This is a genomic window from Bergeyella zoohelcum ATCC 43767, from assembly GCF_000301075.1.
In the GTDB taxonomy this organism is placed as follows: Bacteria; Bacteroidota; Bacteroidia; order Flavobacteriales; family Weeksellaceae; genus Bergeyella; species Bergeyella zoohelcum.
Genome location: NZ_JH932293.1, coordinates 1,453,798 through 1,569,140, shown reverse-complemented (window position 1 = coordinate 1,569,140; position 115,343 = coordinate 1,453,798). Strand labels below are relative to the sequence as shown.

Sequence of the window (115,343 nt, the reverse complement as noted above, 5' to 3'; positions counted from 1 at the left end):
TAACCTCACGGCAAGTGGTGGACAAAATCAATTTCAATATTCTGTAACAAAAGACGGACAGTCATTTTTAGATTGGACAAATTTTGATAATGGGAATAATGCTTCTATTCAAGGGTTAAGTGCAGGTACTTATAAAATAAAAGTAAGAGATACCAATTTGTGTATTGCAAAAGAACCTAATAATAGTAGCGTAGAAAAAGAAATTACTGTTACCATTACTCAGCCTTCTGCTCCTATTTCCTTGCCAAATGCAGATATTGAAGTGGTACAGCCTACAGGATACAGTTTAAGTAATGGATATATTTCGGTAAGAGTAACGGGAGGAACGCCTAATGCTGATGGAAGCTATAATTTTGAATGGAGAAAAGATACACCAACTGGTACTATTATTTCTACAGGAATTATTACTGATAATATTAATAATCCTTACACCATAAAATTAGCAAATCTTACAGCTGGAAAATATTACTTAACTGTAAAAGATAAAAATTATACTAGTGCCACTTCGGAATTAAGAAATTGTGGAATTATTTCCCAAGAATTTATTGTTACACAGCCAGATCCTTTGGTCGCTACAATAGAAGTAGAAAAACCAATTTCTTGTAACATTGCTAATAATTATCCATCTAAATTAGATTTAGATAATAACGGCATACCTGATGAAGCTGAAGATGGGAACTTAAAAGCTGTTGTTACAGGAGGTGTAGGAGCATATTCTTATCAGTGGCAAATATTTACTGGAGGTATCTTTCAAAACATACCAGGAGAAACACAACCTATTTTAAATAATCGTTCAGCAGGAATTTATAAAGTTTTGGTACATGATGTGAATAATAACATGACGGATGCAGAGCACACCTTTGTATATCCTCCACAATTAGCTATATCCTTATCGGCTAACACTATTTCGTGTTACAATCAAAGCTCAGGAATGGTCTCTGTAAATACCACAGGAGGCACAGGAAACTACTCTTATGAATGGAGTACTGGTGATACAAATGCTACCGTAACAGGGCTAACGGGAGGAAATTATTTTGTTCTTGTATCAGACTCTAAAAACTGTAAAATTAAAGGAAATGTACAAGTAGAACAACCAGATCAAATTATCATTACCGATATTTCTGTTAAAAATCCTGTTTGTTTTGGGGCAAGCAATGGAGAAATAAAAACTGTTATTTCTGGAGGAAAGGCACCTTATACTATTTTGTGGTCTAATGGAGTAACAGGTACAGAAAATACGGGTATTTCTGCAGGAGATTACACTGTTACTGTTACGGATGTTAACGGATGTAGTTCAACAAAACAATATACCTTGGTAGATCCTGCGCAAAGAAGGGTAGATTTAGGAGCGGATGTAACCTTATGTTTAGGAGATACTAAAACATATAATGTGAAAATTGACGATGATGGAGCCACCTATGAATGGAAAGATCAGAACGGAAATGTGATAGGAACATCATCGGAGATTACTTTATCAACTGTAGGAACATATACTGTGTTGATAACAGATTCTAAAGGATGTATAGCGACAGATTCGGTAACAATTAAAAACTCATTAGAAGTTTTAGACCCTCAGTTTATGTTGGCTACTCATGCCTATTCAGAAGCTACGGTTGTATTAGTTAATACCTCTCCTACTAAACCACAAGCTGTGGAATGGATAATTCCAAATAACAATAATATACAGGTAATTAACAAAACAAATGACTATTTAGAACTAAAGTTTCTTACTACAGGCTCTTATGAAATAGGATTAAAAGGTATCCAAGGAGATTGTGTAAAGACTTTTTATAAAAATGTTGTAGTAGAAGAAAATAACTCTGGAGTTAATTTAACTTCAGCTAAAGCTACAAATATAACAGAATTCAATATTCTTCCAAATCCTAATAATGGTATATTTCAAGTTCTAGTAGGACTAGGTAAGGAAGAATCTATTAAAATAAGAATTTTGGATATGGTTTCTCATGAGGTATTTCCTTCTATAACACAACCTCAAGCGACTTATTTTGTAGTTCCATTTAGTGCTTCAATACCAGCGGGAATGTATTTAGTAATTTTAGAGACTGGTGATGAAGTAATGGTAAAAAGAATGATTGTGAAATAATAAAATTTATGAAAAATACATATAAAATATATTGCCTTTTGTTTTTCCTTGCTATTTTTGTTTTTGGATTACAATCTTGTGCAAGAGAAGAAGGTATCCCCGTAACGGCAGATTTTACAATAAAAGTGGTTGATGAAGACTATTCTGTTCCTGTAAAGGTAGAAATAGTCAATAAGTCAAAAGGAGCAGAAACCTATGAATGGGAGTTTGAAGGAGCTACGGTTACCAGTTCTACAGAAAAATCTCCGAAACCTATAGTTTATACAGAAGCTGGGACATATAAAATAAAATTAACAGCATCTAATAAAGATGGCAATAAGGATGAGAAAGAAATAGAGATAAAGGTAGATGCAGCAATGAAAGTTGATTTTGATTGGCTCATGCAAGGTAGCGATATCTCTCCAGTAACATTACAAATGATAGATAAATCGGAGGGAGCTACTCAATATTTATGGGAGTTTGAAGGAGGATTACCCTCAACCTCCAATGCCCCAAAACCTAGTGTAACTTTTACTTCAGAAGGAGAACATACTATTAAACTAACTATTTCCAACGGAAAAGAAACCTATTCTACGCAAAAGAAGGTAGCGGTAAAACCTGCCATGACTATTGATTTTAATTGGAGTGTAGAATCTATTGATAGTGATTATGAGGCACCAGTACTATTGCATCTTAATAATCTGTCAACCAATGCAACTTCCTATGAATGGAGTATTGTAGGAGCTACTCCATCTTTATCTACTGAAATAAATCCTAGTATTAATTTTACTAATGCTGGTACTTATACTATTATCTTGAAAGCTATAAATGATAAAGAAACAAAAGTTATAGAAAAACAGATTATAATACATCCTAACACCAACTTGTTGTCTTTTAGTGATGTAAAATTGGGTATTAATAGTGCTCATACTACTATTGGATGTTTTTTCTCTTCATACTTAGGTAAAGTAATTAAACAGGGAGAAATCAATTCTATTGATGGTTCCAAAGTAGACTTCGGATTTTTTGGATTAAACTCTACATTTTCTTACAATCAATTTATATCACCAGATGAAGTTCAAAATACCGTATTTTCCTCTATTCCAAACGCAATACATACGAAGGTAATTAATTCTCAAGAATTAGTAGGAATACAATTAACTAACGCTGGCTTTAATTCTATTAATTCAGGGAGTGATTTTAACTCAATTAATATTAATGAAACCAACGCGGGAAAATCACCATTTAATAATACAAATGTACCTAGGATAGTTTTATTTAAAACAAATGATGGTAGAAAAGGAGCTATAAGAATAAAAAGTTTTACAGCGAATGGTACAAGCTCATATATAATAGTTGATATTAAAGTTCAAAAACAGCCTTAGTTTATGAAAATGTCATATTTAAGTAAGTTATTAATCTTGTTTTTAGTATTATTTTTTGTAACAAGCTACTCCCAAGAAGTTGATTTAGAAAATATCGGAAAAAGAACAAGAGAGGAACTCAAAAAGAATCCATTTAAAATTAGTGGTGGTATTTCTGCTAATTCTGTATTTTACAATTCAAATGTATATAGTGGTAGAGAACCATTCACTTATTTTCTAAATGGAAATCTCAATCTTGGGTTGTACAGGTGGACTATGCCTATTTCATATAGTTTTACCAATCAAGGCAGCAATTTGGGCTATCAAGTCCCTTTTAAATTTAATAGATTAAGTATTGCTCCAAAATATAAATGGATTAAAGCTTATATCGGAGATGCTAACATGACTTTTTCTCCATATACCTATAACGGATTATTGTTTACTGGTGCGGGATTAGAATTAACTCCAAAGACACCACTAAAGGTAGCTCTAATGGCAGGAAGATTAAATAAAGCAGTAGAAGATGATGGAAATTCTAATACCATACCTGCATACAAAAGAATGGGATATGGAGCTAATCTCAGATGGGAAAAAGATAAGTATAAATTAGGAGTAATAGGTTTTTATGCTAAAGACGAGCTTAATTCATTAAAAAATACTTTAGATTCAAAAAATATTTTTCCTCAAGAAAATTTGGTATTATCAGTATCGGGAGCCTTTAAACTAAGAAATAATCTTGAAGTATATGGAGAATATGCTAATACAGCTATAATAAATGACTTGAGAGCAAGTTCTAATGATGTTATTAGAAAAGGGTTCGCTTCAAGATTGATTTCAGCAAACTCTTCTATGGAAAGTTATTCAGCATATAACACTGGTGTTAATCTGAATCTAAAAAAAGGAATGATAGGTGTGAGGTATGAAAGGATAGATCCTGACTATAGAACACTTGGAGCATATTACTTTAATAATGACCTTGAAAATATTACTTTTAATTCTTCGTTTGCACTATTAAAAGACAGATTATCTCTTTCTACTAATATAGGACGACAAAGGGATAATTTGGATAGTAGAAAGGCTAAGCAGACAAGTCGTTGGGTAGGAGCGTTTAATGCTAGCTTAAAAGCATCAGAAAAACTAATGATTACAGTGAGCTATTCTAATTTTACTATGTTTACTAGTAAGCAATTGAATCAGTTTAATACAATCAATAATAATCCTCTGATTATTCAACAACCGAAAGATTCCATCGATTATAAACAAATATCTCAAAATACTAATATCAATGTAAATTATATTTTGTCAAGTAGTAAAGAAAAAGTTCAAAATATTAATTTTAATTATTCATTAAATGATATGGTTAACAGAGAGAATGGTATAGTTAGAAAAGGAGGATTGTCAAGGTTTCATAATACTAATCTAAACTATAACCTAAGCTTTCCCGAAAAAAAACTAAGTGTAGCAACCTCTTTTAACTTTACTCATACTTATGCTACTTCTCAAATTTCTACGATTTGGGGACCTGGAGTCACTCTTACTAAATCATTTTTAAAAGAAGAAAAATTGAAAACTAGCTTTGGAGCATCATACAACCATTCTGGAAGTGCCACGGCAAATATCAATGTGACTAATATACGTTTAGAAGCAAATTATATCCCATGGAAACAGCATAACTTTAATTTCAATTTTATTCAAATGTTTAGAAATACAGATCAAAAAATTGAACACCCTAATCTTAACGAAACAACTTGTACAGTAGGTTATAACTATAATTTTTAGATATATATATCAGAATTTTATAAAAAATGTGCTCGTAAAATAGGAGCCCCCTTTTGATGGTTATCTAGTGTTTTGTGAAGGATGATATGATGTTTGTATTTAATATTCACTATTTGAACAAAAAGTTATAAATCAAATAAATATGTTTATAAAGTAAAAAAATAATGAAGTGTTTTTGTAGCGATATTGGCGCAACGAAAACAGTGGAAATTTTATAGTTCAATAGAAATACTATCAATCGATATTTTAGGCTTTTTCGGAGGTAATTTTTGAAAAATAATAAGAATATTTAAGTTTTTTTTGGAGAAGTTGAGTTAGATGAGGCTCATTTTAGAGTGAGGCGATTACGAATGATTAATATGCCACAAAAGCGAGGAAGAGGAACTTGGGAACAACCTGTTTTTGGAGTTTTTGAAAGAAAAGGCAGAGTTTAAGTTTATACCGAACTGATTCTAAATGCAAAAAGAGAACCCTTAAGAAAAATTATTCGAGGAAAGGTTTCACTGGAAAGTATTTTGTTTACATATGGATGGAGAAAAGAGCCAAAAGAAATGGGAAAAGAATTATGGAAACTACTAAAAAATATGGATAACTTTTGGTCAATACAGGGCTAAAACCTTGGTGATTATTTGCCTTGTATGCCAGCTCTAATACAATGGAAGGATTCTTCGCTTTGAGATAGAAGGCAAAAAAGGATTATTGGATAGTTCTAGTTCTTGTTCCGTTGTCGGTACAATATCCGTCTCCAAATCAGCCCAAAATTTTGTAGAAAATTAAGTTATTTTTGAATGTCCAATCAGAGGAAATAAGAGGAAGAAATCTATATGTTAACCCTGATAAGTATCTATCTCAAATTTTTCGAACATCTAAGTTTACTCTAGTATTAAAAAGTCTTATCAATGGTTATGATTGGTTTTATAATTCATATGAAAAAGCTCTAATGTCTATACATTTCAATAAACATACAGCTGAGAAAATAGAGAATATAATAGAACGGGTAATAAAAGAAGAACTACCTAAGATGAAAGATGAATTGACGGAACAATACAGAAAAGATAAAGAAAATAGAGCTAAGCCAAATGAAAATTTAAACTTCGTTCAAGAACGAGCTGGAGAAAATAAAACATTTTTCAAATTAGTTCAAGCAGAAAAAATAGAGATAGTGAATACATTTAAAAGATAATTATCATTTATTTCGTATATTTGTATATCAAAAGATAAATAGTATGGAATATCCTATCAGTTTAGACACAGCACTTTCCATTGTAGGAGAATTGAAAGTAAATGCTATAAAAGAAAAAAAGGTAGCAACCGATTCCGAAGAAATAAAATATCTTGATAGCAAGATTAGTATGTATCTAAATGAAGAAAGAATTTTGTACGGAATAGATGAATTATTAAAATTATCAATAATAGATAAAATAATAAATTATTATAGTCCTCTAGTTAAAAAAATCAATGGGGGAGCATAGTATTAAAGATGTTTATAGTTTTGAAAAACAGGAACTTTTAAAAAACTTAGAGCCACAGGATAAACCTTTGGCTTTTATTTTGGGAGGACAACCTGCATCGGGTAAAAGTAATTTAGCCAATACGATAATTCGGCAAAACCCCGATAAAAGATTTTTATTTGTCAATGGAGATATTTATAGAAGTTTTCACCCACACGCAAAGGACTTGATAAAAGACCCTCGTACTTATTCCGAGAAAACACAAATTTTCTCTAATTTTTTCACAGAAGAGCTAATAAAAGAAGCGGTAAAGAATAGGTATAACATCATCGTAGAAGGAACAATGAGAAATCCAAAAGTTCCTCTGGATACTGCTAAAATGTTCAAAGAAAACGGTTTCTATGTAGAAGCATTGGCTATTTCTGCACCTGCTATTTTTACTGAAATAGGCTTATATACAAGATATCAAGAAGAAATTAATTTTCAAGGAGTAGGAAGATTGGCTGACATAAAATCTCATCACTCTGCAGTAGATGGTGTGTTAAATTCTTTAGATGCACTATACAATAAAAAAGTGGTAGATAAAATTCAAATATATTCATACCAAGGCAAAAGTCACATTATTACTTTTGAGCAAAAAAATGAGCAATGGAACTTTGATGTTCTGCCTTCTGAAGAAATGATTTATTCTCGAGATAAACAATTAAAAGACAAAGAAATGATTGAGAGAATTATCCTGAGAGGAGAGAAGATGTTGGAAAGTATGAATGGTGAAATAAAAAATAATCTCATTGATTTACTTAACGAATTAGAAAAACACTTGATAAATTTAGAACAAAATTACCCAAGAGGCTTCAAGAGATAAAAAAATACTCTGCAATAGCGTTTAATATTTTAATGGCAAAAAATAGAATCTCTAAATTAGCTAAGCAAAATGAGAATTTAAACTTCGTTCAAGAACGGGCTGAAGAAAATAAAACATTCTTTAAACGTGTATTTACAGAAGAAAAAATCTTTCAAAAGTTTTAAAGTACAAGTAGAAAATATATTCTTACTTTTGAGTTATGGAAAAGGTGATAGAGTGATATAAAGAACTGAGAATAGAATACAATAGTAGTATTGTAGAAGCTTTTAATCCTCAAGATTTTGAGAATTATATAGGTGATATCTTTATAACTCACAGTTGTAGAATCGAGGGAAATTCTTTTTCTGCAAATGACACTAGAGCATTTCGAGAACAAGGCATAGGTTTGAAATTAAATAATAAATCAATTCTGGAGGCTTTTGAAATTCTAGACCATTTCAATGCTAACAAATATGCAATGAGTAATTTAGATCAGCCATTAACTGAGTATTTTGTAAAAAAACTACACTATTATCTTACCGAAAATACAATCAACTTTACAAAAGGAACTCCGCTTGGAGAATACACAAAGTTTGATATGGCAGTGAGTGAAACTATGTTTGGAGACCATAAGAGAAATATAGCTCAAATGTCTAAATTATTGGAATCAACCTAGAGAACTTTGGATGAAAATAAAGTACACCCTGTAGTTCTAAGTGCAATGTTTCATAAGTTTTTTATTTACCTTCATCCTTTTCACGATGGGAATGGTCGTTTAGGTAGAATTTTATCTAACTTTATTTTAGCTAAAAAAGGGCACCCTCTTATTATTATTACCGATGACAAAAAGGAAAAGTATGTAGAAGCCTTGATAGCTTCACATAAGCATAAAGACACCTCTCCTATTATAAGTTTCTTTTTTAATACAATGATGGAACGAATGAAAAATGAAATTACAGGAAAAAAAACTTAGCCCAGAATTTTCTTATGAGGTTTAAAGAAGAAGAACCTAAAGGTAAACTGTACTAGCCACTACTTAACCTGACAGTTAGATGTTACAAGTAACTGTCAAGTCAAGTTTTGACTAATTCAAATTATATACACTCCAAAAATCACCTCGCTTCGTATCCATCCTTAAATTTCAAGAATTTTTCAGCATCTTTCGGGTTTTTCTTCATCCACTTGTTAATAAGTTCGGTATTATATTGAAGTTGCTCAACATCTTTTTGATTATAAATTTCTTTCTTGTCATTCTTAATTTCTTGGAGTAATTCCGTCCTGATTTCCATTTTAGTTTGGATGCTCGTATCATACCATTGTTTTGAAAAATAAAAACACAGAAACACTAACAATACAGATAACGCGAATATTGATAATGTAAATAACATCAGCTTTTTACCATAGTTCTTATTTTTATTAGTCTTCTTCAGTTCTTTGTAAAGTTCATCTATTTTCGTAAAGGATTGTCTGGACAAATGAGTTTCGATACTTCCAGGCATTGTTTCTATGAGTTGTCTGAAATGCTCAAAAAAATTGTCTTTTATTACTTCCAATAATTTGATATTATCGTTGGCTACTCTTATAGTGTATTCTAATTTGTCAACAGTATTGTTGAGAGCATCAATCTTTCTATTTAGTCTTATTCCCATTTCTACATTTTCTTCATTTGATTGAATAACTTTTTTCAATAACTCTAAGCCATCGTCTAGGTTTGGACTTGAGGTTTGTTCATTGTTTGTATTTTGCATTATTTTTAATTTACAATGATGGGGCTTTATTTTCTTCTCTTTTTCTTTTTAAACCAATCCTCTTCTGGAGATATAATCGTTGGAGAAAGAAATTCTTTAACCGTATCTTCGACTGTTTGAAATACCGATTTTTCAGATTTCCAACTCGCCTTTGTGGTTTGATTTAGATTTGTTTTTACATTGTAATAACTTTCTAAATTTCGATTAAGAATTTCCTTGATATTTTTAATTTTAAGATCATTTGTTATCTCTGAAAGTTTATATCCTGCTGGATACTCTTTTGGGGTTTCGGTATTAATATCGGAATGTTTTACAATACGCATTCCTGATACTCCCACTTTCTTATTTTCTGATAAATTGACTCTATAGGCTTTCTGATTCATTAGTTCTTTCAATTCATTAAAAGATTTTGCAGTTTTTAAAACCTCTCTCAAATCTTTTAGCATTTGAGCTTTCTTTTCCTTTCCAATTTCCACATCGGTTTTCAATTTCATTTCTTTACAAACTTCCCTTACTGCTTTTCCAAAGCGTTCACCGATTTTGTGAGCTTCAATAGTATTAATACCACTTGTGTTGATACGATTTACGACAAAATGGATATGTTTATGCTTCGTAGAGTTATGAATATCTAATCTTATCTGATTATCATCTGTAACTCCCACTTTCTTTAAGGCATTTAAAGTAAGTTCAATGAGTTTTTTATTGGATATTTCGTTGTCTTTGGTTCTTTCGGGAGAGATATAACCCGTCAATGCCCAATTCTTAATTTTAAAATGTCTTTCAGAAATAGCTCTCATTTCTTGGAATTGAAGTTCTGGATTGTCAGACAATAGGTTGTGGGAATACACCATTTCTGCAGTGCCTTTATCATTTCCATTATACTCAATAGCAATTTTACTAATCCTTCTTGTGGTTGCTGAGTTGTTCATTTTCAATAATTTTCCGATAAAGACATTCTCTGATTAATTGAGTAACCGTTTGAATTTCATTCAGAATTTTTTTCTTATTTTCAAACTCATTCCACTCTCTGTTTCTAAGTAAATTGGAGATTCTAATAAAGTGATTGCCATATTGGAGTAAGACTTCATCAGTTTTAAACTCATTGATTTTAAGTTCTTGTTCAGTTAAAACTAATCTTGCGTATTTGGAAAGTTTGAGATTAAGTTTTTCTGCTTTTACTTTAATTCTAAGATATTCTTTCTCGGTTACTTTTGTAGAAATAATCTTTGAAAAAAGAGCTGATTTCTTCTTTGCCAATCCACCTTTTCTTCCAATGCTCTGGAAATGTTTTTTTCTTTTTTCTAGAGCAATAATCTTCTCTTTCTCTTCTTTGGCTTTAACAATAAATTGGGTTAAAAAGTCTTGTTTCATCTGATGTCATTTTAGATTGTTTTTTTTATGTTTATTAAATTTCAGTTTGGTTTGTTTAATTTTTTTGGTGATATTCAATCGTGATTTGAATTTTGATTTTATATTTTTTAAACTCCTATTCTTATATTCTGTTTCGACGATAGGAGAAACCAAAAAGTGGAAAGTTACCATTTGAGTATGCTTATGGTAAACTTTGCGTACTTTTTGCACTAAAACTAAGCATAAAATTTCCAGTCACATTTTACAAGTCCTTTTCCCTTTAATACAAAATCTGTATTTCTTGTTTTTTCGAAATGAGATAGTCATTCAAATCTTTAAAATATTTGTAATGTTTTCTTTGGTCGATAACATTTAAATGGAGTGTGTTTAATTTTTCTACGAGCAAATCTCCCGCTTTATCTACAACTCAATTCTTTGATAATTTTCCAGTAAATGTTCAATTTTAACTACCATTGAAACGGAATTTAAAATGATATAATCGGAGGTTTCTGATGAGAAATTTTGGACATCTTTTTTGAGAGTGAGATAGGACAAATAATCGCTGAAGCCTTCAAAGATTTTTAGAATTTCAGAGTCGTTTTTTATGGTGGTAATATCTTTTTTACCCAAGGCTATCTTCAGATATTTGTTCCTAATTTCGCAACCTCCAGAATCGTTTTTGAATGCAATTGCAAAGTAAGTTTTATCTTCAATTTGATAATGAACTTCTTTTAGTTCTGATTTTTGATTTTCCAGATTTCTTTCTTTCGAATACTCTAAAAGTGCTGGATGCGAAATGTCCTTTATTTCTATAATTTGATAAGTTTTGCTTTACTGTTTACCGTTGATTAAATCTTCTTTTTGTTTTTGAAAAGAAAAAGCAAATCGCTTGAGAGATTCAAGGGCATCAGAAACACTGCATTGTTTGAGATCTTGAATAATGGACACGACATCGTATTGTTTTCCTGTACCGAAATCAAAAGCAATATTCTTTACATAATTAACCAAAAGGCTTGGCGTTCGTTCTTGTTGGTTGATGGCATAATAATAAGCGGTTTTCGGATGTTCTTTGCTTGGGAAGAGAGAGAAACTCTCCAGTACTTCCTTTATACTGATATTTTCGTTCGCTTGTCTGTAATTCATTTTTTTTGTTTAGTTGTTGATTTAATTTTTGAAATGTTATTTTTTAGCTTACCTATCTACCTTCTTACCTAAAATTGATAAGCAGTTTCAGGATAGAATAATATTTAGGTAACTTGGTAAGCAGGTAAGCTATTTTTGCGTTTTTGAAAATTTTATATTTTCCGTTTGATTAAATAGCCATAAACTTGAAGTTTTGGATGTTTGATTCTTTCGTATTTTAATTTTGTGAGTGCTTTTCCCACTTTCATGTGATTGAGTTGTGTTCCTAAAGCGTGATTCATCGCAAATACAATATCGGAAGCTGTAAGAAAATCTGTTAGATTTTGGGATTTTTCAAAATGTTTGATAATCACTTCTTGTTCTGGGCTAATATTGAAATATCTTTCATTTCGAAGTTCATTTTCCAAAATATCATTCTGGCTAAACTCTTCTTTGAAATCCTCTCTTTTATAGGTGTTGTAGTATACTTGAGACCAAAATTTGTCAATATTTATAACTTTACTATAACCGAAATCAATATTTTTAATTTCAAAAACAATCCATCTTACACTTCCTGTTTCATCAGTTAGGAAATCACATTTATTGGTTGATCCTAAAAAAGAACAGATTCGGCGTTGAGTTTCTGCTTTTCGTGCATAAGGAAGCCTAACTTTAACATTGGTTGCTGAAAAAAGCGATTTTAGACTATTAATATCTGATTTAGATAATACCGCCAGTTCATCAGCGTTAATGATGAAATTTTTTGTGATAGCAATTTGTCCATCTTTAGTTTGTCAATTCTTTGATATAATCATTCCCGTCCCAATCTTCCAATTTTTCAAAATATTCCTTGATTGGATTGTAAGATTTAATAAAATCGCTTCTTATTAAAATTTCTAATTTCTGTGGTGTAATCTTAATACTCGCACGAGTTAGTTCAATAAGTAATGAATTAAGATTTAGTACGCTCCAATCATTGGATTCTTTAAGTTTAATTTCATAGTCTAACGAAATGGTATTAAACCTTAAATTATATTTATTATTGATGTATTCAAGCGTTTTGTCGAAAACAGTATTGGTTCCTTTTTCTATGTGATATAATTGGTTATTTTTCATTTTCATTATTTTTAAATAATTTCAAGGCTTTTTCTGTATCGATAACAATCGTTCTATTTCTCTGAGAAATAGCATCATCTATTACTCCACTTTTCTTTATTCTATTAGCTGTTGCAATTGAGCAATCGAAGAGATTTGCAATTCCTCGTATTCCATACACGAGTTTTGTTTCCTTAGTATTAACTGATGAATTTTTATTATTATTCACCTTGATTTCTTGTTTATTGAGAAACAAAAACTCTTCACCCGTCATCTGCCATATAGGCTTGTTTAATAATTCTTCTTTATTCATTTTTTTTGTTTTGTTGATGCAAAATTGTGGCAAAATTGAAATTCATAAAAATTCAAATAAAAAAAATCAACATAATTAATATGTTGATTTTTAAACGCTTGAGAAAATAATTTGTAAAAATGAAGTTCAGATAGATTCATAGAATCTATTTCATCATATTTTTACAGGTTTTTGATATTTAACAAGTATAATTTAGTTTAAAAGTACAGCCTGTCCTTTTAAGATTATATCATCTATTTCTTTATGTATTTCTGATTTATTATCATCAGATGGATTAATTTTCTTTTCATAATCTTTTATATCAAAATGGTGAATCATTATTTTTTTCCAATTTTCAGATGATTCTTTTTTTATAAAAGTTGCACCAATTTTATTTATGGAATATGCAATATATTTATCCGTGCCTTTATTCTTTTCAAGGCACATAATTTCTTTACCTGCCATTTGATTAGCAAAATCCAAGAAATTGATGTATTTTACCAACTCTAATTTTACAAAAATTTTATATAAATCATTTATTGCTTCTAAATTTATAAAAATTTCTCCTGTATAGTTTTCAAAAAATTTAAGCTCTAAAAGCTGTATTTCTAAATCCGTTAACCGTTCTATGATAGAGTTTACATTAAATTTCAATAGATAAAACAAGCTTTTTTCTTTATCTTTCCAATCATCATAGAATTCTTTACTTTTTATCTTCTCTTCTTTGTATTCCTGCTTAGCAAAGGAATGCTTATTTCTTAAATTTATCATTTCAAAAGATGAATCATCATATCTCATACACCATGATTCTAATCTCCCATTCAATTCAAGGTAATTGTTACTTTTTGGAAGTAATATATTTTTGTAATGGTAGTTGTAATTATGCTTTTGTAAACTACACATGCCATCAATAATTTCATAAATCTTTTTAGAGTCTAAATCATATCTTTCATCGGAAAGTGTAGTTTTAAGTCTATGTATTACTGCTAAATAATTTTTATAAATTAAATTTGGACGAATGTGCTCAAACAATTCGCTAAACTCCATACATTCTATTGAAAATGGGAAGTTTAAAAGTTCATCTATTAGCTCTTTTGTTAATTCCTTCTGTTCATTCTTTTTTAATTTTCCTTCAAGATTTAACAATAAATCAAAATGTTCTGTTAGTTTCATAAAATATTAAGTTTTTGCATTTGAATTTCGCGAGTTGTATCGACAACATCTATATAAGGCTTCATAGATTGGTAATCTGAATGCCCTGTCCATTTCATAATAACTTGTATAGGGATACCTTTTGAAATACATAAACAAATAAATGTTCTTCTTCCTATATGAGAAGAAAAATATTCATATTTGGGTTTAGATTCGTCATTTCGCTTATTACCAATAAAATAAGTATGATTAATTGGTACGTCAATTCCAGCTAGTTTTCCCAGCTCCTTTAAATATTCATTCATTTTTTGGTTTGAAATAACAGGTAATGCTTTATCTCCATCCAAATTTTCATATTTCTCTAAAATACTTTTTGAAATATCATTAAGCTCAATCACGATAGAATCAGATGTTTTTTTAGTAACAATATATAGTTTTCCATTTTTAACATCAGCTTTTTTAAGCTTTTCAACATCAGAATGTCTCAATCCCGTAAAGCAGGTAAATAATAAAACATCTCTTACTCTTTCTAAATATTTTTTTGTAGTGGGTATATTATATTTTCTAATAGCATTTATTTCTTCTTCAGACAGAAAGATAATGACTTTATTTGTCGTTTTTATTTTAGGTGAAAATTGCTGAAAGTAAAGATTATCACAGTAGCCGAATTTCACAGCAAATCTTAAAAACCACTTTATATTTTTCAAATATTTTTTTGTGGTAACATTATTTAGTTTCAATGTATTTGAAAAGTAAGAAAGTAGTTTGGGAAGTCCTTCTGAATTAAAATCTTCAAATGTTAAGTTTTCATTGAAAGATAAAAGGTGATTTTTTAATGCATTAAATTTCTTGTGAGTATCTAAAGTCCAATTATTCACTTTCCCAGAATAATCTGTAAAATGATCATATACTTCAAAGAAAGATTTTTCTGGTATTTCTTCTGTTGGAATAACTGTTTTTTCTTTTTATTTCCCCTATCTTTACACTGAGTAAAGTATTCTTTCAACTCTAATTTATCTGGAATATTATTCTCAACTTGACATTTAATAAAGAAAGTTTGAATATCATTTATAAGATTACTCAAGTTAGTATTAATTTCTTCTGCTGTTAGACCGTTTGGATTTGTTTTTCCATTCTTAACCAATGATTTGTTTTCATTCCAATCTTTTCTGTCAATTCTAAAACCAGAGAATAAATTGATTCGGTTTGAGTTATATGTAACTCGAAAAAAAATTGGCACATTTTCATCAATTAAAATACCATCTTTTTTTCTTTTTTCAAGCTCTATATTTATCTTTCTTTTGATATTAATCACATTATAAATTTTACAGCCAAATTTACAGCCATTTTTTATGATACACAAATGATATTTTGAAATATTATAAAATTCAATCCAATAATAAAATATTGATTTTTATATATTTTTAAATTTAATGATATTCTAAGGTATATAAGGTTAAAATCCCTGTGAGTCTACAAACCGCCCTAAAATAAGGGCGGTTTTCTTTTTTATACCCCCGAAAATACCCCAAAAACTATAATTCCAAATTTATTTTAGTACAAATAATAAAAAATCCCCAATTCCATGAGCAAATGAAAGGCAAAAAAGATTATTATTTCAGCTCATTAGCTGCAATGTTTGAACATTTTTTGCCCGAAGAAATAGGCATATCCCTGCAAACACTCTATAATGCAAAGATAGAATTTGGTAGCGACTTTAAAACTAAAAACGCTATTATCCGCAAAGAGAAATTGATTAGAAAGAATAAAGAGAATTTGTAGAACATTTATATTTTTATTTTTTATATCTTTGCGAAGCAGATGTACAATATCTGTATGACGGAGAGGTGGACATAAAGGTAGTGATACCCTGAAAATCTCGGTCGCAACCGATTAAATTCGTGAAAATATACCGCCACGGCTAGTATATTTATTAAAGGGGGCTACTATGTAGAACCCTTTATTTTTTTCTTCCCCATTCTTTCTTAAAGTCCTTAATAAAGTTCCTACTACCTACTTTTCTATTCGTTACTGATATTAGTCTTGATTTCTTAAACAAAACCACTTCTTTTACACTATTATTATTCTCAAAAAACCATTTAATATTATCAGCTATATCTCTTCCGTTGTCAATCCCTACAATATCCAAAATCACCCTATCAGACTGCGTGGATGCTTCTATAAGCCTTTGCTTGATAGTAGATTGTCCATTGATAGTTTTAGCTTCAAAGTAGAACAACTTACCACTTTTGGTAGCAATGAAATCTGCACTCTTTACCCCTGAAACATTCGGCAAAAGATAGACATCATACTTGTTTTGAAGTAATTTTTGAGCAATCACAATATTTTTAGGCATTTCTTTTTGTTTCAAAATCTCATCATATTGCTTAATGTTAAAGCCATATATCGTGTTTTTATTATTTGATAAGTTTCTAATTGGCTTAAAATCTCTCATTTGCGTAATTTCTTTAAGAATAGAAACCTTTTGAAAATTATCTTTTTGCTGATTGATAAGTTTTATTGCGTTGGCTATCAATCCACCTGTAATATCAGAAAAAAATACTGGCGGTTGTTTCTTATTTGCGAGGTGTTTATAATTTTTTATTTTCGGCTTGATTTCACTTCCTCCACCTTTCTCCATTAAATACTTCTCATTATTCTGAATAAAAAACGGCTTTACTTTCGCTCTTTCTATTTTGTCTTTATTGTCTCTTACCCAATTCCTAAAACTTTCTTTGGGGAGTAATATACGCTCTGGAGATTCTGGAATAGGCTGTCCCAAAATTAGCCTTTCATTATCCTCATCCATCTGCTCCCAGCTTTTTAGAATAGGAATAGTGGTGCAACGGCAGTGAGGATGCCAACCCCAGAATTTAAAATCCTTAGGATATTTCCCCGCCATTTCTGCACAGAATGGGCAATGATTAGAGCTAATAAGTCTATACATTAAATATTCTGATTAGATTTCAAACAACATCCAGTCTCTCAAACATTTTAATCTCTAATTTCTAGCTTATTCATCGTGTATAAAAAAAGCTGCCCATAAAAAAGGGCAGCCTATCTTTGATAAAATATTTTTACGAAGTAAGGATTTCTTCTATTTTTAGCTTTACTTTATCCGCTGTAGGGAGCATTTCTTTCTCTAAGCTAAGATGAATAGGCACAGCAGGCACATTTCTAGCTCCCATCGCCTCTACAGGTAAGTCTAAGTACCTAAAGCAAGACTTGGATAAACGATATGCCAGTGCTTCTGCAAAAGAATTCTGAATCTGCTCCTCTGTAAGCACCAAACATTTACCATGCAGTTTCACCCTTTCCATGAGCAGTTCCTCATCTAAAGGTATAAGGGTTCTAAGATCTATTACTTCTACTCTTCCTGCAAAAGTTTTTGCTGCTTGTTTTGCCCAATACACTCCCATTCCGTAGGTGATAATTACCATGGTTCTACCCGCTTTTATTTCTTTTTCATCGGCTTGAACTACAATATGGGCTTTTCCGAAAGGTAATATATAATCTTCCGCTGGTTCTACTGTTTTTGCTTCCTCTGTTCCGGGCACTTTACTCCAGTATAGTCCCTTATGCTCTAACATCACCACTGGATTAGGGTCATAATAAGCAGCCTTTAAAAGCCCTTTAAAATCGGCAGCATTAGAAGGATACGCTATTTTAATTCCCTTAATATTAGCAAGCATACTTTCTACACTTCCACTATGATAGGGACCTCCGCCACCGTACACCCCAATAGGTACTCTGAGGATATTGCTCACAGGATATTTACCTGCGGAAAGGTAGCAAGATTTAGAAATTTCTGTTACTAACTGATTGATACCAGGATAGATATAATCTGCAAACTGAACTTCCACAATAGGCTTCAGCCCCACAGCACTCATTCCTACCGTGGAACCAATGATATACGCCTCTTGGATAGCGGTATTAAAAACCCTTTTATTTCCAAATTTCTTTCCGAGTGTTACCGTTTCTCTGAATACTCCTCCTATTCTTTCGCCTACATCTTGCCCGTAAAGCAACGCCTCTGGATGCTTATACATCAGCTCCTGAATGGCATGAATGGCGGCGTCCACCATGACTATCTTCTCTCCATTCTCAGGGGTACGGGTACCCACTTCTTCGGTAATTGGCGTAGGAGCAAAAACATGCTCTTCCACTGAGCTTGGTTCTGGATTTTCAGCGTTTTGTGCTTTTTCAAAAGCTTCTTCTATCGCTTTTCTCTGTTCTTTCTCTATGGTATTCAGTTGTTCCTCTTTTATACCCGCTTTGAAAAGTTGTGCTTTAAGGATATTTCCTGGATCTTTGGCTCTACATTGCTCTATTTCCTCCTCTTGACGATAGAATTCTCTTCTTACCCCTGAAGTATGATGTCCAATTAAAACTGTCTTAGCACAAACCAACATAGGTCTTTGCTCCTCTCTTACGAAACGAATGGCTTCTTCCATGCCTTGATAAGAAGCGGTAAAATCCGTTCCATCAATTCTCATTCTTTCTAAACCTACAAATCCTGCTGCATAATCATACGCATCACAAGTTCTGGCTTCTTCTTTGGTAACAGAAATCCCCCACTCATTGTCTTGAACTAAAAATAAAATAGGCAATTGATGAAGTGCTGCAAACTGAAATGCCTCTGCCACCTCACCCTCGGTAACGGAATTATCCCCTAAACTACAAACTGCAATAGGTTTATTATCAAATGATTGAAGATTAAATTCTTGAATATATTTCAGCCCCTGTGCTACTCCTGTGGTAGGAATGGACTGCATTCCTGTGGCAGAACTTTGATGAATAATTTTTGGTTTGTCCTCATCTCTACTGGAAGGATGTGAATAGTAAGACCTACCCCCAGAAAAAGGGTCATCTTTTTTGGCCAAAAGCTGTAGCATAAGCTGGTAAGGCTGAAAACCAATACCTAAAAGAATAGATTCATCTCTATAATAAGGAGAAACCCAGTCTTGAGGCTGAAGATGATAGGCAGTAGCGAGCTGTATAGCCTCATGTCCTCTAGAGGTAGAGTGTACATATTGGGTGATATTCCTATTCTCTTCATACACATCTGCCATGGCTCTCGCCTGCATCATTTGAGTATAAGCTCGAAGTAAAATTTCAGTATTGATGGTATTATTTTTATTTTTTTTCATAGATTTTGAATCAAAAAATGTAAAAAACTATCTGATAATCAGAGATTGTGTGCATTAAACATGAGAAAACTGCTGGAGCATTCTTTTATCATTTTCAAAGAACATACGAATATCTCCCATCTGGTAAAGTAACATCACTATTCTCTCTATGCCCATTCCGAAAGCATATCCACTGTATTTTTCAGGGTCTATATTTACATTTTTAAGTACCGCAGGATCCACCATACCACAGCCCATAATCTCTAACCATCCTGTTCCTTTGGTAATTCTATAATCAGTCTCTGAGTTCAGTCCCCAGTACACATCTACCTCTGCACTCGGTTCAGTAAATGGGAAATAGGAAGGCCTCATACGGATTTTTGATTTCCCAAAAAGCTCTGTGGTAAAAAACTGTATCGTCTGTTTTAAATCCGCGAAACTCACCTTTTCATCAATATACAACCCCTCTATTTGGTGAAAAATACAATGTGACCTTGACGAAATGGCTTCATTTCTAAATACTCTCCCTGGCGAAAGAATTCTGATGGGTGGTTCATTTTCTTCCATATAACGAATCTGAACCGATGAAGTGTGTGTTCTGAGGAGTACATCAGGATTTTGCTCTATGAAGAAAGTATCCTGCATATCCCTTGCAGGGTGATATTCGGGCATATTAAGTGCCGAAAAATTATGCCAATCATCTTCTATTTCAGGACCATCTGCTACTGCAAAACCGATGGATTTAAAAATTTCAATGATTCTATTTTTCACCAAGCTGATAGGATGCCTTGTACCCAACTGGAAAGGAAAACCAGGTCTAGTAAGGTCTATTTCTGTAGATTTTTTAGCGGTTGGGGTACTGGATTTCAACTCCTCAAATTTCTGAAGGAATGCTTGTTTCAGAGCGTTAATCTCTTGTCCATACGCCTTTTTTTGTTCATTAGGAATTTGCTTAAAATCATCAAAAAGCTGGGTAAGTATGCCTTTTTTTCCATTAAAGCGGATACGGAAATTTTCCAGCTCTGCTGGGTCTGTGGATTGGAAGTTTTGTACTTCTTGGATGTATTCTTTTATCTTTTCAAACATCTTTTTTTCCTCTAAAATCTAATGCACAAATTTACAGTTTAATAATGGGAATAAAAAATTTTGATTTTGATTTTGTAAAAATTATCCTCATTTTCTCTATCTGCTAATGTCTGACGAATCACTTTCTAATCGTCTCCAAATCCCAAATCCAATGCTCACACCGAGGGTATTCAGCAAAAAATCATCGACATCAAAAACGCCTAACCTCGTGAAATACTGCAATGCCTCTACAATGATAAGCACCGATAAAAAACTAAAAATAAGACTTTTAAAATTTCTATATGTAGGAAATATCCAGCCTAAAAATCCGTACGGAATAAACATAACAATATTTCCTAACACATTGATTAATGAGTTTTTCCACCAACTGATGGTGATAAAATTAAAAGTAGAAGCAATGGGAACTAAGCGAACAATATGGTGTTCATACTGCTCCCTACCAAAACCAATGAACATAAAGTACAGAAGCATAATGGTATAAGGTAAAAGCATCACAATATAAATTCTCCTAAATACGCCTATGATTTTTAACGCTCCCATTTTATGTTTTTTTCATCCTTATTATAATATCATTTTTCACACTAAAAAAGCCCCTTTATAAAGAGGCTTTATTTTATGGTTTATAAGAATCTTTCAGCGTTACCGTTCTATTAAAAACCAATTTTTCATCTGTAGAATCTTTGTCTTTGGTAAAGTAGCCTATCCTTTGGAACTGTAGAGGCGTTTCTACTTCCACCTCTTTCAGTGCTGGCTCTCCATAACCATGGACAATTTGTAAAGAATTAGGATTAACTAAAGAAATAAAATCCTCATCTTTATTAGCATCAGGCTGTTCTACGGTAAAAAGTCTATCATACACTCTCACCTCTATAGGCAGGGCATGTTTTGCAGAAACCCAGTGGAGCGTACCTTTTACTTTTCTAAGGCTTTCTTCCGTTCCACTTCCGGATTTCGATTTTTCATCATATTCGGCAAAAATAGTGGTAATATTTCCTTGTTCATCTTTTTCTACACGGGTGGCCTTAATGATATAGCCCGATTTTAATCTCACTTCTCCCCCGATGGTCAATCTGAAAAACTTCTTCGGTGCCTCTTCCATAAAGTCTTCCTTCTCTATCCAAATCTCTCTACTGAAAGGCACTTTACGCGTACCCGCATCTTCTTGCTCTGGGTTATTTTCAGTGTCTAGCCACTCTTCTTTATCTTCTGGATAATTCTCTATAATGAGTTTTACAGGGTTTACCACTGCCATCATCCTTTGGGCTTTTTTATTCAAATCTTCTCGGATACAGAATTCTAAAAGCTGAATATCAATGAGGTTTTCCCTTTTGGCTACGCCTACCCTTTCTATGAAATTTCGGATGGCAGCGGGCGTATATCCTCTTCTTCTCAGTCCTGAAATAGTAGGCATCCTTGGGTCATCCCAGCCTGTAACTATATTTTCATCTATGAGTTTATGCAATTTTCTTTTTGAGGTAATCATGTACGAGACATTCATCCGTGCGAACTCTCGTTGTTTATTTCTGAGCTGGTTTTCATCATATACTTGATCCAGATACCAATCATACAGCGGTCTATGATTTTCAAATTCCAATGAACATAGTGAGTGAGATATTTGCTCTATATAGTCACTCTGCCCATGTGCCCAGTCGTACATCGGGTAAATTTTCCAGTCGGTGCCTGTTCTATGGTGGGCTCTTTTCAGAATTCGGTACATCACAGGGTCCCGCATGTTCATATTCGGCGAATTCATATCTATCTTGGCACGAAGAGACATGCTTCCCTCTTCCACTTCTCCATTTTTCATTTTTTCAAAGAGTGCCAAAGATTCTTCCACAGGTCTATTTCTATAGGGAGATTCTATTCCAGGTTCGGTAGGATTAGTTCTTTGCTGGGTAATCACTTCGGAAGGCTGCTCATCTACATAGGCTTTACCCTCTTTAATCATTTGCACTGCCCACTGATACAATTGCTCAAAATAATCAGAAGCATATACCTCTTTATCCCACTGGAAACCCAGCCACGCTACATCTTTCTTTATAGAGTCCACATACTCTTGTTCCTCTTTTTCAGGATTGGTATCATCAAAACGGAGATTCACAGGGGCGTTGTACTTTTCTCCCAAACCAAAATTAATACAAATAGCTTTGGTATGCCCAATGTGCAAATATCCGTTCGGTTCTGGTGGAAAACGAAATCTGAGTTTTGATTTTTGCAGTCCGTTTTCTAAATCATTTTCTATGATTTGCTCAATAAAGTTAAGCGATTTTTTTTCTTCTTCCATAAAGTTTTTACTGAAACGCAAAAGTACAAAAAAACAAGATAATTACATAATTCGGTGCTTTATAACCAGATTAAGCATATTACCTTTAATGTTTAATTATTAATAATTATCCATTCACTATACTCTCTTACTTCATCACTCTTTTCTTATATCGGGCTATGTGTTCATTGGCAAAATCAATGAAATTAGCATAATGCTCTTCCCCTTCCAAAAGTGCGTGGGCATTGATGTGCTTCACCAAAAGTCTATACGCCTCATCGGTAGTATTTCGGGCAGATTTCATCGCTCCTGCTTCTTTGGTAGATTGCTCTTCGGTACGCTGGGAGAGGGCGGTTCTCACTTTTTCGTTGGCGGTTTTCAGAGGCGTTATGAAATTCTGTAAGCTGAGTGTTTGCACTTCATTTTGGTATTTCGTTTCCAAATCTTGGATGAAATTCACCAAGAGCCCCGTCTCTTTGTCCAGTTGCATCATGGTTTTAATACCATAGTCTTTAATCACTTGTGCGATGACCTTTTGAGCCGATTTCATCTCTTCGTTTGGAATGTGTGCGAAAGATTTCACGGCATTCTTCAGCCCAGTGTAGAGCTGATCCCTCTCGCGGTCGGCTTGATTAATTTCATCGGTCTTATGGCTTTTTTGGGAAATGACCATCGCCTCATCTACCTTTTGTAAAGCGGTTTTGTAGGCTTGTAATTGAGTATTCACTTTGGCACTTACCTTGGTATCTGCCTCCAACGCCTTTAAAAAATCTGAGTGAAAACTGAAATAGGCGGCGTTATTGAGTGCTTTTACTGTAATTTCTGCAATTTCTTTCATAATAATTAAAATTTGTTCCTCAAAATTATTATTTTTTTCTTTATGAAAGTATTTTTCACTCAAAATTTCTTCAATGAGTTTAAAAAACTGCTAGACCTATATGGGTTTTCTTTATTTTGAATTGAAAATATACAAGACCTATCTAGAATTTTGTTCAAATCATTTTGAAAAGCGTTAGACCTATCTAGGGCTAAGGGAGTTCATTATGGAATATTCAAAAAGCCATCTGGGATTTTGATGATTTCATAACGAAAGGGGATAGACCTAGATGGGTCTTGATGGTTTTTAAAGAAAATGAGAGTGTTATAGGGGATAAAAAACATTTTATGATGACAAGGATAAGACTACTGTAATAGTAATGATTTCCTTATCTTTGTACTACAATTCAAAGCAAAATAATATGAAAACAATAACGAATATTAATCAGCTTGACCTCAATAAAGTCTATTCCTATGCAGATTATCTCCTTTGGAAATTTGAGGAAAGGGTAGAACTTTTTAAGGGTAAAATCTTCCAAATGTCTCCTGCTCCTAATGTAAAACATCAGGAAGTTTCTATGAATTTAGCTGGGGAAATCTATGCCGTAATTAAAGGACAATCTTGTAGGTTCTTCTCTGCTCCGTTTGATGTGAGACTCCCCCAAAAAGGAACCGAGGATAAGGATATATTTACAGTAGTTCAGCCCGACCTTTGTGTGATTTGTGATGAAAATAAACTGGACAAAAGAGGTTGTGTAGGGGCTCCCGATTTGGTGATTGAGATTATATCACCAGGCAATTCCAAAAAAGAAATGAAATACAAATATGAACTCTACGAAGAGGCTGGTGTACAAGAATACTGGGTAGTGAATCCGTTAGATGAAAATATTACCATTTTTTCTCTACAAAATGGAAAATACATCGGGCTAAAACCTATAGTAGATGATTATATCCACTCGCCCCTTTTTCCGCAACTGAAAATCCATACCAGTGATGTGTTTAAATGAACAATCCCCTCCGAATTGGAGGGGATTGTTTTTGGAATCTAATCTCTCCCCAAAAATTTCCTATCAGGAATATATTTTATTGATACAGTATTCCGTAAACCAGTTGGGCAAATGTTCGGGTTCTATGTTTATTTTTAGTTCGTTGTTATTCACTTCGGCAATGAGTAACATTTGATTTGAATTATCAAAAATATAAGCTCTATCTGCAATATTCAGAGCAGGAAGTAAGTTTTTCAATGTATTATGATACCTGGAAACAATTTTTCGTTCATCTACACTATGTCCCCCTTTTTGTACCCTATTTTGAACTCTGGAAATATTAATATCTGAAGAATCTAAACAGATAAAGTACAAATAAATTTTGTAGCCCATTTCTTTTGCCTTTTGGATTTCATCAAGCTTAGAATGATGACTCATGACAGATTCAAAGGCAAAAGATATTCCGTTTTTTAATAAATAAGCTCGAATAAAAGAAGTGATTAAAGCAGCTTCGTAGCTGTGTGTATTTTTGGATTTATCTACAATGATATTTTCTTTAATTGCTATATCAATGGCATGCCCCTCTGTTTTAGATTTTTGTAATAAGGATTGAGCATTAGGCGTTTGAAAAAAATCCAATAAATCATTTTGAGTTACCTCTAGACCGAATGGTTTCATATCAATAAATCCTTTTTCTGATATTTCTTTTTCCACCCAATCAGAATTTACAAATATCCCCGGATTATGATTCTCTCTAAACGCTTCGAATAATGTAGATTTTCCTGAACCATTCGGACCTGCAAAGAGCCTTAGTCTTTTCGCTTTAGACATATAACACTACCTTTTTTGAGATTGTTTTTTTGTGCTTTTATTTTTTGTAAATCTTTAATTTTTACTACATTTTTGACATTTACCTCATATATTGAACCATCTTTTATAATCTGATAGCTAATGTTTAATGCTTTAGAAGACCGCTGTGCATCAAAGGAAGCACTTTTAGCAAACTTTATGACCTCTTCGCGTTCTTTTTTTTCTATGATTTTTTTTCTATTTATCTTTTTTCTTTGCATAACCTTATAATTTAGTGTGATAAAGTTACTAATTTATTCCATCTCCTTCCCCAAAAACTTCCCCGTCAAAGAAGCCTCACACTTCACAATCTCCTCGGGTGTACCTTCAAAAACTATCGTTCCACCGTGTTTGCCACCTTCGGGGCCGATGTCTATAATATGGTCGGCGAGTTTGATGACATCCATATTATGCTCAATGATAATGAACGAGTTGCCCAATTCCACGAGCTGATGAATGGCGTCCATCAGGATTTTCACATCTTCAAAATGCAGTCCTGTAGTCGGCTCATCAAGGATATAGAGGGTACTTCCTGTTTGCTTTTTGGAGAGTTCCGTGGCGAGTTTTATCCTTTGGGCTTCCCCACCCGATAGCGTGGTGGACTGTTGCCCCAGCGTAATATAGCCCAGCCCCACATCTTGCAGAGTTTTCACCTTGTTGTAGATTTTCGGAATGGGTTGGAAGAATGCCACCGCCTCATCTATGGTCATCTCCAGCACATCGGAGATGGATTTCCCCTTGTACCTAACCTCCAAGGTCTCTCGGTTAAAGCGTTTGCCATTGCAGGTTTCACAATGCACATAGACATCGGGCAAGAAGTTCATTTCAATGACTTTCAGTCCACCCCCTTGGCAAGTTTCGCAGCGTCCGCCTTTCACATTAAAGGAAAAACGCCCCGGTTTATAGCCTCTGATTTTAGACTCTGGAAGCTCGGCAAAAAGCGTCCTAATATCCGAAAATACGCCGGTGTAAGTAGCAGGATTAGAACGCGGTGTACGCCCGATAGGCGTTTGATCCACATCCACCACCTTATCGATATGCTCCAACCCCTCAATGCTTTGGTAAGGCAGAGGTTCTTGTACAGCACGGTAAAAATGGCGATTGAGAATTGGATACAGCGTCCCATTGATGAGCGACGATTTACCACTCCCCGAGATGCCCGTTACCACGACCAATTTCCCCAAAGGAATTTCCAAATCTACATTTTTCAAGTTGTTGCCCGTAGCTCCTTTCAGGAGAATAGATTTACCATTTCCTTCTCGCCTTTCGCTTGGAATTTCTATGCTTCTTCGTCCTGTGAGATAGTCCGCTGTAATGGTTTTTGCCTGGATTAAATCCTTGGGTGAGCCTTGCCAAAGCACTTCACCGCCGTGTTTCCCCGCTTTTGGACCAATATCCAGCACCTCATCGGCTTCCAAAATCATATCCTTATCGTGCTCCACCACCAAAACCGAGTTGCCCAAATCTCGAAGGTTTTTAAGGGAGTTGATGAGCCTTTCGTTGTCTCTTTGGTGCAACCCGATGCTCGGTTCGTCTAAAATATAGAGGACATTCACCAGCTGAGAACCGATTTGCGTAGCCAAACGGATTCGCTGACTCTCGCCCCCCGAAAGGGTTTTAGAGCTTCTGTTGAGGCTCAAATATTCCAAACCTACATCCAGTAAAAACTGCAATCTAGTTTCTATTTCCTTGAGAATTTCGTGGGCAATGATTTTATTTTTCTCACTAAATTTCCCTTTAATTTCTCCGAGCCAATCTTTCAAATCCAAAAGGCTCATGGCATTGACTTCGGCAATGTTTTTTCCCGCAATCTTGAACGCCAAACTTTCAGGCTGAAGCCTTGCTCCTTTACAGCTTGGGCAAGTTTCTTCCACTGAAAAATCTCGCTCTATTTGGGTAGCTCCGTAATGTTCTTTGTCCTCAATACATTTTTCCAAATACGGAATGAGTCCCTCGAAATTAATTTTAATTTTCTTAGAAATCCCCGCATGTTTCAGGTCTTTTTCAAAGTCTTCCTGCCATCCGTAGTAGATATACTGGAGAACTTCCTTGGGAATATCTTGGAAAGGCGTTTTAAAACTTAAATCAAAAACTTCCAGAATCAGCTTGATTTGGTTGGTTACCCATTTGCTAAACTGATGCGTTTCGAGAGGCAACAACGCCTGCTGTACGGATAATTTCGGGTCGGAAACCAAATATTCTGGGTTGATTTTTTTTACTACTCCTAAGCCTTTACAGTGCGGACAGCTTCCCTTAGGGGAATTGAAGGAAAAAGTATTCGGTTCGGGCATGGGTAAGGCTTTGCCCGTGCTGATGTCCATCAAGTCTTTGGAGAAATATTGAAAATCTTCCGCTCCTAATTTCTGAATCATCACTACCCCTTCTCCCATTTGTAAAGCCGTTTTCAGGGATTGCTCCATTCTGGCTTCGGAAGTGGTTTCGCCTACTATCCAGCGGTCTATTACCACTTCTATATCGTGAGTTTTGTAGCGGTCGAGTTTTAAATCGTATTCAATATCTTGTAGCGTGCCATCAATCCTCGCTTGGGAATAGCCTTTTTTTGCCAACTGAATGAAAAGCTCGTGATAATGTCCTTTTCTCGACCTTACGATAGGAGCCAAAAGCAATACTTTTTCACCTTGATAGTTTTTTCGGATGGTTTCCAAAATTTGCTCTTCGGTATAGCTTACCATTTGTTCTCCTGTTTCCAAAGAATAGGCATCAGAAACACGAGCGAAGAGCAAACGCAAAAAATCATACAGCTCCGTTACCGTACCCACCGTAGAACGCGGATTTTTATTGGTGGTCTTCTGCTCAATAGCAATTACTGGCGAAAGCCCCTCTATTTTATCCACATCGGGACGCTCTAGTCCTCCCAAAAACTGCCTTGCATAGGCAGAAAAAGTCTCTATATAACGCCTTTGTCCTTCGGCAAAGATGGTATCAAATGCTAAAGAAGATTTTCCACTCCCCGAAAGTCCAGTGATGACTACCAGCTCATTTCGTGGGATTTTCACATCAATATTTTTCAGGTTGTGTTCTCTGGCACCATAGACTTCTATGTATTCGCGATTGGCGATTGGCGATTGGCTTTTTTTTTCTTTTGGGGTTTTCATATAAGCAATTGAATCTCGCAAATTTAGGGAAAAATTTAAGTTTTACATGATTTTGGCTACCTCCTCACAGAGCCATTCTAAGAGGGCTTTATCTTCGTCAGTAAAAGGATTATGCGTGTGGGAATCAATATCTATTTGCCCAATATTTTTACCGTCTTTGATAATAGGAACCACGATTTCTGCTTTGGTATCGATGGAGCAGCTTAGGTAGTTACTTTGTTCGTTTACATCAGGAACCACAAAGGTTTCATTAGAAACGGCTACTTGTCCACAAATTCCTTTGCCGAAAGGAATTACGGTATGGTCTGTAGCAGCCCCTACGAATGGACCTAAAACCAATTCTTCTTTATCTCCATTGCGGAAATAAAACCCCGTCCAGTTGTAGTATTCTATTTCAGCGTCCAATAACTGGCATACTTTGAGCAGTTTGTCCTCGATATTGTCAGAAGGACTTTGTAAAATAAATGATAATCTTTGTTGGATAGCAGTCATAATTTTTATTTTTTATTTTTTTGATTTTATCATCATTAAGAAAATTACAGGTATCCCAATGAGTGAGGTAATCACATTAATGGGTAAAGTGAATAGCTCTGAGAGAATAGAGAAAACCTGTAAAACCAATACTCCTAATACCATATTCAGTATCCACTGATGCCAAAGCTGGGACGGACTGTAAAGGAGCCTAGAAAAGTGCGGAATGACAATTCCTATGAAAAGTATAGGCCCTAAAAATGCAGTAATTCCCGCCGAAAGTATTGAGGAGGAAGTAATGACCCACCATTTGAGATGAGCGGCATTGACTCCGAAACTTCGGGCATATTGATCTCCTAATACACTTCCTATAAGTGGTTTTATGGTGAAGAAGGAAAAGATAATTCCTACCAGTGTGAGGATAGAGAGGACAATGATTTGTGGTCCATTTAGCAGTGCATTGGCTCCGAAACTCCAAAGAATATAATTTTTGAGTTGTTGATTTTCAGCGTAAAGTTGTAGAAGAGAAATGATAGCTCCTGCTAAGGCAGAGATGAGAAACCCAAAAATAATAAGATGGGAAGTATCTCTGAACCGATGAGAAAAAGCTAAAAGGACGAACATCATAAGGATACTCCCAGAGATTGCCATCATACTCATACCACTAAAATGGGCGAACTGAGGGAGTTCTACATTCTGAAACACGAAAATAAAAAGTGCCACAGCAAGACTGGCTACAGAACTGATGCCTAATACAGAGGGACCTGCCAAAGGATTTTGGAAATACTCTTGGAGAATAAACCCCGAAGTAGGAATAGAAATGCCCACCAATATCATGGCAAGGACACGGTAGGTACGCAGCATTGCTACAGAATGATAGAGGTCATCTTCTGTGAAAAATGACGCTAAAGAAATAGGAGCATATCCCACGGAAAAATTAATCCCTATAGATAGGAAAATGCCTACCAATAGGGAAACAAGAAGTATATTAAAGCTTTTCTTTTTCATGAAAATTACATGTGCGTTATCAGGAAAGGCACATTATTTCATCAAGGCATTGATTTGAGATTTCAGTTCATTTTCAGTCATCATTCCGAAATATTCGCTTTTTTGATTTCCTTTTCTAAAAAGAGTAAATGGAATACCACTGCCGTCCCATTGGTCAAAATTTTTAGAATAAAACTCCGGTGTGATATTTCTCCCATCTACCAAGAAAATGTCTTTTTCCAGTTGGTTTTTTACTGCGAAATCAGAAACTTCCGTTGCCCAGTCTTCTTTAGGGTCTAAACTGACGAATTGGAACTTAACAGGCTGCCCTTTCATCATTTCTTTGTATTGTTTGAAGTGTGGAATCTCTCGCATACATGGTCCGCACCAAGTGGCAAAAAAATTGGTTACATAGAGCGTATCATTAGATTGTTCACCTACTAACTTTTCTATTTCTGCCACAGAACTTTCTTTCACTACATAATGACCTAATTGTATGGTATTAGGCTGAAAGTTTTCCGTAATATCTATGGTATCCGCAGGAATGGTGTTGTCCTTTTTTCCGCAAGAAGCCAAAACGATGGCTAACGTTAATGCTTGTAGTACTTTCAATTTCATTTTTTGTATTTTTGAACCATTAAACTGAATCTTTTGTGAAAAATTCAAAATTTTATCCGATAAAAATAGTCAAAAAAAAACAACTGACCAAAAGTAGTTTTGCTTTGGAACTGGAAATTCCTGAAGAATGGAAAGCGGTATTCCATTATCATTCAGGACAATTTGTAACGCTACAATGGCAGTTTGGTGAGCAAAAAATAGAGCGAGATTTTTCTATGACTTCTACTCCTCATGAGGGATTTCTTTCTTTAGGCATTAAAATACATGGGGAAGAAACAGCCACAGCACATTTGTATAAAAATTACCAAGTAGGCGATGAGATTATGGTTTCCTCTCCTAAGGGAAGGTTTACTTTAGTCTCAAAACCCGATGAATTTAGAACTATATTGTTATTTGCTGCAGGAATAGGCATTACGCCTATTCTCAGTCATCTCAAAAATATTTTACATACCGAATTTCGTACCAGAGTTTTTCTTTTTTATGGTAATACTACTAAAGAAAATATTGCTTTTCATGATGAAATAGAGCAACTTAAAACTCAGTATGCGGAGAGATTAGAAGTACATTATTTCCTGAGCCAAGAAGCTACACAGCCGCTGTATCAAGGGAGAGTGGATAAGAAGAAAATTAGTCTGATTATCAATCAATTTCTAACCTTAGATGATACCGATGAAGAATCTACCATTTGGGATGCAGTGGATGAGGTCTTGATTTGTGGGCCTGCGGGAATGGTAAAAGAAGTAGCGAATGCTTGCTATGAAAATGGTATCCGAAAAGAAAATATTCATTTTGAATTTTTTGAATCTTACCATGAATCTATTTACCCTATAGAAGTGGAGGTACCTTTAATTCAGTCTATCGCTGTGGATTATTCTTATCTCGGAAAAAATAAATCAGTGCATTTGGCAGATAATTCTTCCCAACTGCTACAGATGTTGTTAGAAAAGGGGGAGGAGGTTCCTTATTCATGTAAATCAGGGATTTGTGGTACATGTATGGCCACCCTAATAACAGGCGAGGTGGAGCAATTAGAAAATGAATTTCTCACAGAAAAAGAAGAAAAAGAAGGGAAAATATTACCATGTATGTGTATCGTAAAATCTAAAAAAATAGAGATAGCGTTTTAAGGTATGTATAAAGTACAATGTATAAAGTATAAAGACTTTAGAAGTCAAAAGTGTAATGATTATAGTCTATACTCCATATTTTTGGTGCTTTGACAAAGTGTTTTGAAATGGCATAAAACTCCACAAAGTTAAGAAAAATAAAAATTTAAGAATAGTTCGTAGAAATTAGTTACCCCAATCCAATTCTCAATTATGAAAAGTTATTTTGCCATAGGGATTATGTCGGGAACCAGTTTGGATGGTTTAGATATAGCGTATGTCCGTTTTTCTAAAGATGAAAAATGGAATTTTGAAGTTCTTGATGCTCATACATTTCCTTATTGCGAAGAATGGAAAAAGAGGCTTTCTACTGCCATTCGGCTTTCGGCAGTGGAATTATTTACACTGAATACCACATATGGAAGATATTTGGGGCAACAAGTGCAAGATTTTATCCATAGATATGACATTAAAAGGTTAGATATCATCGCTTCCCATGGGCATACGGTGCATCATCAGCCAGAGAAAGGATTTACGGTACAGATAGGAGACGGCAGAGCAATACAGCAGGTTTGTCCTTATCCTGTGGTCTATGATTTTAGAAGCCAAGATGTAATTCTGGGTGGGCAAGGAGCCCCATTAGTACCTATTGGAGATGAGCTATTGTTTTCCGATTTTGATGCTTGTCTTAATTTAGGTGGTTTTAGTAATATTTCTTTTAGACAAAGTGAAAGAAGGATAGCTTTTGATGTTTGTCCTTTTAACATCGTTTTAAATCATTATGCCCAAAAACTAGGGAAAGAATACGATGCGGAAGGTAAGATGGCTGCTTTAGGAAGAGTAAATCAAGATATTGTAAATCAATTGGATATTTTATCTTATTATCATCAGTCTGTTCCCAAATCATTAGGTTTAGAATGGGTAGAAGCGAATATCTTTCCTTTGCTAGCCTCCTTAGCTCCTCAAGATGCATTAGCTACCTTTTCAGAGCATATTGTACATCAGCTATGCAATGTAACGGAACAATATGCTTTAAAAAAAGTGTTAGCAACAGGTGGAGGTGTGTTTAATAATTTTATTATCAATAGATTGATGGAAAATTCTTCTACAGAGTGGCTGGTTCCATCTCCTGAAATTATACATTTCAAAGAAGCTCTTATTTTCGCATTGATGGGGGTGCTTAGATTAAGAGGAGAAAATAATGTACTGGCTTCTGCCACTGGGAGCAGTAGAAATCATTGTTCGGGGATATTACTACCATAAAAAAGCAAATCTTTCTAAGATTTGCTTTTTGTTAATTATCCAAACATAGATTCTATTTTATCCGTTAATGCTTCCATGAAGTTTTTTAGAGGTTTCTCTACCATCATTTTAATAAATGGATTAAACTTACCATTGAACTCCAGAGATACTTCTGTTTTTTCAGCATCCAAAGGGTGAAGATGGGTGGCTAACTCAAAATCCAAACTAGAACTTGCAGAAACAAGAGTAGCTTTTTTATCCGTAATTTCGCCTAATTTTAGAGAAATTTCAGGTAATCCTTTGAGACCAAATTTAAAACCATTCTCCCAATATTCAAATTTTTGTAAACCTTCAGGCATGATTTCTTCATACTTTTTAGGGTCTTTTAAAAGGGTTAGCAGTTCTGAAACGGATTTATTTAGTACAATTTTTCTTCCTTGTAAATTCATTTTTATATTTTTGTGCGATTAATTTCTGCAAATGTATAAAGTTTTCATCAACGAAAAAAAAATATCTTTAACAAACGAGCCTTTAGAAGGGGTTAAATCATTATTATTTGACAATGCAACTACCATAGAAATTGCTTTGGATTTGATGGAGAATACCTCTACGCCAGAAGTGTGCCTATATCACCCAGATGTAGAAGTAGTATGGAAAGGCTTTACTGATTTTTTTAAAAATGTAGGTGCTGCTGGAGGGATAGTTTCTAATGAATATGGAAAAGTATTATTTATCAAAAGATTAGGAAGATGGGATTTGCCTAAAGGAAAAATAGAAAAGGGAGAGGAAATCCAAGATGCTGCAGTGAGAGAGGTGCAGGAAGAGACCGGTTTGGATGAACTGGCTGTGGAGCATTTCGTGGGGAAAACTTATCATATTTACAGTGAAAAGACTCAAAAAATTCTCAAGACTACGCATTGGTATAAAATGAAATTCATCGGAACTTCCGAAGCGGTGCCTCAAATAGAGGAAGGAATTACGGAGGTAGATTGGAAATCTGAAAAAGAAATCCAAACTACAGTTTTTGCCAATACTTTTGAAAATATAAAGTTTATACTGTGTAAATCGTTATTTTCTTAGGATTTCATCCAGCAATTGGTTAAGCTGTTCCAAATCTTCCTTTTGAACGGTAGCATAAGGATTTTGTGCTTTCTGAATAAGAACAATGGCTTTGCTGATTTTTTCCATAGGCTGATTGGTTTTCGTGTGCAATCGTTTAGCAAAAACTTCATTCAGATGTGTAGTATCAATGAGCAGCTCGGTACGCACTTTATATAGGAAATACTGTGCTTTTTTGTTCATCATATCATGAAAGTCTCCTTCTTGGAGATAAAGGTTTCCTATGCTTTTTACAAATTCGGCAGATTTATTCTTTGGTGGTTCTATTATTGGAACTACGCGTTGTTTTCTTTTAGCCGTGAAAATAGCAAAGAGTATCAGTCCGCCCAATAATATCCACCATGCGTATTTCAAAGGGGAATGACTGAGAATTACCCTCATAGGAGAGTAAGATACAGCCAAGGTAGAGTCATCTACAAACCAAATGGTTTCTTGTGGAGGGATGTAAGATAGGACAGCCTCTGCAAACTTCTCATTTTTCTTTTTGAGAAGGTAATAGTTGGTTAAGAAAAGTGGCTCCAAGTGAATGTACACCATGCCTTTTCCTTTTTTGAACCGAATAAAATTAACACGCTTGATATCTCTATCTTTTTGTACTACTAAATTTCCTAGAACTTCTATTCCCTTATCCACTCTACTAAAATACCCACCATGAGGTCTTTGATCTAAAATAAGATTGGTTGTGGCTAATTTTTTATCTGTAAGCTGTATGGTAACGCTGTTATAATCATAAACAGCACTTGCTCTTGTTTTACTGTAGATAAATTCTGGGAAGTCATAATAATTTTCTGAGAAAAAGAAAAGCTGGGCTCCCGCTTCCACTTCTTTTTCTACTTTTTTCCAAGAAGTAGCATCGATGGTCTTAGCAATGATGATGATATTATGCGGAGAGTTTTTCTTTCTTTTTTCGTAATATTGATAGGGAGATTCATTGGTTTTGGTCAATTGTTTTTGGAGCATATTATCTATTTCTTCGTTCAATACGAAGAGCCCGAAAGGTGTTTTTTCATTAGGGTCAAAATTTTTTCTCCAGTCAATGACATCGGTTTTAGAAAGTTCTAATGCCACTAAACCTACGGTGAGTATAGCAAAGAAGAAAAGGTATATTTTAAAAGTCTTTTTCATTAGATGGTAAAATCGTTAAACTGATTTTTGTATTTCAGATAATGTGTAGATGTAATAGGAAACTCTCCATACCAAACATAATCAAAAATAGCGGAAAGATGCTGAAATGGATACATAAGTGTAGGATGCTGAAACTCTTTCACATAGTCTTTATTGGTTTTTTCAGGAATCCATTCTATAAGATTTTTATCCGTAAGTTTTTTTAATACATATAGATATTGGTATCGAATAGCTTCACGGTATTTTCCTTGTTGCTCTTTTTCAGCGATGATTTTACCAAAATTAATTTCATGGATATCTTCAGCCAATTCTTTAGGATTGGTACTTACCTTTTTATTCTTGGTGCCAAAAATGCCTAGTCCACCTTTTCTGATGAAGAAATAAATGATGAAGTAAAGTGCTACAGCAATAATAAGGATAGCTAGAAAATTGATTACATCTTTTTCGTATTTAAAGTCTATTTTCCCAAATATTTTTTCTAAAAACCGCTTAATCAGTTTATTGATTTTGGCAGCAATAGATACTTTAGGTTTATTTTTATCATAGTTAAATTCTTCGGTTTGGTATTTTTTCTTAAACTGCTGTGGAAACTGTTTAGGAAAGAGCGTACTTTCAGAGCTAGGATATGCTAAGAGTAAAGAATCCGCATCTAGAAGAATATCATTTTTAGTTTGAGGAGAAGTAGCCATAATAGTATCTAGTTCTATAGTTTCTATTACGGTAGAATCCTGCTCCATGGAAGCCCAAACGAAGGAGGAGCTAGAAAAAATAAAAAAGAGGTATAAAAATGTTTTACGAATCATTACCTATGGAGTCTATTTCAGAGAGTGTTTCTTTTCTATGGAGGTCAGTTCTATTATCATAATACATAAATCCTACACCTACATAAATGAGGTTGGTAAGGATGATGCTTACCAAAATCATGAGGATATAAGCGATGGAAAAACCTAAAATAAAAATTTGGTCATTGCTCATACTTCCCATAGAATCTATTGTATAGTAACCTGTAATAAAAACGATAGCAGGCAATACCATCACAAGAGTAGAGATGGTATTAATGAGGAAATACATCACTAGTGTAAGTCCTAGGTATTTCCAGAATGGAGATTTTTGCTGTCCATCTGGATAGCTGAACTGGCTTCTGAGAGCATAACTAAGGGATTCAAAAAAGCTCTTCTCCGTATTAAAATAATCAAAGAGATGAAAGCTAAATGCATTGATAAGGAAAGGACCTACTAAGAAAATTAACAATAAACCTATCAGTAGAAAAACACTGAGATACACCAGCCCAAAGATGATTCCGAAAAGTGGAGCGGTAACAAAAATAGTCCCTATGGAAAAATAAAAAATTCTCTTTGCATTGCCTTTAAACTCTTGCAGTAAATCATCCATCGTAATTTCTTTCGCTCCGTAGTTTGCAAGTTTTTTCATATAAAAAACAGGGAATATATAATTCAGTATTCCCATGATGATGAAAAAAATGAGTAGCAAAATCCCTACAATGGTAAAAAGAAAAATATTTTGTTCCAAATATTCTTCAAAGAAAAATGCTCTGTCATCTAGATTACCATTCAGAGTAGGATTGATAAATACATCATAGCCTATGTAAATGAGGATGATAAGTACTAAAATAAAAGGCCCATTGAGCAGTAAAAAGTTTTTAAAATAATTTTTTCCATACAGCTTAAAAAACTTAAATGTATCATTCATCAAGGCTCCAAAATCCCTTTTTTTGTAAAATTGAATCATCTCAAAAGTTGTGATAGTTTATTACGGTTTATTTTTTACGGAAATCAAAAGTAGTCATTTTTTGGGAAAAAGAAAAAGTATATAATTACATTTTCTAAATTTTATTACTTTTGTTTCATATTTTATTATTTATGGATAATCGTTTTAAAAAGTGGCTCAAAAAGGTAGGCTGGGCAGGATTAGCATTTTTTACCTTGAAAGGTATTGCTTGGTTAGTGGTTTTTTATTTTGGTATAGAAACTTTTGATGCTTGTACTCAAAAATAATTTTGATTTCCTTTGTAACCTTTACTTCTTTTCGTTCGTATATACTAATGCTGGGGTAAAATTCCCATAGGGCAAAAAGCAATTATATTTTTATGAGACAATTAAAAATCACTAAACAGGTAACCAATAGGGAAACGGCTTCTCTAGATAAGTACCTTCAAGAAATAGGAAAAGTAGATTTGATTACGGCAGATGAGGAGGTAGAGCTGGCACAAAGAATCCGCGCTGGGGATAAAGTAGCACTAGAAAAACTCATCAAAGCCAATTTAAGATTCGTGGTTTCAGTTTCTAAACAATACCAAAACCAAGGTCTTTCTCTTCCGGATCTTATTAATGAGGGAAATCTAGGGCTGATGAAAGCAGCAAAAAGATATGACGAAACCAGAGGTTTTAAATTCATTTCTTATGCGGTATGGTGGATTAGGCAATCTATTCTTCAGGCCTTAGCAGAGCAATCCAGAATCGTTAGGTTACCACTGAATAAAATTGGTTCTATTAATAAAATTAACAAGGCGTATGCCCACCTAGAACAAGAGAATGAAAGACCCCCTTCACCAGAAGAATTGGCAGAGGTGCTAGATATGAGCGAAGAGGATATTAAGGAATCAATGAAAAATTCTGGTCGTCATCTTTCTATGGATGCACCGTTAGTAGAGGGAGAAGACTCTAATCTTTATGATGTACTCCGTTCTGGAGAATCTCCAAGCCCTGATAAGGAACTTATGCTAGAATCTCTACAAATAGAGATAGAAAGAGCACTGCAAACCCTTACTCCAAGAGAAGCGGATTTAGTCCGGTTATATTTCGGGTTGAGCGGTAAGCATCCCATGACTTTAGAAGAAATAGGGGAAACTTTTGACTTGACTAGAGAAAGGGTAAGACAAATCAAGGAGAAAGCCATCAAACGCCTTAAACATAATACCAGAAGTAAGATTTTAAAATCTTATTTGGGAAAATAATAGTTTTTTCATTTTTTTAAAAGTTATTTTTTTGAGACTGTTCCGAAAGGACAGTTTCTTTTTTATTGAAATAAATATGTAATAGAAAAACTTAAAAATGTTTTTCAGAATGGAAAAAAATTAGCAAATTTGTTACTTTCAAATATAAATCACTATGACAGATAAACCATTACAAACTTTAGGAGAATTCGTAATTGATAAACAAGATGACTTTCAATACTCTACGGGAGAGCTTTCTCGTTTATTATCTGCGATAAGATTAGCTGCTAAAGTAGTTAATAGAGAAGTGAATAAAGCAGGAATTGCTGATATTACTGGTGCACATGGAAATACCAATGTGCAAGGGGAAGAACAGCAAAAACTAGATGTGATAGCTAATGATATTTTCATTACAGCACTTTCCCAGAGAGAGGTGGTATGTGGAATAGCATCTGAAGAAAATGATGACATCATTGAAATAAAATGTGGTGCCAATGGGCATCTGAGTAAATATGTAGTATTGATAGATCCTTTAGATGGCTCTTCTAATATTGATGTGAATGTGTCTGTAGGTACTATTTTTTCTATTTACAGAAGAGTAACTGAGCCTGGAACGCCAGTGAAAATAGAAGATTTCCTCCAAAAAGGAACAGAACAAGTGGCCGCTGGATATGTGATTTACGGCTCTTCTACCATGATAGTTTACACCACTGGAAATGGGGTAAATGGTTTTACACTAGACCCAAGTTTAGGGATTTTCTACCTCTCACATCCGAATATGAAATATTCTGAAAACGGAAAAATTTACTCTGTGAATGAAGGGAATTATATTAAATTTCCTCAAGGGGTAAAAAATTACATTAAATATTGCCAAGCACAGGAAGGAGATAGACCTTATACCTCCAGATATATAGGTTCTTTGGTGGCAGATTTTCATAGAAATATGATAAAAGGAGGTATTTATATGTACCCTTCTTATGCTAATGCACCCAATGGAAAACTGAGATTACTCTATGAATGTAATCCAATGGCTTTCTTAGCAGAACAAGCAGGCGGTAAAGCCACCAATGGCTATAAGCGTATTTTAGAGCTTCAGCCTACAGAACTTCATCAGCGTGTTCCTTTTTTCTGTGGCTCCAAAAATATGGTGGAAAAAGCAGAGGAATTTATGAGCCAAGATGAAGAAACCAAGGCAATGCACGGATAATCTATTATCGTTATTCTGCAAGATTCAGATGCCATCATACTATCGCTTTTGGATAAGGACTTTTAAATGTGTTTCGTTTTGGGTTCCTGTATATTATATGGCGTAGTGAAATGATTGTATCATCCTTTAAAATCAATATTCGACCCCAAAATTGGGGTCGAAATTCCATATATGATACTAAATTTCAAATAACCTCGCCTTTCTCTCTAAAATCATCTCATCATTTATTAGGCGTACATTCTACAATTCAGTCGGTCATGAAAACAGCACAAATAGAAAAATACACATTGCAGTTTAAGCAACCTGGAGGAACCTCCCGAGGCGTTTTACATACCAAAGATACATATATTTTGCAGGTGTTTGAAAATAACCAAAGAGGCATAGGTGAATGTGCTTTATTCCGAGGACTAAGTGCAGATGATGTACCTGAATACGAAGAGCAACTTGCTTGGTTAAGAGAAAATATTAATCTCACCAAGGAGGAAATTATCCATAAGTTATATGGTTTTCCATCCATTATTTTTGGCTATGAACAGGCTATGCTGAATTTAAAATATCAGAATGACCTTTATTTCCCGTCTGCTTTTACAGAAGGAAAGCAAGGAATAACTATTAATGGACTGATATGGATGGGAGATGCACGCTTCATGAAATCTCAGATAAAAGATAAACTGGAAAAAGGGTTTTCATGTCTTAAACTCAAAATAGGGGTGGATTGGGAAAGTGAAAAAGAAATTTTAAAACAGCTAAGAAATCAATTTCCTAAAGAGATATTAGAACTTAGAGTAGATGCCAATGGTGCTTTTTCTTACTCACAAGCGTGGCGTGTTCTAGAGGAGCTGAACGCATTAGAAATTCATTCTATAGAGCAGCCTATTAAAAAGATGACGCATTTTCATCAGAACAGCGAAATGAAACAGCTTTGTGCCGAAACACCTACACCTATTGCTTTAGATGAAGAGCTAATAGGGGTGCATTCATTGGAAGAAAAACAACAATTACTAGAGTGTATTATGCCTCAATACATCATTTTAAAACCTTCATTGGTAGGAGGAATCAGCGGATGTGATGAGTGGATTGCCATAGCTGAAAAATTGGGAATAGGCTGGTGGATTACCTCTGCTTTAGAAAGTAATATCGGGCTAAATGCTATTGCACAATATACTTTCACTAAAAATAATTCTATGCCCCAAGGTTTAGGAACAGGAGGACTTTTTACCAATAATTTCCCATCACCATTGTGTTTAGAAGGAGAGGTATTGAGGTTTCAGAAATAAAATTTTCCGTCATGATGAAAATTAAGAATCGTTGGCATATCGCTGTGATGGGTGCGTGTATTCATTTGCTTTTAGGAACGGTATATGCGTGGAGTTTTTTCCAAAATCCGATTAGTGAAACTTATCAATGGACACAAAGAGAAACGGCTTGGGCTTTTAGTATTTCTATTTTCATGTTAGGAGTTACCGCAGCTTGGGCAGGAAGCAAGATGAATGAGATAGGCGTAAGAAAATTAGCATGTACAGGCGGAATCTTGTATGCTTTGGGCTATATAATTTCATATTTTGCTTTAGCATACACCTCATTACCACTTTTGTATTTAGGGTTTGGTGTTATTGGAGGCATCGGATTAGGAATGGCGTATGTAACTCCTGTGGCTACCGTAGCTTCTTGGTTTCCAGATCAGCAAGGTCTAGCTACAGGAATAGTGGTGATGGGCTTTGGACTAGGAGCTTTTGTAATGTCTAAATTATTAGCTCCTTTTTTTCTACAATGGTTTGATGGAGATTTAGCGTTTTCTTTTTTAGGTATCGGCATTTTTTTACTGCTTTTGCTCCCTTTATTCTCCCTTTTTCTCTATGATAATGCACTCACAAAAGATAATAATAACAATGAAGCACATCGTTTTGATATAAAAAAATATATTTTTTCAAAAAATTATGTACTGATTTGGTTGTTTTTTTCTATTAATATCATTGCTGGGATGATTTTTATTGCATTTCAATCCCCTCTTTTACAAGATATTTTAATGGACGAAGGACAAAATAATATTTCTGTTTTGGAACAAAAAGGGGCAACACTCATAGCCGTAAGTGCCATATGTAATGGAATAGGGAGATTTTTCTGGGGAAATATTTCGGATAGGATAGGAAAGATACAGGCTTTCAGAGTATTATTCTTATTGGAGTTGATAGTTTTTATAGTATTGATTTTCAGTAGAAATAGTCCGTTATTTTTCATCGGTGTTTGTGTAATCCTTCTATGTTATGGCGGAGGATTTGGTATCTTGCCTTCATTAATAAAAGAGCAATTCGGAATGAAAATGATGGCCACGATGTATGGAATTACACTCATTGGCTGGGGAATAGGCGGAATTGTAGGCCCTCAAATCATTGCTATGCTGAAAGACCAAAATCCTGATGAAGCAGGTTTTTACTCCTATTTTTTAGGATCTATACTTATTACTATCGCACTTCTTTTTTCATTCTTTGTTAAAACGAAAAAGATTTCTAATTAATCTGTTTCAACTAAAATGCAATTGTAGGTAAGTCCACGCAATCTGTTTCAACTAAAATGCAACTGCAAGTAAGTCCACGCAATCTGTTTCAACTAAAATGCAACTGCAGGTAAGTCCACTCAATCTGTTTCAATTAAAATGCAACTGCAGGTAAGTCCACGCAATCTGTTTGAATTAAAATGCAACTGCAGGTAAGTCCACGCAATCTGTTTGAATTAAAATGCAACTGCATGTAAGTCCACCCAATCTGTTTCAACTAAAATGCAATTTCCGTTTTTTAAGATTTAAAATTTGAAAAGCCTACCACTAAAAACTCCTCACCTACAAGCCCAATCCTAAGGTAATTCCTATATTATCCACTGTCTTGGCACTGGTATAATGCCCTACTCTATGATAAAGCCCTATATGGTATATAGTTCCTAAGAAATTATTCCAAGTGATGCCCACCTCCTGATATACATGCTTAGGCGTATCAAAGGATATATTATGCTGGCGTGGATTTTTAAAATTGCCCCAAACGGCATTGTACCCAAGGCTCAATCGGGAGTGTCTTTTGCCCATACTGAAAATAAAAGGTAGCGTGTGCCTATACTGAAAGCCTAAGAATCGATCGGCATAAAAAGTTCCTGAAAACATGGCATAGTGGGAAAGCGAAGTGGCAAAGTTAAGTTTATGCCATAGAGATTCACTGGAAGAAGTGTTCCCCGTAATTTCAAAATTCTTCCAAATCGGTACGCTTCCAGAGGAAATCCCTCCATAGAGATAAGCTCTACTGGTTCCCCATCGGGTTCTTACGCTGTGAATGGCGAGAAAATCTGCCTTGGCATAGTTCATATTTCCCCCTAGGGCATTAATGCCTTTTTCTATATTGATAAAAAAATGAGGGTATCCCGTATGGTAAGTATACTTTCCTTGCGGTGTCATCATGTTTTTATCTTTAGGAGAATATTTTATGGTAAGTGCCAGCTGCGTATCATGATAATCATTGGTAGTATTCCCATTGAACTGATAATCCCCTACAGGATTCTGCTTTTGATAATGTGCAGAAAATCTTGCGGTAAGCGTATTGGTAATGTCATAGAGGTAAGATGCTCCCACGCCTTGGTATCGGAGGTAATGAGGATGATAAAGACTACCCCCTGCCCCTTCTATAAAAGCGATGCTCTGTGGCCACAGGTTTCTATTAAACCTACCGAAGACTTTCATATCATTGACATATTCCAGCCTAAAAACAGAAGTCTTAATAGATGAAAGCCGAGTGTCTAAACCCACTCCGTATTTCAGTTTTCCATCACCGAAACCATATCCTAAATAGAGGTCTGGTGAATAGATTGGGCTGAATTTTTCATTGGCTTTTAGCCCAATACCCAATCTGAATTTTTCAATCGGGTTGTATGAAAAAATTCGATTAGGCAGAATATTTACCTTCCCTACGCGGATTTGTCCACGGAGGAGTGAAGTCAATGCTTTTACTTTTCTTTCGATATCATATTTCTGCACTAAGCTGTCTATACCTTGGTAGGTTTTGGCTTCTCTTTCGGTAAGAGGGGCTGTTCTGTATTTTTCCAATTGGTTGCCCTCTGCATTTTGTATGGAATAAGTATAGCCCTGAAACTCTTCGGCTTTCTGCTCTGGGTTAATCTCTACATCAAAAAATCTGTGCGTTACGAAAGCATAATTACCAAATTTTTTCTTGGTAGATTTAGATTTTTGAGTTGCATCATCAGGTTCTTTTTTTCCTGTTTCAAACTCCTGATGCCCTATTCTAAACCGAATATCCTCAGTATCTAAAAACCATTTTCCTGCCATAGGTTTCCATACAGAAGTTACCGTGCCTTGGTTCCTTTTGGTACTATGAGAAGTAATTTTTTTTATGGCAAAAGTTTCGGTATCAATGAAAACACTCCCAGCGAATTTATTGCTCTTCTGCTTTTGTTTACTGGAAAGTTCTCGGAAGTTAATAACGAAGGTTCTCCTACCTTCTACCATAATGGTATCTGAAAGAAAAAAACGATACAGATGCCTATTATCTGGATTTACCTGTCTTGGAATACGGTCTAAATTAGAAATGCCCAATGCCATGAATTCATAGATAGGATCTTTGAACCCCGACATTCTATTGTCCAGAACCACTATTTTCTCTCCGTGCCGTTTAGAAAATTTATATTCCTCGGCTTTTTCCCAAAGGAAAAAATTAGACTCCTTAGCTATATTAAAAAAGCTTTCTGTCATGAGAGAATCTTTCTTATCTTTTTCCGTTTGTTTCTTTGGGGTATGCCCTATTTGTGCCAAAGAATCTGCCCTACGGCTGACAAATGCTCTATACGAAGCAAGGCTATCTTGATCTACATCTATGGATATTTTAGAGTATTTTTTAAAACGATACCCGTCTAAAGATTTAGGGCTATTTTCTTTATACTTTTTTACTACTTTATCCAGAATGCGTAGTGCTTTTGGGTCAGACGCATTACGAATGGCTATTGCCTGTATTTTCTTTGATTTTTCAGAGGATTCTTGGAGTGCGATGGTCATATTTTTCTCTACACTGACGGTTTTTTCATCATAATCATCTCTCTGCACATCAATGGTTTTACATTTCGTCTTGTACGCTAAAGTCCCTTTGGCATTGGTTTTTCCTACCAGCTCATCATTACAATACACATTTACCTTAGAAAGTGGTTTTTTCGTTTTAGCATCTACCACCTGAAGGGTATTTTGACCCAAAAACTTCGTTCCAAAACCTATAATAATGAATAATAAAAGATAGTTTTTCATAGTAATACAATAATTTGTTTGTGAATGATTATGCCGTTTAAACAAAAAACTTGATACCGTGAAAAACAAAGTATCAAGTTCATCATTATGAATTCATTTAAAATTTAGATTTCAGTTTTTGTATAAAACTTTTTTCTTCCGTGGCGTGGTAGCCATAGCCGTACTTATTTCCATAGCCATAATTACTTTTAGAAACATCATTCAGCACGAAACCTACATTTTTAATTTTTCCAGCAGCAATGTTTTTATTGGCAAATTCTATGAGTTGTTTCTCTGTATATTGTGAACGAGTTACATAGAGGGTAGCATCTGCCAAATCTGAAATCAGCATGGTATCTGTTACTAATAATAGCGGTGCAGTATCCACTATGATATAATCATATTCCTCTTTTAATTGTTCTAATAACACTTGGTACCTACCATTGGTAAGCAACTCCGTAGGATTAGGAGGGATGCTACCAGAATAAATTACATCCAAATGTGGATTAAATGAAGAAACATGAATAATACTCTCCAGCGGAGTGGTTTCATCATACAAGAATTCTGAAAGTCCTGCCAAGCCTTTTCGGCTGTCATTGTACCTTTGGAGCTGTGGATTTCTAATATCCGAACCGATGATGATGGTTTTCTTCCCAGGGGCAGCCAAAATCAAAGCAAGATTTACCGAAACAAATGTTTTCCCCTCTCCCTTAATGGTAGAAGTAACAAAAATAACTTTTCCTTTTTCTTTTTTCGGCAACAGGAAATTCATATTGGTAGTAAGAATACGGAATGCCTCTGCCATAGGAGACAAGTCATTCATTCCTATCAATTCATTTTGTCCCTTTGCTACCGAAGGCAGTTCAGAAATCACTGGTGTAGAAGATAGCTTCTCTATATCATGCTTAGTAGTTACTTTGGTATCTAATAATTCTTTGATATAGATATAAGCAAAAGGTAGAACAAGTCCTAACACCATCGCCCCAATAAGGATAATAGGGATTTTAGGAGATACAGGCTTATCCATGGCATACGCTTCATCTATAACTTTGGCTTTTTGGGTAGTAATAGCCAAAGAAATTGCTGTTTCTTCTCTTTTCTTTAGGAGGAGGAGATAGAGTTGCTCTTTGATAGCCTGTTGCCTTTCTATTCCTCTGAACATTTTTTCTATAGAAGGAAGCCTAGAATTTTTACCGATGGCTTTGTTTTGTTCCGTTTGGAGTTCATTGCTGGAAATCTGAAGCCCCGTACGAGTTTTCTGTAAGCTATGAATTACGGAGGTTTTTAAATTATTGAGTTGTTTAGAAATATTTTCTACTGCAGGATGCTCAGGCGTGGCAGTTGCCAAGAGTCTATTTCTCTCCAGTACCAATTCATTATAGGAATTAATTCCTGCAGAGGCCGCAGGGCTATTGAGCCCCAATGCAGAAGGAAGCACCTGATATGCTCCTTGCTTATTAAGGTATCCGATGAGTGCATCAGTAAGCTGAAGCTGTGCATCTATTTCTAATTGTTTTGCTCTAGCTTCTGCAGTGGTTTCTAAATTAATTTTTGCTTCGGTACCGATATCGGTAAGGTTATTTTGTGTTTTAAAATTTTGTTTTTGACTTTCAATGCTTTCTAATTCATCAGAGATTACTTTTATTCTGTTTTCTATGAACTTCATGGTCTCATTAGACTGGAAGTTTTTGTCATTAATCGCATCTTGATTATACGCATATACCAATCCATTGATAATGTCTTTCGCTTTATCAGCATTGGTATGATTGTATGAAAGTGCAACAACAGTAACATCTTTATTCACGAGCTGTACATTGAGTGGCTCTTGTAGTGCTGTGATTCTAGATGCTTTAGATTTAAAATTGAGCTTTATCCTACCGAGTTCTTTTGCTTTTACTGCATCAAATTGGTCATTTTTCGTGATGATAATATTAGCATACGGAAGCCCAATGGTTTTACCAAACTGTGCTTTAACATCAGCGTTAAGCTCTTCTGAAGCAAGGGTGATTTCATTTCCTTTCCAGCTAACAAAAACAGGTTTTTTAGGAAATTTTTTATTCTTTTTTTCAGAAATGACATGAACAATAATCGGTGCCGTATCTCCATAGAGTTCCCTTTCTCCTAATTGTTCTTCGGAAAAAATAGCCGTTTGTAAATTTTTAGCATCTACCACATGATGCATTAATTTTTTAGACTTAAAAATCTCCAGTTCATTATCAATACTATTGGAGGTCATACCGCTTATTCCTGAAATTTCCTTGAGAATATCCATATCCCCACCACCTTTTTTAGAATCTTTAATTAGAACGGTGGATTTTACTTGATATACAGGAGCAGAAATTTTAATATAGGCAATCGCCAAAGCGGTCATTGTAATAACTGAGAGAACAAACCAATGCCATCTTCTAAGATAAGGTTTGATGACTTCTTGAATATTAATTTCCTTTCCCCTTTTAGATTCGTTGATTCTTTCTTCTTTATTATTATCCATAGTGTTTATATCCAAAAAATTATCTTACTATTAATGTGAGGAGTCCTAATATAACAGATGCTACTGATATGTAAATTCCTGTTTGTGGTCCATACGCTGCAGACTGTTTTTTAGTTTCATTGGGCGTTACATAAATCACATCATTCTGCTTAATATGATAGTAAGGAGAATTAATAAAGTTAGCATCTTTAAGATTAATATAAGTTTGGGTTCTCACACCATCTTGCTCTCTGATGATTAATACATTATCTCTTCTTCCATATAGATTCAGATCTCCTGCCATGGCTAATGCACTGAGAAGCGTAGCTCTACCATCAGGGACAATATAGTCTCCAGGTCTATTTACTTCTCCTAAAACTGAAATTTTAAAATTTCCATATCTTACGCTCACGGTAGGATTATAAATGTATTTTTTAATTTTTTGGGTAAGTTCTACTTTGAGTTCTTCTAGAGTTTTTCCTTGGGTTTCCACTTTACCTATAATCGGAAAATCAATATACCCTTCGGGATATACGGTATAAGATACCCCCGAGAGAGAGGTTTGATTTCCTGTCGGCATATTGGTACTGGATTGGGAGTAAGCTACTCTGGAACTATTTCCATCAGTGCTAACACTTTGATTAAACGGTGCTGCCACCATCATATCTTTTGCAGCTACATAAATGAGGAGCTGATCATTAGGCTGAATAGTAGATTGTACATTTTTAGTATATGCTTCCTGAGCTATTTGCTCTATATTTTGCATATACGCTATGTCTTTCTGTGCTTTACATGAAAGCAATAAAGCTGCTAATACGAATAATATGATTTTTATCTTCATACTTTTACTATATTTCAATCTGAATCCGCAAATATACGGTTTTCACTAAACTCATCTACCACACAGAATATTGATAAAAAGAAATTATTTATCCAATTGCTCATATACTGAGTTATTGCTTTTATATTCCTTTACTATTTCTTTGAGTGTTTTTACTATTTCCAATGGGCTGCAAGATTGAGTTTGTTCATATATTTTTTCTGTCAATGAATTAATCTGTTCAAAAGCCATGGGTTCATCTTTAGAAATCATGATTTTTTCATGATGTGTAGGAAGTGTTTTCGTATTATCACTTAATAGTTCTTCATATAGCTTCTCGCCTGGTCTCAATCCTGTGAAAACAATTTTTATATCTACATCGGGTTCAAATCCAGATAATTTAATCATTTTTTTTGCCAAATGAAGAATCTTTACAGGTTCTCCCATGTCAAATACAAAAATTTCGCCCCCTTTCCCCATGGTTCCTGCCTGAAGAACCAGTTCACATGCTTCTGGTATAGTCATAAAATAACGAACAATATCAGGATGAGTGATGGTTACAGGACCTCCTTTTGCTATTTGTTTTTTGAAATAAGGAATTACAGAACCATTAGAGCCGAGTACATTTCCAAAACGAGTAGTAATAAATTTCGTGGTATGCCCTTTTTCAGTTTGTAAAGCCTGAACGAATAACTCTGCTGTTCTCTTAGAAGCCCCCATCACATTGGTAGGGTTCACCGCTTTATCTGTAGAAACCATCACGAATCTATTCACGCCATATTTACTGGAAAGCAAAGCGATATTTTTAGTTCCTTGAATGTTTACTCTAGCTGCTTCGTGTGGGTTTTGCTCAATCAAAGGCACATGCTTATACGCTGCCGCATGGTACACCATAGAAAATTGATACTTTTGGAACAACTGCTCCATTCTATCTTTTTGAGTAATATCTGCTAAAACAAATTTAAAACGAATGTTTGGAAAACAATGACGCATCTCCAGTTCTACATCATAAAGAGGTGTTTCTGCTTGATCTAAAACCACTATCAGAGAAGGGTTAAACTGTGCAATTTGCTTTACCAATTCACTTCCAATAGAACCTGCTCCTCCCGTTACCAAAATATTCTTTTGGAAATGTCTTTTAGTGACCTCTTGATTTTCAATAACAATTGGCTTTCTATTAAGTAAGTCCTCTATTTGAAGATTATAAATATTAATTTGATGTTCATCTCCTCTTACTTTTTGCACGGTAGGAGCTTTAAACACTTGAAGATTTTTAGATAAAAACATATTTACCCAATCGGTCATCTCTTCTTTAGTAAGCTGATTTCTATTAATTAATACACCATCTATATCTTCTGTTTTCTCATCATATTCTTCTATTTTTTTTCTGCTCAATATCGGTTTGCCCAAAAGTTTTGCCATAGATGAATCTTTTCTTTCTGTCAAAAAGCCCACCACCGAATAAGGCAACTGAGGATTATCTAAAATAGCTCTGGCTATGGAAATAGATTGTTCATCAATTCCCAGAATTAATATTCTTTTTTTCAGTGTGCTTCTTCTAAATTCCCTTGCAAAATGAAAAATTTCCTTTACTATTAACCGAAATAAAAACAAGCCTACTACTGAGATGGTAAAATAAATCGTTAAAAAAGAAAAGTTTAAGCAACTATACCCTGCCGCTAAACGAAATACAGAGTTAAGTATTCCTAAAACAATAAATGTACAGATACTAGAAAAGAAAATCTTAAGTAAATCTACGAAAGTAGAGTGTCTAATGATTCCCGCATAAGTTTTAAATAAAAACATAAAAGCACCATTCACCAGAGTAACAAACACAAATGTATTCCATGTAGAAATTTGGTTGGCTTTCCATATATTAAGTCTCATGAGAATATAGTAGGATAAAATCATAGAAACCCACAAAATTACGATATCTATAAACAGTACCAGCCATCTAGGAAGATATCTCATCTCACTGAAATTAACAATGTTATTACCGCTGTATATCTTATCTGTAAACCTCCTAAACCACATGACATTTTACAATTAAATTGTTAAAAACTATCTATTCACTTTATTTTTATAATCTTTTTTAATTTAATATTCCATCAATAATATATTTATCGATAGGAATACAAATATACTAAAAACCTTTCTTAATTTGCTAAAATATTTTACACTCAATATAAAAAAGCTATCCAAAAATGGATAGCTCTCTGAATACGAATCTTTTCTATTTTTTTTATTCACCTAAAAAAGGATATTTATAATCTGTAGGAGGATTAAATGTTTCCTTAATAGAGCGAACAGAAACCCAACGAAGAAGATTCATTTTAGAACCTGCCTTATCATTAGTTCCTGAAGCTCTCGCTCCACCAAATGGCTGCTGACCTACCACTGCACCCGTAGGTTTATCATTAATATAGAAGTTTCCTGCAGCATTTTCAAGTGCCTTGGTAGCCTCATCTATTGCATATCTACACTGTGAGAAAATAGCCCCTGTAAGTGCATACGGCGAAGTCTCATCTACCAATTTTAATGTTTCTGCCCATTTTTCATCCTCATATACATATATTGTCAAAATAGGTCCAAAAATCTCTTCTGTCATTGAAGGATATTTCGGATTGGTAGTTAAAATCACCGTAGGTTCTACAAACCACCCCTTAGTGCCTTCACATTTTCCACCGAAAATAATTTCTGCATCCGAAGCACTTTGAGCATTTTTAATGTATTTTTCACACTTTTCGAAAGAACCTTTATGAATCACTGCATTCACAAAATTAGACGGGTCTTCAGGTGAACCTACTTTAATGCTGGCAAGCTGCGTTCCCATAATCTCCTTCACTTCATTCCAAAGTGATTTCGGAATATAAGCACGAGAAGCTGCAGAACATTTTTGTCCTTGGTATTCAAAAGCACCACGCACCAATGCCGTAGCTACCTGAACTGCATGGGCAGATGGATGTACCATCACAAAATCTTTACCACCTGTTTCTCCTACTATTCTAGGGTAAGTTTTGTACTTATGAATATTATCCCCTATCATCTTCCACATTCCTTGGAAAACGGATGTAGAACCTGTAAAATGCAATCCTGAAAAATCAGGGTGAGAAAGTACTTTTTCTGCGGTCTTAGCCCCATCTGTAAACACCATATTAATTACCCCATCTGGTAATCCTGCTTCTTTAAAGATTTCCATCAATACATGGGCAGAATAAATCTGAGAGTTAGAAGGTTTCCAAACCACTACATTCCCCATCATTGCCATACAAGTAGGCAAATTCGCTGAAATAGCTGTAAAGTTAAACGGCGTTACCGCAAAACAAAATCCTTCCAAAGGTCTATACTCCGCTCTGTTCCACATTCCCTCTGCAGAAATGGGTTGTTCAGCATACATTTCCGTCATAAACTCTACATTAAATCGTAGGAAATCTATAAGTTCACATGCTGCATCTATTTCCGTTTGATGAACATTTTTCCCTTGACCAATCATGGTAGCCGCATTCAATTTATCTCTGTACGGTCCAGCAATAAGGTCTGCCATTTTTAAGAAAATAGCCGCTCTTTGTTCCCATCCGAGAGCATTCCATTTTTCTTTTGCCGCCAATGAAGCCTCAATAGCCGCATCTACATGAGTCATGTCTCCTGCGTGGTAAAAACCTAAATCATGCTGATGATCTTGCGGAGATTCTACTCTTACTGTATTTCCTGTGGTAACCGCCTTCCCTCCGATGACCATTGGGATTTCCACCTTTTCATTCCACATTTTTTTATACATGGCGAGGAGAGATTTCACCTCTGAAGAACCTGGAGCATAAGAACGAACTTCCTCATTCACTGCCACTGGAACTTGGGAAAATGCTTTTGACATAATTGTATTTTTTTAATATTTTTTACTCTACAAAAGTAAGGCTTAATTTTCTTCTTTTCAAATTTTCTGAAAAGAAATAACTATAGTATGTTATCCTAAAACAATAAACTACTCTATTTAACTCAAAACCTATAAACAAAAAAAGAGACTACCTCGAAAGATAACCTCTTTTTTGTACCCAGGGCCGGGATCGAACCGGCACTCCTAAGAACTGGTGTTTGAGACCAGCGCGTCTACCAATTCCGCCACCTGGGCATTACTGAATTGCGATTGCAAATGTAGTGTGTTTAATTTTCATATGCAACTTTTTCACATAAAAAAAATTAAAAATCTATCATCAACCCGTCATACGCCATTTCTACTCCTAATGGAAGTTTTTCATTTTCAACACTATGAAGCCCAAACTCATGACTAATATGAGTGAGAAACATTTTTTTAGGCCGAAGTTCTTGGTACAATGCCAGTACTTGAGGTAAAATAAAGTGAGAAATATGAGACTTTTCTTTTCTCAAGCAATTGATAATCAAAACATCTAAGTCTTTAAGTTTTTCCTTCTCTTCATCTGAGATATCACTTGCATCGGTAATATATGCCAAATTTTTTATTCTAAATCCTAATACTGGCAACTGAAAATGAAGCACTTCTATAGGAATAATATTTTCTCCAAATAATGAAAACGCTCCATGAATGGGTATTAAATCAAAGGAAGGTGCTCCAGGGTATTTTTTATCTGCAAAAGCATAGGGAAACCGCTTTTTTACTTCATCCAATACTCTTGGGTAGGCATACACCTGCGTAGCCTTCCCTTCTCTAAAAATCACCGGTCTAAGGTCATCCATACCGATGACATGATCATTATGCTCATGGGTTAAAAAAACTGCTTCCACTCTCTTTTCTCCTTGGCGAAGCATCTGTTGTCTAAAATCGGGGCCACAGTCTATTAAAATTTTTTCTCCATTGTCCGTAGTAATCATCACCGAAGTCCTCAATCTTTTATCTCTGATATCCAAAGAAGTACACACATCACAAGCACATCCTATCACTGGCACTCCCTGAGATGTTCCCGTTCCTAAAAAAGTTAACTGCATTTATTTTTCGGATTTTTTTTATTTTTGTAAAACTACAAAAAATATTTAATGCCAACGATGACACCGAAACTTACCCCAAAACAAAAAGCTTTAGCCATTAATCTAGAACCTAGCATCTACGGAACATTTGCAGAAATAGGTGCAGGACAAGAAACGGTAAGACATTTTTTCAGAGCAGGAGGGGCTTCCCAAACCATAGCAAAAGCCATGTCTGCGTATGATAAAGATTTTTCTGATGCCATCTACGGTAAAGAAACCAAAAACAGGTATGTTACTCAAAATCGTCTAAGGAAAATGCTTCGTTATGAAGTAGAACTCATCGAAGAACGACTGACAAGAGAGAACACCCCAAAAAGAAAATTTTTCTCCTACGCCAATACCGTAACCACCATTAATTTTACTAAAACTTCTAAAGGACACGGATGGGCGGGTGTGCGTTTTCAGAGAGAACATGATGAGGGCTATAGCGAAATCATCCTTCACATTAAATTTAAGGAAAACAATGCTACCCTACAGCAAGAAACCTTAGGTAAATTAGGAGTAAATCTCATCTATGGTGCTTTCTTTTATAACGATAACCCTAGAAGACTGATAGAATCTCTGTATGATGATATTGCTTTGGATGAACTAGAGATTGACATGATTGATTTTCGTGGCCCCGCTTTCGCTTATGTAGATAACCGACTGATGAGCCTTCAGCTGGTAAAAAATGGCATGACCGATGCTGTAATTTTTAATCCTGAAGGCGTTAATATGCTCCCTGCAGACCTCCTTTACAAGAAAAACATCTTTGCCGTAAGAGGAAGTTTCAGACCTGTAACCCGAGTAAATGTGGATATGTTTGAAAAGGGGCTGGAAGCATTTTATGAAGACATGGCATGTAATGAAGAAAACACAGAAGTTCTTTTTGAAATTACCATTTCTAACCTAAAAAGTCAGGGAGAAATAGACGAAAGAGACTTCCTAAATCGTGTAGATATTTTGGCAAAATTAGGCTATACCGTCATCATCTCTAATTATTCTGAGTATTACCGATTGATAGATTATTTCGCTTCTTTCACTACACAAAATATAGGCATTGCTATGGGGGTAAATAATCTTCTGATGGTATTTGATGAGCATTATTATAAAAACCTTTCGGGGGGAATACTAGAGGCATTTGGTAAATTTTTTAGGAATGATGTTACGGTGTACCTCTACCCTTACCTTGATCAAGAAAATAATTGCTTACTAGATTCTAACAACCTCCGTGTAAACGATAATCTGAAAGAATTATACAAATTCTTTAAACATAACCAGAGAATTAAAGATATCAAAACTTACACAAAAGAATATCTGGACATCCATTCCAGAAAAGTACTAAAAATGATTCAGGATGGTGAAGCAGGATGGGAAAAAGTTTTGCCACCAGGTGTAGCCAAAACCATTAAGGAGAGAGGAATGTTCGGATATAAAGAAGATGTAACGCTCAGAAACTTTTATTAACTCAAAAGATATATTATCTATTTTTAGAAGATTTAATTTTCTATTTTAGCCGATGGAGTTTGGGCATAAGTATTAATAATCATATCAAAATAATGAGGATGATACATTCCTTTCATGGAGTAGAATAGCTCTTTTCTCATTTCCATATCCTTTGGTAATGGCACTTTTTTCATTTTGTGAATCAAAATATGCCAAATGAGCTCAGTACAATATAAAGACTTGTCATCATGTATAATACCTTTGGTGTCAAAGGGTGTTTTTTTCGCTACATACTCCTGAGCAAAACATACCAACTGCTCTTGCTCTGTTTTTTGAATACCTTTTAAGCGAACCACCATTATTTTATTCGGTACAGAATAGTACAAAAAATCTTCCAATGACTGTTCCTGAACGCCTTCTATTTCTGAAACTTTTGAAGATAACGAATGAATGACCCACCACTGATTTTCCTTTTGATAAAGAATTCCCGCATGAGTTACATCATAATGACTATCATTAAAATGTGTAGCTATCATATCACTAAAAAAGCCATAGCCTCTCCTCAAGATAATATCCCCCTCCTGTAGCCTTCCCATTTCTTCCGTGGATAACCGAGCTAAAGATTTATCTTCTCTCACTTTATGATTTTCCACTTTTTTATGGGTATAAAAGAAAAACTCAATGCTTAAAAATAGAAATAAAAAAACACCTCCGAAAACCATTATCCATAAAATGGGTTTCGGAAGTGCCTTTAATGTACCGATAAGTCTTCTTAACATAAGTATTATTCTGTGGCTGAAGATTCTTCATCTTTCATAGAAGGAACATCTTCTTTTTTCTCATCCTCCTTATTCATATATACTTTCCACTTACCATTTACTTTCTTAAGATTTATACTCTCTTCTTTATCATTCTCTCCTTTGAAATATACCTTTGCTTTATTTCCTTTTTCCTCTACACGAATCACTTCCACATTTTTATTATTCTTTTGAATTGTTTTTTCCTTAATACTGTTTCCTACTAAGGTATTCACCGCACCTAATAAATCTGCCGTAGGTCCATCACAATACTTTTTCGCCTCCTCTATCTCTCCCCTATTGAGATGCTCAAAAAATTTAGTAGCAACATCTTTAGGAGTATTTGCTACACTACAGCCAATTAAAAATAATACCATACAACCAATAGATAAAAACGCTCTCATATTTCTTTAATTTTATAACGACAAATGTAATCATAAAACTCTAAATAAAAAATATGAAAAAATAAAATGGTGCGTAAATGATACTTTTTTTGGAAAATTAAGAAATTTTTCCAATTTTTCTGATAATAAACACAATGTTGAACTCATCTCGACTTTCTCTTTTGTTTAAATTTTCTGAGTCCTAAGACGACAAAGGCAAGGTAATTAAAACCTATCCAACTACTTACGGTAGTATCAAAACGATTTAAAACTGAACGAAAACTATCCATCCAAGCGTTGCTTCTTTCAATGGTGTAACGCTCTCTGTAGAGTTTTTTATCGAAATAATGTTCCGTTTCAGAGGGGGATTTTTGGTTTCTTTTGTTTTCACAAATATTGGCTATGATACCTTCTGAGGCGGTTATTTTCCGAAGATTTTCACTGTCAAAACCTGCATCAAAATTCACAAATAAACCTTCTGTGGAGATTTTAGCCTTTTTCAAAACGGATGTAATTTCTTGAAAATGAGTCTCTATATTATACAAGTCGTGATGCTGGCCAGATATAGGCTGAGACATTGCTAACATCAAACCTTGCCTGTCGGACAGGTACAAACTATTGGTTGTTTTTGCTTTTTTACGAGCTTGATATCCTACTTGTTCGCCTCCTTTTTTTGCGGGTGTTTGGCTACCGTCAAAATCGCAACTTGAACAATCTATTTTCGATTTGTTTTTCTTCAAAATTTCTACCCAACAAGTCTGCCAAGCACCTTCTTCACACCATTTCCGGTAATGTCCAAACACGGTTTTATAGCTCGGAACTACCTCTGAAAATAATTGTTCCATTGGTAAAAGTGCCCATTGAATACCTGTTTTCAATTTGTATAAAATACAGTTAATTATCTCACTAATAGGTGATTTTGGTTTAAACCCTCTTTTTCTTTTAGGTAAATGTGGGATAATTTCTCCTACTATCGTATCTTTGTCCAGTACTACAAACAAGGTCTTAGGTTTTTATGTTTCACACCACAAAAATCATAATTCCTTGTTTGTTTTCAAAAAGTCAAGATAGACTCGATGTAATAACTGTTTTTCTTTCAGAATTTTGTGTTTCAAAGCACTTTTTGCTAAAACATCCAAAACGATGAAGTTTATAGATTTTTTACAAAAAATCACTATATTGAATTTCCTTTACTGACGATGATTATCCAAATAGACTCATAATAAAAACGCACAAATAATAAAATAGGCCACCTTTTTTAGGTAGCCTATTGTTTTTTAGTAGTGTTACTAAGCCTCACAACTGGTGCAATTTACAAAGTTCACCATTAGTTCTTTAGAAACCGATGAACTTCTCTGGTAGTACAGTGTTTTCACTCCCTTTTTCCATGCTTCTATCAATAAATAATTCACATCTTTCACTGGCATGGTAGAAGGTATTTGTAAATTCAACGATTGAGCTTGGTCTATATACTGCTGTCTCTGGGCAGCCTGAGAAATGATTTCCATAGGTGAAATCTCCTTGAAAGTTTTAAATACAGCTTTTTCGTGGTCCGTAAGTCCTTCCAAATGCTGCACTGAGCCGTGATTCAGCATAATTGTTCTCCAAGTTTCTTCGGTATCCAATCCTTTTTGTTCCAATAGCTTGGCCAAGTATTTATTTTTACGCATAAAATTTCCTTTGGCTAGTCCCGCTTTGTAATAATTAGAAGCAAAAGGCTCTATTCCTGGAGAAGTTTGTCCTAAAATTGCGGAGCTAGAAGTAGTAGGAGCTATAGCCATGGTGGTAGTATTTCTCAGTCCATAGCCTTTCAGCATTTCTGGTTCTCCGTAGATACTTGCCAATTCTTTGGATGCTGCTTCGGCTTGTTCTTTAATTTGCCTAAATGCTTTCGCATTAAATTGGGTAGCCTCAAAGCTCTCAAAAGGAATCATATTTTTCTGTAAATAAGAGTGATACCCTAAAACACCTAAACCTAATGCTCTATGGCGAATAGCAAAATTTCTTGCCGATTGTAGATAATAATTGCCTTCCGTTTTCTCAATGAACTCAGATAAAACAGCATCTAAGAAATACACCGCCAATTTCACTGCATTGGTATCTTTCCATTCATCGTAAAGTTCTAAATTCATGGAAGATAAACAGCAAATAAAAGACTCTTCTTGGGTGGATGGAAGCATGATTTCAGAACAAAGGTTACTCGCATTAATCATGAGCCCTTTGTCTTTATACACTTGAGGTTTATTCCTATTGACATTATCGGTAAAGAAAATATACGGAAGTCCTTTCTGCTGGCGACTTTCTAGTACCCTTGCCCAGATTTTTCTTTTTTCCAGATCCCCATCTATCATGTCTTGCATCCAATAGTCTGGTACACAAACTCCGATGAAAAGATTCTGAATAGGTGAACCTATATCTTTAATGGATAAAAACTCTTCGATATCCCCATGGTCAATATCCAGATAAGCGGCAAAAGCTCCACGGCGAACCCCTCCCTGTGATACTACATCCATTGCAGTATCAAATAATTTCATGAAAGAAACAGCTCCCGAAGATTTGCCATTATCGGTAACAGCAGTCCCTCTATGTCTCAGCTCCCCAAAATAGCCCGAAGTGCCCCCTCCTATTTTCGTCTGCATAATCACTTCTCCCATTTTATGCGTAATACCCTCTATACTATCTGGGATATGTACATTAAAACAAGAAATAGGTAAGCCCCTTTGTGTTCCCATATTTGCCCAAACAGGAGATGAAAAGCTAATCCACCCTTTCACAATCATTTCTTTGAAAGCAGACTGAAGTTCTGGTTTATAAAGGCGTTTAGCAGCAGCCATCGTTATTCTATCGATAGCTCCTTCCACGGTTTCACCTTTTAATAAATACCCTCTATTGAGCATTTGTTCAGACTCTTCATTGAGCCACCATATGTGCGTTTGTTCTTCCATCGTACAAATAAAAATATGTGATTACTCAGATTATTTATGAAAACAACCTAAAAATTATCTTTTAAAAAAATAGGCGAATAAAAATTCGCCCCTTAATTTATAGAATTGCCCCTCTGGGGTAAGAAGCTAAAATAAATCGTTTGCTGTAATGGATTTATCATGTTTGGTATAGTCCACTGGTCTTTTGGCGAAAAAGTCATCTAGTGAATTGGCGAAAACTTCCTCCTCAAACCAAACCATAGGTTTATATTCTTCTTCTGATACATTATAGCGAGTAGGCATACTTATCTTTTTAAGAGAATCATCTACTCTGTATCTCATAAAATGGAGTAGATTTTCCTTTGAAACATGATCAATTTCGCCCAGTTCAAAAATCCAATCTAATATTTCGCTCTCTACCTTTAAAGACTCGTCTATAAGCTGGTAAATTTCTTCGATGTCTTGGTCTGTAAGTAGATCAGGTTGCTCTTCACGGATTTTATTGATGAGATAGATTCCTGCATTGGCATGAATTTGTTCATCTACAGAGGTCCAAGCGATGATATTGCTCACATTTTTCATATAGCCTTTAAATCGGGTAAACGATAGAATAATGGCAAACTGAGAAAAAAGAGAGACATTTTCTATGAGAATGGAGAATAGTAATAGTGATGATACATATTCTTTTGGCGTAGTAGAATTGGCATTTTTCAATACATTACTAAGAAAATCTATTCTTTTCTTTACTGCAGGTATTTCCACCACGCTGAGGAACTCATCATTGTAACCGAGCACTTCCAATAATCTAGAATAGGCTTCTGAGTGTCTAAACTCACATTCTGCAAATGTAGCTCCCAGCCCGTTGAGTTCTGGCTTTGGAAGATGCTGATAGAGATTTCCCCAAAAAGTTTTTACGGAAACTTCTATTTGAGCAATTGCCAAAAGTGCATGTTTTACTGCATTTTTTTCATGGGGTTCTAGCTGAGAGTGAAAATCTTGGATATCCGCAGTAAAATCTACTTCAGAGTGTACCCAAAAAGATTTATTAATTGCCTCTATAAATTGTAATACCTCTGGATATTCAAAAGGTTTATAGCTTATGCGTTTATCAAAAATTCCCATTTTGCTTTGTTTTTTTATGTTGTTAAAAAAATGATACTAAGCCCTCCTTGTGTAAAAAAATATATGAAAAAGTAGGCTGTTTTTTGTTCATTTTTAGCTTTACAAAATTAGAAAATCCTTTATTAAAAAAAAATATTTCTTCCTTTCAGTTATCCACATTTGTTTTTCACAAATATGGCTTATTTTGAGAAATTGTATTAAATAGCATATTTTAATTATCATAAAATCAATGTATAAAGTTTAAACAATATTTGGTTTACTTTTATTCCTCTCAGTGTAACAAATTGCTTATCTTTACTACCAATTACTAAAAATCAGGTAGATGCTGAAAATAGAAAATCTTCATAAATCATACGATACGGGTAAGAATAAGCTTCATGTTCTTAAAGGAATTAATTTGGAAATAGGACAAGGGGAATTTGTCTCCATCATGGGGAGTTCGGGTTCGGGAAAATCTACCTTGCTGAACATCATCGGAATTTTAGATGAAAAGGACAGTGGTATCTATGAGCTGGACGGTATTCCCATAGAGCATCTCAACGAGACAAAAGCAGCCGAATATAGAAGCAGGTTTTTAGGTTTTGTTTTTCAGTCGTTTAATTTAATAGGCTATAAAACCGCTCTAGAGAATGTAGCTCTTCCCCTTTATTACCAGAATGTTTCTAGAAAGGAGAGGAACCGAAAAGCTATGGCGTATTTAGAAAAAGTAGGCTTGGCACCGTGGGCGAATCATTACCCTAATGAGCTTTCAGGAGGACAAAAACAAAGGGTGGCCATTGCTCGTGCATTAATTACCGAACCCAAAATAATTCTGGCAGATGAACCTACGGGTGCTCTGGATAGTAAAACCACACATGATATTATGAAATTGCTTCAGGAAATTAATAACGAGGGAAAAACTATTATTATCGTAACCCATGAACCCGATGTAGCGGCACAAACCAAACGCAATGTAGTACTTAAAGACGGTGTTATAGAAACGGATATGAAAATAGTGCAAGAAATATTATAAACTACAATCTCTCATCATCATAAAATAATACTAACGAAAGCTATATAAACTGATTAATTTCATACAAAACATGAAATATAAAATATCTTTATTATTAATATTATTTTCTGTATTCGTTTATTCAAAAAATGTATGCGATTGTAAGAAAATCATTCATTTCGTAAGTAAACAGGTGGAGGAAAACTCTGCATCATATCATCATCAGGTAATTTCACAAAAGAAGAAATCTGATTATCGAAAACATAAAAAGCATATTGAAAATATAGCAAAAACTGCTTTTACTAATAGACAATGCCTGGGGGTATTACAATATTACTTTTCGTTTTTGAAGGATAATCATCAAGGGATATTTGTTACCAATGATTACTATCCATTTACTACTTTTTCTGATACCGTTTCAGTAAAAAAATTCATTAAAGAAAATGTGGAAAATATTTCATTAAAAAATAATGAAAATAAAGGTATGGAGGGGATATGGCATCATGAATCTGGTATTTTTAATATTCAGATTCAGAAAACGAATCAGAAAGAAAGACCTTTCGTAGGTGTTTTAACTCAAGATGTCAGAATAAATAATCAGTTTTTAGGGTTTAAAGGAGATGTGAAAATTGATATTTATAGGAATTACAAAGGGAATTTACAAGCAATTTTTTGGGACTTTGGACAAAAACCTATGGCATATGAATTGGCATTTTCAGACCAAAAATTAAAAATTGGGAATGTTACTTTTTATCGCAACTCTGTGAGCAAGGAAAAAAAGAAAAAATTCCAATTGCCCTCAAAAACCTATTTTAAAGAACTTAATAAGAATACAAATTACTTTAGAATTCATTCATTTGATTACGCTAATAAGAAAAATATAGATTCTATTTTTTCGGCAAATAAAGAGAAATTAACAAAACCTAACTTAATTATTGATGTAAGAGGAAATGAAGGTGGTAGCGACTGGAGTTATCAGCTTTTATTACCTTATATTATGGATAAAAAGGAATATGAAAAGCCTATCATAGCTGCTTCTATTTTTCTTAGTAAAGACAATTTTAAGAGTTTTTATAACGACAGGTATAAATATGGAGTTGATAGCCGAAAAGATAGCCTAAATGCGGACAAAAAAATGGAGGCACTTAGAAAATATATTGGTAGATTTGAACCTGTGAAAAATACTTCGAAGAAAACTATTGTATCTTCTATCTATGATTTTCCTCAAAATGTATATATTATTCAAAATAAACAGTGTGCAAGTTCTACAGAAGGCTTCATATTAAATGCTAAACAAAGTAAGAAGGTGAAAACTTTTGGACAAAACACCATGGGAGCTCTGACTTATGGAGATTGGCGTGAAATACAAATTATAGATTTTCCCGCTCGGATTGGACTTACCCAGAAACGCATGATTTTTAGTAATGATATAAATTTAGAAATGATAGGAATAACGCCTGATGTTTTATTAAATCCTGAAAATGAAGAGCAATGGGTAGATATTGTGCTTCAAAAAAGTATATCTCAATAGATTTATTCAATATTTATAAAAAACAATGTCATCTCGTATTGAATTTGATAAAGGAAACGATATATGCCATGATGCCTTGGTATATATCCAAAGAATGACTACTGATGAATACCAAAATAAGGATGGAAAACTTACCATTGCCTACCATTATGCAGATAGCCTTTTTGGGAAAATATTGGTGGCTTCTACACATAAAGGAGTATGCTATCTAGGTTTCGAAGATGGAGAAAATAAAGCATTTAAGGACTTACTAGCTCGATTTCCCAAAGCAAAATTCACTGAACAAAGTACAATTTTCCAGCAACAAGCATTAGCGGTTTTTCAAAATATCGGTAAAGAGGTTCAGAAAGTAAAGCTCCATCTCTGGGGAACAGATTTCCAATTTAAAGTATGGAAAAGTCTGCTGAAAATCCCTTTCGGTAAGCGGTCTTCTTATGGGGAAATAGCTCATGAAGTGGGAAGTTCTAAGGCTTATAGAGCGGTGGGAACGGCTGTAGGTAAAAACCCTGTCAGTTTTCTTATCCCTTGTCATAGAGTACTACCCTCTTCTGGAGCCATAGGAGGATATATGTGGGGAAGCACTCGAAAAGCCATGATGATAGCTTGGGAAGCAGCAAGGTCTTAAGGCTATTAGCAGGAGGCTATACGCTAAAAATCTTTGTACTCTTTATTTTACACATTATACAATCTGGCAGTAAACTATACACCAAAAGTCTTTATACTTTATACCTTGTACATTGTACAACCTCTATAATAAATATGACCTCCGAGGTCATCTGCAGGGTGAAAAGCAGAAAAAATAATATTTTTGCACCAGTTTTGTTGAACTCCCGTTAAAAACAGCTTACCCAATGTCTCCACAATTAGAAATTCAGCTCAAAACCCTCCCCTCAGAACCTGGTGTGTATCGGTATTATGATAAAAATAACCAATTGCTCTATGTAGGGAAAGCCATTAACCTGAAAAAAAGAGTACTCTCTTACTTTAATAAAAACCAAAATAGCTATAAAACAAAAATTATGGTGGCGAAGATACATCACCTAGAAACCACCGTAGTTCCCAGTGAGTATGATGCACTGCTGCTAGAAAATAATCTCATCAAAGAGCATCAGCCTTTCTATAATATTATGATGAAAGATGATAAGTCTTTCCCTTGGATTTGTATCAAAAATGAAGCCTTCCCACGCATCTTCCTCACCCGAAAAAAAATAAAAGACGGCTCCGAATACTTTGGACCTTATGCCAAAATAAAACCCGCCAAAGTACTTTTAGAAACCATTAAAAACCTTTATAAAATAAGAAGCTGTAGTCTAGACTTGTCTGATGAGAAAATTGAAAGAAATAAATACAAAATCTGTTTAGAATACCATATTAAAAATTGTGATGGTCCTTGTGAACAACTAGAAAGTAAAGCACAATACAATAAAAAAATAGATGCCATCAGGGCAATGATTAAGGGAGATTTTGGTTTGGCAAAAGAATATCTCATGGAGGAGATGATGACCTATGCACAGAATTTGGAGTTTGAAAAAGCCCAGATGGTGAAGGAGAAACTAGAATCATTAGATGATTATCAGTCCAAGTATACCGTAGTAAACGCATCTATAGATGCCGTAGATGTTTTCGGGATGACCAGTGATGAAGCCGCAGGATATGTGAATTATTTTAAGATAAGAAATGGAAATATCATCCAAAGCTACACCACGGAGCTGAAGAAAAAATTAGAAGAATCGGATGAGCAAATATTAGAAAGAAGCATCATAGAAATTCGTCAAAAATTTAATTCCGATTCATCAGAGATTCTCATCCCTTTTCATTTGGGTATAGAAATTCCTGATGTGAAACTCATCGTTCCCAAAATAGGAGACAAAAAAAGACTGGTAGAGCTCTCTGAAAAAAATGCTAAAGAATACCGAGTAGAAAAACTCAAGCAAGTGCAGATAGTAGATCCTGAAAGGCATACCAATAGAATTATGGCAGAGATGCAAAAACTTCTCAGAATGCCTGTGGAGCCAAGGTATATAGAGGGATTTGATAACTCTAATATCCAAGGAACCCATCCCGTTTCTGCCTGTGTGGTTTTTAAAAATGGAAAACCTTCTAAGGCAGATTATAGAATCTTCCACCCCAAAACGGTAGAAGGTCCCAATGATTTTGCCACTATGGAAGAGGTGATATACAGAAGATACAAAAGACTTTTAGAAGATGATGCAGAACTCCCTCAGCTCATCCTTATTGATGGTGGTAAAGGACAGCTTTCCTCTGCGATAAAAAGCCTAAAAAGATTAGGATTGTATGGAAAAATTACCATTATTGGTATTGCTAAAAGGTTAGAAGAAATCTTCTTCCCAGAAGACCCTATTCCGCTGTATTTAGATAAAAAATCAGAAACGCTAAAAATTCTCCAAAGGGTAAGAGATGAGGCCCACAGGTTTGGGGTAAAACATCATAGAACGAGAAGGAAAAATAGCACCCTAGGCACAGAGCTCCATCACATTCCAGGTATAGGAGAAAAAACCTCAGAGGCTCTCCTAAAACAGCTGAAATCTGTAAAAAGAGTGAAAGAAAGTTCTAAAGAAATTTTAGAAGAAATCGTAGGAAAGAAAAAAGCAGAAATTATTTTTAGCTATTTCCATGATGCACCTGCCCAGAATTAGTTTTTCCCTCCTGCTATTGGTAATATTCAAATATTTTCATTACCTTTGGAAAAAACTTAAAAATGAGTAATGAAATAAAAATGTTTGCAGAAACAGCAAGAGAGTTTGCTGAGAAAAATATCCGTCCACATATTATGGAATGGGATGAAAGCCAAACTTTTCCAGTAGAGCTTTTTCATCAGTTAGGAGAAATGGGGTTCATGGGAATCGTGGTACCAGAGCAATATGGTGGCTCAGGATTGGGGTATCATGAGTATGTGGCCATCTTGGATGAAATTTCTCAGGTAGATCCTTCCATTGGGCTTTCTGTAGCTGCACATAATTCACTTTGTACCAATCATATCTATGAATTCGGGAACGAAGAACAACGAATGAAGTGGTTACCCCAATTGGCTACTGGGAAGGTAATTGGAGCTTGGGGGCTTACAGAGCACAATACAGGTTCGGATTCTGGAGGTATGTCCACCACTGCTGTGAAAGATGGTGATGAGTGGGTGATTAATGGTGCTAAAAACTTCATTACACACGCTATTTCTGGAGACATTGCCGTAGTGATGACCAGAACAGGTGAAAAAGGAGCAAAGAACAATTCTACTGCTTTTGTTTTAGAAAAAGGAATGCCTGGATTTACTTCTGGTAAGAAAGAAAACAAACTGGGCATGAGGGCTTCTGAAACGGCAGAGCTTATTTTCGATAATGTAAGAGTGCCAGATAGCCATAGACTGGGAGAAGTGGGAGAAGGATTTAAACAAGCCATGAAAATTTTAGATGGAGGAAGAATTTCTATCGCTGCACTTTCATTGGGTATCGCAAAAGGAGCATACAAAGCGGCCTTAAAATACGCTAAGGAAAGAAACCAGTTTGGGCAACCAATTGCTAACTTCCAAGCTATCAACTTTATGCTAGCAGATATGGCAACGGAAATAGATGCTGCCGAACTTCTCATCAATAAAGCTGCTACACTGAAAAATGCAAAACAAAAAATGACTAAAGAGGGAGCTATGGCAAAACTTTATGCTTCCGAAGCATGTGTGAGAATAGCTAATAATGCAGTACAAATCTTTGGAGGATATGGATATACGAAAGATTTCCCTGCGGAGAAATATTATAGAGATTCTAAGCTTTGTACTATTGGAGAAGGAACTTCTGAAATCCAAAAATTAGTGATTGGGAGAGCTATTACTCAATAAATTATATTTAATATTAAATGATTACCCTTTTAGAGCAATAAATTCTGAAAGGGTTTTTAATTAAAAAAAACACCGAAACTCATTAGAATTTCGGCGTTTCCCATAAAAAAATAAAACAAAAATAGAATTTCTTATATTGAATAATTTTTGAATTTATTGGAATGGTTCAGTTATGTTCAGTATGGATATTTTAGCAAGCCTAAAAGCTAAGTTTTTAACTTCTAAAAAAGCAATAGCCAATAGGTCTTTAACTTTAAACCTATATATATCATTGTACTTTGTACATTTTACATTGTACAAATTCTAACTTCTAAAAACTTTTATTTAGGTAGCTTTAAGGATTATTTACCAATAGATGTAATTTCTTCTACACCATTAAAAATCTTTTCAGGTTTTTTATCTTTATTAATTGCTACCAAAGTGAAATCTCCTGAAACAGCCCTTTCTCGGCTTTCGGCAAACATTTCCTCTACAAAAATTTCTACATTTACTTTAATACTGGTATTGCCCACATATTTTACTTTCCCGATGAGCTCTACGATGGTGTCTGCAGGAATAGGCTTTTTGAAATCTATTTTATCACAACTTACCGTAACGAAAGATTTTCTGGCAAATCTAGTAGCAGTCATAAAAGCTACTTCGTCCATCATTTCCATAACGGTACCTCCGAACATGGTATTGTGATGATTAGTAATGTTAGGAAACACTACTTTACACACGCGGGTAATAGAATCCGCAATTCTGTCTTCGTAATTCATTGTTTATCGTTTACTTATTTATTATGAAGCTAAATCATTTTCAGCATCATGGTTTTCGCGAAGTAGTTTTAGAAGACGGGATCTGGCTTTTTGTATCAAAACAAATTACAGTTGCGCGACAGCTCATGATTTTCACATGATTCACCGTAATTCCTCTAAAAAACGAATGCACAAAAATACACATAATTTTAAAATTATTCCTTTTTTTAGTAACTTTGTTGGTATGAAAAATTTTGAAAAAATAGATAGTCTTAACCAAGTAGCTGAATTTCACAGGACTTTCAGTGCTCCCATTTTAGATACTCCTCAGCTCATTTCACAAGAAAGAGCCAACCTCAGAGTAAATCTCTTACAGGAAGAATTAAACGAAATGAAACAAGCCATAGCAGATGGAAATATCACTGAAATAGCAGATGCACTTGCAGATTTGCAGTATGTCCTTAGTGGAGCAGTTTTAGAATTCGGTTTGGGGGAGAAGTTTGTAACACTTTTTAATGAAGTTCATCGTTCTAATATGTCTAAGGCATGTAGTACGGAAGAAGAAGCTCAAAAAACAGTAGCTGTTTATCAACAAAAAGGAATGGAAAGTCATATTATTACCAAGGATAATAAGTTCATCGTTTTAAGGAATGATGATAAAAAAGTACTCAAAAATGTAAACTATTCTCCAGCTAATCTTAATGCAATTATCTCTGAATAATAATGAAAAAAATCATCTCTTCTACCCTTTTTGCCATCACTCTATTGAGTATTACCCATTGCTCACCACAGAAAAAAGTGATTAATAGAGAAGTAGAACATTCTCAGCATGGAAAGATGCTTTTAGGATTACAATCGCTTAGTCAGTTTGAAAAAGCTCCATTTAATACTTGGTATAGTCAAGAAAAATCAGAATATCAGCTGGACAGCAAAGGAATGCAACAGCTGAAAAAACAGAAGCTACACACTTTTAAGATTACGGCTTTTGTAGGGACTTGGTGTGAAGATAGCCATAGGGAATTTCCTAGATTTATCCGAATTTTAGAGGAACTTCAATATCCGATGGACAAGCTGGAAATTATTACTGTAAATACTAAAAAACAATCCCCTACGGGAGAAGAAGTAATTAATAACATTCATAAAGTACCTACCTTTATCGTTTCTAAATATGGTAAAGAAGTAGGAAGAATTACTGAATTTCCGAAATCGGGCTATATAGAAAGAGATTTGGTAGAGATTATCAACACATTTTATAAAAACAATAAAAATCCTTTTAATTAATAATGAAAAATAAATTTCTTATCGGAATTTTATGTGGGATATTGTGCTCTATCGTACTTTTTCTATGGGTGAAAAATCCTTTTTCTGAAAATAAAAAAGAAGAGACTAACCATTATTTCATCCTCAATAACCAAATTTCTAAGATGAATAAAATGGTGGTGGTAGAGCAAGATTTTAGCTTTATCCAAAAAAACAACTCGTCTTATTCTTTTTTGGGAAAAGAAATGATGGGAACAAAAGTGATGACACTTACTAAAACCAATGCTCAAGTGAGCTATGATCTCACGAAAATGAAAGTGAGAATAGATTCTGTGCAGAGAAAACTCATTATAGAGGAACTCCCTGAACCTCAAGTAAAAATAACGCCTCAGGTAGATATAGAATCCATAGATGATTCCTTTCTTAATAGAATTAAAGATACCGATTTGAAGAAAATTACAGAACAAGCCAAAGCCACCGCTATTCAGCGTGTGAATCAAGAGCAGCTAAAAGTGGAAGGTAGAAAACAACTTTTTGTGAATCTGGAGCAAATCTTTGTTTTAGCAAAAGCATTGAACTATGAAATTGTCGATAACACCCAAACCATTCCTATAGAACATCTCTAACCCTTTTTTCTGTAAAAAAATATATTATTCTAAAAAATAGAAATAAATATTTTACTAATTTTGCACGACAACAAAAATAACTAATTTTATGATAAACATCACGCTTCCAGATGGCAGCATTCGAGCAATCGAAAAAAACAGCACTCCGTTAGACCTTGCCAAATCTATTAGTGAAGGATTGGCCAGAAATACCATCTCTGCAACTATTAATGGTAAACAGGTAGAAGTTACCACACCTATTACAGAAGATGCTACGGTTCAACTGTTTACCTGGAACGATGATTTAGGAAAAAAAGCATTTTGGCATTCATCTGCTCACCTTTTAGCACAAGCTATATTAGCTTATTTCCCAGATGCTAAACTTACCATTGGTCCAGCAATAGAACAAGGGTTTTACTATGATGTAGATTTTGGTGACCATGCGTTCAGCGAAAAAGATTTTGAAAAGATAGAAAAGAAAATGCTGGAAAATGCAAAGAAAAATTCTACATTTAATCTTTATTCTGTATCCAAAGAAGAAGCACTTAAAGAATATGCAGATAATCCTTTCAAAACAGAACTGATAGAAAACCTTAATGATGGGGAAATCACTTTCTGTAAACATGATGATTTTACAGATCTCTGTAGAGGTGGGCACATCCCTTCTACGGGTATTGTAAAAGCGGTGAAAATACTCAATGCAGCAGGTGCTTACTGGCGTGGTGATGAAAAGAAACCTCAGCTCACGCGTGTATATGGTATTTCTTTTCCTAAGCAAAAAGAACTTACAGATTATCTAGAAAAACTAGAAGAAGCTAAAAGAAGAGACCATAGAAAACTAGGTAAAGAAATGGGAATTTTTGCATTCAGTGAAAAAGTAGGTGCAGGGCTTCCCCTTTGGTTACCTAAAGGAGCTGCACTGAGAAAAAAATTAGAAAATTTCCTTTCTATAGCACAGAAAAAAGCAGGATATGAATTTGTAATGACACCACATATTGGGAATATTGACCTATACAAAACTTCGGGACATTATCAAAAATATGGTGCTGATTCATTCCAGCCTATTCTTACTCCACATGCAGGAGAGGAATATCTACTTAAACCGATGAACTGCCCTCATCACTGCGAAATTTATAAGGTGGGACAGTGGTCATATAGAGATTTACCGAAGAGGCTAGCAGAATTCGGGACGGTATATAGATATGAACAGTCTGGGGAGCTTCACGGACTTACCAGAGTAAGATGCTTTACCCAAGATGATGCTCATATTTTCTGTACACCAGACCAATTACTTTACGAGTTTGAAAATGTAATAGACCTAGTGATGTATGTTTTCGGTAACTTAGGCTTCCATGATTTTGTAGCTCAGGTTTCCCTCAGAGATCCAGACAATAGAGAAAAATACATAGGTTCCGATGAAAACTGGGAAAAAGCAGAAAAAGCAATTATTACAGCTGCAACGAATAAAAAGCTCAATACTGTGGTAGAATACGGAGAAGCTGCTTTTTATGGTCCAAAACTAGATTTCATGGTAAAAGATGCTTTGGGAAGACAGTGGCAGTTAGGGACCATTCAGGTGGATTATAACCTACCCGAAAGGTTTGACCTTAGCTATATAGGTAGTGATAATGAGAAACATAGACCTATCATGATTCATCGTGCACCATTCGGCTCTATGGAAAGGTTCATTGCTATTTTATTAGAAAATACAGCAGGAGAGTTTCCATTATGGTTGGCACCAGAGCAGTTCATCATACTACCTATTTCAGAAAAATTCGTAGATTATGCAAAAAAAATTCGTCAATTGCTAGAAATTCACGATATTAGTGGCGTAATTGATGACCGAAACGAAAAGACAGGTAAGAAGATTCGTGATGCAGAGGTAAATAAGTACCCATTCATGCTCATCGTAGGAGAGAAAGAAGCAGCAGATGGATTGGTTTCCGTTCGTAAGCGTGGCGAGGGAGATTTAGGAGCTATGAGCGTAGAAGGATTTATCCAAAAGTTCAAAGATGAAGCGGAATTACCTATATCTTTCGGTGAATAATAGAATAATAACTTTAAAAATATAAAACAATAGCACAGAGATTTAACCCCAGAGGCCCGAGGCGTCCGATACAGAAAGAAGACGCTCATCAGATTAATGAAAAAATCCGCACCAAGGAAGTTCGCCTTGTAGGAGATAATGTAGAACCGGGCGTGTATCCATTGGCTAAGGCATTAGATATTGCTAAGAGCCAAGAGTTAGACTTAGTAGTCATCAGTGATAAGCAAGAACCTTATATCGCAAGAGTTCTCGACTACAAGAAGTTCCTTTATGAACAAAAGAAAAAACAAAAGGAACTGAAAGCTAAACAAGTAAAAGTGGTAGTGAAAGAGATAAGGTTCGGACCTCAGACTGATGAGCATGATTATGAATTCAAGAAAAAGCATGCTGAGAAGTTTTTAGAGGAAGGCTCTAAACTGAAAACTTATGTTTTCTTTAAAGGGAGATCCATTGTTTTTAAAGATCAAGGAGAAATACTTCTTCTGAGACTAGCACAAGACCTAGAGCATGTAGGTAAGGTAGATCAACTTCCTAAACTAGAAGGAAAAAGAATGATTATGATGATGAGCCCTAAAAAAGCTACAAAATAATCTTTTTGTTGATATAAAAAATAACCGCATTCTAATTCTTGAATGCGGTTATTTTTTGTTTTGTTATTCTTCTTTATTTCTCAGTCTATTCAGCTCTTCTTCCATTTTTTGGATTTTCTCCTGAAGAGATTTGATGGCGTTTTTATTGGTATAGACATTACTTTTGAGCATTACTGTTTTTGCTCTTTCATTGTGATCTTCGTCTTCTTCTTCCTCGTTGATTTCCTCAATATCTTCTTGAATATCTTCAATATCTTCATTAATTTCTTCAATATCTTCAGAGATTTCCTCAATATCTTCAGAAATTTCTTCGATGTCCTCTGAAATCTCTTCAATATCTTCCTGAATATCCTCTATATCCTCTTGAATTTCAGTTACATCATCCCTAAGATCTTCAATATGCTCAGAACTTTTATTTACGGACATTTGAATAAAGATGGCCAAATAAATTGCTTCTAGAGAAAGTACATTGGTAAGTACCATGAGCATTTTGTCAAAATCCACAATATTAAAAACAGGAAGTAAAAATGACAAAATGAAAATAAGCGTGTGTACTATGAGCGATTGTGTGGAGCCCATCCAGTACATAATATTATTGCATATTTTTTCTAATCTTGAAATGCTTTCTTGTGCTTTTTCAGCTGATGTCATATCATTATTGTTTTTCAAATTATTTCTCATTTATGCCCATTCCAAAGAGGGCGAAGTCATATTTTGCAGGATCCACTGCATCCATTTTTCTCAGTATATAATCCAGTTCTTCCACCGCTTTCCAGTCATTTTGTTTTCTGGTTAAAAGCCCATAAGTTCTTGCCAAATTTCCTACATGAACATCCAATGGAAGTGAAAGTATTTCGGTAGGAATTTTTTTCCAAATGCCTAAATCTACCCCTTTATGGTCTCTTCTTACTAACCACCGGAGCATCATCATCAGTCGTTTCGCAGGTGCATTGGCATAGGTAGAGCTCACATGTTTAAATGCTCTATGAGGATTTTCGCCCAAAAATTTTTGTCTGAACCGATGCAGTGCTTCTTTCATATTGATTTCATGTTCCAAAGGTAAAAAGAAATGCTCTAAAGAGGGCTGCTCTTGATACAATAAACGAAGTCTATGAATGAAAAATACTAAATCTTCTCCCTTAAAAGTTCTATGAACCGTTTGTTTCTCAATGAAATCTAAATCTTTTGCGGTATGATTTTGAACAAATTCAAAAGGAGCATCTCCCAAAAGTTGCATCATTTTATCCGCTGATTTGATGATACTTTTTCTATTTCCCCAAGTGATAGTAGCGGTAAGGAAAGCGGAAATCTCTATATCTTGAACCGCAGAAAACCGATGCGGAATTTGTATCGGGTCATTGAGGATAAAATCAGGTGTATTGTACTGCTCTACTTTGGCATCTAGCAGGTCTTTGAGTTCATTAAAATTCATCATGGCATCCAAAATGTAGCTTCTGACTCCTCGGCCAATCGGTTAATTTTTTTTAAGGCAAAACCTTTTAATGCTTGTCCATTTTTCTCCTTTGGATAATGTGCCATAATTTCATTTTTGGTAAGAATAATATATTCCCACTGAGTTCCATACTGTGCAAATAGTATCCAACGGAACGCATCATCACTCTTATTCCATGATACTTTATATTGATTTCCAGCGGTCTGAACACTCATTTTTGGAGCAGTCATCGGGATAGAGGGAATCCATGGGCTTAACGGAGGTAATGCCGCATCAGAATATTTTTGAGCCACTTTTTGTAACATGGCAGGACTTTTTAGCAGTCCATCCATGCTGTAATGGATGGCACCAGGGCTTTTCGGGACAATGGTACGCGTAAGCTCTATTTGGGAAGAAATTTCCTCTGTTCTGTCTGTCACTCCTTTCAGTGCTACGGTGTTTAGACCAGGCCAGAGATGAATTTGTTTATAATTCTCTTGCTGCCACCATTTTAGAAGTTCAGAAAAACTTTGTGCACCGCCATCTTTCCAGTACAACTGCGGAGAAAAATAATCACACCACCCTTCATTGAGCCAAAGTTTTGCATCGGCAAAAAGTTCATCGTACTGAGAAGACCCCTTAATACCTGCAGGATAGCCAGGTTTCCAAATTCCAAAAGGTGAAATCCCGAACTTCACGAAAGATTTTTCTCTTTTTATTTCTGTATGTAATCTTTTAATAAACTGATTAATGTTTGCTCTACGCCAGTCCGGGCGAGAAAGCGTTCCTCCTCTTTTTTGGTAATTTGCCCAAGAGGTGTGGTCAGGAAAGTCTGCCCCACCGTTATAATCTTTGTAGGGATAGAAATAATCATCTATGTGAATGGCATCTATATTATACCTTTTAACAATGTCTTTTACCACGGTAGAAACATGGTTTTGGACTGTTTCATCAGCAGGATCCATCCAGTACATTCCATTTTTTAACCGAACGATTTTATTCCCCATTTTATGCACCATACTTTCTCCTGTAACGGCTCCTGCTGCGGTATGATGAGCTCTGTAAGGATTCAGCCAAACATGAATTTCCATTCCCCTTTTATGTGCTTCTTCTATCCAAAACTCTAAAGGGTCATAATAGGGCGATGGTGCTTTGCCTGTTTTTCCTGTAAGAAAATAAGACCAAGGTTCATGGTTACTTTTATAGAGTGCATCTGCGGAAGGTCTTATCTGAAAAATTACGGCATTAAAATTCGCCTTTTGTAACATATTGAGGAGTTTTATAGCCTCAGATTTTTGTCCCTCAGTGGAAAAATTCCCTCTCGAAGGCCAATTGATATTTGCTACAGAAGCAATCCATACAGCTCTAAATTCTCTCTTTATGGTAGGGAGCTGTACAGAGTTTCTTTTATTATTTTCTGTTTTGTACGCTTCATTTTTGGGAGGGATAGATAGGCTATTGGTAGAGGAACGACTAGCTATTTTTTCCTTAACAGGTGTAGTTCCAGCAGATTTCGGAGGTAGATTAACCACTTTATTGGTGGTATTATTTTTTTTCTTAACCGGTTGGGTATGAGTAGAAATTTTATTATTGGTGGTTGCAGTTTTCGGTTTGGAAGATGAGGTATGTACAGTACATTGCATGAATCCAAATGCGAGGCTTCCTAATAAAAAAGTATGTTTTATATTTACTAATTTCATTGTTTTTATTTTTTCAGATTAGGGGGCTTGGATTTTGCTTAAAATCATATCTACTATTTTATCCGCATCTATGTTTTCTGCTTCGGCTTCAAAACTCAGTCCTACTCTATGTCTTAGTACATCTTTAGCTAATTCTTTTACATCTTCTGGTACTACAAAAGCTCTACCTTTCAGGAATGCGTAGGCTCTTGCTGCAATACAAAAATTAATAGAAGCTCTGGGCGATGCACCAAAAGAAAGATAATTTTTTAGTTCGGACAGGCCGTAACGCTCAGGAAATCTGGTTGCGAAAACCATATCTAAAATATATTTTTCTATTTTTTCGTCCAAATAAATTGTATTAATAAGAGATTTCGCTTTGCTGATGATATCTATGTTTATTACCGCTTTTATGCTAGGTATATCTGAAGTAGAAACCATTCGCATTATTTTTCTCTCATCTTCATATTGTGGATAATCTATCTTACACTTGAGCATAAAACGATCGGTCTGTGCTTCGGGAAGTACATATGTACCTTCTTGATCAATGGGGTTCTGAGTGGCTAATACAAGAAAAGGCTTAGGTAAAGAGAAAGATTCATCACCTATGGTTACTTGTTTTTCTTGCATGGCTTCTAAAAGAGCAGCTTGAACCTTAGAAGGTGCTCTGTTAATTTCATCCGCGAGAACGAAATTAGCAAATACAGGTCCCTTTTTTATAGAAAAATCATTTTCTTTAACATTATAAATTTGAGTACCTATCACATCTGCGGGAAGTAAATCGGGCGTAAATTGAATCCTGGAGTACTGTCCTTCTACTGCATCTGCAAGGGTTTTTATGGCAAGGGTTTTAGCAAGACCAGGGACTCCTTCTAAAAGGATATGTCCATTCCCTAAAAGGCCTACTAACAGCCTATCTACCATATAATTTTGCCCAATAATTACACTATTAATTTGATTTCTAAGGAGTGAAAAATGCGTATTTAATTCTTTAATTTGTTCAGATAAGTTTTGAATATCTTCCGCTTGATATGTTTCTGACATAGTACTGATTTAGAAGGTCGAAAGTACAAATATTCCCCAAAACCACCAAATGCGTGCTTTTTCTTTACCGTTAAATATTTGTTAAATGGCAATAATGGTTTGTATTTTTATTTTGCTTAAATTGCCTGAGTTCTATATACTGTCAAAACACTTTGCCAAAGTACCTCAAACGATGAAGTTTATTGAACTATTAGGACAAAAAAATGAGACAAGGTTTTCAGCTAAAGACGAATTGAGTATATTTGCCCCTTAATAAATTTGGTAAAATAAATATGAGAACTTACGCAGGTATTCCAGAAGAAAATGCACAGCTTGAAACTTCTAAAGTAATGCTAGTTACAGTGCCGTATGATGGTACTTCTACTTGGGGAAAAGGAGCAGACCAAGGACCAGAGCTTTTTTTAGATGCTTCTGAAAATATGGAATTGTTTGATATCGAAACTCGTACAGAGCCTTATTTAGAAGGGGTATGGATGGCAGGAGAAGTTTCTGAAAACTCTTCTCCCGAAGCGATGACTGAAGCGGTATATCAAAAAACTAAGGAAATGATTCAGCATGAGGGCAAACTATTTACACTTTTTGGTGGAGAGCATTCAGTATCCATCGGTTCTATTCGAGCTTTGGGTGAAAAATACCCTGATCTCACGGTGTTACAATTGGATGCCCATACAGATCTTCGTCCAGAGTTTCACGGTTCTACTTCTAACCATGCTTGTGCTGTGTATGAGGCTTCTAAACAACTGAATCTAGTGCAGGTAGGTATTCGTTCTTGTGATGAATCTGAAATGGAACATGTAAATGAAGAGCAATGCTTCTGGGCACACACCATTGCTTCTAATCCTAATTGGATAGATGATGTATTGAGTAAGCTATCTGGGAATGTATATATTACCATTGATTTAGATGCTTTTGATCCTGCCATTGCTCCTTCTACAGGAACTCCAGAGCCGGGAGGACTACAGTGGTACCCTACTTTAGAATTACTCAGAAAAGTATTTGAAAAGTGTAATGTAGTAGCATTTGACATTGTAGAGCTTATGGGAAGCCCTTATGCTAAACCTACAGCATTTTTGGCAGCAAAATTGTATTACAAGATGTTAGCTTATTATCATTTAAACAATAAAAAATAATGGCATCTGGAATTTTTGCAGTATTAGATGATATTGCGGTACTGATGGATGATGTGGCATTGGCAACCAAGAAAACAGCAGGAATTTTAGGGGACGATTTGGCGGTAAATGCTGATAAAGCCACGGGATTCGTTTCCTCTAGAGAAATTCCTGTACTTTGGGCAATTACCAAAGGTTCGTTCATTAACAAACTCATCATTGTACCATTGGCATTATTGCTGAATTATTTTTTGCCTGTACTTATTAAAATCATTTTGGTTTTGGGAGGACTTTATTTGGCGTATGAAGGAGCAGAAAAGATTTGGCACTACCTTTTTCATCGAAATGATACGCACGAAACTCCTACCGTAGAGGTAAGTGAAAAAGATAAAATTAAAGCAGCAGTTTCTACAGATTTTATCCTATCTGTAGAAATTGTTATCATTGCTTTAGGAACCGTATTAGACCGAAGTTTAAGTACCCAGATTCTGACGGTATCTACTGTGGCCATCATTGCTACGGTGGGGGTTTATGGCATAGTGGCACTCATTGTAAGAATGGACGATGCTGGGTTTATGATGATTAAAAAATACGGAGAAGAAGGATTCCGAGGAAAACTAGGAAAATTTTTAGTTAATGCACTGCCTATAATCATTCGTTCTTTAAGCGTAATAGGAACAGTGGCTCTGATATTGGTAGCGGGTGGAATTTTTGTACATAATATTGATTATTTCCATCATTTCCTACCGATGTTACCTGGTATTCTTACCGAAGCAATCTTAGGATTAGTAGGTGGATTTGCAGTATTATTCATCATGTTATTAGGAAAGAAAATCTTCTCTTACTTTAAAAAAGCCTAAAATCTATGAAACTCATTATTAAACTGATTATTACCGCAGTAGTAGCCATGTTACTCGGGCATTTTTTAGAAGGTATTCACTTTGATGCTTTTGCCACAGCATTGGCATTTGCCATCTTTTTATCCTTTCTTAATGTTACGGTGAAGCCTATACTCAAAATCATTGGACTTCCCTTTAATCTGATGACTCTCGGGCTTTTTTCATTGGTGATTAACGCAGTAGTAGTTCTTATCGCAGAACGCTTTATTAATGGAATGCAAATTGATGGATTTTGGTGGGCATTGATATTCAGTATATGTCTCTCTGTAATTACTTCCATCATTCAAGGCATTGTGAGTGATGATTAAAAAAATAAAAGCTACCTTATTGAGGTAGCTTTTTTATTGAGAATAGAAATTTTAGGCATTAGATAAAAATTCAACGAGGTCTATATAGTTCTTCTGATTAATTCCATGCCCGAACATATATTCTCTAAAGGTGAAATAACAGCTCAAGTCATAGAGTAAATCAGCTCCTTTTTTTCCCCACTCTATAGGAATGATGGCGTCATCGGTACCATGAGAAATAAAAAATCGGAGTTGGTTTAGTTTTTTCCTATCTTTTGGAATATCATTAAGTAATTTTTCCTCTGGATAGGCACTCATACATGCTATTTTAGAGAATAAGTGTGGATTTTTAAATGCTAAAGCATACGCTAAAATTCCTCCTTGGCTGAATCCACATAAACTGATGTTCCCGTCTTTGATACCGTATTTCTTTTGAATTTCTACAAAAGCATTCAGCAATGCGTTGAGGGATTCTACAGCTTGTTCCTTGTGGAAATATTCTTCGGGATGATTAAAATTAATATCATACCAAGCATAGCCACCGCTCATCTCTACAGGAAATCTACCTCTGAAAGAAACATGTAGTATATCTTTAGGTAAATCTTGCGTGAGTGCTAGTAAATCTTGTTCATTGCTTCCATAGCCATGAATATAAAATATGGCACGAGTATTTTCTGTGATGGTTTCGGGAGCTTGTACTGAATAAAATAAACTCATATTATGTAAAAAAATTAAATATTTTTAAAAAACATCTTTTAGAATCGCAAAAATAAGTATATTTGGTAATTAAAAAATAACTTCATCATGAAAATAAAATCTATTCAATTCGGAAAATGGGCATTTTTCCTAAGTTTTTTTACCGCACTTGCTTTGCTAACAAGCAGTTGTAGAGATGAGGCAGAAGTGGAATACAAAGATGTGAATGTGGTTTTTAAGGTAAATGCCACTGCAGGAACCCGAATCAATGCGATTGTTACACAAATCGGTACTGCCCAAACGAGTAACTACACTACAGCCCCTACTACCACCTCATGGACAAGTAATGGTACTGTAGTAAATACCCAGCAAGGGGCGGTGCATTTGTCTGCTACGGCTACGGGAGTTAATGCAGATTCAGAATTGACCGTTTCTATTTTGGTTAATGATAAGGTAGTGAATACTACTACCGTAAAAGGAATAGAGCTAGTAGCTAAAACTTCTATTCAGTTTCAAAATGTTTTTGTGAATAACTAAAATACTATTAGTAGTAAGCGGAAGCCTATACTTATTGATTTTACAAGGTTTCTATCACAAAAAATTATATCAGTATTAACTCATGTAAAAAGGCTGCCCCCAAGGCAGCCTTCACTTTTGATAATAGATTGTTATTTAACTACTAAATTATTATGAATAGGAAACTTATATTCTTTAATAATCTCGTTAATTCTTTTTTCTTGAGTAGCAGATACATTTCCGGTAAGAGTAATCTCATTATTAATCACTTCCACGCTTACACTTGGAAAATTTTCTAATGCTGTCTTTACTTTCTCTTGATTGTGATGGATGTGCATTGCATCAGCTATATTCTCTACGGGTTTTCCATCTGCAGACACTACTGCCATATCCATTACATCTTTTACGCCCTCCACTGTTCCTACGGCAGAAAGTGCTGTTTTTTTCTCCTCTTCAGAACTGAAAGTCCCCATAACATGGGCTGTGCCATCTTTTACCTCTACAGTAGCATTAGGATATGCGGATAATATTTCTGATGCCTTAGCAGTTTGTTCTTTTTCAGATATACCATTATTGCAAGCGGTAAATATTCCTCCCAAAATGGCAAGTGATAAAACTAATCTTTTCATGTTAATCATTTTTAAATTAATAATTAGATAGTGAATTTTCTCCTATTACTATGCTTTTTGCAGCAGATGTACCTATTCTTTTCACGCCTAGGTCTATCATTACTTTTGCTTCTTCTGCATTTCTCACACCTCCTGCCGCCTTTACGGGAAGTTGCCCAGCATTTGCCAGCATTATCTTGATTCCTTCTACCGTAGCACCATTAGGTTTTCCATTTTCAGTTACATAAAAACCTGTAGAAGATTTTACGAATACTTTTGAGGTGTTTTCAGGGAAGTTCTCTTCTACTAGTGTAGCTATATTTTTAGTTACTTCAGCAATTTGGGTATCTGTAAGTGCAGCAATTTCTATAATCCACTTTGCTACTTTTTGATTTTCAATACATAATTGAGTACATTCTAACATTTCTTCTTTCACTGCTTCCCATCCTTCTGTGAGGAATTTTTCATAATTCATCACAAAGTCTAGTTCATCCGCACCATCTTCTATCGCTTTTTTAGCCTCTTTTAATTTTTCTGATTGAGAAGCCGTTCCTTGATGAAAACCAATGACGGTTCCTACTTTTACGGTACTATTTTTTTCAGAAAGATACTGTTTTACTTTTGAAACGAAATGAGGACGAATCATCACCGCAAAAATGTTATGGGCTATGGCTTCATCTACTAAATTGAATACGATTTTTTCCGTCTCTTCTGAGCTAATTTCTGCTTGTTCGGGTAATTTCAAGTAGGTAGAGTCTAAATATTGTGCTAAATTCTCCATAAGATTTATAAAAAATGTTAGTCAAAGGTAAGAAATAATCTCTTTTTTACCTTATTTTATCTCGGAAAAAACAGGAAAATGATCACTCACGCCCCCCAAATACCTCGTCCCCAAAAAAGTAGGTAAAGGTTCTCCTATTTTTTTCCTCTCGAAATGGGTCAGAAATCCTGTATTAAAAACGGAAATGGGCATCTTACGAAGCACCAGTTCATTCTCATTAGGCTGAAAATGAAAAATGGCATCTACATAAATTCCTTTTCGATGATGAAATGAAGTAGGAAAAGAAAAAAGTAGCTTATTAGAAAAGCTTGTAAGCCAGTTCTCATCTTTAGAGCGAGTAGAAAAATCTTGATTGAAATCTCCCATAAGTAATACCTCATATCCTTGAGATAAACTATGTTTAACTGTTTTTTCTAGTTCTAATAGAATATTGGCCCTCAATGATTTATTTTCGTCTTTATTTCTTTTTGAGGGCAAATGAACGATGAAGACATCATACACTCGTTTTTTTATTTCACATCTACAGTGTAAAATTTCTCTGGGAACATAACCTCTAGCCCCCAATTCATTCCCTAATGACAAGGACTTTGAAAATAGAATATGTACTATAGATGTATCATACAGCATACCCACTTTCATTCCTCTTTTGTCTGAATTTTGTGTGCAAAGAAATGTATAATTTCCATCAAAAATAGAAAGGTTAGTAATGGATTCTAAAACATTTTCCCCCTGAAACTCGCATAGACCAATGATGGCAGGTAGTCTTAAATATTGATTTTTAAATAGAGAAAAAAGGTGATTTAGTTTTTGCAATTTATTCTCATATCGTATTGCATTCCAATTCTTTAACTTTGAAAATTGGAGTAAATCTTCATCGTGGGAATTAGGATGGATATAAAAATTTTCCAGATTATAAAAAAAGGCATGAAACATAGGTGAAGATACATAAAAAAAAGAGATTACCTTTTGGGTAATCCCTTTGAGGTGGTGCCTCCAGGAATCGAACCAGGGACACACGGATTTTCAGTCCGTTGCTCTACCAACTGAGCTAAGGCACCTAAAGTGGTTTCTCCAGGAATCGAACCAGGGACACACGGATTTTCAGTCCGTTGCTCTACCAACTGAGCTAAGAAACCATTACTCTGTTTTTGAGTGGTGCAAATATATAACTTTTTTTCTTTCTGCCAAAATATTTTTTACAGTTTTTTGTGAATTTTGAGAATCATGATAAATATTACTACTTTTGTCTCCATTGAAACTATCCTTATGAAATCACTAAAAATTACTGCAATAATTGTTTTTTCACTATTCTTGTCTGCCTGTAACTCTTCTGATGAGAACCTTTGGGATACAAAGATTTCCACACCAGAGGAAGTAGTAAAAATCATTGATTTATCTGAAACTTATTTTGATAAAAATGTTACCGATGAACAGTTTAAACAGCAATATCCTTGGTTTCAAGGTTCCGTGTCAGATAGTCTTTTTTCAGCCAGAAGAACAGATGCAAATGCACTCCAAATCTATAATGACATAAAAAAAAGCACCCAAAACATTTCTTTAGAAAAAGAAATAGCAGATGTATTTAGAAGAATAAAAATGTATTTTCCACAATATGAATCTCCTAAAGTATATACTTATTCTTCTGATGGTCAAATGTATCTTGACCCTATTATTTATAATCCCGAAGAAAAAGTACTTTTCATAGATTTATCTTGTTTTTTGGGTGAAAATCATGCGGCTTATACAGACATAGAGAATTACCTCAAAAAAAGCATGACTCCAGCGCATATCATTCCTAAGATGGCAGAAGCAGTTGCTAGAACCATGGTGCCATTCCATAGAGAGGAGCAAAAATTTGTGGAATTAATGATTTATGAGGGGAAAGTAAAGGTACTTCAGGAGGCATTTTGCCCTACCCTACCCGCTCATTTAAGAATGTACCTTACTGAATCACAATACCAATGGACAAAAGAAAACGAAGCGAATATATGGAATTATTTCATAGAGAAGGATGTTCTTTTCAGTGAAGACCAAAAACTTGTTGAAAGATTTATTTCCCAAGCTCCTTTTTCCAAGTTTTATTCGGAAATAGATAAAGAAGCTTCGCCACAAGTGGGTGTTTTTGTAGGAAAGTCTATCTGTGACCAATACCTTCATAAAAACGCCAAAGATTTGCCTCATTTTTTATCCAAAAAAACACAAGAGATTTTTAATGATTCTAAATACCGTCCGTAGTATTTTCCCCTGATAAAACCAATTTTCTTTCATTTCTTCATTTTCAAAACAAAATCTTACCTTTGTGGCCATGAATGAAACGAACAGACAACGCAAAGTAGCACAAATCATCCAAGAAGATTTTGCTGAACTTTTTAGAAAACAATCTGCGGAAAGCCCTCAGCAGTTTATGATTACGGTTTCTGATGTAAAAGTAACCGCAGACCTTAGTATTGCTAAAATTTATCTAAGCATATTTCCAAGTGAATATAGAACTGCCATTATGAAGGAAATAGAGACCAATAAATCTCAGTATCGCAATTTTATTGGAAAAAAAATGGCTAAACAGGTAAGAATCATACCCGAGCTGTATTTCTTCCTAGACACTACGCTAGATGATGTAGAAAAAATAGAAAAAGAACTCCGAGGAGAGGGTGATAATCCTATCCTCTAAAAAATCAGAACCCTCCTTGAGAAATACTGCTTTTTATATCGCACTTCGGTATATTACCGCTAAAAAAGGAAGTACCGCTGTTACTTTTATCACATGGCTTTCAGCCTTAGCGATGATGGTGGCTGTGGCGGCTATGTTCATTATTTTATCCGTATTTTCAGGACTAGAAGAGCTGAATAATAATATCATTAAAGATTTACATGCAGATATTACCATTAAAAGTAATTCAGGTAAAGTGCTGAAAAATATACAGAATGTAGAAAAAATACTCCAAAAGGAAGAAAAAATAGCTGCTTTTTCTAAACTCATTGAAGAAAAAGTATATATAGAGCATGATGGAAAGGGAGATATTGCTTATTTGCGTGGTGTAGATGAAAATTATCTTGCTGTAAACCCTATTCATCACAGTGTCATTGTGGGAAGCTATCCGAGTTTTAATTTTGAAAACGAAGTGATTATAGAATATCTTCTGGCACATAGATTGGGACTTCCTACGGGGCTTGATACTCATATTTCTGCGTCTATCTTTATGCCGAAAGCAGGAAAAGGCTTGGTTACCCAAGAGTCTGACATTTTCAATAAGAAAGAAATTTACAGTACAGGAGCTTTCGAGGGAAAAGACCAGATGAATAATTTTATTATTGCTCCTATAGAACTTAGTCAAGGGCTTTTACAGCTGAACAAAGGGGAGGCTTACCAAATAGTCATTCGGCTACATCACCCTGAATTTACAGATGAACTAAGAGATGCTTTATCTGATAAGCTCGGTAAAGATTTTGTACTCACCACTAAGAAAGAGGAAAATGCAGCATTCTGGAAAATGATTAATATAGAGAAATTATTTATCTATCTTATTTTTTCATTGGTTATTTTTGTTACTACATTTAACCTTGCAGGTGCCATCATCATTCTACAATTGGATAAAAGAAAACAGGCTAAAACGCTTTTATCTCTCGGTATGAGCTTTTTAGACCTTAGGAAAATATATTTTTATACAGGAGTACTCATTGTATTGGTAGGTGTGGTATTAGGGCTTATGCTAGGCTCCATTATTACTTTTGTACAGATGCAAACGGGTTTTTTTATGGCTAGTCCTGTATTCCCCTTCCCTGTAAAAATCACATTACTCAATTACTTAATTGTGGTGAGTGTCGCTTTATTTTTTGGAATCATTATCGCTTGGCTTTTTTCTAGAACCAAGAAATTAAAAATTTAGGATTTAATTTTATTTTTATAGAAATATAAAATCATGATAAGAAAATTATTGACTTTGAGTGGAACTTTTATGTTCACACTCTTCCTAGCACAGCCTCCTGCTCATTACTATAATGGTACTCAGGGGCTTACAGGGGCACAGCTTAAAACACAATTGCATAATATCATTAAATCAGGGCATGTTACAAAATCCTACGGTCAGCTTTATACAGGATATCAGACAACGGATAAGGATAGCTTCTATGAAAATGATAATACCGTGCTTGATATGTATTCTGAAAATCCTTCAGGAACAGATCCTTATAATTACACACATTCATCTGGAGATAGATGTGGCAATTACAGCCAAGAAGGCGATTGCTACAATAGGGAACATATCATTCCTCAGAGTCTTTTTGGTTCTGCTACCCCTATGCAGTCAGATATTCATTTTGTAAGACCTTCGGATGGAAAAGTAAATGGAGAAAGAGGAAATCTTCCTTTTGGCGTGGTAAATCACCCAAACTATACTTCTCTTAATGGCTCTAAAAAAGGAGCTAACGCTACACTAGGATATTCTGGAACCGTCTTTGAACCTATCAATGAATTTAAAGGAGATATCGCAAGGATGATTTTCTATTTTGTTACGCGTTACCAAGATAGAATGAATAGTTTCTCTACGGGGAATATGCTTGCACAGAATACTTATCCTTCTCTTCAAGATTGGCAACTTCAGGTGCTTCTTGCTTGGCATAATCAAGACCCTGTTTCAGCGTCAGAAATTACTAGAAACAATGCCGCTTATACTTATCAAGGAAATAGGAATCCTTATATTGATCATCCTAATTGGGTAAACCTCGTTTGGAATCCGAATGCCACTGTGGATAATATTCCACCTACCATTCCATCTAATGTGACTGTATCTCAGCCTATGGCGAATAGTTTAACGCTCACCTGGACAGCATCTACAGATAATGTAGGAGTGATAGGTTATGATATTTATATGAACGGAACACTACATACCACTGTTTCAGGCACTAGCAATACTACCGTTATTTCTGGACTTACACCAAATACACTATACAGCTTCTATATTGTGGCAAAAGATGCAGCAGGAAATCTTTCGGGCAATAGTAACACTGCTACAGGAACTACGCTTACAGGGACTACCCCTACTCCACAATGTACTACTACAGAAACTTTTGATGCTATTCCTGATAATGGCACTTCTTATAGCACCAATACTTGGACTAATCATGGAATTGCTTGGACTGCAACCGATTCTAGGACAGACCAAACCATTAACGGTAAAGCCATTACCATCAGATCTGGAAATCTTACAAGTGATATTTTCAGCGGTGGTATCCGATCGATTACATTTAAAACACAATTAAAATATACAGGAACCGATGGTACTCTAGATGTAAAAGTAAATGGAAATACTGTAGGAACTATTAATTATCATGCTGGTGCTTCAGCTAGTACACATCCGGTAGAGACATGGACCATTGACAATATCAATATCGCAGGTGATGTGAATATTACCATAGCTAATAATACCAATAATAGAGTTGCCATAGATGATTTATCTTGGGAATGTTATACACTTTCTACATCCGAAGTAAATGCTGAAAGTTCTATCGTTCTTTATCCTAATCCTATGGAAAATGGACTACTCTTCATCCAAGATAAAGACAATGAGAATATAAAGAAAATAGATGTATATTCTGCAGATGGCAAATGGATGAAGCGTATTATAAATCCTTTTAAAAATCAAAAATACATTGATTTACAATCACTTCCTTCAGGTGTTTATCTCATCGTAAGCGAGAAATTTACTAAGAAAATAATTGTAAAATAGTCAATTTATTAAGGTCAAAGTAATTGTACTTTGACCTTATTTTTATATCTTCAATCCATGAAAAAATTCGGACTCATCGGAAGAAATATCGGTTATAGTTTTTCAAGAAAATATTTTGCAGAAAAATTTAAAAATCTATCCATCACAGATTGTTCCTACGAAAACTTTGATATAGAAAATATAGCCTCAGTACCTGATATTCTTACTCTTCCTCAGCTCATTGGGGTGAATGTAACCATTCCTTACAAACAAGAAATTATTCCTTATTTGGATGAAATCAGTGAGGAAGCCCAAACCATAGGTGCTGTAAATACCGTTACCATCCAAAACGGAAAAACCAAAGGCTACAATACCGACGCTTTTGGGTTTAGACAAGCATTAGAACATCACTGGAACCCTTGCATCCATCAGAATGCCAAAGCATTGATCTTGGGCGATGGCGGAGCAGCAAAAGCCATTCATTTTGTTTTTAATAAGATGAATATTCCATGGACTACTGTTTCCCGAAAGTCCGAGATTCACTTTGAAAATCTTAGTCATCATATGGTATCAGAGCATTTGCTTATCATCCAATGTACTCCCGTAGGCACTTTCCCCAATGTAGAAGAAGTCTTACCTTTTCCCTTTGAAGCGATTACCGAACAACATTTCATTATGGACTTAATATACAATCCATCAGAAACACTTTTTATGAAAAAATGTAAAGAAAAAGGAGCTGCTGTAATTAATGGCGAAGAAATGCTCATAGGGCAAGCCGAAAAAGCATGGGAAATTTGGACTGTGAGATGAATATGCCAAAGGAAAAATAGACTTGTTCTTTTTCTCACATACCGTTAATCTATTTTTATAAATTGGGGTTAAAATTTCATCTAAAAGAAAAAATTACTCCAAGAATTTTTTTTCTTATCAGTATATAGAAATTCACAGCAATAGCCTTCATTCATTATAAAGAATTTTATAAACTTCTTCTATGGGCAGGCTGGAATTTTCGGTGATGTTATTTTGAAGTAAAATAATGGTTTTATCGTTGTCCAAATGGCGTTCAATAAAAGTGATATACCCAGCCCAACCGCCTGAATGATTGACAATGGTACCGTATTTTTTATTTTCTAAGACCGCCCAACCTAATCCATAATCAACTGTTTTACCGTCATTGGTCTTTCCTTTACTAAAAATGATTTTTCTATCTTTATCATTTACTAACTTGTTACTATACAAGGCTCTATCCCATTTCAATAAATCTCTAACAGTAGAATTTACCATCCCATCACCTACTATTCCATCAAGATAATAAGTATAATATTCTTTTCCAAAACTATCGGGAAGTACCTTATTTCCCAAACTATCTATGATATAGCCATGAGCATAATTTTTGATTGTTTTAGGAGCAAATCTTCTTCTGTACACCAAAGTGTTTTTCATTTTCAATGGTGTAAAAATATGCTCACTCAGGAACTGACCAAAAGACTTTTTAGACACTTTTTCTATAATGAGTCCCAGGAGAGCATAGCCTGTATTGCTGTATTCGTATTTCTCACCAGGCAAAAAATGGAGTTTGGGTTGATACTTCGCTAATTCATTTACAATATCCTGATTAACAGCAAATTTTGTTTTATCCCATTTTTCTTCAAAAAGTTCCATATAATCTGGAAGTCCGCTGGTGTGGTGTAGCAAATTTTGAATGGTAATATTACCATAAAATGCTAACTCTGGAATATACCTTGATATTTTATCGTCATATTTTAGTTTTTTTTGTTTTTCCAGTAATACGATACCCATTGCCGTAAACTGCTTAGAAACCGAGGCTAATTCAAATACCGTGGATGAATTAATAGGTTGTTTTGTTGCTTCGTTTGCCCACCCAAAACTTTTCTCAAATATAATTTTCCCTTTGTCGGCAATCAGTACATTTCCATTAAACATTTTTTGCTCAAACAATGAGGTAAATAGACTATCCAGTTGTTCTTTTTGTGTTTTTTGCCCCAACCCAATGATTGAAATTAATGTGAATACAATACATAATGCTATTTTATTCATAGTAAGATATATCAACTTGTTTGGTAATATCCATTAGAAAGAAAAAATGAAGTACATTTTTTATCGGAAATAAGAAAATGAATTCAGTGATTTTCACCGCTTTTAGATGCTTTGCCAAAGTACTAAAAAACTTTGGCAAAGCATTTTGGAATGGTCTTAAGAAAAAATACGAGGGAGCAAAGTTTTATGGTATATATTTCTAAAAAGACCTTATTGCTTCCACTGTTTTTTCTATCTCTGCATCTTGGATATGAGATGAAATAAACCATGTTTCATAACCACTCGGAGGCAAATAAATTCCATTATTTAACAAGTGATGGAAAAATTGATTGAATTTCTGGTGATTGGCATTTTGAGCTTCATCAAAGTTTTGAACTTTATCTACATCAAAAAATACGCTCATCATAGAGCCTAATCTATTGATGCAATGATGAATTCCTTTTTCATCCAATGCTTTCGCTACTTCACTAGCCAGTTTTTCTGTCTGTGCGTTTAATGATAGATAAAAATCTTTTTCGGATAAAATGATTTTCAGTGTCTCTAGTCCAGCACGCATCGCCAATGGATTCCCACTGAGTGTACCTGCTTGATATACTGCACCTTTAGGTGCCAAGTAGTCCATAATTTCCTCTCGTGCTGCAAAAGCTCCCACGGGCATTCCTCCACCAATGACTTTTCCATAGGTCACAATATCTGCCTTTACTCCCAGTCGTTCTTGAGCTCCTCCAAATGCCAATCTAAAACCTGTCATTACTTCATCAAAAATAAGTAGTGTACCGTTTTCATCACATATTTTTCTCAGATTTTGTAAGAAATTATTTTCTGGTAATACGCAGCCCATGTTCCCTGCCACAGGCTCTATGATGATGGCCGCTATTTCTCCTTCATTGTTTTGGAATAATGCTTCTATTTGTTCTAAATCATTGTACCTTGCCAGTAGCGTATCCTTTGCTGTACCTTGTGTAACCCCTGGTGAATTAGGATTTCCAAAAGTAATGGCACCACTTCCCGCCTTGATTAAAAAAGCATCTGAATGTCCATGGTAGCATCCTTCAAATTTAATGATTTTGTCTCTCCCTGTAAATCCTCTTGCTAAGCGAATGGCACTCATACAAGCCTCTGTTCCAGAGGAAACCATACGGATTTGGTCTATTCCATTAATTCTTTCGGTAATGAGTTTCGCTATCTCTGTTTCCAGCTCGGTAGGTGTTCCAAAGGAAAAACCGCTTTCGGCTTGTTTTTTTACTGCTTCCACTACCATTTCGTGGGCATGACCTATAATTGCAGGTCCCCAAGAGTTAATATAATCAATGTATTGGTTTCCATCTACATCGGTAAGGTAAGCACCTTTTGCTGATTGCATAAAAACGGGTACTCCCCCTACAGACTTGAATGCTCTTACTGGGGAATTTACGCCTCCAGGGATGTATTTTTGTGCTTCTTGAAATAAAGCAGAACTTCTTTGGTATCGCATGAATCTTTTTTTAAAAAATTGGTTGTACAAATTTATGAAAATAAAAAAACGCTCTTATGAAAAAGCGTTTTATTTTTTTATCCTTTCGGTTTTCTTCCTTGGAGATAGATGAGTTCTCCTATTTTGGGTTCTGAACCTGGAATCATATCATTTTTACTATAAAGTTTATCAATTTTGATTCCAAACTTTTGAGCTATACTATGCATGGTATCCCCTTTTATAGTAGTATAATGGGGCACACTCCCCTCGCTATTTTTAGCTTCTAAGAAGATGATTTCCTTGGCATTTAGTTGGGTTCTATTTAATTCATTCCATTTTTGGAGTTTCATCATTGGAATTTCATATTTGTCTGCTATCAGCTTTAAGTCCATGTTTTGAGGCACCACGATGTATTTTAGTCCACCATTGGGGTGATTTCTTACCAATAATTCATCGGTAAGTTTTCTGTTTTTCAGCAGTTCTGCTTGTTTTTTTTCTACTTCTTTCACTATTTTAGAATACGCTCCTTGCTGATAAGGCACTCTGAGTGTAGTAGGTTTCTCCTTCTTTTCTTTGCTTTTTCCTTGTGCCATAAAAGTAGAATCTTCGGATAAGGCAGGGTATTTTTTCAGCAAAGCCTCTTTTACTTCCCTTGGAGTAAGCCTATCAAACGCTTGTAAGGTATGTTTTTCTATTTTAGAAATCAATGCATAAGCATATCTTGGATTGGTAGCATAGCCTGCTTTTTTCAGCCCATGAGCCCATGCTTTATAGTCCAACATATCCAAGGTGAAAAGTTTAGCATAGTGTTTTCTATTGACTAAGAATAAGGAATGATCTTCGTAGCTATGTGCAGGATCATCATACACACGGAAGCATTCATTCGGTGCATCATCAGTGTGTTTCATGGTCTTTCCTGTCCAATCATTTTTACATTTAATTCCGAAATGGTTATTCCCTTCCCTTGCCAGTCTGCTCTGTCCTCCACCAGTTTCTAATAAGCCTTGTGCCAAAGTAATGGAAGCAGGAATCTTATATTTTTGCATTTGTTCCACCGCCATAAGGGCAAATTTCTGAATGTATTGGTCTTCTGTTTTCCATGTTTGGGCGAAGCTACAAGTAGCAATCATTCCCAAAAAGCTCAACATCAATTTTTTCATATTTGCAATGGATTAAAATCAATGGTTAATTTCTTTTTCTTTTTTAATAATTGATTGGCTCCCAATACGCCTTGTATTCCACCAGTATGAAAAGCGAGAATTTTAGTCTTAGGCACAAAATAATCGTTTTCAATAAGCTGAAATAGTTTCATCATCATTTTACCTGTATAAATAGGGTCTAATGGAATTTGGTATTTTTGATAAAATTCATTGATAAAGGCTATGAGTTTTTCATCAAATTTTCCATATCCCTTGGGTTCGGTAGTAAATAGCTGTACATTATCTCTTCCTGATAAATCATGGATAACCTGTACAATAGAAGGGTCTTCTACTACTTGGAAACCTAATATTTTCTGATGTTCCTCTGCGTATTTACTCAGCCCCGAAACAGTTCCTCCTGTTCCTACAGCGGTGCAAAGGTAATCAAAATCTTTGGTTGATGTATTAAGCATATTTTTAATGCCTTCCACGGCGGCCAAATTGGTACCTCCTTCTGGAATGATTATGGCGTCTGGATAATGAGCCATCCATCCTTTTTCGATGTTTTTTTTATCTCTATACGCTTCTCTACTCACGAATTGAAATTTCATTCCTAATGAAGATGCCAATGCCAGCGAGGGATTTTCTGTAAAATTTGCTTCTAATTCTTCTCCCCTGATAATGCCCAAAGTAGGGATATTGGCTATTTTTCCTGCATAAGCGGTGGCTACAATATGATTAGAAAAAGCACCTCCAAAAGTGATGATGAATGGATTAGAAGGATGCTTTAATCGATAATTTTCAATATTATGGTAGAGTTTCCAAAATTTATTGCCCGAAATCCCTGAGTGGATTAAGTCTTCTCTTTTCATACAAAGCGTAACCTCATGGAAAGTAAGAATCTCCTGAATCGGTACTGAAAAATATGATGAAAATGGGGAAATAGTATTCATAAATATTGGATGAACTGCCAAAATTTTCGTTGTTTCAAATAGGAAAAATTAAATTCTTGAGCGTAGGCTTCTTTTTCAAACGAAATGGCTCTGTATGCTTTATATGCATCTTTTAATCGAAACCAATGCATCCAATACTCTATCACATACCAAATATAAAATGGCACCACAAGCATTTCAAGCTGCTGACGAAAGTGAATTTTCTCATGATTCATCAGTACTCTATCTCCCCTACCCTTTTGATTTTTAAGTAAAATAAAAGGAAAAAGTGTAATTGCATTAATTTTTGTATTTTTGAGAAGTCTTTGGCATACAATTATCATTCAACAAATGTAATAAATTTCCTTTGAAATGGAAAAGAAGAACGAATTGGTAGAAAATATTGATTTTTACTACAATGAGAATGGTTATAAAGTCTTCACTGAGGCTTTTCATCTCAAGCGAGGATATTGCTGTAAAAATGGCTGTAAGCATTGCCCTTATGGCTATGATAGGAAAACGGATTCATTTAACAAAAAGAAAACTATAAAATAAAAACGATATGAAAAAAATATTATTCGCAGCGGTAATGGTTTCTGCATTGGCACTCACTGCATGTTCACCATTTCAGGTAAGAACAGACTATGCTGCTACCGCAAATTTTAATCAATACCGAACTTATAAATTGAGAATAGATGATCTAAAACTCAATGATTTAGACAAGGACAGAGTGCTTAATGAACTTTCTAGACAGTTGCAGTCCAAAGGTTTACAGCCAGGAGAAAATCCAGACATTATAGTCAATGTTAAGGCAAATCATAAGAAAATAACAGACATCAGAATGCATTCTCCAATGGGGATATATGGAGGATTTGGCTGGGGAGGTCCATTGGGTTGGGGTATTGGGATGAACAGAACATGGTCTTCCAACTATAATGAGGGGGCATTGATTTTTGATTTTGTAGATAGCAAAACCCAAAAATTAGTTTGGCAAGGAATAGGAAGCGGAATAGCAGTGGATAGACCGAATACCAAACGAAAGCAAATTCCTGAAATAGTGGCAGAAATTATGAAAAATTATCCTCCACAACGATAAAAAGAAATCCCCAACTTATAAAGGTTGGGGATTTTTATTTAGCTAAATAAATCTTTTACTTTATCAAAAAATGTTTTTTCTTTCCCAGAAGGCTCGGCTTGCATTTCGCCATCTTGAATTTGTTTTTCAAAAAATGCCTTTTGTTCAGGAGAAAGTTTTTGGGGTGTCCATACATTAATATGAACGAACATATCTCCCTTTCCATACCCTTCCAAGCTAGGAAGCCCTTTTCCTGCTAATCTGAGGATTTTCCCCGATTGGGTTCCTGCATCAATTTTAATTTTTACTCTTCCGCTAACGGTAGAAATTTCCTTGGAAGTACCTAAAGCGGCTTCGGCAAAAGAGATGTAGATTTCCTGATGAAGATTATCATTCTCTCTTTTAATTTCTGGATGCTCTTCTTCCTCTATTACTACCAATAAATCCCCTGGAATACCTCCAAAAGGAGCATCATTCCCTTTTCCTCTTACGCTGAGCTGAATTCCTTCTCTGGCTCCCGCAGGAATATTAATGGCTACTTCTTCATCTTCTTTGATAAGCCCTTGAGCATTGGCTCCTGCTGGGATATGATCTGCTACCTTTCCTAGTCCATGGCAGGTACCACATTCTGTTTGCGTCTGCATTTGCCCGAACATGGTATTCATCACTTTTATTTGTACACCATTACCATTACAAGTAGGACAAGTTTTAGAGGTAGCCCCCGCAGCGGCTTTCATTCTTTTTACTTTAATGGTTTTCTGGGTACCACTTACCATCTCCTCTAAATTGAGCTTGATTCTTACACGGAGGTTAGAGCCTTTCACTTGCTGTGGTCTTCTGCCACCACCAAATCCACCGCCAAAACCGCCGAATCCACCACCAAAAATATCTCCGAACTGTGCAAAGATATCTTCCATGCTCATTCCGCCACCGAAACCACCGCCGAAGCCACCTGCACCTTGCGTTCCTGCGTGCCCGAACTGGTCATATCGGGCTCTTTTATTAGAATCGCTTAATACTTCATAGGCTTCTGCCGCTTCCTTAAATTTTTCCTCGGCTTCTTTGTCTCCAGGGTTCTTATCAGGGTGATATTGGATGGCAAGTTTTCTATAGGCTTTTTTTATTTCATCTGCTGTGGCAGATTTTGCAACTCCTAAAACTTCGTAATAATCTCTTTTTGACATAATTATTTTTTGTTATTGTAGAAAAATAGGAATTAATTTCCTGTTACCACTTTAGCAAAACGAATAATTTTTTCGTTCAGCGTATAGCCTGTTTCTATGACATCTACTATTTTTCCCTTTAACTCTTCTGAAGGTGCAGGAATCTGAGTAATAGCTTCATGGAAATCCACATTAAAATCATCTCCTGCTTTTACCTCTATGGTTTTGAGTCCTTTTTCTACCAATTTAGACTTAAATTTTTGGTAAATAAGTTCCACGCCTTTCAGCTGTTCTTCGTTTCCATTTTTGGTCATTTCATTCAATGCTCTTTCGAAATCATCTAAAATACCCAGCATGGAAATCATCATTTCTTGATTTGCGTATTGGAAAAACTCCATTCTTTCTTTTGCTGTTCTTTTTTTATAGTTTTCAAATTCAGCATAAAGACGAATGTAACGATCTTTTTCTTCTGCCAAAATTTCTTCCGTACTTCTCTCTTGTGACAAATTTTCTGTAGTTTCTTCTGTGTTTATTTCTTTATTCTCTACTTCATTTTGTAGATGCTCTTCTTGAGATGCTTTATTTTCAGACATAATATCATTGTTTTATGGTGGTGTTTTGTCAAAAGTTTTGCCATAGTCTATCAAATGGACAAAAAGGCAGATGAGAATTGAAAATTGAAAGGAAAGCTTCAGCCATTGAATAAAAAAATGGGAAAATGTAATTTCTAGAATTGATCAATTATTATTTGGTTATTCAAATTTCTTGTTTTTGTTTTTACAGTTTACTTAAATTTTCTCTGTTTTAATTTAGGATGGATATAATGTAATTATTTCTTATCTTTGTATTAATGATTACTAACGAAGAACAATTAGAAAAAAATATTGAGCAAACGAAGTCCGTTTTGCGACAGTACCTTCAGGAAAAAGGGTTTAGAAATACACCTGAAAGATATACTATTTTGGAAGAAATTTACAGATTGGATCACCATTTTAATGTGGATGATCTCTATCTGCAAATGCTCCAAAAGAAATATCATGTCTCTAAGGCTACTATCTATAATACGATAGAGATTTTCTTAGATGCTGGGCTCATCCGCAAACATCAGTTTGATGAGAAAAATTCGTCATCTTCTTCTTATGAAAAATCTTATTTTGATAAACAGCATGATCATCTTGTGATTTACAAAAAAGATAGCGATAAGGAGATTGAGGAAATCATAGAATTTTGTGACCCTAGAATCCAAACCATCAAAGAATCAATAGAGCAAGTTTTTGGCGTAAAAATAGATGCACATTCCCTTTATCTTTACGGTACGAAAAAGGACTAATGAATCGTTACTTTATATTTTTCTTTTTCATCAGCTTTCATATCTGGGGACAAATTAGTACTCAGCCGAGATTGGTCACTTCAAAAGATCCTTTTTTTAGTTCCACTTCTAAAACTCAGAAAGAAGAGGCTCCCAAAGTGAAATTGGTACATGCCAACAGCGTAAAAAAAGATACTAACTTTGATGGAAACCCTTATTTCGAGGGAGATGTGGTATTTGAACACCAAGGCTCTAGGCTTTCTGCTGATAAGGTAATTTGGTACCAAGAGCAAAACTTTGTCAAAGCTATTGGTAATGTAAAGTTATTAAATGCTGATGGTTCTGTCATTACTTCCCAAGAAATGGAATATGATGGCGAAACAGAAAAAGGATTGGCAAGGAAAAATGTGATGCTTACAGATCCTACACAGACCATCCGTACAGAAACTTTGTACTACGATAGACTGGCCAATAAAGCCTATTTTAATACCGGAGGAACTATTACCAATGGACAAAGTACCATATATACTAAAATAGGAACTTATCATATCAGCGCTAGAACCATTTCTTTGGATGGAAATACTAAAATAGAAAATAAAGACTATATTTTAGAAGGAGGACAAATTTTTCAAAATCAAATTACCAATATTGCAGAATTTAGCGGGCCTACCACGATTATTAATAGAAAAAATCCTCAAAATAGAGTGTACACAGAGAAAGGAACATATCACCAAAACTCTAAAGAAGTACACTTGCTGAAAAACTCTATCATTTTTTATAATGGTAAGACCTTGAGAGGGAACACCATGTACTATAATCAAAGTACCCACTATGGCAATGCAAAAGGCGAGGTAATACTCAATGACCCTAAAGAAAATAGATTCATTAAAGGAGGGTATGGTGAGATTTATGAGCTAAAAGATTCGGCAATGGTTACGCAGAAACCTTATGCTGTGAAAATTTTAGAAAAAGATTCTATCTATTTTTCCGCAGAAAAAATCATTGCCTTTCAAAAAATAGATTCAGTACAAGTAAAAAAGAGCTATCTAAGAGCCTACCGTCAATCTAGATTTTTTAAATCTAACATCCAAGCAAGGGCTGATTCTTTGGCTTTTGATGAAACCGATGGCGTTCTTCATCTTTTCGGAAAACCTGTTGCTTGGAGCGGTGCAAAACAAGTTTCAGGAGATAAAATAGAAGGGTATTTTAACACTGAAAAAGAACAAATAGACTCTCTAAAAATCATAGACAATGCTTTCGCTATTAGCAAAGTGGATTCTATAAGTAATGATGATGAATTTAACCAAGTGAAAGGCAAATTCATGACGGTGTACTATGAAGGCAATGAAGTAAAACTAGCAAAAGTCATTGGAAATGGACAGTCTATAGCATTTGTAGATGATGAGAAAAGAAAATCTAATAATACCCTAGATAAAGTAAGAATAGGCGTTACGCTATCCACTTGTGGTATTATAGAAGCATTATTTGAAGAGAGAAAAATGCAGATTCTTAGCTGTAATATCGGTGCTCAAACGGAAACTTACCCTATGAGTAAGATAGACAACGAAAAACGATTTCTTCAGGGGTTCAACTGGAATACGCGTGACCGACTCCAAAAATGGCAAGATATTTTTGAGGAGAGTCCTAACTACCCCGAAGAACAATATCAAAGTAATAATCCTTGGCTGGAAAATGCTCAACGAGAGCAAGAGCAGCTGAAAGCCCAAGAGGAAGCCAAAAAACCGAAAAGACAACGGAAAGAATGAAAATAGACTGACCATTATTTGGGCAATTCCCCCTAATCTTATCTATGCAAATTCTTCAAAAGATAATATTAAAATAACCTCCAAATAAAATGCGACCCAAAAGGTCGCATAATTAAAAATGGAATTAATTTCTATAAAAATTTGGAACGATATTCACCTGATTCCAGTGTTGTTTGTAGAAAATACGAAGCAAAATATAAGTATTAAACATATAAAGATTGTATATTAAAATATTCTAAATCATATCATTGTACTTCGTACATTATACATGGTACAGTTTATTATTCCGCTATTATATTTCCACTCATTTCGTTAGGAATATCTATGCCCATTACACTGAGTATAGTAGGGGCTACATCTCCCAATTTTCCTAGAGGTTTAAGCTCCCATGTCTTATCCTTATCCATTACAATGAACGGAACTAAATTTACAGAATGCTGCGTATTAGGTGAGCCATCAGGATTTACCATATAGTCTGAGTTTCCATGGTCTGCTAAGATGAATACGGCATAACCATTTTCATACGCAGCAGTGGCCACTTTACCTATACATTCATCTACTACCTCTGCAGCTTTTACAGCCGCACTAAATACGCCTGTATGCCCTACCATATCTGTATTGGCAAAATTTAGACAAATAAAATCAGCGGTTTTATTTTCTATTTCAGGAATAATTTTTTCAGTAATATCGTATGCTGCCATTTCAGGTTTCAGGTCATAAGTAGGTACATCTTTAGGACTTGGGCAGAGGATGCGTTTTTCTCCTTTAAACTCAGCCTCTCTACCACCTGAGAAAAAGAAAGTTACATGCGGATATTTCTCGGTTTCTGCTACACGAATTTGCGTTTTTCCATTTCTTTCTAATACTTCTCCCATGGTTTCACTAAGCACTTCTTCATCAAAGACTACTTCTACATTTTGGTAAGAACTATCATAATTAGTAAGTGTAATGTATTTTAGCTCTAATTTTTTCATTCCAAAATCTGGAAAATCTTTTTGGGTGAGTACTTCCGTAATTTCCCTTCCTCTGTCCGTTCTGAAATTAAAGCAAATTACCACATCCCCATCTTGGATTTTAGCAACTGGGTTAATGCCATCTTCGGTATGAATAATTGGCATTAGAAACTCATCTGTTACATCATTTTTATATGAGTTTTCTATTGCTTCTAAAGGGTTTTTAGTGAGTGCTCCTACACCATTTACCATGGCATCGTAGGCTAGCTTTACCCTCTCCCAGCGTTTATCTCTATCCATTGCATAATATCTTCCCGTTACACTGGCCAGTTTTCCAGTAGTCTGCTCCATCGCATATTGTAAATCAGAAATAAAACCGTAGCCTGATTTCGGGTCACAATCTCTACCATCTGTAAAAGCATGTACGAAAACATTGTCTTTTAGTCCAAAATCAAAAGCGGCTTTTAATAATCCTTTTAAATGATTGATATGAGCATGTACCCCCCCATCAGAAACTAATCCTATGAAATGTAATGATTTATGATTTTTCTTTGCATAGTCAAAAGCTGCTGTAATAGGCTTTTCAGCACCTAGGGTTTCTTTTTCTACTGCCATATTAAGACGAACAAGATTTTGGTACACTACCCTACCAGCCCCCAAATTGGTATGTCCTACTTCAGAGTTTCCCATTTGTCCATCAGGCAGCCCTACCGCCATTCCACTTGCTTGGAGTTGCGTGTGAGGAAATTCTTTATAAAGGCTATCCATAAAAGGTGTATTGGCTTGGTCTATTGCTGAAACCTTAGGATTGGTTCCTAATCCCCATCCATCCAGAATGGCTAATATTGCTTTTTTTGACATTGTATTATATTATAAAATTAGACTACAAATTTAAGCATTTATAGGTGAAAATTTGTAACATAAAAGTCTATTTAAAATCATTTCTAAAAAAAATCGTAACTTCGCAAAATGGAAGTTGGTTTTACAGAAGTAATGGTCATTGCCTTACTCATCATCATATTATTTGGTCCTGATAAAATCCCAAGTATCGCAAGGGATTTGGGTTCGGGTGTGCGTAAAATGAAAGGAGCAGTAGAGGACATTAAAACGGAAATTCTTAAGGAAACGGATAATCCAATATCTGAAATTAAAAGAGAAATAGAAAAAGTGAAAAATGCTGCAAATGAGTATAATCCACTTTCAGATTTAGAAAATCCACTTTCTATAGAGGATGAAAATCCTAAAAAACCGAATCATTTAGACGATGAATATTCTGGCCCAGTAAGCCGAAAATAGATATGGAAGAAATTATCCTTCAAGACAAAAATGCACTTATTTTCCTCAATACATTAGGAAGTGAATCTTTTGATTCTTTTTGGCTTACAGCAACTAAAGTATGGATATGGCTTCCCTTATTTACCACGGCATTATATCTTTTGGTAAAAAACTATGGCTGGAAAAAACTACTTTATTTCCTTATTTTCATAGGATTGGGCATTGCAGTAAGTGACCAGCTGACTAATATTTTCAAAACAGGTATAGGGCGGCTTCGTCCATGTCATGATGAAACTTTGGAAGGACTGATTAGAGAGGTAACTTGTGGAGGGCAATTTAGTTTCTACTCTGCACATGCTTCTAATTCCTTCTTTATCGCTACCTTTCTCACTCATTTTTTGAAAGAAAAAGCAAAGGGCTTCGGGGTAATTATTTTTCTTTGGGCCTCTGTATTTGCGTACAGTAGAATTTACTTAGGAGTACACTTTCCATTAGATATTCTTACAGGGGCTATTATGGGCTTCATCATCGGTAAAATTTTCGCGTATCTTACCCAGAAGACTTTTGAAAAACAAGCAATGAATTCATCTTCATAGAGAAAAATATCACTATGATTATTAAAAAATTAAATATTACCCAGTTTAAAAATCATCTCTATAAAGATTTTGAATTTTCAGAGAAAATCAATTGCTTTGTAGGGAATAATGGAATGGGTAAAACTAATGTACTGGATGCCCTACACTATCTCTCTGTAGGAAAAAGCTTTTTAGGAAGTAGCGATGTCCAAAATATTTATTTTAGACAACAAGAAGAGGAGGGAATGGCTTTTTTCTCTATTCGTGCGGAAATTTTAGGCGAAGAAACCGAAGATGCACTTACTATTTCTTATCAGAAAGAAGCTAAAAAAATCATTAGAAAAAATGATAAACCTTATGAAAGGCTGGCCGATCATATCGGTTATTTACCTAGTGTGATGATTTCACCGTATGACTCTAATCTCATTTCGGATTCTGGAGAAAGCCGTAGAAAATTTATGGATGCCATGATTTCACAAACGGATAGTGAATATCTTCATCAAATTATGGGATACCAAAAAGCACTCCAACAAAGAAATGCACTACTGAAATATTTCTATAAAAATCGAATTTTTGATAAAGATTCTCTGGAAATCTATGATGAACCTTTAGCAAATAATGGCAACAATATTTTCCAAAAAAGAAAGAAATTCATTGCGGAATTATCTCCCATTGTACAGCAGTTTTATACCATTCTTTCTGGAGGAAACGAAGTAATAAATGTATCTTATATTTCTAATTTAGAGGAAGATGACAAAGTAACAACTATGCAAGAGGTGTTGTACCAAAATCTGGAAAAAGACAAAATCCTCACCTATACAGGAAAAGGAGTTCATAAGGATGATTTGCTTTTCGCAATGAATGGTTTACCCATTAAAAAAACAGGTTCTCAAGGGCAACAAAAATCTTTTCTCATTGCATTAAAATTAGCTCAAATAGCTAGGATAAAATCACTTACAGGAAAAAATCCTATTGTACTTTTAGATGATATTTTTGATAAACTAGATGATTCCCGAGTGGCAAATCTTATTGATTTACTGAGTAAAGAAAATTTTGGACAAATTTTTATCACCGATACGCACCTAGAGAGAACCAGCGAAATAGTACATAAAATAGATGCAAAAGCACAAATTTTTCATTTGTCATGACTAAGAAAAAAAGAGATTTTTCTGCCTCCGAATTGGTGCAAATCATTGCCAGAAAATATGGCTTTGAAGACAAGCTATTCGCTTTTGAGGTAAAGAAATTTTTGGAAGAATATTTAGATGCTTCCTTATTTACTGAAATAAAAAAAGTGGATTATCAAAGTGGCACTCTTACCATAAGCATTGCATCGCCGTTACTCAAAAACGATTTTAGGATGCGTTCTGATTTTTATTTAGCAAAATTTAACGCAGAGTTTGGCGAAGGCACATTTCATACGCTCATCATTCGTTAATATTTCTACCGATGACTTTATTTACTCTTTCGTCCATTTCTTTAGAAGGAATAGGGAAAAAGAAAATCAATGGTTTTTCTATGAAATAAGTGAAAATATCCTTAAAAATGTCTCCTGTTCTTCCTAAACTCACCTTTCTGGAGCGAAGTGCCAGAATCATAGACAATCCGAAACTTACAATGAAATTAAAGAAACCAATAAGTCCAATAGTGGCTACACAAACCAAAAATAAATTGAGCGAAATTTCAAAATCTTTACCATAAAGCCCTAACGCAAAATTACCCGCCGCGAAAGTGATGTGTCTGATATCCAAGTCTAAGCCTAAAAATTTACCAATAGACCCCGTAACGCCTAAACATACCCCAAACCAAAAATTAGAAGCAATACCTGCCCAATTTTTCTTGTAAAATTTAGATAAATTTTCTGCCACTTTAGTCCCAAAAACTAATCTGAGTGTAGGATTTTTAGCTATTCTTTCAGGAATCCTGTAATAGACTGAATTATTCCCGATATTTCCAGAAATAATACCTGAAATAAAGAGATAGACTCCAGCAATGGAAGCATGAAGAAAAGGACTAGTTTCTAGAGGATTAAGATCTTTGAGTAATGAGCTAGATTTGGCCGCAGAAAGATTATGATTGAGCAAGACATCTAAACCATAAATGAGGACTAAAGATACCGGAAATGCCCATAATACATTGCCCACAAAAGCGATGAACTGTGTTCTAGAAAGCTGTGCAATGAGGTGAGAAAACTCCCTGTAGTTAGGTTTATTATTATTTCCTTCACTGAGTACTTTTGCCATGGTAGAGGCAGTCATTGCGGGTTGTTTGGTAGCGAGAGTATATCCCATTAAATAAATGATAATGAACCCCATAGCGTAATTAAAAGCATACATAAAAGCGTGAGAAAATTCACTACCTTCTCCATAAGAGTAAAGCATTTTCAGTACACAGAGAAAACCTACAATTACTCCACCCCCACTGGCTTTCCAAAACATTTTGACAAAATCTTTAATATTAGCTGCGATATAGTGTCTCCCTGTTTCAGCAGTGTGATTAGTAATCAAATGCGAAATGAGCCGAGTAGAATCATTAAATAATTCAGCAATATTATTTTTATGAGATTTATATTCTATGGTGTTATAAATCAGTTTTCTACCTTTTGATAGTATGTCTTTTTCTTCATCAATAATGAGCAAGTCTATGATTTCAGAAATTCTATTGAGCTGCTGACGAATTTTTAATAATGAAAGATTAATTTTACCCGAAATCCCTTTTTTATCCACATTTTTATAAGCGGTATCTATAAAATTATGACATTGTGTAAGATAAATTCTAATTTGCTTATAGTGTTCTTCTTTAGAATGCAATGTGAAATCTGGATTTTCTTGGAATTTTGCAGTTAGAATATCCAGTTCATCTTGCAACGCCATGAAAGGGTTATCAAAATCTTTGTACTCAGGAGCCATATTGATAATTTCTACATCTAAGGCATTCCCTATAGCACGCCATGCTAAAACATTGGCAGATAAATACAATTCATTTTTTACAAACTTCTGAGTAATAAGTTTTTCAAAGCCCAAGAGCTGCATCAGTTCAAAGAATTTTTCTTCGGGAACAGATGCTAAAAATTTAAAATCTGCGTGTGGCCTAATGGATATATTATCAAATAAATACCAAATAGAATTTTCATTTTCCACATTGGGAAGAACGGAATTAAGGATTCTTTTTTTTAATTCGGGAAAAAAACCGTTTTCCGAAAGAATATTGGCTTCTGTCAGGGAAATATTAAAATGTCTTTCCCTAAAAATATTGTGAATATAATAAGTGAAATTTTCGGTAATTTCTGTATTTGCCTTTAAAAGAGACAATACATCATTGAAATCATGTTTTCGAACCACTTTAAAAACCTCAATAAGAGCTTCTAATGCACGAGTGTCATTTTTAAATTCGAAATATTTGGTGAAAATAGTTTGCAATGATTGTTGATTGGATAAAATCATCTTTTCAGTTTATGGTATAGAAATATGGTTCATCTGCTTCATAATCCATTTATGCTTCTTACGAAGATAAGGTGTAGGATTTTTAGGATCATATTTTTTAGGATTGGGTAATACAGCCGCTATCCATGCAGCTTCACTCTTGGTGAGATTTTTAGCAGATTTATTAAAATAATAGTGGGAAGCCGCCTCTACACCGAAAACGCCTTGTCCCATTTCAATGGAATTGAGGTATCTTTCTAAAATCACTTCTTTGCCCCAAAGTTTTTCAATGATGAAAGTATAGATGGTCTCTAATCCTTTTCTCGTCCAAGTTCTTCCTTGCCAAAGAAAAATATTCTTAGCTGTTTGCTGTGAAATAGTACTTCCGCCTTTCAGTTTTTTTCCTTTTTCATTGTCTTTAAATGCCTTTTCTATCGCTTTGATATCAAAGCCATTATGCTGAAAAAACAATTGGTCTTCAGAGGCAAGGACTGCTTTTTTTATCTGCGTTCCCATTTCCTCGTATGAGATATAGTTTCTTTCTAATTTTCCATATTCCATGAGTCCTCCCAACTGCGTAATGGTGAAAGGTGGATTAAAATATTTTCCAGAAAAAATAAAAATAATATGTGCTAAAAGACCTATTAGTACTACCCTTTTTATGAATTTCCACATATTTTCAAAGCATTTTTGTGCAAATATACAGAAAATCTCATTCCAATTCTTGTAGAAAAGTAAGACTATCTTTAGGAAAAATATGCGGATGAAATGCTGTGATATAATCTCTTAGTACAAGGTCTGCTCTTACATTACCTTGCTCGAAAAAATTATTGGCACTTCCCTTTTGTGCTTTCATCAGTGAATAAACTTTACCAGATTTAACCACGGGAATTAACTGATACTGTGGATGTACAGCTAGTAGCTCTTTTTTAGAAGAATAAGCCCCAGCATTTACCCAAACATGAGCATTTTTAGCGTCTAATATCACTTGTTCAAAAGACATGGATACAGAGCCTACTTCTCTATTATCTTTCAAGAGATAATTTCCACCTGCATCAGAGATGATTTTTGCCAAAAACGAATTTCCACCCGGCATATACCATATATTCCCATACATCTCATTGGTCATTACGAGAGGTGCATTTTGGGATTTTTTCACTTTTTCTCTGAGTGTATTGTATTTTTTTTCTATGGCATTGTATTGCTTTATTGCCAATTCTTTTTTCCCTAGCAGTGCACCAAATAATTGTATATACGCAGATTTTTCTAGAGGATTTTGTTCTAAATACTCATCGATGAAAATAACCTCTATTCCATTATTTTTAAGTACAGAATACACATTTTCCTGTGTAGCAATATAATTAGAAAAAACGGCATCAGGTTGCAGAGATAATATTTTTTCTATATCTATTTTCTGTTCATTACCAATGACTTGTATAGTTCCTTTCTGTATTCTTTCATGCACAGATGGGCTATAAATATATTGTGGAGAGGTCACCCCTTTCACTTGGTCTAAAGCGTCTAGCATCTCAAAATAACCGATGAGACTGGAATTAAGCAAAATGATGTTCTCTAAAGGTAAACTCTTATTATCAATAAAATGTCTCATCGTACCACTTTGGATGTTTATACCCTCTTTTTTATGGCTAAAAGACAGTCTCTCAGAGATTTTTATTTCTGTATCGGTAATAGTTTGTGGTTTCTTTTCACAGCTAAGAAAGCCAAAAAGTATAAAAAAATAAAAAAAAGTAGATTTCATGTACCAAAGTAAAGAAATAATTCTTATATTTGCAAACGCAAAAACAAAGGGACGCGTAGCTCAATTGGATAGAGCGTTAGATTACGGCTCTAAAGGTTGGGGGTTCGACTCCTCCCGCGTTCACGATATATAGTTTTTCAATGAGGACTTTCATTTAATGTTAGTCCTCATTTAATTAAAGGTGAGTAGTTTACAAAATTATGAGGGGGGTTAATTTATAAAGATTAAACCATATTTTGTCACCACTCTTGTCCCCATGCTTTTATTTGGGTGACAAAAAAAGCATTTGACCAACGGTATTTTAAATTTAAATACCTTTAAATGCTAGTAAATACAGACATATTGAGACATAGCCCCAATAAATTGGAAGCTATGAAGTACTCTTTTTTTCTAAAAAAATCTTATGTTAATAAAGAAGGGAAATGTCCTCTTTATCTGAACCTTTATATTCATAAGCAACGAAAAAGAATTCCTATTAACTTATTCATTACTCCAAGTGAATGGTCAAAAAGCACACAAAGAATTTCAAAAAAATGCGAGAATCATTTTGATTATAATCTTATTCTTAAAAACATTGAATCTAGAATTAACGAAATAGAAATTCAATTCAGATTGAGTAATCAAATTCTTACAGTCGATAAATGTGCAGATCTCTTAAAAAGACCTGATCTTACTATTGATTTTATATCTTTTGTAGAATACGAGATGAGTTTAAAGTTGATGGAAGAAAATTCAATAAAAAACCATGAATCCGTACTTAAAAAACTGAAAAAATACAAACAGAATATTTTATTCGCAGATATAAATGAACTTTTTATAGCTAAATATAGACAATATCTAGCTACTAAATTAGGCAATCAAGAAGCAACCATTGATAGTAATATAAAAGTGATAAAACACTATATTAAATTAGCAAAGAAAAGAGGACTAATCATAAATATTGACTTAGAACGAATAAAAATCAGGCAACATAGAAGCCATAGGACGAATCTTTCTCTAGCAGAAGTAGAAAGAATGAAAGAATATTATTTTTCAAACTTCATTAAGGAGAGTCATAAAAAAACGCTTGGATACTTTCTATTTAATTGTATGACAGGATTGAGAATAAATGACTTACTCAGGCTCAAAAGAGAACAGTTGAATGAAGATTTTTTTAACTTTTGGAATCAAAAATCAAAAAAACAACAAATATTAATGACCAATGAAACATGTAAAAAGATCTTGACCCATGATCCTGAACTTTTTATTAACAAAGTAACAGCAAAAACTATCAATGAAACTATCAAAGAAATAGCTGTTTTTCTTGGAATTAAAAAGCATGTTACTTGTCATATTGCTAGACATACTTTTGCCACTAATTATCTTCGTCGTGGTGGAAAAGTGGAAGATTTACAAATTCTTTTAGCTCATTCCGATATAAAAACCACAATGGTTTATGTACACATTGTGGAGTCAGAGACTATAAAATCTATGAAACTGCTTGATTAGTATGTCTCCGACATTAATGTCGGAGACATACTATTTTATCGTTTCGGTGGTTATTTCTATTTGATAGGTATTATCTCCTATCTTATCTTTATTTATTCTTTTGATAATATGTTTTTTTGAATAGCAATACAAATAGTGGGATATATCATATTGGCTAAATTCAGAGATATTGGCTATAAAATTCCAAGAATATTCCTCATTGTTTACTCTTTGATTCAGCCATTTTTCCCAATAATTTTTGAATAGAATAGGGAAAGTAGTTCCAGTAGGATAAGTGGCATTATTAATTCCATTCACTAAACCTTCGTAATGTACTAATGAAAGTATAGTATCCGAATCTTTTTTAACATGAGCCGTTGCAGTATGATTTTCTTTCGCTTTTGCTACTGGCATTACATATCCGTTGATTTCAATTACTTTTGTTTCCTTTTCTTCTTTCCCATTGAGCTTCATTCCGTTTTTATCATAAAAAACTGAATCCAATTTATAACCTTCATCAAAGTCCATGAATTTCAATAAAAAAGACTTATCTACCTGAAGAGTTCTTTTAGGCTTTAGTATTTCATATTTTCTAAAATCTTTTGGTATTGGAGTGGTTTGAGAAACCACTTTGTTCATATAAACATTTTTATCTATGATTGTTAAATCGTAATTAAACCAATTCTGAATAATATTTATTAACTCACTAAATGTCATGTCTGGAACTGCCCTTTTAAGATCTATTTTATTTTCATTTATAACTACTCTATATTCTTCTGCATTTTCATTACTATCAGTCTGTTGAGCAGACTGAGAACGAAGATGTGCAACAAGAATTTCAGGAATTACAGGATCTGTTCCCGAGCCGCTTCCATGAAAACCGCCCACGGTTCCACTTCTTAATTCCATATCATACCTAAATGTAACTTTTACCTGAGTATTAGGATTTTGAATATTAAAAAAATGAGATTTAGAAAAATCAAACTCATTATTGGTGGGAACCACAGTAACTATCCCATCTATTTCTATTTTTAAATAAATAATACGGGGTGCTACCCATGTGGGCTGAGATGCCGAGAAATGGAAATCTAATCTATATTCATCAGCTTTTTCAATGGTAAAAATGCCTTCATATATATATTCTCCATAAGTTTTAGGAGGGTTTTTAATAATATTCTTTGTTTTGTACTGACTTTTATTAATCCTTAATACTTCTTTATTTAATATCCATTGATTTTTGAAATATTGTCCTCCTGAAAAAACCCATTTATCCTTTATATTCTCATCTAACCAAATATCTCCCTTAAGCTCATATCCCGCATCTGCAAAGCCTATACTCAATAAATAGAGTAAATAAGGACATGGATGTATGATGTTCACATTATCTATTGTCCAGTTATTTTGCTCTGTAGGAAAAACATTTTTAGCAAATTTCAACTCACCATTTTCTATAATGGTATGATTATAATACCCTTCAAAAGCATCCCACATTACTTCTGTAGGACTGTATTTATTAGTGTATATTCTTGGGAAATTGTAATTAGTTTCAGGAAATTTTTTAGATACTATATCAGCCGCATGATTATAAATATCCGTTACTTCTAAAACCTCTAGAGGAAGTTCTGAAAGTTTTTTATCATAATTAGGAATTTGGTCAAACCCAAAATCTATTTGCCCCGTGAGAAAAATACCTTCAATACTGATAATTTCAAGTTTTGCTTCGTACATTTTCCCTTCAAAAAGTAAATGCCCATTGATAAACTTTTCTAAATCAATATTTTCATGGCTAATATAATCACCAAAAGTTCGGATGAAATCATCATCCATATACACTTCAAATGGAAATGTAAATTTGGTAAGTTGCTTATCATTTAGTTTAGAATTTTCTTCTTGAAAAGAAATTTTCAAAGAAGAAAGATTTAAAATACCTTTATCAGAATAAAATATCACTTCCATATTTCATCAATAATTAATAGTTGTAAATCAAAGGCAATTAATTGGGCTGTACTATCTTCGCCATTTATTTTTTCAGAATTAGGAATGCATTTTAATATTCTATCTTCTAATTCTATAAACGCTAATGGAGATTCCATCATTTCTTCTATCATCGAAATTTCATCTTTTAAAATGAAACCCGTATTAATTTCGATGACCTTTTCTTTTTCCGAATCGTATTTTTTTATTTTATCGGAGAAAACGCTTCTAGAAATAGTATGATTAAAACTACCTTTTACTTGGTATTCTCCTGTAAAAGATGCCCATTCAGAACAATAATTTTGATTCAACCACTGAACATGAATTACATGTTTGGTCTTTGGAAATGTAACTACTTTTACCGTTCCAAAATTTTTCTTTTTAGGAAAATTCATGTTCTCATCCGTTATTTTTAATGTACTCACTTCTCTATGAGTACCATTTACGATAGTCTGAAGAACTCCCCAAGCAAACGGATGAATTTCTCCTTCCACATAGGGAATTAACAATTTAGACCCTGTTACTCTTCGTCTAAATTTGTGATTGGTGAGTAAGGGATAACATTTTGGTCGTTTCCCAGGGTAAAAGTAAAAATCTCCTAATTTTACCTTATCTAATGAACTGAATTTTTCATCAAGATCTTCAAGATGTATTTCCACTTTAATGGGCTTCATCGTATGAGATTTTAAAGGAGCATTTAATAAAAGTAATTCATTTCTCTTAATAAACTGATGTATTTTTTTCCCAACATCAATTTCGGCTTTTTCATTAAAATACATCACATGATAATGCTCTGAAAAAGAAATGATATTTCCCAAAATATCTTGAGTACCAAGAATGGAAATTTTTTTGAATTTGGAATTCAGATTATACTTATGAAAATAAAGTTTATTTTCGTCTAAGCAAAAATTATATTGCTCAAGTTCATTAATAACTTCTGCTTCTATAACATTGATAATTAAATCAATAGTAACTTGATTTACATTGTCAGAGATAATTACTTGCCCAGTGTATATACCTGGGAAAAGCATGGCAGAATTAGCCGTAACTACTTCAATTTGATTTCCACCAATAGGCTCTACTGTAAGCCAATATGGTGCAGAAATACTTACCGTAGAACTATCTACTGAAAGAGTAACACTTTTGGATTTTGATTCACCTTTTGAGCGATCTAAATCAAATTTTAAAGCAGTAGGGAAAACACTTAATGGTTCAGAACCAGTACTAGCTATAGCCTTAATATTTACATTGAAATCATAAACAGGACGAGAACTAAAAGCAGTGCTCAAAAATTCTTTGGCAGGATAATTTACTTGTTCACCATTTAATAAACGGTGTTTTAAGGTATCAAAACTGCTTCCTTTTTGAATGGAAAAAGTTTCATTACCTGTTTTTAAAAAAGATAAATCTGTAGTAGATGGATGAAACTTTAAATTTTTATTTGCTCCTGTTCCTGCAGGATTACATTGTATGCTTAAATCTCCTTCTAACTCATCAGTTGATACATTGTAAGAAATAAAGTAAGTGCTTTTATCTGTCATTTTAATGTTTGTTTTTTTCTATTAATCTTCTGTATTCTTTTTGCATTTCTTCGAGATCTTTACCCGTTCTGGCATTTTTTTCAAAAACACCTCTTACCCCATTTCGTTCTAATTTTTCTAATGCTTCAGTATTTTTTTCTAAAGCATTCAATATCTTTTTCATTACTTCATCAGAAGTCTTGGAATCCATAACTAATTGAGGATAAAATCCTTTTTCAAATCCTTCTACCCGGGCAACTTCATTCATAAAATCCTTCTTAAGTTTAGGGTCTATACGCTTCATTGCTTTTCCGGAAACTACTAATTCAGGGAAGTTTTTTCCTTGCTCACCTACCAGCATTGTAGGTTCATCATAAATACCACTCTTGCTTACTTGCTTTTTAGCTTGGAACATTTTGCCATCCTGTTTACGAATTACAGGATAATAACCACTTTGTGCACCTACCACCACTGGCGGTTCTGGTAGTGGCTGTCTTTCTATGGTTGCCACTTGCACCGCTCCCATAGCAGTAGCTACAGCAGTAAGTGCAGCGGCCATCCAAGGATTTTTGGCATGTTTGGACCAAATATTCATTACCGCTAATGCGGTGTTCCCAACAGCATCTGCTATCTTCATATTTTTTTCTCTTTTTGTGGCATCGAATTCTAATTGCCATTTTTTCATTGCTAATTCATTTTCATTAGCAATGGTTTTATGTTTGTATTCTTGCTGAGAAATTAATCCTGCTGCTAATTGAGTTTCTAGAGCTTTCTTTTTTCTTTCGTGAGCTACTTCAAATCTTCGTAGTTCAGCTTCTTGATTAGCTTTAGCGAACTGATGATAAGATGTCATAATGTTTTGGGCAATTTTCATTGCAGCCCCTATTCTTTGTATTTTACCTTCCAAAGTGTCCCAATTAATGAACATTGCTTCCCATTGTTCTGGTGTCAATCCCAAAATATCTGCAGAACCGCTAAATCCTGATAGTGTGGAAAGGCTGTTTTGGGCTTCACCTGCTCTTATAACTCCTAACTCTACGCCTATTTCTGCCAATTTAGCCTTCATTCCTTCAAGGGCCTTTACCTGTTCCTGTGTAAGTGCTGCATCTGGAATATCTGCCAAATTTTTAATCTGCTCTTTTATATATGCTTCCTGTATTTTGAGACTTTCTTTGGCGTAATGTTTTTGCAAGGCATTTTTGCCATCTTCCCAGGTTCTAATTTTATTATACTCATCTTTGGAGATTTTATCTTTTAGAAAGGCTTTTTGTTGCTCGACGGTTTCCAACGAAGCAATCATTTCATTTTCCTTTGTCTTCTGCTCCATTACCTTTTTATTAAAGACTTCTTCAGCTCTTTTAAGGTCTTCGGCGATGAATTTTTCTTTTAAAACTTTAATCTTTAATGCTGAAATGGTTTCCTCCTGCTTTTTAAGCTCGGTAAGGTCTGCGTTATGTTTTAGCCATTGGGTTTTGATTGCTTCAAACTTTTGTTTTTCTTCCCCCGTTTCTTTAGCAATTATTTCATCTAACTTTTTCAGTTCTGCTTCGGAATGTTTTTGTTTTTCCAGTTCATTTAATTTTTTAGCTTCTTCTAATCGTATTTTTTCCAATTCTTTATTATATCCCTCCTCCATCAGTTCCATTCTCATTTCCCGTGCTTTCAGTTCAATGGCTTTACTTTGCTCATCGTACTTTTCTTGTTCTTTCAGCAGCTTATCCTTTTGTTCTTTGTATTTTATCGCTTCTTGTTCGGCTCTTCGCTCCGCTTCAGTTTTCTTTGGATCTTTTCCTGTAGCATCTCCACCGCTTGTAGGAACAATGTAATTAGATTTTTCCAATTGTTTTTTTAGGGCAGCTTCTTTATCTGCTCTTAATTTTGCTGAAGCTTTTTCTTCTTTAACCAAAGCATCTGTTAAAAATGAGTCTGCTTTTTCATCTTCTATTTTATTTCTCATTTGCTGTGCAACTAAATTAGTCCATCGCTTTTTACTAGCTACTTTTAAATCTTTATTCTTTAAAGTTACTGTTTGACCAATGCCAAATTCGTCCCCACCTAAATAAATGGTTTCTTCGTGCTTTTCATTAGACGACAATTCAGTATATTTCTTCTTTTCATTTTCAATTTTTTGATTCAGTTGTTCATCTCTCTTAAGCCTTTCCTTTTGTCTTTCTTTTAATTCATCTTTGATAGCTTCCGCTCTGGCAGATGCTAAAATAGCATCACGCAAAGCGTAATAGCTATCTGCTGCCTTTCCATTCATAATGATTTCCGCATTTATATCTTTGAAATAAGAAGGATATTGTTCTTGTAGCTTTTGCACTGCTTTTAATCTTTCTTCTCTGCTAAGTTTATCATCAGTAGCTTTTTTATAGAGGATATCCAATGCAGAAGTTTCATCTGCCGCCCTATCCGTGGCATCTTTCATCACATCATTTAATGTTTTTTGTTTCTTTTCTGTATCCCCTATTACGCTATTATAAGTAAGAATAGCGGTAACCAAAAGACCAACTAAGGCAATGACCGCTCCTATTGGATTTGCAGACATTGCTGCATTTAATTTCGTTTGTGCTGCCGTTTGTAAATTTGTGGCTATTGTTTTAAATCCCAATAGAGAAATGAATTTTGCCACAGCCGCACCGCCTGCACCTATAGCTAAATTCCAACCTGTCTGAAGTATAGTAATGAGCCTTAATCTTAACATTCTTGCTTTTTCTACTGCTTCCAAAGCTATAGTTCTAACTATGCTCTCTTTTATTAAGCCATTATATAAAGCCATTGCAACGCTGGTGGAAATAATTCCAGCTCCTACAATTGCTATGATTCTTGTTACTCCAATAAGTATTTTAGATAATTTACTTTGTTCTTCTCCATTATCGATAGTAACGCCTAATAGTCTTCCGAACATTTCTATCAGCCAATTCAAAGTATTGGCAACGGCTTCTGTCTGGAAAATCCCCAAAAACTTTTTCTGTACTTTCTCATAAATGGCAGCTGCATTATTATTTACTTTATTAAATTCTTCTTGTAAAGATGTAGCTTCTGTTAATGATTGGTTAGATCTCTCAATAGATTTCCGGAATAGCTCCGTTTTTTCAGAAGCAGCTCCTACAATGGAGGTTAAATATTGGTCATTGAGTTTTAAACTTTTTAATATAGCAGATACTTCCGTAGCATCTAATCCTTTTAGTCCCTCTGAGAATTTTAAAAAGAATTCTGTAGGATCTGAATTAATCATATCCTTTACCTGCTGAACAGGAACATTCATTATCCTAGCAAATCCTTCAGTATCTGTGGCTGCTGTTTTTATAAAATTAGAATAGGCCGTAGCACTTCGTTCTGCGTCTACACCACTTTCTTCAAATGCAGCACCTAATGCCATAGCTTCCGCTACAGTAGGCTTTAGCTTATCTGGCAAGGCTCCTACACGCACAGTGAATTCAGCAATATTTTCTTCAGAAGCTGCTCCCGAAGCACCTAGATCATTCATAGATGAACCTATTTGATTAATAGCAGTAGCCATATCCAGATCTTTCGTTTCCCTAAACAATCCTTTTATTTTTCCTAACTTATTTGCCACCGCTTCTACTCCACCACTAAATGAATCGCCAAGTGCTACATAAGCCTTATCTACTTCACGGGTAAATTCTTTGATTTCGTTTTTTGGTACTCCAAGACGACCGCCTATTTCTGCTATTTTGAGTAAGTCTATGTTTTTTGTTCTTGTATCGAATTCGGAAAAAGAATTAGTAAGTTCTTTTACTTGTTTATCGGTCATCCCTGTAGTCTTAGCTACAGCAGTTTGAGCATCTGCCATCTTATTATTAAGATCAATGGTGGACTGAATGCTCATACCTACACCTACTAATGTAGCAGACAGTGCTACTGCCATTCCTGAATAGTGATTGAATTTATCTGCTAGATTGTTAAGCGTACTAGTTGCTGCACGAGAACCTGAACGAAGCTCATTTATACGCGTATTAATCTGTGATAATTCGGCTTGGGTTGCCTTAAATTCATCCGTACCTGGAGCCATATGAGTCAGCACATGTCTTAAATCGTTAGCTCTCTTTTGTAATTGTTGCATAGTCAATGACATGATATTCATACCATGTATTTCAATGTCTATAATCTTTTTGTTATCTGCTATAGCTTCAGTAAGTTTTTTTACCTCTTTTTCAGCATTTTTATATTCTTCCGAATCTTTTTTTCTTTGCCGAGAAAGATTCTCCATAATCTTCTTTTGTTCTCTCAGGCTTTCAGATAGTTTTTCATTTTCTTTTTCCAAATCAGCTACGCGTTTTTGAGCTTCGTCGCCATTCACTACGATTTTTAAATCAATTAATTCATCCGAAATCTTTCTTGCCATTATTTTTTTGTACGAAGTAAAGCATCGTTGCCCAATGGTTATGCCTCACTATTTCAGCGGAATCGCACCTGTGGTGCTTTTATTTAAATGGTGGGGTTTAAAGGCTATTGCCATATTTCTATATAAGCAAGAAACAAGGCAACGGCAATAAGGTCAGGGAGCGGCGTCGGAGGGGAACGCAATCAAACCTATCGTATAAATTTACACGATAGGTTTGATTGTTGATTTTCAGTATCTTAATTTTTAAATTTATTTTTTTATCTGAAAAAAATAAAAAATGATATAGTAAAAAAGACTTGTTTAGAATTTTTCTAAAATGTATAAAAAAGTATTATTTAACAGGTATATATTTGTATATCATTTTATTTTTTCGTATCTTTACATTAGTAAAGTAATCAAAATGAGTACTATAGGACAAAATGGCAAAGTTGTGAAGACAGTAGCAACTGCCACAGAAAACGCTAAAACAACAAAAACAAATGTAACGGCAAAAAGCACAAAACAAGAGTTTGAAACCAAAAAAATAGAATTAAACGCTATTTTAAACTCAGGGAACGCAGAACAAAGAATTAAAAACCTTGAAGTGTTTCAAAAAATGGCTGATAAGCACAAATTTTTGAAAGAAAAAAGGGACACTCTTACTGCCTTTATGGTTTCTAGAGATGGGTTTAAGGAAAAATTAATGATTATGAACGATAATAACGAAAGTTTTGAGATAACCAACGGGACTATCATTAGTGAACTGCTTGATATTTGTTCTGATAAGTTGGATGAAATGATAAGAGAAAGCGAAATAAAAATATCGACTTTCCAAATATAAAAACGAACCCTCTCACTTGGCAGAGTGGGAGGGTTAAAAATCCATTCGTTAAATAAGTAAAGTAAACAAAATGAATTCTACAGCAACAAAACTACAAAAAACTTCTGACATTGTTTTTCAAGAGCTTAAAAAATTAGGATTTTCCAAATATTTCAATTGGGTAGATTATCACTATTTTAAGAAAATAGCAAAAAATGAAAGGATAAGAGAGGAACAACTTCCTCTGAGAATTATAGATTTATTTCTCAATTATTTCAATGAACATTCAGATTTTGCAGATTATCAATTTTAAAAATACACCCAAATGACTTATTTACAGGAAATTAAAATCCACCTAGATAAAACAACTGAATCCTCATTTAAATACGGCATAACAAATGATGAAGATGCAA

General features: G+C 34.6%; 110 protein-coding genes, 4 tRNA genes and 2 pseudogenes (2 of these 116 only partly in view). 52 read left to right on the top strand and 64 right to left on the bottom strand.

The annotated features are described in order from the left end of the window. The 9 genes and pseudogenes from HMPREF9699_RS07265 to HMPREF9699_RS11375 form a co-directional block, all read left to right on the top strand. On the top strand, window positions 1–2,104 hold the 3' portion of the coding sequence (locus tag HMPREF9699_RS07265; RefSeq protein WP_002663693.1) for a T9SS type A sorting domain-containing protein. The gene continues 1,124 nt to the left of window position 1, outside the view; 2,104 of the gene's 3,228 nt are visible here — the last part of the coding sequence; its start codon lies beyond the left edge, outside the window; it ends in the stop codon at window positions 2,102–2,104. Window positions 2,105–2,112: 8 nt separating this feature from the next. After that, window positions 2,113–3,468, top strand: coding sequence for a PKD domain-containing protein (locus HMPREF9699_RS07260; RefSeq protein ID WP_002663691.1), 1,356 nt, complete (start codon window positions 2,113–2,115; stop codon window positions 3,466–3,468). Window positions 3,469–3,471: 3 nt separating this feature from the next. After that, on the top strand, window positions 3,472–5,226 hold the full coding sequence (locus tag HMPREF9699_RS07255; RefSeq protein WP_002663690.1) for a TonB-dependent receptor: 1,755 nt from the start codon (window positions 3,472–3,474) through the stop codon (window positions 5,224–5,226). A 164-nt stretch (window positions 5,227–5,390) separates the two neighbouring features. Beyond that, window positions 5,391–5,762 (top strand): annotated as a pseudogene (locus HMPREF9699_RS11075) (IS1595 family transposase); the annotation flags it as partial. 248 nt (window positions 5,763–6,010) lie between these two features. After that, complete coding sequence (locus HMPREF9699_RS07250; RefSeq protein ID WP_034985765.1) at window positions 6,011–6,409, top strand: hypothetical protein; 399 nt, start codon at window positions 6,011–6,013, stop codon at window positions 6,407–6,409. A 43-nt stretch (window positions 6,410–6,452) separates the two neighbouring features. Next, entirely contained in the window at window positions 6,453–6,698 is a 246-nt protein-coding gene (locus HMPREF9699_RS07245; RefSeq protein ID WP_002663688.1) for a hypothetical protein, read from the top strand. Then, window positions 6,685–7,542 carry a zeta toxin family protein gene (locus HMPREF9699_RS07240; protein WP_002663687.1) on the top strand — a complete coding sequence of 286 codons (858 nt, stop codon included), beginning with the start codon at window positions 6,685–6,687 and terminating at the stop codon, window positions 7,540–7,542. The genes HMPREF9699_RS07245 and HMPREF9699_RS07240 overlap by 14 nt, the downstream gene beginning before the upstream one ends. A gap of 385 nt (window positions 7,543–7,927) precedes the next feature. Next, window positions 7,928–8,197, top strand: coding sequence for a hypothetical protein (locus HMPREF9699_RS11380; protein ID WP_081580587.1), 270 nt, complete (start codon window positions 7,928–7,930; stop codon window positions 8,195–8,197). A gap of 6 nt (window positions 8,198–8,203) precedes the next feature. Next, window positions 8,204–8,494: a Fic family protein gene (locus HMPREF9699_RS11375; protein WP_081580586.1), complete on the top strand. Its 291-nt coding sequence runs from the start codon at window positions 8,204–8,206 to the stop codon at window positions 8,492–8,494. Window positions 8,495–8,633: 139 nt separating this feature from the next. Here HMPREF9699_RS11375 and HMPREF9699_RS10830 read toward each other — a convergent pair whose 3' ends face one another. The 11 genes and pseudogenes from HMPREF9699_RS10830 to HMPREF9699_RS11445 all read right to left on the bottom strand — a co-directional run bounded on the left by HMPREF9699_RS10830 (window position 8,634) and on the right by HMPREF9699_RS11445 (window position 15,595). After that, window positions 8,634–9,269 carry a guided entry of tail-anchored proteins factor 1 gene (locus HMPREF9699_RS10830; RefSeq protein WP_002663680.1) on the bottom strand — a complete coding sequence of 212 codons (636 nt, stop codon included), beginning with the start codon at window positions 9,267–9,269 and terminating at the stop codon, window positions 8,634–8,636. A gap of 26 nt (window positions 9,270–9,295) precedes the next feature. Further along, window positions 9,296–10,198: a relaxase/mobilization nuclease domain-containing protein gene (locus HMPREF9699_RS07225; protein WP_002663678.1), complete on the bottom strand. Its 903-nt coding sequence runs from the start codon at window positions 10,196–10,198 to the stop codon at window positions 9,296–9,298. Further along, window positions 10,167–10,640 carry a plasmid mobilization protein gene (locus tag HMPREF9699_RS07220; RefSeq protein ID WP_002663676.1) on the bottom strand — a complete coding sequence of 158 codons (474 nt, stop codon included), beginning with the start codon at window positions 10,638–10,640 and terminating at the stop codon, window positions 10,167–10,169. The genes HMPREF9699_RS07225 and HMPREF9699_RS07220 overlap by 32 nt, the downstream gene beginning before the upstream one ends. A gap of 810 nt (window positions 10,641–11,450) precedes the next feature. Further along, window positions 11,451–11,762 carry a hypothetical protein gene (locus HMPREF9699_RS11455; RefSeq protein ID WP_002663675.1) on the bottom strand — a complete coding sequence of 104 codons (312 nt, stop codon included), beginning with the start codon at window positions 11,760–11,762 and terminating at the stop codon, window positions 11,451–11,453. Window positions 11,763–11,914: 152 nt separating this feature from the next. Beyond that, window positions 11,915–12,169, bottom strand: coding sequence for a hypothetical protein (locus tag HMPREF9699_RS11450; protein ID WP_002663673.1), 255 nt, complete (start codon window positions 12,167–12,169; stop codon window positions 11,915–11,917). Window positions 12,170–12,247: 78 nt separating this feature from the next. Then, a pseudogene (locus HMPREF9699_RS11585) lies at window positions 12,248–12,478 on the bottom strand (VapE domain-containing protein); the annotation flags it as partial. Between the two features lie 49 nt (window positions 12,479–12,527). Then, the gene (locus HMPREF9699_RS07205; RefSeq protein ID WP_002663669.1) at window positions 12,528–12,857 is read right to left on the bottom strand and encodes a hypothetical protein; all 330 of its coding nucleotides are present in this window, start codon (window positions 12,855–12,857) and stop codon (window positions 12,528–12,530) included. Continuing rightward, complete coding sequence (locus HMPREF9699_RS07200; protein ID WP_002663667.1) at window positions 12,847–13,149, bottom strand: DUF3853 family protein; 303 nt, start codon at window positions 13,147–13,149, stop codon at window positions 12,847–12,849. Before HMPREF9699_RS07200 ends, HMPREF9699_RS07205 begins: the two co-directional genes overlap by 11 nt. A gap of 192 nt (window positions 13,150–13,341) precedes the next feature. Continuing rightward, complete coding sequence (locus tag HMPREF9699_RS07195; protein WP_002663665.1) at window positions 13,342–14,301, bottom strand: hypothetical protein; 960 nt, start codon at window positions 14,299–14,301, stop codon at window positions 13,342–13,344. After that, window positions 14,298–15,158, bottom strand: a complete 861-nt coding sequence (locus tag HMPREF9699_RS07190) for a site-specific integrase (RefSeq protein WP_002663663.1) — start codon at window positions 15,156–15,158, stop codon at window positions 14,298–14,300. The genes HMPREF9699_RS07195 and HMPREF9699_RS07190 overlap by 4 nt, the downstream gene beginning before the upstream one ends. After that, window positions 15,155–15,595, bottom strand: coding sequence for a hypothetical protein (locus HMPREF9699_RS11445; protein ID WP_051008207.1), 441 nt, complete (start codon window positions 15,593–15,595; stop codon window positions 15,155–15,157). Before HMPREF9699_RS11445 ends, HMPREF9699_RS07190 begins: the two co-directional genes overlap by 4 nt. Before the next feature lie 278 nt (window positions 15,596–15,873). Here HMPREF9699_RS11445 and HMPREF9699_RS07180 point away from each other — a divergent pair, with 278 nt between their 5' ends. Beyond that, on the top strand, window positions 15,874–16,062 hold the full coding sequence (locus HMPREF9699_RS07180; RefSeq protein ID WP_034985756.1) for a hypothetical protein: 189 nt from the start codon (window positions 15,874–15,876) through the stop codon (window positions 16,060–16,062). Window positions 16,063–16,240: 178 nt separating this feature from the next. Here the strand turns inward: HMPREF9699_RS07180 and HMPREF9699_RS07175 are convergent, their stop codons facing one another. The 6 genes from HMPREF9699_RS07175 to HMPREF9699_RS07150 form a co-directional block, all read right to left on the bottom strand. Then, window positions 16,241–17,227, bottom strand: a complete 987-nt coding sequence (locus HMPREF9699_RS07175) for a hypothetical protein (protein ID WP_002663660.1) — start codon at window positions 17,225–17,227, stop codon at window positions 16,241–16,243. 130 nt (window positions 17,228–17,357) lie between these two features. Continuing rightward, a complete protein-coding gene (locus tag HMPREF9699_RS07170) occupies window positions 17,358–19,430 on the bottom strand; it encodes an alpha-ketoacid dehydrogenase subunit alpha/beta (protein WP_002663658.1) in 2,073 nt (690 codons plus the stop codon). 54 nt (window positions 19,431–19,484) lie between these two features. Further along, on the bottom strand, window positions 19,485–20,495 hold the full coding sequence (gene pheS / locus HMPREF9699_RS07165; protein WP_002663656.1) for a phenylalanine--tRNA ligase subunit alpha: 1,011 nt from the start codon (window positions 20,493–20,495) through the stop codon (window positions 19,485–19,487). A 96-nt stretch (window positions 20,496–20,591) separates the two neighbouring features. Beyond that, window positions 20,592–21,035, bottom strand: coding sequence for a VanZ family protein (locus tag HMPREF9699_RS07160; RefSeq protein ID WP_002663654.1), 444 nt, complete (start codon window positions 21,033–21,035; stop codon window positions 20,592–20,594). 73 nt (window positions 21,036–21,108) lie between these two features. Next, window positions 21,109–22,779, bottom strand: coding sequence for a glutamine--tRNA ligase/YqeY domain fusion protein (locus HMPREF9699_RS07155; RefSeq protein WP_002663652.1), 1,671 nt, complete (start codon window positions 22,777–22,779; stop codon window positions 21,109–21,111). Window positions 22,780–22,906: 127 nt separating this feature from the next. Continuing rightward, window positions 22,907–23,596 carry a DUF6261 family protein gene (locus HMPREF9699_RS07150; RefSeq protein WP_002663650.1) on the bottom strand — a complete coding sequence of 230 codons (690 nt, stop codon included), beginning with the start codon at window positions 23,594–23,596 and terminating at the stop codon, window positions 22,907–22,909. 400 nt (window positions 23,597–23,996) lie between these two features. Between HMPREF9699_RS07150 and HMPREF9699_RS07145 the strand changes: the two genes are divergently transcribed. Beyond that, complete coding sequence (locus HMPREF9699_RS07145; protein ID WP_034985751.1) at window positions 23,997–24,581, top strand: Uma2 family endonuclease; 585 nt, start codon at window positions 23,997–23,999, stop codon at window positions 24,579–24,581. Window positions 24,582–24,644: 63 nt separating this feature from the next. On the opposite strand, the gene HMPREF9699_RS07140 is transcribed toward HMPREF9699_RS07145, so the two are convergent. From HMPREF9699_RS07140 to HMPREF9699_RS07115, 6 genes are read right to left on the bottom strand one after another with little or no spacing between them, the layout of a single operon-like run. Next, on the bottom strand, window positions 24,645–25,391 hold the full coding sequence (locus HMPREF9699_RS07140) for a zeta toxin family protein (RefSeq protein WP_002663646.1): 747 nt from the start codon (window positions 25,389–25,391) through the stop codon (window positions 24,645–24,647). Continuing rightward, entirely contained in the window at window positions 25,370–25,630 is a 261-nt protein-coding gene (locus tag HMPREF9699_RS07135) for a hypothetical protein (RefSeq protein ID WP_002663644.1), read from the bottom strand. The genes HMPREF9699_RS07140 and HMPREF9699_RS07135 overlap by 22 nt, the downstream gene beginning before the upstream one ends. Window positions 25,631–25,663: 33 nt before the next feature. Beyond that, complete coding sequence (gene uvrA / locus HMPREF9699_RS07130) at window positions 25,664–28,525, bottom strand: excinuclease ABC subunit UvrA (RefSeq protein ID WP_051008206.1); 2,862 nt, start codon at window positions 28,523–28,525, stop codon at window positions 25,664–25,666. A 42-nt stretch (window positions 28,526–28,567) separates the two neighbouring features. After that, on the bottom strand, window positions 28,568–29,017 hold the full coding sequence (locus HMPREF9699_RS07125) for a GAF domain-containing protein (RefSeq protein ID WP_002663640.1): 450 nt from the start codon (window positions 29,015–29,017) through the stop codon (window positions 28,568–28,570). A 12-nt stretch (window positions 29,018–29,029) separates the two neighbouring features. Next, entirely contained in the window at window positions 29,030–30,004 is a 975-nt protein-coding gene (locus tag HMPREF9699_RS07120; protein WP_002663636.1) for a FecCD family ABC transporter permease, read from the bottom strand. Window positions 30,005–30,037: 33 nt separating this feature from the next. Beyond that, window positions 30,038–30,601, bottom strand: coding sequence for a TlpA family protein disulfide reductase (locus tag HMPREF9699_RS07115; RefSeq protein WP_002663634.1), 564 nt, complete (start codon window positions 30,599–30,601; stop codon window positions 30,038–30,040). Between the two features lie 35 nt (window positions 30,602–30,636). Between HMPREF9699_RS07115 and HMPREF9699_RS07110 the strand changes: the two genes are divergently transcribed. Together HMPREF9699_RS07110 and HMPREF9699_RS07105 are read left to right on the top strand one after the other, a co-directional pair. Continuing rightward, the gene (locus tag HMPREF9699_RS07110) at window positions 30,637–31,728 is read left to right on the top strand and encodes a ferredoxin--NADP reductase (RefSeq protein ID WP_002663633.1); all 1,092 of its coding nucleotides are present in this window, start codon (window positions 30,637–30,639) and stop codon (window positions 31,726–31,728) included. A gap of 192 nt (window positions 31,729–31,920) precedes the next feature. Beyond that, window positions 31,921–32,970, top strand: a complete 1,050-nt coding sequence (locus HMPREF9699_RS07105; protein WP_002663632.1) for an anhydro-N-acetylmuramic acid kinase — start codon at window positions 31,921–31,923, stop codon at window positions 32,968–32,970. Between the two features lie 35 nt (window positions 32,971–33,005). On the opposite strand, the gene HMPREF9699_RS07100 is transcribed toward HMPREF9699_RS07105, so the two are convergent. After that, window positions 33,006–33,398 carry a hypothetical protein gene (locus tag HMPREF9699_RS07100; protein WP_002663630.1) on the bottom strand — a complete coding sequence of 131 codons (393 nt, stop codon included), beginning with the start codon at window positions 33,396–33,398 and terminating at the stop codon, window positions 33,006–33,008. Between the two features lie 31 nt (window positions 33,399–33,429). Between HMPREF9699_RS07100 and HMPREF9699_RS07095 the strand changes: the two genes are divergently transcribed. Continuing rightward, complete coding sequence (locus tag HMPREF9699_RS07095) at window positions 33,430–34,029, top strand: NUDIX hydrolase (protein ID WP_002663629.1); 600 nt, start codon at window positions 33,430–33,432, stop codon at window positions 34,027–34,029. On the opposite strand, the gene HMPREF9699_RS07090 is transcribed toward HMPREF9699_RS07095, so the two are convergent. Genes HMPREF9699_RS07090 through HMPREF9699_RS07080 form a run of 3 tightly spaced genes read right to left on the bottom strand, consistent with a single transcriptional unit; the run spans window position 34,018 to window position 36,942 of the window. Continuing rightward, window positions 34,018–35,193 (bottom strand): hypothetical protein, encoded by a 1,176-nt coding sequence (locus tag HMPREF9699_RS07090; RefSeq protein ID WP_002663628.1) that lies wholly within the window; start codon window positions 35,191–35,193, stop codon window positions 34,018–34,020. The two genes, HMPREF9699_RS07095 and HMPREF9699_RS07090, sit on opposite strands and share 12 nt — an antisense overlap. Further along, a complete protein-coding gene (locus HMPREF9699_RS07085) occupies window positions 35,193–35,996 on the bottom strand; it encodes a DUF4129 domain-containing protein (protein WP_034985749.1) in 804 nt (267 codons plus the stop codon). The genes HMPREF9699_RS07090 and HMPREF9699_RS07085 overlap by 1 nt, the downstream gene beginning before the upstream one ends. After that, window positions 35,986–36,942: a hypothetical protein gene (locus tag HMPREF9699_RS07080; RefSeq protein WP_002663623.1), complete on the bottom strand. Its 957-nt coding sequence runs from the start codon at window positions 36,940–36,942 to the stop codon at window positions 35,986–35,988. Before HMPREF9699_RS07080 ends, HMPREF9699_RS07085 begins: the two co-directional genes overlap by 11 nt. 131 nt (window positions 36,943–37,073) lie before the next feature. Between HMPREF9699_RS07080 and HMPREF9699_RS11440 the strand changes: the two genes are divergently transcribed. The 5 genes from HMPREF9699_RS11440 (at window position 37,074) to HMPREF9699_RS07060 (ending at window position 41,868) form a co-directional block, all read left to right on the top strand. Continuing rightward, window positions 37,074–37,208 (top strand): hypothetical protein, encoded by a 135-nt coding sequence (locus tag HMPREF9699_RS11440; RefSeq protein ID WP_260182279.1) that lies wholly within the window; start codon window positions 37,074–37,076, stop codon window positions 37,206–37,208. A gap of 92 nt (window positions 37,209–37,300) precedes the next feature. After that, entirely contained in the window at window positions 37,301–38,167 is an 867-nt protein-coding gene (locus HMPREF9699_RS07075; RefSeq protein WP_002663618.1) for a sigma-70 family RNA polymerase sigma factor, read from the top strand. A 154-nt stretch (window positions 38,168–38,321) separates the two neighbouring features. Further along, window positions 38,322–39,353 carry a class 1 fructose-bisphosphatase gene (fbp, locus tag HMPREF9699_RS07070; protein WP_002663617.1) on the top strand — a complete coding sequence of 344 codons (1,032 nt, stop codon included), beginning with the start codon at window positions 38,322–38,324 and terminating at the stop codon, window positions 39,351–39,353. Between the two features lie 110 nt (window positions 39,354–39,463). Then, window positions 39,464–40,630: an o-succinylbenzoate synthase gene (gene menC, locus HMPREF9699_RS07065; RefSeq protein ID WP_002663616.1), complete on the top strand. Its 1,167-nt coding sequence runs from the start codon at window positions 39,464–39,466 to the stop codon at window positions 40,628–40,630. 11 nt (window positions 40,631–40,641) lie between these two features. Continuing rightward, the gene (locus HMPREF9699_RS07060) at window positions 40,642–41,868 is read left to right on the top strand and encodes an MFS transporter (RefSeq protein WP_002663615.1); all 1,227 of its coding nucleotides are present in this window, start codon (window positions 40,642–40,644) and stop codon (window positions 41,866–41,868) included. A gap of 321 nt (window positions 41,869–42,189) precedes the next feature. On the opposite strand, the gene HMPREF9699_RS07055 is transcribed toward HMPREF9699_RS07060, so the two are convergent. From HMPREF9699_RS07055 to HMPREF9699_RS07025, 7 genes are all read right to left on the bottom strand, one after another. Continuing rightward, complete coding sequence (locus tag HMPREF9699_RS07055; RefSeq protein WP_002663614.1) at window positions 42,190–44,643, bottom strand: DUF5686 family protein; 2,454 nt, start codon at window positions 44,641–44,643, stop codon at window positions 42,190–42,192. Window positions 44,644–44,740: 97 nt separating this feature from the next. Beyond that, the gene (locus HMPREF9699_RS07050; RefSeq protein ID WP_002663613.1) at window positions 44,741–47,113 is read right to left on the bottom strand and encodes a GumC family protein; all 2,373 of its coding nucleotides are present in this window, start codon (window positions 47,111–47,113) and stop codon (window positions 44,741–44,743) included. A 19-nt stretch (window positions 47,114–47,132) separates the two neighbouring features. After that, on the bottom strand, window positions 47,133–47,933 hold the full coding sequence (locus HMPREF9699_RS07045; RefSeq protein WP_002663611.1) for a polysaccharide biosynthesis/export family protein: 801 nt from the start codon (window positions 47,931–47,933) through the stop codon (window positions 47,133–47,135). A gap of 84 nt (window positions 47,934–48,017) precedes the next feature. Further along, entirely contained in the window at window positions 48,018–49,946 is a 1,929-nt protein-coding gene (locus HMPREF9699_RS07040) for a polysaccharide biosynthesis protein (protein ID WP_002663608.1), read from the bottom strand. 208 nt (window positions 49,947–50,154) lie between these two features. Then, window positions 50,155–51,783: an L-glutamate gamma-semialdehyde dehydrogenase gene (gene pruA / locus HMPREF9699_RS07035; protein ID WP_002663605.1), complete on the bottom strand. Its 1,629-nt coding sequence runs from the start codon at window positions 51,781–51,783 to the stop codon at window positions 50,155–50,157. A gap of 175 nt (window positions 51,784–51,958) precedes the next feature. Beyond that, window positions 51,959–52,038: transfer RNA gene (locus tag HMPREF9699_RS07030), tRNA-Leu, on the bottom strand. A gap of 68 nt (window positions 52,039–52,106) precedes the next feature. Continuing rightward, window positions 52,107–52,871 carry an MBL fold metallo-hydrolase gene (locus tag HMPREF9699_RS07025; protein WP_002663604.1) on the bottom strand — a complete coding sequence of 255 codons (765 nt, stop codon included), beginning with the start codon at window positions 52,869–52,871 and terminating at the stop codon, window positions 52,107–52,109. 48 nt (window positions 52,872–52,919) lie between these two features. On the opposite strand from HMPREF9699_RS07025, the gene HMPREF9699_RS07020 reads away from it, so the two are divergent. Further along, window positions 52,920–54,356, top strand: coding sequence for a hypothetical protein (locus tag HMPREF9699_RS07020; protein ID WP_002663602.1), 1,437 nt, complete (start codon window positions 52,920–52,922; stop codon window positions 54,354–54,356). 32 nt (window positions 54,357–54,388) lie between these two features. Here the strand turns inward: HMPREF9699_RS07020 and HMPREF9699_RS07015 are convergent, their stop codons facing one another. From HMPREF9699_RS07015 to HMPREF9699_RS06995, 5 genes are all read right to left on the bottom strand, one after another. Continuing rightward, window positions 54,389–55,114, bottom strand: coding sequence for a YiiX/YebB-like N1pC/P60 family cysteine hydrolase (locus HMPREF9699_RS07015; protein WP_002663600.1), 726 nt, complete (start codon window positions 55,112–55,114; stop codon window positions 54,389–54,391). A 5-nt stretch (window positions 55,115–55,119) separates the two neighbouring features. After that, the gene (locus HMPREF9699_RS07010) at window positions 55,120–55,536 is read right to left on the bottom strand and encodes a DUF4878 domain-containing protein (RefSeq protein ID WP_002663598.1); all 417 of its coding nucleotides are present in this window, start codon (window positions 55,534–55,536) and stop codon (window positions 55,120–55,122) included. A 143-nt stretch (window positions 55,537–55,679) separates the two neighbouring features. Then, window positions 55,680–56,516: an IS5 family transposase gene (locus HMPREF9699_RS07005; RefSeq protein WP_002663596.1), complete on the bottom strand. Its 837-nt coding sequence runs from the start codon at window positions 56,514–56,516 to the stop codon at window positions 55,680–55,682. 288 nt (window positions 56,517–56,804) lie between these two features. After that, window positions 56,805–58,460 (bottom strand): ribonucleoside-diphosphate reductase subunit alpha, encoded by a 1,656-nt coding sequence (locus tag HMPREF9699_RS07000; RefSeq protein WP_002663595.1) that lies wholly within the window; start codon window positions 58,458–58,460, stop codon window positions 56,805–56,807. 126 nt (window positions 58,461–58,586) lie between these two features. After that, window positions 58,587–59,561, bottom strand: coding sequence for a ribonucleotide-diphosphate reductase subunit beta (locus HMPREF9699_RS06995; RefSeq protein WP_002663594.1), 975 nt, complete (start codon window positions 59,559–59,561; stop codon window positions 58,587–58,589). 322 nt (window positions 59,562–59,883) lie between these two features. Between HMPREF9699_RS06995 and HMPREF9699_RS06990 the strand changes: the two genes are divergently transcribed. The 5 genes from HMPREF9699_RS06990 to HMPREF9699_RS06970 all read left to right on the top strand — a co-directional run bounded on the left by HMPREF9699_RS06990 (window position 59,884) and on the right by HMPREF9699_RS06970 (window position 65,930). Further along, window positions 59,884–60,573, top strand: coding sequence for an ABC transporter ATP-binding protein (locus HMPREF9699_RS06990; protein WP_002663593.1), 690 nt, complete (start codon window positions 59,884–59,886; stop codon window positions 60,571–60,573). A gap of 70 nt (window positions 60,574–60,643) precedes the next feature. Then, on the top strand, window positions 60,644–62,083 hold the full coding sequence (locus HMPREF9699_RS06985) for a S41 family peptidase (RefSeq protein WP_002663592.1): 1,440 nt from the start codon (window positions 60,644–60,646) through the stop codon (window positions 62,081–62,083). A 25-nt stretch (window positions 62,084–62,108) separates the two neighbouring features. Next, the gene (locus HMPREF9699_RS06980) at window positions 62,109–62,708 is read left to right on the top strand and encodes a methylated-DNA--[protein]-cysteine S-methyltransferase (RefSeq protein ID WP_002663591.1); all 600 of its coding nucleotides are present in this window, start codon (window positions 62,109–62,111) and stop codon (window positions 62,706–62,708) included. Between the two features lie 226 nt (window positions 62,709–62,934). Beyond that, window positions 62,935–64,740 carry an excinuclease ABC subunit UvrC gene (gene uvrC / locus HMPREF9699_RS06975; protein ID WP_002663589.1) on the top strand — a complete coding sequence of 602 codons (1,806 nt, stop codon included), beginning with the start codon at window positions 62,935–62,937 and terminating at the stop codon, window positions 64,738–64,740. Between the two features lie 62 nt (window positions 64,741–64,802). Continuing rightward, the gene (locus tag HMPREF9699_RS06970) at window positions 64,803–65,930 is read left to right on the top strand and encodes an acyl-CoA dehydrogenase family protein (RefSeq protein ID WP_002663587.1); all 1,128 of its coding nucleotides are present in this window, start codon (window positions 64,803–64,805) and stop codon (window positions 65,928–65,930) included. 341 nt (window positions 65,931–66,271) lie between these two features. On the opposite strand, the gene HMPREF9699_RS06965 is transcribed toward HMPREF9699_RS06970, so the two are convergent. Continuing rightward, window positions 66,272–66,688 carry an acyl-CoA thioesterase gene (locus HMPREF9699_RS06965; RefSeq protein ID WP_002663585.1) on the bottom strand — a complete coding sequence of 139 codons (417 nt, stop codon included), beginning with the start codon at window positions 66,686–66,688 and terminating at the stop codon, window positions 66,272–66,274. Window positions 66,689–66,911: 223 nt separating this feature from the next. On the opposite strand from HMPREF9699_RS06965, the gene HMPREF9699_RS06960 reads away from it, so the two are divergent. From HMPREF9699_RS06960 to infC, 5 genes are all read left to right on the top strand, one after another. After that, entirely contained in the window at window positions 66,912–67,388 is a 477-nt protein-coding gene (locus HMPREF9699_RS06960) for a pyrophosphohydrolase domain-containing protein (protein ID WP_051008219.1), read from the top strand. A 2-nt stretch (window positions 67,389–67,390) separates the two neighbouring features. Beyond that, window positions 67,391–67,948: a thioredoxin family protein gene (locus tag HMPREF9699_RS06955; protein WP_002663583.1), complete on the top strand. Its 558-nt coding sequence runs from the start codon at window positions 67,391–67,393 to the stop codon at window positions 67,946–67,948. A 2-nt stretch (window positions 67,949–67,950) separates the two neighbouring features. Further along, window positions 67,951–68,553: a DUF4230 domain-containing protein gene (locus tag HMPREF9699_RS06950; RefSeq protein WP_002663581.1), complete on the top strand. Its 603-nt coding sequence runs from the start codon at window positions 67,951–67,953 to the stop codon at window positions 68,551–68,553. 88 nt (window positions 68,554–68,641) lie between these two features. Then, window positions 68,642–70,579 (top strand): threonine--tRNA ligase, encoded by a 1,938-nt coding sequence (gene thrS, locus HMPREF9699_RS06945; RefSeq protein ID WP_002663579.1) that lies wholly within the window; start codon window positions 68,642–68,644, stop codon window positions 70,577–70,579. Window positions 70,580–70,647: 68 nt separating this feature from the next. Continuing rightward, window positions 70,648–71,169, top strand: a complete 522-nt coding sequence (infC, locus tag HMPREF9699_RS06940; RefSeq protein WP_081580584.1) for a translation initiation factor IF-3 — start codon at window positions 70,648–70,650, stop codon at window positions 71,167–71,169. Between the two features lie 63 nt (window positions 71,170–71,232). On the opposite strand, the gene HMPREF9699_RS06935 is transcribed toward infC, so the two are convergent. The 4 genes from HMPREF9699_RS06935 to HMPREF9699_RS06920 are packed head-to-tail and all read right to left on the bottom strand — an operon-like array spanning window position 71,233 to window position 75,324. Continuing rightward, window positions 71,233–71,820 (bottom strand): DUF1003 domain-containing protein, encoded by a 588-nt coding sequence (locus HMPREF9699_RS06935; RefSeq protein ID WP_002663576.1) that lies wholly within the window; start codon window positions 71,818–71,820, stop codon window positions 71,233–71,235. Between the two features lie 19 nt (window positions 71,821–71,839). Beyond that, on the bottom strand, window positions 71,840–72,604 hold the full coding sequence (locus HMPREF9699_RS06930; protein WP_002663575.1) for a TIGR02757 family protein: 765 nt from the start codon (window positions 72,602–72,604) through the stop codon (window positions 71,840–71,842). After that, window positions 72,601–74,301: a glycoside hydrolase family 10 protein gene (locus HMPREF9699_RS06925; RefSeq protein WP_002663573.1), complete on the bottom strand. Its 1,701-nt coding sequence runs from the start codon at window positions 74,299–74,301 to the stop codon at window positions 72,601–72,603. Before HMPREF9699_RS06925 ends, HMPREF9699_RS06930 begins: the two co-directional genes overlap by 4 nt. A gap of 18 nt (window positions 74,302–74,319) precedes the next feature. After that, window positions 74,320–75,324, bottom strand: coding sequence for an AAA family ATPase (locus tag HMPREF9699_RS06920; protein ID WP_002663571.1), 1,005 nt, complete (start codon window positions 75,322–75,324; stop codon window positions 74,320–74,322). A gap of 272 nt (window positions 75,325–75,596) precedes the next feature. Here HMPREF9699_RS06920 and speB point away from each other — a divergent pair, with 272 nt between their 5' ends. From speB to HMPREF9699_RS06905, 3 genes are read left to right on the top strand one after another with little or no spacing between them, the layout of a single operon-like run. Continuing rightward, window positions 75,597–76,454 (top strand): agmatinase, encoded by an 858-nt coding sequence (speB, locus tag HMPREF9699_RS06915; protein WP_002663558.1) that lies wholly within the window; start codon window positions 75,597–75,599, stop codon window positions 76,452–76,454. Further along, complete coding sequence (locus tag HMPREF9699_RS06910) at window positions 76,454–77,293, top strand: DUF808 domain-containing protein (protein WP_002663557.1); 840 nt, start codon at window positions 76,454–76,456, stop codon at window positions 77,291–77,293. Before speB ends, HMPREF9699_RS06910 begins: the two co-directional genes overlap by 1 nt. Before the next feature lie 5 nt (window positions 77,294–77,298). After that, a complete protein-coding gene (locus HMPREF9699_RS06905) occupies window positions 77,299–77,640 on the top strand; it encodes a phage holin family protein (RefSeq protein ID WP_002663556.1) in 342 nt (113 codons plus the stop codon). Window positions 77,641–77,691: 51 nt separating this feature from the next. Here HMPREF9699_RS06905 and HMPREF9699_RS06900 read toward each other — a convergent pair whose 3' ends face one another. Then, on the bottom strand, window positions 77,692–78,336 hold the full coding sequence (locus tag HMPREF9699_RS06900) for an alpha/beta hydrolase (RefSeq protein WP_002663555.1): 645 nt from the start codon (window positions 78,334–78,336) through the stop codon (window positions 77,692–77,694). Between the two features lie 87 nt (window positions 78,337–78,423). On the opposite strand from HMPREF9699_RS06900, the gene HMPREF9699_RS06895 reads away from it, so the two are divergent. After that, window positions 78,424–78,852, top strand: a complete 429-nt coding sequence (locus HMPREF9699_RS06895) for a hypothetical protein (RefSeq protein ID WP_002663554.1) — start codon at window positions 78,424–78,426, stop codon at window positions 78,850–78,852. 131 nt (window positions 78,853–78,983) lie between these two features. Here HMPREF9699_RS06895 and HMPREF9699_RS06890 read toward each other — a convergent pair whose 3' ends face one another. The 5 genes from HMPREF9699_RS06890 to HMPREF9699_RS06870 all read right to left on the bottom strand — a co-directional run bounded on the left by HMPREF9699_RS06890 (window position 78,984) and on the right by HMPREF9699_RS06870 (window position 81,356). After that, window positions 78,984–79,460: a BON domain-containing protein gene (locus tag HMPREF9699_RS06890; RefSeq protein WP_002663553.1), complete on the bottom strand. Its 477-nt coding sequence runs from the start codon at window positions 79,458–79,460 to the stop codon at window positions 78,984–78,986. A 16-nt stretch (window positions 79,461–79,476) separates the two neighbouring features. Beyond that, a complete protein-coding gene (gene deoC, locus HMPREF9699_RS06885) occupies window positions 79,477–80,220 on the bottom strand; it encodes a deoxyribose-phosphate aldolase (protein ID WP_002663551.1) in 744 nt (247 codons plus the stop codon). A 51-nt stretch (window positions 80,221–80,271) separates the two neighbouring features. Beyond that, window positions 80,272–81,153, bottom strand: a complete 882-nt coding sequence (locus tag HMPREF9699_RS06880; RefSeq protein ID WP_002663549.1) for an endonuclease/exonuclease/phosphatase family protein — start codon at window positions 81,151–81,153, stop codon at window positions 80,272–80,274. Between the two features lie 52 nt (window positions 81,154–81,205). Further along, window positions 81,206–81,278: transfer RNA gene (locus tag HMPREF9699_RS06875), tRNA-Phe, on the bottom strand. 5 nt (window positions 81,279–81,283) lie between these two features. After that, window positions 81,284–81,356 (bottom strand) — tRNA-Phe (locus HMPREF9699_RS06870). Window positions 81,357–81,444: 88 nt separating this feature from the next. Here HMPREF9699_RS06870 and gldB point away from each other — a divergent pair. The 5 genes from gldB to HMPREF9699_RS06845 all read left to right on the top strand — a co-directional run bounded on the left by gldB (window position 81,445) and on the right by HMPREF9699_RS06845 (window position 86,732). Then, window positions 81,445–82,455, top strand: coding sequence for a gliding motility lipoprotein GldB (gene gldB, locus HMPREF9699_RS06865; protein WP_002663548.1), 1,011 nt, complete (start codon window positions 81,445–81,447; stop codon window positions 82,453–82,455). A 70-nt stretch (window positions 82,456–82,525) separates the two neighbouring features. Then, window positions 82,526–82,888 carry a 30S ribosome-binding factor RbfA gene (rbfA, locus tag HMPREF9699_RS06860; RefSeq protein WP_002663547.1) on the top strand — a complete coding sequence of 121 codons (363 nt, stop codon included), beginning with the start codon at window positions 82,526–82,528 and terminating at the stop codon, window positions 82,886–82,888. Window positions 82,889–82,904: 16 nt separating this feature from the next. Next, on the top strand, window positions 82,905–84,104 hold the full coding sequence (locus tag HMPREF9699_RS06855; protein WP_002663546.1) for an ABC transporter permease: 1,200 nt from the start codon (window positions 82,905–82,907) through the stop codon (window positions 84,102–84,104). Window positions 84,105–84,137: 33 nt separating this feature from the next. Next, entirely contained in the window at window positions 84,138–85,943 is a 1,806-nt protein-coding gene (locus HMPREF9699_RS06850; RefSeq protein WP_002663545.1) for an endonuclease, read from the top strand. Between the two features lie 57 nt (window positions 85,944–86,000). Beyond that, entirely contained in the window at window positions 86,001–86,732 is a 732-nt protein-coding gene (locus HMPREF9699_RS06845; RefSeq protein WP_002663544.1) for a shikimate dehydrogenase family protein, read from the top strand. 147 nt (window positions 86,733–86,879) lie between these two features. On the opposite strand, the gene HMPREF9699_RS06840 is transcribed toward HMPREF9699_RS06845, so the two are convergent. From HMPREF9699_RS06840 to HMPREF9699_RS06820, 5 genes are all read right to left on the bottom strand, one after another. Then, a complete protein-coding gene (locus HMPREF9699_RS06840; RefSeq protein WP_002663543.1) occupies window positions 86,880–87,980 on the bottom strand; it encodes a serine hydrolase domain-containing protein in 1,101 nt (366 codons plus the stop codon). A gap of 199 nt (window positions 87,981–88,179) precedes the next feature. Beyond that, a complete protein-coding gene (gene hemL / locus HMPREF9699_RS06835; RefSeq protein ID WP_002663540.1) occupies window positions 88,180–89,454 on the bottom strand; it encodes a glutamate-1-semialdehyde 2,1-aminomutase in 1,275 nt (424 codons plus the stop codon). Between the two features lie 77 nt (window positions 89,455–89,531). Beyond that, window positions 89,532–90,593, bottom strand: a complete 1,062-nt coding sequence (locus tag HMPREF9699_RS06830; RefSeq protein ID WP_002663538.1) for a glucosaminidase domain-containing protein — start codon at window positions 90,591–90,593, stop codon at window positions 89,532–89,534. After that, window positions 90,590–91,525: a 1-aminocyclopropane-1-carboxylate deaminase/D-cysteine desulfhydrase gene (locus HMPREF9699_RS06825; RefSeq protein ID WP_002663537.1), complete on the bottom strand. Its 936-nt coding sequence runs from the start codon at window positions 91,523–91,525 to the stop codon at window positions 90,590–90,592. Before HMPREF9699_RS06825 ends, HMPREF9699_RS06830 begins: the two co-directional genes overlap by 4 nt. Further along, entirely contained in the window at window positions 91,522–91,848 is a 327-nt protein-coding gene (locus HMPREF9699_RS06820) for a hypothetical protein (RefSeq protein ID WP_002663536.1), read from the bottom strand. Before HMPREF9699_RS06820 ends, HMPREF9699_RS06825 begins: the two co-directional genes overlap by 4 nt. Before the next feature lie 28 nt (window positions 91,849–91,876). On the opposite strand from HMPREF9699_RS06820, the gene HMPREF9699_RS11055 reads away from it, so the two are divergent. Then, entirely contained in the window at window positions 91,877–92,059 is a 183-nt protein-coding gene (locus HMPREF9699_RS11055) for a DUF5522 domain-containing protein (protein ID WP_002663534.1), read from the top strand. Window positions 92,060–92,066: 7 nt separating this feature from the next. Continuing rightward, window positions 92,067–92,600 (top strand): DUF4136 domain-containing protein, encoded by a 534-nt coding sequence (locus tag HMPREF9699_RS06815; RefSeq protein ID WP_002663533.1) that lies wholly within the window; start codon window positions 92,067–92,069, stop codon window positions 92,598–92,600. Window positions 92,601–92,638: 38 nt separating this feature from the next. Here the strand turns inward: HMPREF9699_RS06815 and dnaJ are convergent, their stop codons facing one another. Both dnaJ and HMPREF9699_RS06805 read right to left on the bottom strand, forming a co-directional pair. Continuing rightward, entirely contained in the window at window positions 92,639–93,763 is a 1,125-nt protein-coding gene (gene dnaJ / locus HMPREF9699_RS06810; RefSeq protein WP_002663531.1) for a molecular chaperone DnaJ, read from the bottom strand. Between the two features lie 32 nt (window positions 93,764–93,795). Further along, window positions 93,796–94,335, bottom strand: coding sequence for a nucleotide exchange factor GrpE (locus tag HMPREF9699_RS06805; protein WP_002663530.1), 540 nt, complete (start codon window positions 94,333–94,335; stop codon window positions 93,796–93,798). Window positions 94,336–94,592: 257 nt separating this feature from the next. Between HMPREF9699_RS06805 and HMPREF9699_RS06800 the strand changes: the two genes are divergently transcribed. Both HMPREF9699_RS06800 and HMPREF9699_RS06795 read left to right on the top strand, forming a co-directional pair. Beyond that, window positions 94,593–95,072, top strand: coding sequence for a Fur family transcriptional regulator (locus HMPREF9699_RS06800; protein WP_002663529.1), 480 nt, complete (start codon window positions 94,593–94,595; stop codon window positions 95,070–95,072). Next, complete coding sequence (locus HMPREF9699_RS06795; RefSeq protein ID WP_002663528.1) at window positions 95,072–96,817, top strand: OstA-like protein; 1,746 nt, start codon at window positions 95,072–95,074, stop codon at window positions 96,815–96,817. Before HMPREF9699_RS06800 ends, HMPREF9699_RS06795 begins: the two co-directional genes overlap by 1 nt. A 281-nt stretch (window positions 96,818–97,098) precedes the next feature. On the opposite strand, the gene gpmI is transcribed toward HMPREF9699_RS06795, so the two are convergent. Further along, entirely contained in the window at window positions 97,099–98,631 is a 1,533-nt protein-coding gene (gpmI, locus tag HMPREF9699_RS06790; RefSeq protein WP_002663527.1) for a 2,3-bisphosphoglycerate-independent phosphoglycerate mutase, read from the bottom strand. A gap of 108 nt (window positions 98,632–98,739) precedes the next feature. Between gpmI and HMPREF9699_RS06785 the strand changes: the two genes are divergently transcribed. The 4 genes from HMPREF9699_RS06785 to HMPREF9699_RS06770 are packed head-to-tail and all read left to right on the top strand — an operon-like array spanning window position 98,740 to window position 101,058. Beyond that, window positions 98,740–99,066: a Sec-independent protein translocase subunit TatA/TatB gene (locus tag HMPREF9699_RS06785; protein ID WP_002663526.1), complete on the top strand. Its 327-nt coding sequence runs from the start codon at window positions 98,740–98,742 to the stop codon at window positions 99,064–99,066. Between the two features lie 2 nt (window positions 99,067–99,068). Beyond that, window positions 99,069–99,641: a phosphatase PAP2 family protein gene (locus tag HMPREF9699_RS06780; protein WP_002663525.1), complete on the top strand. Its 573-nt coding sequence runs from the start codon at window positions 99,069–99,071 to the stop codon at window positions 99,639–99,641. 14 nt (window positions 99,642–99,655) lie between these two features. Then, window positions 99,656–100,768, top strand: coding sequence for a DNA replication/repair protein RecF (recF, locus tag HMPREF9699_RS06775; protein WP_002663524.1), 1,113 nt, complete (start codon window positions 99,656–99,658; stop codon window positions 100,766–100,768). Next, window positions 100,765–101,058 carry a hypothetical protein gene (locus HMPREF9699_RS06770; RefSeq protein ID WP_002663522.1) on the top strand — a complete coding sequence of 98 codons (294 nt, stop codon included), beginning with the start codon at window positions 100,765–100,767 and terminating at the stop codon, window positions 101,056–101,058. The genes recF and HMPREF9699_RS06770 overlap by 4 nt, the downstream gene beginning before the upstream one ends. On the opposite strand, the gene HMPREF9699_RS06765 is transcribed toward HMPREF9699_RS06770, so the two are convergent. Genes HMPREF9699_RS06765 through HMPREF9699_RS06755 form a run of 3 tightly spaced genes read right to left on the bottom strand, consistent with a single transcriptional unit; the run spans window position 101,048 to window position 104,651 of the window. Further along, window positions 101,048–103,063, bottom strand: a complete 2,016-nt coding sequence (locus HMPREF9699_RS06765) for a recombinase (RefSeq protein ID WP_002663521.1) — start codon at window positions 103,061–103,063, stop codon at window positions 101,048–101,050. The genes HMPREF9699_RS06770 and HMPREF9699_RS06765 overlap by 11 nt on opposite strands. Before the next feature lie 9 nt (window positions 103,064–103,072). Beyond that, on the bottom strand, window positions 103,073–103,717 hold the full coding sequence (mtgA, locus tag HMPREF9699_RS06760; RefSeq protein WP_002663519.1) for a monofunctional biosynthetic peptidoglycan transglycosylase: 645 nt from the start codon (window positions 103,715–103,717) through the stop codon (window positions 103,073–103,075). A 37-nt stretch (window positions 103,718–103,754) separates the two neighbouring features. Beyond that, window positions 103,755–104,651 carry an ABC transporter substrate-binding protein gene (locus HMPREF9699_RS06755; RefSeq protein ID WP_245946028.1) on the bottom strand — a complete coding sequence of 299 codons (897 nt, stop codon included), beginning with the start codon at window positions 104,649–104,651 and terminating at the stop codon, window positions 103,755–103,757. Window positions 104,652–104,850: 199 nt separating this feature from the next. Here HMPREF9699_RS06755 and HMPREF9699_RS06750 point away from each other — a divergent pair. After that, a tRNA-Arg gene (locus HMPREF9699_RS06750) sits at window positions 104,851–104,924 on the top strand. A gap of 198 nt (window positions 104,925–105,122) precedes the next feature. Continuing rightward, window positions 105,123–106,289 carry a site-specific integrase gene (locus HMPREF9699_RS06745; RefSeq protein ID WP_002663515.1) on the top strand — a complete coding sequence of 389 codons (1,167 nt, stop codon included), beginning with the start codon at window positions 105,123–105,125 and terminating at the stop codon, window positions 106,287–106,289. Between the two features lie 30 nt (window positions 106,290–106,319). Here the strand turns inward: HMPREF9699_RS06745 and HMPREF9699_RS06740 are convergent, their stop codons facing one another. Genes HMPREF9699_RS06740 through HMPREF9699_RS06730 form a run of 3 tightly spaced genes read right to left on the bottom strand, consistent with a single transcriptional unit; the run spans window position 106,320 to window position 114,131 of the window. Next, entirely contained in the window at window positions 106,320–108,224 is a 1,905-nt protein-coding gene (locus HMPREF9699_RS06740) for a hypothetical protein (RefSeq protein WP_002663513.1), read from the bottom strand. Beyond that, entirely contained in the window at window positions 108,215–109,783 is a 1,569-nt protein-coding gene (locus tag HMPREF9699_RS06735) for a hypothetical protein (protein ID WP_002663511.1), read from the bottom strand. The genes HMPREF9699_RS06740 and HMPREF9699_RS06735 overlap by 10 nt, the downstream gene beginning before the upstream one ends. 1 nt (window position 109,784) lies before the next feature. Beyond that, window positions 109,785–114,131 (bottom strand): phage tail tape measure protein, encoded by a 4,347-nt coding sequence (locus tag HMPREF9699_RS06730; RefSeq protein ID WP_002663508.1) that lies wholly within the window; start codon window positions 114,129–114,131, stop codon window positions 109,785–109,787. Window positions 114,132–114,531: 400 nt separating this feature from the next. Between HMPREF9699_RS06730 and HMPREF9699_RS06725 the strand changes: the two genes are divergently transcribed. From HMPREF9699_RS06725 to HMPREF9699_RS06715, 3 genes are all read left to right on the top strand, one after another. Then, entirely contained in the window at window positions 114,532–114,951 is a 420-nt protein-coding gene (locus HMPREF9699_RS06725) for a hypothetical protein (protein ID WP_002663507.1), read from the top strand. Window positions 114,952–115,021: 70 nt separating this feature from the next. After that, window positions 115,022–115,243 carry a hypothetical protein gene (locus tag HMPREF9699_RS06720; protein ID WP_002663505.1) on the top strand — a complete coding sequence of 74 codons (222 nt, stop codon included), beginning with the start codon at window positions 115,022–115,024 and terminating at the stop codon, window positions 115,241–115,243. A 12-nt stretch (window positions 115,244–115,255) separates the two neighbouring features. Beyond that, window positions 115,256–115,343 carry the 5' end (the start) of a JAB domain-containing protein gene (locus HMPREF9699_RS06715; RefSeq protein ID WP_002663503.1) on the top strand. The gene runs 350 nt beyond the window's last position, so the window shows 88 of its 438 coding nt (coding positions 1–88); the start codon lies at window positions 115,256–115,258; its stop codon lies off the right edge, out of view.

Bases quoted from the DNA above. Each gene is read 5' to 3' on its own strand.
- HMPREF9699_RS06825 (WP_002663537.1), bottom strand. From the start codon at position 91,525: ATGAATACTATTTCCCCATTTTCATCATATTTTTCAGTACCGATTCAG.
- uvrC (WP_002663589.1), top strand. From the start codon at position 62,935: ATGTCTCCACAATTAGAAATTCAGCTCAAAACCCTCCCCTCAGAACCT.
- HMPREF9699_RS07255 (WP_002663690.1), top strand. From the start codon at position 3,472: ATGAAAATGTCATATTTAAGTAAGTTATTAATCTTGTTTTTAGTATTA.
- HMPREF9699_RS11440 (WP_260182279.1), top strand. From the start codon at position 37,074: ATGGATAATCGTTTTAAAAAGTGGCTCAAAAAGGTAGGCTGGGCAGGA.
- HMPREF9699_RS06725 (WP_002663507.1), top strand. From the start codon at position 114,532: ATGAGTACTATAGGACAAAATGGCAAAGTTGTGAAGACAGTAGCAACT.
- HMPREF9699_RS07225 (WP_002663678.1), bottom strand. From the start codon at position 10,198: ATGAACAACTCAGCAACCACAAGAAGGATTAGTAAAATTGCTATTGAG.
- rbfA (WP_002663547.1), top strand. From the start codon at position 82,526: ATGAATGAAACGAACAGACAACGCAAAGTAGCACAAATCATCCAAGAA.
- HMPREF9699_RS06730 (WP_002663508.1), bottom strand. From the start codon at position 114,131: ATGGCAAGAAAGATTTCGGATGAATTAATTGATTTAAAAATCGTAGTG.
- HMPREF9699_RS07240 (WP_002663687.1), top strand. From the start codon at position 6,685: ATGGGGGAGCATAGTATTAAAGATGTTTATAGTTTTGAAAAACAGGAA.
- HMPREF9699_RS07140 (WP_002663646.1), bottom strand. From the start codon at position 25,391: ATGTCTAAAGCGAAAAGACTAAGGCTCTTTGCAGGTCCGAATGGTTCA.
- HMPREF9699_RS06935 (WP_002663576.1), bottom strand. From the start codon at position 71,820: ATGACATCAGCTGAAAAAGCACAAGAAAGCATTTCAAGATTAGAAAAA.
- HMPREF9699_RS07095 (WP_002663629.1), top strand. From the start codon at position 33,430: ATGTATAAAGTTTTCATCAACGAAAAAAAAATATCTTTAACAAACGAG.
- HMPREF9699_RS07075 (WP_002663618.1), top strand. From the start codon at position 37,301: ATGAGACAATTAAAAATCACTAAACAGGTAACCAATAGGGAAACGGCT.
- recF (WP_002663524.1), top strand. From the start codon at position 99,656: ATGATTATTAAAAAATTAAATATTACCCAGTTTAAAAATCATCTCTAT.
- thrS (WP_002663579.1), top strand. From the start codon at position 68,642: ATGATAAACATCACGCTTCCAGATGGCAGCATTCGAGCAATCGAAAAA.
- HMPREF9699_RS06925 (WP_002663573.1), bottom strand. From the start codon at position 74,301: ATGAAATTAGTAAATATAAAACATACTTTTTTATTAGGAAGCCTCGCA.
- HMPREF9699_RS06920 (WP_002663571.1), bottom strand. From the start codon at position 75,324: ATGTCAGAAACATATCAAGCGGAAGATATTCAAAACTTATCTGAACAA.
- HMPREF9699_RS11455 (WP_002663675.1), bottom strand. From the start codon at position 11,762: ATGAATTACAGACAAGCGAACGAAAATATCAGTATAAAGGAAGTACTG.
- HMPREF9699_RS07160 (WP_002663654.1), bottom strand. From the start codon at position 21,035: ATGGGAGCGTTAAAAATCATAGGCGTATTTAGGAGAATTTATATTGTG.
- HMPREF9699_RS06995 (WP_002663594.1), bottom strand. From the start codon at position 59,561: ATGGGAATTTTTGATAAACGCATAAGCTATAAACCTTTTGAATATCCA.
- HMPREF9699_RS07220 (WP_002663676.1), bottom strand. From the start codon at position 10,640: ATGAAACAAGACTTTTTAACCCAATTTATTGTTAAAGCCAAAGAAGAG.
- HMPREF9699_RS07010 (WP_002663598.1), bottom strand. From the start codon at position 55,536: ATGAGAGCGTTTTTATCTATTGGTTGTATGGTATTATTTTTAATTGGC.
- speB (WP_002663558.1), top strand. From the start codon at position 75,597: ATGAGAACTTACGCAGGTATTCCAGAAGAAAATGCACAGCTTGAAACT.
- HMPREF9699_RS07020 (WP_002663602.1), top strand. From the start codon at position 52,920: ATGCCAACGATGACACCGAAACTTACCCCAAAACAAAAAGCTTTAGCC.
- HMPREF9699_RS06800 (WP_002663529.1), top strand. From the start codon at position 94,593: ATGATTACTAACGAAGAACAATTAGAAAAAAATATTGAGCAAACGAAG.
- HMPREF9699_RS07145 (WP_034985751.1), top strand. From the start codon at position 23,997: ATGAAAACAATAACGAATATTAATCAGCTTGACCTCAATAAAGTCTAT.
- HMPREF9699_RS06985 (WP_002663592.1), top strand. From the start codon at position 60,644: ATGAAATATAAAATATCTTTATTATTAATATTATTTTCTGTATTCGTT.
- menC (WP_002663616.1), top strand. From the start codon at position 39,464: ATGATTGTATCATCCTTTAAAATCAATATTCGACCCCAAAATTGGGGT.
- HMPREF9699_RS06845 (WP_002663544.1), top strand. From the start codon at position 86,001: ATGAAAAAATTCGGACTCATCGGAAGAAATATCGGTTATAGTTTTTCA.
- HMPREF9699_RS07125 (WP_002663640.1), bottom strand. From the start codon at position 29,017: ATGACTGCTATCCAACAAAGATTATCATTTATTTTACAAAGTCCTTCT.
- HMPREF9699_RS07175 (WP_002663660.1), bottom strand. From the start codon at position 17,227: ATGTATAGACTTATTAGCTCTAATCATTGCCCATTCTGTGCAGAAATG.
- HMPREF9699_RS06930 (WP_002663575.1), bottom strand. From the start codon at position 72,604: ATGATGAATTTTAATGAACTCAAAGACCTGCTAGATGCCAAAGTAGAG.
- dnaJ (WP_002663531.1), bottom strand. From the start codon at position 93,763: ATGTCAAAAAGAGATTATTACGAAGTTTTAGGAGTTGCAAAATCTGCC.
- HMPREF9699_RS07025 (WP_002663604.1), bottom strand. From the start codon at position 52,871: ATGCAGTTAACTTTTTTAGGAACGGGAACATCTCAGGGAGTGCCAGTG.
- HMPREF9699_RS06795 (WP_002663528.1), top strand. From the start codon at position 95,072: ATGAATCGTTACTTTATATTTTTCTTTTTCATCAGCTTTCATATCTGG.
- HMPREF9699_RS06980 (WP_002663591.1), top strand. From the start codon at position 62,109: ATGTCATCTCGTATTGAATTTGATAAAGGAAACGATATATGCCATGAT.
- HMPREF9699_RS06770 (WP_002663522.1), top strand. From the start codon at position 100,765: ATGACTAAGAAAAAAAGAGATTTTTCTGCCTCCGAATTGGTGCAAATC.
- HMPREF9699_RS06720 (WP_002663505.1), top strand. From the start codon at position 115,022: ATGAATTCTACAGCAACAAAACTACAAAAAACTTCTGACATTGTTTTT.
- HMPREF9699_RS07080 (WP_002663623.1), bottom strand. From the start codon at position 36,942: ATGATTCAATTTTACAAAAAAAGGGATTTTGGAGCCTTGATGAATGAT.
- HMPREF9699_RS07040 (WP_002663608.1), bottom strand. From the start codon at position 49,946: ATGTGGTTTAGGAGGTTTACAGATAAGATATACAGCGGTAATAACATT.
- HMPREF9699_RS06910 (WP_002663557.1), top strand. From the start codon at position 76,454: ATGGCATCTGGAATTTTTGCAGTATTAGATGATATTGCGGTACTGATG.
- HMPREF9699_RS06895 (WP_002663554.1), top strand. From the start codon at position 78,424: ATGAAAATAAAATCTATTCAATTCGGAAAATGGGCATTTTTCCTAAGT.
- HMPREF9699_RS06745 (WP_002663515.1), top strand. From the start codon at position 105,123: ATGCTAGTAAATACAGACATATTGAGACATAGCCCCAATAAATTGGAA.
- HMPREF9699_RS06965 (WP_002663585.1), bottom strand. From the start codon at position 66,688: ATGAATTACGAAGACAGAATTGCGGATTCTATTACCCGCGTGTGTAAA.
- HMPREF9699_RS07015 (WP_002663600.1), bottom strand. From the start codon at position 55,114: ATGTTAAGAAGACTTATCGGTACATTAAAGGCACTTCCGAAACCCATT.
- HMPREF9699_RS07120 (WP_002663636.1), bottom strand. From the start codon at position 30,004: ATGAAAAAGAAAAGCTTTAATATACTTCTTGTTTCCCTATTGGTAGGC.
- HMPREF9699_RS07060 (WP_002663615.1), top strand. From the start codon at position 40,642: ATGATGAAAATTAAGAATCGTTGGCATATCGCTGTGATGGGTGCGTGT.
- pheS (WP_002663656.1), bottom strand. From the start codon at position 20,495: ATGTTTGAAAAGATAAAAGAATACATCCAAGAAGTACAAAACTTCCAA.
- HMPREF9699_RS07115 (WP_002663634.1), bottom strand. From the start codon at position 30,601: ATGAAATTGAAAGTACTACAAGCATTAACGTTAGCCATCGTTTTGGCT.
- HMPREF9699_RS07045 (WP_002663611.1), bottom strand. From the start codon at position 47,933: ATGAAGATAAAAATCATATTATTCGTATTAGCAGCTTTATTGCTTTCA.
- HMPREF9699_RS07135 (WP_002663644.1), bottom strand. From the start codon at position 25,630: ATGCAAAGAAAAAAGATAAATAGAAAAAAAATCATAGAAAAAAAAGAA.
- HMPREF9699_RS07170 (WP_002663658.1), bottom strand. From the start codon at position 19,430: ATGAAAAAAAATAAAAATAATACCATCAATACTGAAATTTTACTTCGA.
- hemL (WP_002663540.1), bottom strand. From the start codon at position 89,454: ATGCGATACCAAAGAAGTTCTGCTTTATTTCAAGAAGCACAAAAATAC.
- pruA (WP_002663605.1), bottom strand. From the start codon at position 51,783: ATGTCAAAAGCATTTTCCCAAGTTCCAGTGGCAGTGAATGAGGAAGTT.
- HMPREF9699_RS06840 (WP_002663543.1), bottom strand. From the start codon at position 87,980: ATGAATAAAATAGCATTATGTATTGTATTCACATTAATTTCAATCATT.
- HMPREF9699_RS06905 (WP_002663556.1), top strand. From the start codon at position 77,299: ATGAAACTCATTATTAAACTGATTATTACCGCAGTAGTAGCCATGTTA.
- HMPREF9699_RS07155 (WP_002663652.1), bottom strand. From the start codon at position 22,779: ATGGAAGAAGAAAAAAAATCGCTTAACTTTATTGAGCAAATCATAGAA.
- gpmI (WP_002663527.1), bottom strand. From the start codon at position 98,631: ATGTCAAAAAAAGCAATATTAGCCATTCTGGATGGATGGGGATTAGGA.
- HMPREF9699_RS07105 (WP_002663632.1), top strand. From the start codon at position 31,921: ATGAAAAGTTATTTTGCCATAGGGATTATGTCGGGAACCAGTTTGGAT.
- HMPREF9699_RS10830 (WP_002663680.1), bottom strand. From the start codon at position 9,269: ATGCAAAATACAAACAATGAACAAACCTCAAGTCCAAACCTAGACGAT.
- HMPREF9699_RS06820 (WP_002663536.1), bottom strand. From the start codon at position 91,848: ATGATAATTGTATGCCAAAGACTTCTCAAAAATACAAAAATTAATGCA.
- HMPREF9699_RS06890 (WP_002663553.1), bottom strand. From the start codon at position 79,460: ATGAAAAGATTAGTTTTATCACTTGCCATTTTGGGAGGAATATTTACC.
- HMPREF9699_RS11055 (WP_002663534.1), top strand. From the start codon at position 91,877: ATGGAAAAGAAGAACGAATTGGTAGAAAATATTGATTTTTACTACAAT.
- HMPREF9699_RS06955 (WP_002663583.1), top strand. From the start codon at position 67,391: ATGAAAAAAATCATCTCTTCTACCCTTTTTGCCATCACTCTATTGAGT.
- uvrA (WP_051008206.1), bottom strand. From the start codon at position 28,525: ATGAAAACCCCAAAAGAAAAAAAAAGCCAATCGCCAATCGCCAATCGC.
- HMPREF9699_RS07050 (WP_002663613.1), bottom strand. From the start codon at position 47,113: ATGGATAATAATAAAGAAGAAAGAATCAACGAATCTAAAAGGGGAAAG.
- HMPREF9699_RS06830 (WP_002663538.1), bottom strand. From the start codon at position 90,593: ATGAAAAAATTGATGTTGAGCTTTTTGGGAATGATTGCTACTTGTAGC.
- HMPREF9699_RS07245 (WP_002663688.1), top strand. From the start codon at position 6,453: ATGGAATATCCTATCAGTTTAGACACAGCACTTTCCATTGTAGGAGAA.
- HMPREF9699_RS07205 (WP_002663669.1), bottom strand. From the start codon at position 12,857: ATGAAAAATAACCAATTATATCACATAGAAAAAGGAACCAATACTGTT.
- gldB (WP_002663548.1), top strand. From the start codon at position 81,445: ATGATAAATATTACTACTTTTGTCTCCATTGAAACTATCCTTATGAAA.
- mtgA (WP_002663519.1), bottom strand. From the start codon at position 103,717: ATGTGGAAATTCATAAAAAGGGTAGTACTAATAGGTCTTTTAGCACAT.
- fbp (WP_002663617.1), top strand. From the start codon at position 38,322: ATGACAGATAAACCATTACAAACTTTAGGAGAATTCGTAATTGATAAA.
- HMPREF9699_RS06735 (WP_002663511.1), bottom strand. From the start codon at position 109,783: ATGACAGATAAAAGCACTTACTTTATTTCTTACAATGTATCAACTGAT.
- HMPREF9699_RS06780 (WP_002663525.1), top strand. From the start codon at position 99,069: ATGGAAGAAATTATCCTTCAAGACAAAAATGCACTTATTTTCCTCAAT.
- HMPREF9699_RS06880 (WP_002663549.1), bottom strand. From the start codon at position 81,153: ATGTTTCATGCCTTTTTTTATAATCTGGAAAATTTTTATATCCATCCT.
- HMPREF9699_RS06755 (WP_245946028.1), bottom strand. From the start codon at position 104,651: ATGAGACATTTTATTGATAATAAGAGTTTACCTTTAGAGAACATCATT.
- HMPREF9699_RS06805 (WP_002663530.1), bottom strand. From the start codon at position 94,335: ATGTCTGAAAATAAAGCATCTCAAGAAGAGCATCTACAAAATGAAGTA.
- HMPREF9699_RS07180 (WP_034985756.1), top strand. From the start codon at position 15,874: ATGAAAGGCAAAAAAGATTATTATTTCAGCTCATTAGCTGCAATGTTT.
- HMPREF9699_RS06990 (WP_002663593.1), top strand. From the start codon at position 59,884: ATGCTGAAAATAGAAAATCTTCATAAATCATACGATACGGGTAAGAAT.
- HMPREF9699_RS06765 (WP_002663521.1), bottom strand. From the start codon at position 103,063: ATGATTTTATCCAATCAACAATCATTGCAAACTATTTTCACCAAATAT.
- HMPREF9699_RS07085 (WP_034985749.1), bottom strand. From the start codon at position 35,996: ATGATTCGTAAAACATTTTTATACCTCTTTTTTATTTTTTCTAGCTCC.
- HMPREF9699_RS06850 (WP_002663545.1), top strand. From the start codon at position 84,138: ATGATAAGAAAATTATTGACTTTGAGTGGAACTTTTATGTTCACACTC.
- HMPREF9699_RS07000 (WP_002663595.1), bottom strand. From the start codon at position 58,460: ATGGAAGAACAAACGCACATATGGTGGCTCAATGAAGAGTCTGAACAA.
- HMPREF9699_RS06815 (WP_002663533.1), top strand. From the start codon at position 92,067: ATGAAAAAAATATTATTCGCAGCGGTAATGGTTTCTGCATTGGCACTC.
- HMPREF9699_RS06900 (WP_002663555.1), bottom strand. From the start codon at position 78,336: ATGAGTTTATTTTATTCAGTACAAGCTCCCGAAACCATCACAGAAAAT.
- HMPREF9699_RS07260 (WP_002663691.1), top strand. From the start codon at position 2,113: ATGAAAAATACATATAAAATATATTGCCTTTTGTTTTTCCTTGCTATT.
- HMPREF9699_RS07090 (WP_002663628.1), bottom strand. From the start codon at position 35,193: ATGAAAAAGACTTTTAAAATATACCTTTTCTTCTTTGCTATACTCACC.
- HMPREF9699_RS06960 (WP_051008219.1), top strand. From the start codon at position 66,912: ATGAAAAATTTTGAAAAAATAGATAGTCTTAACCAAGTAGCTGAATTT.
- deoC (WP_002663551.1), bottom strand. From the start codon at position 80,220: ATGGAGAATTTAGCACAATATTTAGACTCTACCTACTTGAAATTACCC.
- HMPREF9699_RS06950 (WP_002663581.1), top strand. From the start codon at position 67,951: ATGAAAAATAAATTTCTTATCGGAATTTTATGTGGGATATTGTGCTCT.
- HMPREF9699_RS07150 (WP_002663650.1), bottom strand. From the start codon at position 23,596: ATGAAAGAAATTGCAGAAATTACAGTAAAAGCACTCAATAACGCCGCC.
- HMPREF9699_RS07055 (WP_002663614.1), bottom strand. From the start codon at position 44,643: ATGAAAAACTATCTTTTATTATTCATTATTATAGGTTTTGGAACGAAG.
- HMPREF9699_RS07100 (WP_002663630.1), bottom strand. From the start codon at position 33,398: ATGAATTTACAAGGAAGAAAAATTGTACTAAATAAATCCGTTTCAGAA.
- HMPREF9699_RS06785 (WP_002663526.1), top strand. From the start codon at position 98,740: ATGGAAGTTGGTTTTACAGAAGTAATGGTCATTGCCTTACTCATCATC.
- HMPREF9699_RS07195 (WP_002663665.1), bottom strand. From the start codon at position 14,301: ATGAAACTAACAGAACATTTTGATTTATTGTTAAATCTTGAAGGAAAA.
- HMPREF9699_RS07200 (WP_002663667.1), bottom strand. From the start codon at position 13,149: ATGAATAAAGAAGAATTATTAAACAAGCCTATATGGCAGATGACGGGT.
- HMPREF9699_RS06740 (WP_002663513.1), bottom strand. From the start codon at position 108,224: ATGGAAGTGATATTTTATTCTGATAAAGGTATTTTAAATCTTTCTTCT.
- HMPREF9699_RS06970 (WP_002663587.1), top strand. From the start codon at position 64,803: ATGAGTAATGAAATAAAAATGTTTGCAGAAACAGCAAGAGAGTTTGCT.